This window comes from Paenibacillus borealis, from assembly GCF_000758665.1.
Taxonomy (GTDB): Bacteria; Bacillota; Bacilli; order Paenibacillales; family Paenibacillaceae; genus Paenibacillus_AQ; species Paenibacillus_AQ borealis.
This window is the reverse complement of sequence record NZ_CP009285.1, coordinates 6,798,810-6,914,152: the sequence shown is the minus strand read 5'-3', so window position 1 is coordinate 6,914,152 and position 115,343 is coordinate 6,798,810. Positions and strand designations below refer to the sequence as shown.

Sequence of the window (115,343 nt, the reverse complement as noted above, 5' to 3'; positions counted from 1 at the left end):
GATTCGCAGGAATAGCAGGAATAGCAGGGGCTCCTGAGATTCCGGGGCTTGCAGGGAGCATCTCTCCGGCGTTTGAAGGTGCAGTGCAGCTTCCGGTGATTGAAGGGACACTGCATTTGCTGTATGGCCGGCGGCATGACGCTATCCGCAGCTTCCTGCGTTCGGCGGGAGCGGACCAGGGGGCGAGACAGCTGTTTGCAGAAATGGCCGATATGGAAGAAGCCGTACAAGGCTTGAGAGGGAGGGCAATGGATGGCGAAGAGCATGCATGAACCGCTGCGCAAGGCCTCCGGCAACCGCCTGACGGCGATGATGCAGGTGCGCAATGAGACCGGCCGTTACCTGGAGCAGGTGCTGGAAGAGCTGAGCGGATTTGTCGACGATATCGTCATAGTGGATGACGGCAGCACGGATGGTACGGTGCGGCTGTGTAATTCTTTTGCCAAGGTCAGCAAGCTGGTAACGCTGGAGCACTCCATCTTCGGCCGTGAATGGGAGCTGCGCAAGACCCTCTGGGATCTGGCGGTATCTACCGGCCCGGATTGGCTGCTGTCCGTAGATGCGGATGAGTTCTATGAAGACCGGGCCAAGCAGGAAATGCGGCGGTTGATCGACCAGGATGCTTACGACTGGGTGGCATTCCGGCTGTATGACTTCTGGGGCGGCACGACCCATTACCGGGAAGATGAACACTGGAATATCCACACGAAGCATACGCGCACGCTGGTCCGCTATCTGCCCAGTTTCTATTATTTCACCCCGCGGATGGATCACCATGTTCCCCGGCTGCCGCTGTCGTATGCGGTTCTGCCGGGCTTCCTCGCCGAGCTGCGGGTGAAGCACTACGGCTGGGCACTGGAACCCGAAGAGCTGCGCCGCAAATACGACCGCTACATGGAGCTTGACCCCGAAGGGAAATGGGGAAGCCTTGAACAGTACCGCTCCATTCTGGATGTGGATCCGCGGCTGGTGGAGTGGAGGGAGTAGGGGGCGGAGCCTGGGAGTATGGGTGCCTAACTGAACAACGGACTGAACAACGGACTGAACAACGGACTGAACAACGGACTGAACAACGGACTGAACAACTGACTGAACGACTAACTGAACAACTAACTGAACAACGGACTGAACAACTGACTGAACAACTAACTGAACAACTAACTGAACAACTAACTGAACATCTGACTGAACAACTGACTGAACGACTAACTGAACAACTAACTGAACAACGGACTGAACAACTGACTGAACAACTAACTGAACAACTAACTGAACATCTGACTGAACATCTGACTGAACAACTGACTGAATACTTAACTGTACATCTATATTGGCTGGACTTAAGGTTGCAACATATAAAACTAATTCTACACCCTGCGATTATCTGGACCTCCAGACGGTTGCAGTTGCCGCAGGAATTCTTCGGTTCATCCGCCCGTTTTCTGCGGCGGAAAGCGTAATTTTTATAAAATTCTGCACAAAATACAACATTTTCCTCGGGATATCGGCCCGAATCCGAAAATGTTGTATAAAATGCAGGATTTTACCTTTTTAGAGCGCCTTATCAGGATTATTGTTGTATTTCGTACAACAATTCTCCCAAACACCCAGTTATCTATGCTTCGAAGTTGTACAACGTACAACATTTTGGTCTGCGGTGCTCACTGAGAAGTCTCTATTATGCCAGCGAGAAATTAGTCTGGGAGTAATTTACATATTCGACCCGTCCCGCAGCCATTGACCGGTAAATTGCTGGGATGTTGTCTAAATTGGGTCTATCTAACTGTATATCTAATGTATATCTAACTTCTAATCTAACTTTACAGCTAATCGAATCGGGGGAGTTAGTTCCACGCTTTTACACAAACTTCTTGATGTTACCCTGGGAGCAGCGGGCGGAGGGTGGGAGATAAAAATACCTTTGGTTGTGCTGTAAATGGGTGATGTGGGGAATAGGTGATAGAAATACCTTTGATTGCGCTAGGAGTGGGCGAGAGGGGGAAATGAGTAATATTACTGGGCTTGTCCTCAAATGATGAAATGAATCCATTCTGCTGTATAAATTGCAAGCAGAATGAATTGAAGCGGCTCACTATCTGCATTTCTATCTATCGTACGTCTTGCAATCAGCTGAGGACAGCCAGTGTAGAGTATTGCTGAGTATTGCTGAGTATTGCTGAGTATTGCTGAGTATTGCTGAGTATTGTTGAGTGTTGGTGAGTGTTGGTGAGTGTTGGTGAGTGTTACTGAGTGTTACTGAGTGTTACTGAGTGTTACTGAGGCTCATGAAGTGTTACGAGACCTTTTATTAGAGTGTTGTGGAAATTGTGAGTTCTATGAGTGTTGTGAGTGATGTGAGTACAGAAGGGATTCCTGGTAACTGCGGGCTGTGAAATTATTCAGCCTGGAGGGCGGATCTTGCAAGCAGCAGCCAGGGGATGCTGCCGGAAACGACAGGCATTCCTTGCGGATGAACCCCGGCTGCGAGCAGCAGCTGGCAGTAGCTGAGGCCCACGGCTGCTGCAGTTCCGCCGGATTGCCGCAGCGCCTGTTCGTCAGCGGGGTCAAGCCGGGGGATCAGCCCGCAGGAATCTGCTATTGCTGCGTATAGCAGCCACTCGGCAGCATCGCCGGGCGAGCTGTAGAAATGAGCTTGCCCGGTATACATTGCGCACCACTGCTCCTTAACTGGAACAGGCGCTTGCAGCAGCCCGTGCAGCAGAGGCTGGGGCAAGCGGCTCCACTGGAAACGGGAAGCTGCCATTGGACTGAATAACAGCAGCAGAGTATCCCAAGCGCCTGCCTGGACCAGCAGCTGTGCGGTGTAAGAAATATCCGGAAACCTCAACGGTGTATCTGCGCTGAGCTCAGGATGTGATGAGCTGCCGGGAGGCGGAACGGAACTGTCTGTGTAATCTTCAGCGGTGCGCTGCGGGAGGGCGGAATTACTACTATCAGGATGCCGAACGGTCCCTTTGAACCTTCTGTCAGTTCCGGCACCGTCAGCGGGCTGGTCAGCCGGACGTTCCGCATCCGGCTCCCGCTCTGCCAGATGCGCTGGAGCACCGCCGTTCTGCTGCGCGAGCCAGCGGTGCATAGCAGCAATGCCTGGCCTGTTCCGGGCCAGGCGCTCCAGCCACTGTCCTGCTGCAGCGGGCCCTCCGCTGCGGCAGGACAAGGCCCACAGATAGCCGGATATCCAAGGCTGATCCGGCTCATCCCGCAGCATCCGTTCCAGCCGGACGGATGCGGTAGAGGGCTGTTCCGGGTCCCGGAACAGCGTACCCAGCAGCACCTGCAGAACCTGCCGGATGGCTTCCGGCAGATGCGGTGCTGCGCTGAGCGCCGCCAGCCATTCGGCGGCGCGGGCATTGAGTGCGGCAGGCACCAGCCTGCCCAGCACTCTCTGGGGCAAGGCAGGGAGCAGCTGACGGGTGATGGCTGTCAGCTGCTCCTCTTGTCCGGACAGCAGGCACAGTGGTGCCAGCTGTTCCCAGGCGGCGGAATAGTCAGGGGTGTAGCCGAGAGCCTGCCTGTAATGGTCCAGTGCCTCCTCATATAGAAACAGCCGCTCGCAGACCTGTCCGGTGAACAGGCGGGTCCGGCTTGTGCCGCTGCCGGAGGAGGACGGATATTTATACGCAGTATCGCCGCTGTCCAGTGCCCGCTGAAGCAGATCGTAAGCTAGCCATAACTCCCCTTGCTCAAGCAGTAGCCCGGCATAGCTCTCCAGCAGATCCGTGAAATCTGGATACAGAATGCTCCCAGCCTCATAGACAGACTGCGCCTCTTCCGGGCGTCCTCCGGCTTCTAGAGCGAAGGCTGTTTTGAGGTAAAGGTCAGCGGTATACCCGGAGTCAGCCGGAACTTCTTCCAGCAGCGGCAGGAAAACCTCCGCCGCAGCATTGTAGTTTCCCTGCTGGTAATGCTCCGTACCCAGTGCGTACCGCAGATGAATGCTGTGGGGTTCAAGCTTCAGAGCGGAGTGGATCAGCTCCAGATTGCGGCTGGTTTTATGCTTGCGCTGCAGCTCTCCATCCAGATATCCATAGTGATGCACCGGCAGAGCTGTGTATGCGATATTTCCTCCCGGAAGGCTCCAGATACTGGAGGCTACCTCTTCATGAATGCTGCCGCGAAACAGGATGCGTTCATCATTGCGGAACAGCCGGCACACATTGTCCGTAACATAATCTCCTTCGGAGAACTCACCTACATAGTGGATAAAAGGCAGGAAGTAACCGTCAGCACTCTGCGTTTCCAGCAGCCGCTCCACCTCTTCCGGCCTCCAGTCTGTGAGGGCTTCATCCGCATCCAGCACCAGAATCCATGTACAGGAGGCCAGCCGCAATGTGAGGTTACGGGCCTTGGAGAAATCATGCTCCCAGGGAAGCTCAATGATCCGGGCACCGAACCTGCGGGCGATGTCGATGCTCTCGTCACTGGAGCCTGTATCGGCAATGATGATCTCGGAGACCAATCCCTGCACGGACAGCAGACATTTCTCCAGATGCTGCGCCTCGTTCTTAACAATCATGCAGAGCGATAGCCCTGGAATAAGCATAGTCAGAAGCTCCTTCCTAATCGGCGGGTCTGGGAAGCGGAAGTGCGAGGCGTGCTCTTGCGGCTGCCGGCGAAAAGACGGATGAAGCCTCCAGCGTAGCCAGTAACTTGTCAGCCAGGGATATCCAGGGCTGTACAGCTGAGGCCGCAGATTCGGTGGCGGGCGTTGTCCGGGCAATTGCAGGATGCTGAAGCAGCGCTGCGATATCGCCGTGCTTCAGCTCTGCTGCGGGAATGGCCTCCGCCCGCTGAAGCAGCAGAAACAGCGAATCGGAAGATGCTGCCTCCGGTTCTCCAGCGTAATCATGCCCATTCTCAGCATGTGCCCCCGAACTACGCTTATTTGCAGCCCGCTCCCGCGCAACTGTTTCCCCCGCAGCAAGCTCTCCCTCACCACGCTCCCGCGCAACTGTTTCCCCCGCAGCAAGCTCTCCCTCACCACGCTCCCGCGCAACTGTTTCCCCCGCAGCAAGCTCTCCCTCACCACGCTCCCGCGCAACTGTTTCCCCCGCAGCAAGCTCTCCCTCACCACGCTCCCGCGCAACTGTTTCCCCCGCAGCAAGCTTCCGCTCACCAAACTCCCGCACGACCTGTTCCTCCGCAGCAAGCTCTCCCGCACGAAACTCCCGCACGACCTGTTCCTCTTCACCAAGCTCTCCCACACCAAACTCCCGCATGACTCGTTCCCCCGCACTCCGCTCCCCTGCAACACCCTCACCCACTCCGCCGCCCAACACATCAGCCGCTGCCGCATAACAACCGTCCGTTACCAGCAGCCGCACAAGCTCCTGGCGCTGCTCCGCCAGGATGGCGGGCAAATGCTCGGCCAGCCAGCCCTTGAGCTCAAGCTCACGGCCGGCGCATTTGAAGAGCCGCACCAGCCGGGTGACCAGCGGCAAGGGCTCCGGATGGAGCTGGGCCGCCCTGGTGAAGCAGGCTATCGCTTCATTATCCTCACCGATCTGCTGGCATACCTGCCCCAGAAGAGTCCGGGTAAGGTAAGTGCCTAGACCGGATTCGGTATGGTAGGCGGGAGGTGAAACTCCGATGTCCAGCGCCCGGCCCAGTGCAGCTTTGGCCTCGGCAAAAGCCGACACCTGCAGCAGCAAAGCCCCTTTAATATGGTGAAGATCGGGATAGTCCGGGAAGAGTGCAAGCCCCCGTTCACAAGCCTCCAGCGCACCCGGGAGATCGCCTGTTACAGCCCGGCAGCGGATTTCGTATTTATACAGCAGATGAATATAGCTCGTATCCGGCTCCACAAGGTCCAGCGAGGTCTGGATATGCTCCAGGGCATGCCCGTAATCTCCCAGACGCATATATTCAACTGCCATATTGAAATGATGAAAAGCATCCCCGGGATTCAGCTTCAGCTGTTCCTTAAGCAGCCCGATATTGCGGCTGATTTTATCTTTTTTCTCCACAACCCCGTCGGCGTAGCCGTAATGATGAACAACGACGGTGCTCATATGCATCGCGGCGGCCGGGGTTTCCTGCACAATCACAGCGGCAATCTGCTCATGAATAATTCCGCTGAAACGATAGTTCACGCGGCGCTTAAACATGCGGAGGATCGGATTGACCGTAATGGTCTGCGAAGCGCGGTCCGTCCCCTTGTGGTTATGAATCCGCACAAAAAACGCTTCATACTCCGTATGCTCCGCGCACACCAGCAATTCTTTTTTACTCCCGGGCTCCAGTTCTTCATCCGCATCCAGCACCAGAATCCAGGTTCCCTGCGCCACGGCCAGACCGGCATTGCGTGCGGACGCGAAATCCCCGTTCCAGGTGAACGGGATGATCCGGGCACCAAAGCTGCGGGCGATAGAGACCGTGGAGTCGGTTGAGCCTGTATCCACAACTATGATTTCATCCGCAACGCCGCGGACACTCTGCAGACAGCGGGCCAGGGTGTCGGCTTCATTTTTGACGATCATGCACAAGGAGATCAGCGGTTTGCGCGGTGTTTTTTTCATAAGCTCAGGTCTGCCCCTCTCTGCCGCTGTTTGTAGTTCCACACCGTATGCCAGGGCGTACGGTTTAGCACTGTGATGGAATGGGCAATCGCTGCCCGATCCTCCTGAAGAGGCCCGTGGGCATGTTCCCCCTTGAAGCTGTTCGCAACTTCCCCGAGACCCTGCTCCGCCAAATGCAGATAACAGAGCGACAATCCCGCCAAAACAGCCTCATTCCCGGGAGAGTCTTCGAGCGAAAGCCGGTACCAGCCCGCTGCTTCGGCATAATGCCCTTTATCCGCCAGCATCTCTCCGAGATACCGCAGCGTCGATCCCCGCGCTTCTTTGCTGCTGACCAGACGGATGAACAGCTCCCCCGCCTCCGCCCGCCAGCCTTCTTCATAGAGCACCTCCGCCAGATCGCCTGTATGAGCGGGAAACCGATCAACAAGCTGCTTACCCAGCGTGACAAGCTCCAGCTTCACGGCGAGCCGGATTACTTCGTGAATAAGCGGAGAGTGGACGGAATCAGCAACGGCTGCTTGCGGGAGGACTGCTTCAGACGATAATTGGGTATCGATAAAAAGCAATCCGGAGCGCAGCTCCGCAGGCGATTGCAGCCATTTCTCCTGCTGCAGCGCTTCGCCAAGCTCCCACGTACACACAGCCTCAAGGAGCCATAGCTGCCGCATAGTCTCTGTATTCAATCCCCCGGGAGACAGCTGTAAGGATTGTGCCCGCAGCTTGGCGGCAGTCTTACTGAACGCGTGGTATTTCCCGGTGCTGATCCAGGAAGACAAGATGAGCAGCACAGTATCTGCTTCCAGCGGAAAAAGCTCAGGCGGCTGCTCAGCAATGGCCTTATAAGCGCCAAGCTCATATAAAGTGCTGATAATCGCAGCTCTTGCTGCGCTCTGTCCGGTACCGGCAAGCTGTATTAGCAGCCCGGCGATGTCTTCATCCGGCACCTTCAGCTGCTGGAAGGCAGAAGCAATACCCTGCAGAGCCGGCAGATACAGGGAATGATGCTGCAGTGAACGGTGGAACAAACGGGCGGCCTCCTCCTGCTTGCCAAGCTGCTGTGAGATAACCCCCATACGGTGCAGCGGGCGGAAGCTGTCCATGCCTTGTTCGCTGACATAAGCTCTGCGCGGAGCAGGGGCGGAGGAAGTGTCCACTGCATGCTGGTAAGATTGATAAGCACGATCAGGAAGCCCCTGGCTCTCCCAGGACTGTCCCTGAATGTAATGTAAGTCGGGATAATCGCCATAGCGCATAAGTTCACGTGTCAGGAGGCTGTCGAGCGCTTTTACTTTACCGGTGGCCAGGTAGATTTTGCACAGATCTCGGATCATGGACGGACGGTAGGAGACCTGAAGCGGAGCATGGCCAAGCGTATGGAGCAGCAGTTCTTCGGCTTCCATCAGCCGCCCGTCCTGACAGCAGGTGACCGCCAGATTGTAGCTGTAAAAGGCATCGTCGGGCTCTTCTTCCAGCGCAAGACGCAGCAGTTGTTCGTTGCGGCTGGTTTTATTTTTGGCGCTCATAATGGAGGGCAGGTAGCCGAGGTGAATGATCTCTATGCTGCTGGTTCCGATTGCGGCTGCTCCATGCGATTTTAGAATAGAGGAATCTACACTTTCATGAATTCTTCCGCTGAAAAGGTAGCCCTGTCCATTGCGGAATAACCGCACATTGCTATGATACAGACGGTCCTCCGGATTACTCCCCAGCCAGTTCTCTATGCGTACTGTATAAGCTTCGGCTGTGCTGTCTTGCAGGATATCTTTAATTGACTCTATGGAAGTCTGCAGTATTTCATCCGCATCCAGCACCAGTATCCAGTCGGTATTCGCGTTAGACAATCCTGTATTGCGTGCTGCTGAGAAATTATTGCTCCACTGGACTTCATACACCGCAGCCCCATAAGCCCGGGCGATCTCCACTGATTGATCTGACGAGCCGGTATCGGTAACTATAATTTCATCAGCACCATCCAGACTGGCTAGACAGCGGGGCAGGAGCTCGGCTTCATTTTTGACAATCAGCTGCACTCCAAGAGTAGGTTTGGCAGGTTTATTCACGATTGTTCCTCCTTGGCGGACCATATATCATTCGGGGGCTGTTTACTGCCGATTGAGGCACAGGATCACACATTACCGTCTTATGTAAATGCAGAATGCTGCACAGGAAAGAGTACATGGATAACCATGCACTCTTTGCTTCTGCATCATATGACGGGTATTACGTTTACGTTCCTTGTGCATCAAAAATGACATTTAGCGTAGAAGCTGCACCCGGCGTGGAGGATTGATAGGAGAGGCGGGTGTATTTCAGGAACCGTGCAGGCACGATGACGTCAACCGAACCGGCCGGCAACGGATTGTCGCCTGTAGTATCCACGAAATAGTTGGTTCCGTCCGCGCTGATCTCAACACGTGTATTTATTGGATTGGCTCCCGTATTCACAATGAAGTAAGAATAGGTGCCCAGTACACTGGTAGTATTGGCCGGCAAAGGCGTGTAGGTATCTGAAGTTGCGATTCCGGTTGTAGCCAGCTCAATAAAGCTGCGTTGTGAAATCGAGGTTACGCTGCTCAGCGTACCGGCAGTAATCGTAGCCCCGAGCACGCTGGTGATTGTACCGGCGAGGATGTTAGTAACCGTACCAGCCGAAGATAATGTACCGGCAGTAATCGTAGCGCCAAGCACGCTGGTGATCGTACCGGCGAGGATGTTGGTAACCGTACCGGCGGATGATAATGTACCGGCAGTAATCGTAGCGCCGAGCACGCTGGTGATCGTACCATCGAGCAGGTTGGTAACTGTACCAGCTGATGATAATGTACCAGCAGTAATAGTAGCGCCAAGCACGCTGGTGATCGTACCGGCGAGGATATTAGTAACCGTACCAGCCGAAGATAATGTACCAGCAGTAATCGTAGCGCCGAGCACGCTAGTAATTGTACCCGCGAGGATGTTGGTAACCGTACCGGCGGATGATAATGTACCGGCAGTAATCGTAGCCCCGAGCACGCTAGTAATCGTACCTTCCAGGATGTTGGTGATCGTACCAGCTGAAGACAATGTACCGGCAGTAATCGTAGCGCCGAGCACGCTAGTAATCGTACCTGCGAGGATGTTGGTGACCGTACCGGCGGATGACAGTGTACCGGCAGTAATCGTAGCGCCAAGCACGCTGGTGATCGTACCATCTAGCAGATTAGTTAACGTACCAGCAGTAATCGTAGCGCCGAGCACGCTGGTGATTGTACCATCGAGCAGGTTAGTAACCGTACCAGCGGATGATAATGTACCGGCAGTAATCGTCGCACCAAGCACGCTAGTAATCGTACCGTCCAGGATGTTAGTGATCGTACCAGCGGATGTTAACGTACCAGCAGTAATCGTAGCGCCAAGCACGCTAGTGATCGTACCGGCGAGGATATTAGTAACCGTACCAGCCGAAGATAATGTACCGGCAGTAATCGTAGCCCCAAGCACGCTAGTAATCGTACCATCAAGCAGGTTGGTAACCGTACCAGCCGACGACAATGTACCGGCAGTAATCGTAGCCCCAAGCACGCTAGTGATCGTACCATCGAGCAGGTTAGTAACTGTACCAGCCGAAGTCAATGTACCGGCAGTAATCGTAGCGCCAAGCACGCTAGTGATCGTACCATCGAGCAGGTTAGTAACTGTACCAGCCGACGACAATGTACCGGCAGTAATCGTAGCCCCAAGCACGCTAGTAATCGTACCATCAAGCAGGTTGGTAACCGTACCAGCCGACGACAATGTACCGGCAGTAATCGTAGCCCCAAGCACGCTAGTAATCGTACCGTTCAGAATGTTGGTAACCGTACCGGCGGATGACAATGTACCAGCAGTAATTGTAGCCCCGAGCACGCTGGTGATTGTACCATCGAGCAGGTTGGTAACTGTACCAGCAGATGACAATGTACCAGCAGTAATTGTAGCGCCAAGCACGCTAGTGATCGTACCGTTCAGAATGTTGGTAACCGTACCGGCTGATGTTAATGTACCGGCAGTAATCGTAGCGCCGAGTACGCTGGTAATCGTACCCGCGAGGATGTTGGTGACTGTACCGGCTGATGTTAATGTACCGGCAGTAATCGTTGCGCCGAGCACGCTGGTAATTGTACCCGCGAGGATGTTAGTAACCGTACCGGCAGATGTTAATGTACCGGCGGTAATCGTAGCGCCGAGCACGCTGGAGATGGTCCCGTTCAAGATAACGGTGGTCAGGTTTCCGCTGGCATCCGTCGTCAGTGGGCGGTCGATCAGGGTCGAGGGGTCCCGGCCGAAAATAAGCGTGCGCAGATTGTCCGGGTTGGCTTGAAATGAACTGAAATTCGGCAAAGTTATTCATCCTTTCTTCATAGAATTGATATCGTCAGCCTGCTCATGAAAAGACCCAAACCGTCGTCTGGGCCTCAAGCATGTATAAGCTGCCGGGTGGAACAGGGTGAAGCCTGTACGTCAAAATAGGACCATTCGAATGGTGTGATATTACTATATGGAGAATTTAAGAGGATGACTGGGTTGCGGGGGTGAAAATACGCATATTGCCGAACAACCTGCCAGACTTCCTTGCATACTATGAGAATATGCTAGAACGAGGGAGGGTAAAGCTATGCCCAATGATGCTGTATTCAACCAGAACAGTCAGCCGCTGTATACAGAGCAGGTCAACACCTATATTGCTCCCGGTATTGATACCCTGCCTGAGGCGGGAGCCGCCATGTCTGGTTTATTGTTTGGATATTCCTTTGCTTCCACAGTTACTACTGCAGCTCCGCTTGTGATGCAGGTATCCAATCCGGGCGGCAGCGGACGTACGGTGTATATTTCGCGCGTAATCGCCAGCACCGGAACAGCAGCGGTAACCTTAACACTGCTGCGCAATGCAACTGTCGGAGGGTCTATCGTAACCCCGGTTAACTATAACTTCGGCAGCGCGGTCACCAGTGTGACGACTGCACGGACAGCAACCGCAGCACCCACCGGAAGTCCGGCAACGATAATGTCGCTGCTGCTGGCCACAGGTCCGGTGATTCTTGATTTAGACGGAAGAATTATTCTGCCCCCCGGCAACTCGCTTACGATAAACATTACGATTGCTTCGGGCAGTACGGCGGCTACCGGCAACATCAGCTGGTGGGAGAATTAGAATCATGAGGGGAGGGAGCGGATCATGCCTAATAATTATGTAATTAATGACAATGACCAGCCGGTCTATGTAGAGATGACGAATACTTTCCGGGCACCGGACATTAGCGCACCGCCCGAGATAAGCGCTTCCCAGTCTGCCGTTTTATTCTCGGCGAATGCATCGAACTCAGCAACCATCGTACTGGGACTGGCTTCTGCCATCATTACAGTGCGCATTAATAATCCGGCTGGCAGCGGCAGAACCTTGTATTTATCCCGCGTAAGCGGCAGTATCGGCGGGACATCGCTGCTGACCTCCATCTCGGGAACATTTACCATTGTTAGAGGAGGCACGATCACTTCGCCTGCCACGGTAACTCCGGTGAATAATAATCTGGCCAGCTCGGCGGCCAGTGCCATGACGGTTCAGTCCTCAACCGCGGCAATCACCGGGGGAAGCGTGTTAGCCACTTATCAATTAGCACCGGGAGTATTTACTCCGGCTTTTACCGGAAGTATCATCGTTCCTCCTAATAATGCACTCAGCATCAATGTAACCTCATCAAGTGCTGCCGTCGGGACCATTATCTCCGCGCTGAGTCTGACCTGGTGGGAGAGATAGCCGTTGTTTGTTGTCTGTCCATAGCAGGAACCGGGGAGTAGACCTTGACTTCAGTTCAGTTAAGGTTTATTTTTCTATAAATGGATATTAACAAGGTGCGAAATGAGGATGAATGATGGATAGCTGCCTGTTTATACACGGCTTCACCGGAGGCGAATATGAGATTGCTCCATTGTCCCAGATTCTCGGAGCGCATGATTGCCTGTCCAGAACGTTTACATTACAAGGTCACGGAGGCAGCCGGAGCGATCTGCTCCAGTCGGACCGCCAGGGTTGGCGGCAGAGCGCCGAGGATGAGCTGAATACATTGCTGACCCGGTCAGAGGGAGTGCATCTGATCGGTTTTTCTACGGGTGCGCTGATTGCTTCGCATCTTTCGGTTCAATACAGGGCCAGGATCAAATCACTGACCTTGCTGTCCACCCCTGTATTTCCGCTGAATCCGGTCCAGATCCTGCGGACACTGGGGCAGCCGGCGATGATCAGGAATTACATCCGTAAATGGGGCTCCACTCCCGCAAAGGCCACAAGAGAATTCCAGCGGCTGGTCCGGGAGAGCTTTGAAATCTATCCGCAGATGGATCTGCCAACCTTGATTGTTCAGGGGAAGCGGGATCATCTGGTGAAATTCAAATCTGCAGGCTATCTGGAGCAGACCATTCCCTCCGGCCGCAAGCAGGTGCTGATTATGGAAAAGAGCGGGCATATGGTCTGCCACAGCGAGGAGAGCCCGGCGATGATGAATGAAGTGCTGCAGTTTATCCGCAGCTCGGGAAATTAATTCAGGGTAAGCACATAGACAAGCCGAAGAGCCTCTTTCACAAATTTTGGTGGAAGGGGCTCTTCGGTATGCGGGCCTGTTGTATGATTTCACATTGACATTGCCTATAGCGCGTGTTAATTTCAATTTAAGGAAACCGGTTTCCCTCGAATGGGGCTGATATAGCCCAGCCAAGTTCAGTCCGGGTTATTCATTCGGACGAATTGCTTCATTTAATCTATTCAGTCCGCAGACTACTTACGGCTGCGCAAGGAAGACAACCTTGGAATCAGCACTGGCTCCAGCAGCTGTCCGCTCACGGGAGTGGCCGTGGTGCCAAGTTTGTCCATTAATAACCGTCCCGCGGAGGCCCCCAGCTGGAAGGTATCCATATTGAGTGAAGTGAGCGGAGGTGTGGTATAGGGGGACAGCGGGTATTCATCGAATGTGGCGATACCCAGCTGCTCTGGAATCTGAATCTTCAGTTCCCGGGCAGCCTGGAGCACTCCAAACGCAGAGAAGTTACTCATGCAGACGATTGCGTCAGGCGGTTCCGGGTTTTGCAGCAGCTGCATTGCCGCAGCGTAGCCATCCTCCTCGGCAGCTCTGCCGTTGATAATCCGGTCGCTGCGCACCGGAAGTCCCGCCTGCCGCAGCGTGGCCGTATATCCGGCGATACGGCGCAGGAACAGAGGCTCGTTCTGCTCACCGCCAATAAAAGCAACAGAGGAATACCCCTGCTCCAGCAGATGCTTAGTCAGCACAGTTCCTCCCAGCTCATTGTCACAATCGACCCAGGTTCCTGGAGGATTAATTTCTCCGATCGAGATGTAGGGGAACTCCAGCCTGTTAAGCTCTGCGCATAGCTCAGGAGTCAGCACCGAGGTGTTGGCAATGATACCGTCCACCCGCTTATTCAGCACCAGTCTATGCAGGAAATGTCCCTCAGCATGATCATGCTGAATGTTGGCAATGGTCAGCTCATATTTCAGGGGTCCGATGATGCTCTCCACCCCGCCGATAATGTTATAAAAGAACTGATTCAGAAATTCGCTTTCCTTGGACATATCGATCAGGATTGCGACCGTATTACTGCTTTGTCTGGCCAGTCCGGTAGCGATGCTGCTGGGGGTATAGTTCATCTGTTTAATGATATCTCTGACGCGGGTTTTCGTTTCCTCGGATATTTTGGGAGAGTCATTCATTACCTTGGATACGGTGGATTTGGCAACCCCTGCCGCCTGGGCAATATCCTTAATCGTAACTTTCATAGCGATCCCTCTCGGTCATAACGGTATTTGTACTTCCATGACAACAAAACTCGTTCTACCTGCCATAATAACACAGATTGTGCAAGCTACTCTATGCAGCACCAAAGGAGACTGACCCTAATGCCCAAACGTTTGTTTTTGTACCATACGGCCGAGGACCCCTTCGCTTACCCTGTAGGTTCCGGCACCCTGAAATTGCGGTTATTTGTGCAGAGCGGACAGTCACTCAGCTGTACCGTTGTCCACTCCGACCGTTATGATTCACCGGGCAGCGAGCTCCCGCAAGAGATGGAGCGGATCGGATCTGCCGGGGCATATGACATTCATGAGGCGGTACTCCGGACCGGAACCGGTAAATGCCGGTATCAGTTCCATATCAAGAATCCCGCAGGGGAGTATGTATGGTATGGAGAGAGGGGGATGTCGGAGAACCGGGAGCAGGCAGGGGCTTTTCAATATGCTTATATTCACCGTCCGCAGGCAACCCTGCTGCCTTCCTGGAGTACAGAGGCGGTTGTTTACCAGATCTATCCCAGCAGCTACAACAAGGGGACGTTACAAGGCATCGCAGACAAAATCTCCTATTTGCACAACTTGGGTGTGACCGCCATCTATATGACTCCGATCTTCGAGTCGCCTTCTGAGCATAAATACAATACATCGGATTATTACAGGGTGGACCCGGGCTTTGGTACATTGGAGGATCTGAAGATGCTGGTCGATACAGCACACCGCCATGGGATGAAGGTTCTGCTGGATGCGGTGTTTAACCATGCCGGGGATACTTTCTTTGCCTTCAAAGATGTATTGGAACGGGGGGAGGCATCGCCGTATAAAGACTGGTTCTACATTCATTCCTACCCTGTGAGCAAGGCGCCGGTTCCGGGTTATGAGACCTTTGCCAAAGCGGAAGCCAGCATGCCGAAGCTGAATATGGATCATCCGGAAGTAGCCGATTATATGATGGAGGTAGCCAAGTATTGGGTACGGGAGGCTGGAATCGACGGCTGGAGGCTGGATGTGGCCAATGAAGTGACCCCGGCCTTTTGGCCGAGGTTCCGGAGGGAGCTGAAGGCCGAGTTCCCCGAGCTCCTGCTGATTGGTGAGATTATGCATGCTTCCGGACCATGGCTCCGGGGAGACCAGTTCGACGGCGGGATGAACTACGTGCTGCGGGATGCGGTGCTGGAGTTTTTTGCCGCGCAATCTGCAGGACCGGTCCGCTTCATGGAGCAGCTGTTGCACCAGGAAGCCCTCTACAACGATCAGGCCAATTCAGCTATGTTCCAGCTGCTGGGCAGTCATGATACGCTGCGTTTTCTGACCGCCTGCAAGCTGGGAGGCCGGGGCTGGGACCGTGAGGCCACAAGCTTAAGCCGGATGAAGCTGGCTGTATTCTTCCAGATGACCTATATAGGCCTGCCTATGATTTATTACGGCGATGAAGTCGGAATGGAAGGAGCTACAGACCCTCACTGCCGGCAGCCGATGGTCTGGGAAGCCCAGGAGCAGAATATTTCATTACAGGAATGGTACAAACAGCTGATCTCCCTGAGAAAAGAACATGAGGTGCTGCGCACAGGCGGATTCCGCCCGTGGTTTACAGATGAACCGCGCAATGTCCTGGGCTATGTACGGCGCAGTGAACAGGACCGGATGGGGCTCATCATTAACAATTCTCCCAATGCTTATCAGCTTGAGCTGTGCAATTACCGTTCGGACAAAAATGTGCTGACTGATCTGTTAAGCGGCCTTACCATCCGCGCGGACAAGCGGGTTCTTGTGGAGATTGAACCATTTGGCTGCCTGATGCTGCATTAACCTGAAGTTTTAGATGAAACAGAGGCTTACTTTTTGTTTTTGTTTTTTTTCAGCTGCCGGTATTCCTGGTTCTCCCATTGCTTGAGCAGCGGGTAAGGATCGAAAGCCCATTCGGTAATTCCGCGGTCACGGTAGATCCCGTAATGCAGATGGGGCGGAAATTTGCCCTGGGTGCCCGGGCTGCCGTAGCCGGAGCTGCCAACCCAGCCGATCGTCTGGCCCGGTATGACAATATCTCCGCGCGATAGGGACTTCTCATAACCCATCAGATGAGCATAATAATGGTAGCGGTTCTCGATATCCCGAATGCCGATCCTCCAGCCGCCGTAGCGGTTCCAGCCCTTGGTCTCCACCACTCCGAAGCAGGTGCTGCGGACGGTCAAGCCATGCGGCGCGAACAAATCTGTCCCTTCGTGGATGCGTGCTCCTCCCCAGCTCCGGCCCGTTCCCCAGGTGCTGCGGTAGGCATAGTTTGTGCCGATCGGCAGGGGGAATGCACTGCCTGACAAATCAAGCCGCCCGAAATGCTCATACAGCTTGGCGAACTGGGCCACCCGCTGAGCCGCACGGCCGTTATGGTAATATTCCCAGACGCCGATGCTGAAGTCGCTGGCCGATCTGCCGTACTTAAGCAAATGCTCTGCCATGCTATAGAGCACATCCACATCATTCCCGGGATCGGCAATGCCATCTCCTGTGCCGTCACGGCCGAAGCCGCCGAAGAGGGTGATCGACTCCGGGAACTTATCCTCCTGGTCGGGATTCAGTGGTCCGGACCATACGGGTGCAGGGATGGAGATACCGGTGAGCCGGGCCGGAGCTTCTGCGGAGTCCGCTTCTGACGGCGCAGGGCTTTTTTTCTTTTTGGCGACGGAACGTTCATATTGGTCAATCGCAGCGAAACGGAACCAGGGAATTCCGGTTGCTGCACTCATCTGTTCGTAGAGCCCTTTGCGGGCAGCGGCTGCGGTTTCTTTGCTGTCTTTAGCTGTAGGGCTGTTTGTTGTCGTTGTCAGCTCCGGCAGTTTATAATAACGGGCAGCCTGGACACTCACGGCAGGACTGCTGCCCCAGAGCAAGGCGGCTGCAGACATGCATAATAGGGTTCTCCGGGTGTTACAGCTTCTAAATAGGGCCGGCATAATCTCAACCTCCTGTGGTCCGGACGCTTAGTAACCTATACATCCTCATGAAATGGCACCTTGCAGGTGCTTTTCTTTAGATTGAAGCAAAAGCGTTATTTTTATCCGTTACCTCCCAAAGGTTCACAAAAACAGGCAAATGGCTATTGCACATGCTATAATATGAGGCAGCAACTTTTAACTATGAAACTGACATTCAGATCGAAAGCGGGGTCTCATCATTTTGACTAATAGAACAGCCAAACAACCCAAGCCAGACTGGATCAAAATCAAGTTAACTACCGGTGAAGATTATCAGGAAATCAAGGGCATGATGCGTTCCAAGACGTTACATACCGTATGTGAAGAAGCGCGTTGTCCGAATATTTATGAATGCTGGGCTAACCGTACCGCAACCTTTATGATTCTGGGTGATATTTGCACACGGGCTTGCCGTTTCTGCGCTGTAAATACAGGTTTGCCTACTGAACTCGATCTGCTCGAGCCCGAACGTGTTGCCGAAGCGGCAGAAGGGATGATGCTTAAGCATTGCGTGGTTACCAGCGTGGCCCGCGATGACCTTAAGGATGGGGGGGCGCAGATTTTTGCCGAGACTGTGGCCGCTATCCGTAAGCGTCTTCCTCTATGCAGCGTAGAGGTGCTGATTCCCGATTTCCTGGGAGACCGCGGGAGTCTGGAGATTGTGATGAACAGCAATCCGGATATTCTGAATCACAACATCGAGACCGTAGAGCGCATGTCGGACCGTGTCCGGGCCAGAGCCAAATACCGCCGTTCTCTGGAGCTGCTGCGCCGTGCGAAGGAGATTAAGCCGGATATTCCAACGAAATCGAGCATTATGCTTGGGGTCGGCGAGGAGTGGGACGAAATTCTGCAGGCGATGGATGACCTGAGAGCTGTAGATTGTGATATATTGACATTAGGGCAATACCTCCAGCCGTCGCCGAAGCATCTGAACGTGGAGAAATATTATCCACCGGAAGAATTCGCTATGCTGAAGGAAGAGGGAATGAAGCGCGGCTTCAGCCATGTGGAGGCAGGCCCGCTGGTGCGCAGCTCCTATCATGCGCATGATCAGGTGAAGTCTGCTGCGGTTGCGCGTGAGGCGCGTTCCGTTTCCCAGGCTTAAGTGGGTCTTTGGTCTATCTTGTGCTTAATCTTGTGTGCATTCCATAATGTAATCTTTACAAAAATTTGCTGTGCAAATTTGCCTCGTGACGGAGTCACAGGGGATAGGTTTTAGTTTTTTGCTTTTAAAGATTTTTAGCTTTAAATTGAATTTAAGCTTTAGCCTTAAGGTTTCAGTTGTTAAAGAAGGGGAAAGGACCGATGGCGCGTTAGCGGCGAGGTCCTGGGGTGTGCGGTTACACCACCCCTCCGCGTTGATGGAGTCATGGAATGACGGCTTATCAACGCCCCCAACCCTCATAGAAAGGCAGGCGACACACGCTTGATCGTTATAGGTGGAAAAGGCTACGAGCTCATGCTCGATCATAAGGACGGCTGGAACCCGGAAGCATTTCGCGGAAGATACAGCGAGGTGCTGGACCGCTACGATTATATTATCGGCGACTGGGGTTACAGCCAATTGCGCCTCAAAGGCTTTTACCGGGATAATCACCCCAAGGTGAACCGGGACACGGCTATTTCAGGCATGGTGGATTATATTAATGAATACTGCAATTTCGGTTGCGCGTACTTTGTGCTGCACAAGCTGAAGGAAGCTCCGCAGGAGGGAACCTTCAAGGATATTCTGATTAAGGAAGTTCCTGAACCGGGTACGGAGGAAGAACTGGAGCAGGAGGCTGCCGAGCCGGCAGTGAATGTGAAAGATCACCGCGAATCCCCTTCCAAGGGAGGGAACCAGGCAGCTTCTAACCGCGACAAGGATCACGCAGGAGGTTCCAGCCGGGAACATGCGGCCAAAGACAGACCTGTGCGTGAGCACCAGAGCCGGAATCACCGGAACAAGGATGGTCAGGGCAAGAAGAACCATAAAGAGTTCCAGGGCAGAGGCCAGCAGGGCAACCAGGGGAACCAGGGCAGCAATCAAGGCAACCCGAATAACCATAAGCAGAACAAAGAGAACAGAGAGCATAGAGAGAACAATCCCAACAGACAGAATAACCAGAACAAACAGGATAACCCAAACAGCCAGAATCAGAATAACAGCCAAGCGTAGGCAACGCCTGTGCCGGGGCGGGTATTCTCCGGTGTTTCGGTGCATTCCCCCCGCAGAGCCGCTTAGGCGCTGCTAATAAAGCAAAGAGTCCCTTCAGCCAGCTGGCTGAAGGGACTCTTTCGTTGTCAGTGCTTTGCGCAGATATGAAGAAACTGATAAGTGGAAAAAGTGCATCTAATGATGGCGGAATCCAAATGTCCAGCGAAATAGTTGGAAAAACGTTACTTATTTGCGGCCGACCTGCCGGATAACGGGGATGTGGACAGAATTAAGTGACATAAATTCCACTTAGATTCCACAGAGAATGCAGGACGTAATAAATAAGTGTCAAAAATCCAATTATTTAACCGATAACTTCAGCTGATTCTGGGCGGCATTGTAGCTCCATGTAAGCAGAGGGAACTTTTTCTTGAAGGCACCCAGCTCGATGAAGGTTTCGCCATCCTGGTACAGCGCTTCTTTGGAAGCCAGAGTGAATCCGTAGCTTGTGCCGGCTCCGGTTGTAATCAGCACCTTCTTGTTCTTTGCATCCCAGGATACTTCACTCTCTACAAGAGCGGACAGTGCGCGGGAAGAGGCGTAGACTTTATCGCCCTGCTTGACCAGACCGACATTTCCGGCAAAAGCGGCACCGTTGATATCCAGAATATGATTGTCACCGGAGGCTGTGATTCCGGTCAGGCCGGCAATTTGCAGAGCGGTGATCAGCTGGGCGGTTTTGCCCTTGACCTCAAGATCAGGAGCGAGTCCGATATGGTTGAAATCCTCTTTACTTGGAGTCAGATACTTCATTGTTGTCAGCTTCAGCTCGCCGCCGTCTGACACCGGAATCAGACTCTGAATCCGCGCCTTGCCGTAAGAACGGGTGCCGACGATCGTAGCCAGTTTGTTGTCGCGGAGTGCACCGGTCAAAGCTTCGGAAGCACTGGCGGTGTATTCATTGGTCAATACAACAACGGGAACGCCGATTTTGCTGCCATTGGTAATTGTTACGGGTGTCAGGACTCCGCTCTGGTCGGAGGTATACATCATAATACCGGCATCCATAAACTTGGCGGCGATGTTCTGGGCACTATCCATGTAGCCGCCTGTATTGTCACGCAGATCGAGCACCAGTGACTTCATTCCGGCCGCCCGCATCTTATCCAGCGCTGTGGAGAACTCTTCGTCAGCGGTCTGTGTGAAGCCGTTGATGGCAATATAGGCAATCTTGGAACCGATAATTGTGCTGGTAACGGAGGATGTGGTAATTTCACTGCGGGTAACGCTGTAGGATTTGCTAACCCCGTTCCGCTGAATCAGCAGAGTTACCTTCGTGCCGGATGCTCCGGCAAGTTCATCGCCAGCCGTATCATCTACCCGTACACCGTTGATTTTGAGAATGGTGTCTCCGCGTTTCAGACCGGCTTTCTCTGCCGGGGAACCGCTCATCACTTCTTCAATGTAGAGTTCTTTGGGCGTGTATACGAGCCTTACGCCGATACCGACATATTCCAGATCAACCGCGTGGCCGAAGTCAGCAGCTTCCGCCTGATCGAAATATTGGCTGTACGGATCCTCTAGCGTACTTACCATGCCGTCAATTGCACCGCGGATGAGGGTATCCTGATCGATACCCTCCACATTGTAGTACTCAAGATACTCCATAATTTCATTGATGATGTCCGTTTTGGAGGATTGCGCCGCTTCGGTAGAAGCAGCAGCATCTGCGGCCGAAGCGGCAGGAGCCCAAGCAATCGATAAAGCCAAGCAGCCGCTGAGGGCTGCAGTAAGGATTTTGGCTGGTTTCATGAGTTCATACTTCCTTTTGATATATTTTATAATTCTGGGATTACAAGCTATCAAAGCTAATGTGGTAAGTATCGTCAATTGTCCATGCGCCGCTTTCTGATTTGGTCAGAATAAAGATGAGGGACTGGGTGTAGCTCTCTCCCGATTCGCCGTCTTTAATGGATACTTCCGTATAGACCGCAGCTTCATCGGCCGCATAATAGTAGATATTCGCATTAGTCAGCGAGTAGCTAAGATCATAGGAGTCGAAAAGATCCTGCAGATCGGCTGCGCTGGCAGCGTCATAATCTTCACCGTAAGAGGTCATTAGTGCCATGGTTCCATCAACATTCTGGGTAGTCATATTCTGATAATATTTGCTGAGATTGTCCTTAATCACGGTGGCGTCGCTCTGCGGGACCACAGCCTGCTTCATGCCTTGTTCACGTGTCAGGAGCACAGTGGATTCCTGTACCTCCATTCCGGAGATTTTCCAGGAGCCGTCCTTACGGACCAGCGTGTACAAATATTCGAACTGCTCATCCGGAATATAATAACCGCCGGTTCTAACGGATTTTTCGACGGTGTATACAGTAGCTTCGTTTCCGGCAATACTCAGGATCTTAAGGCTTTGAATGGTGTTCTTAAGGTCATACAGCTCGAACAGGGAATTCATATCCGTTACAGACTCCATATTGTCGGACTCGGAATCCACTAAGGAGTAGAAGCTGATCGCTTTTTCTTCATTATAATATTTATTGGATAATTGAATGAGTGCTGTAATATCCTTCTCATCGCTGGAGGACGATTGCGGTACGGTAATTTTCACGCTCCGGCTGGCGGCATCCCAGGCGGCTGTTCCGCCGGTGGCTTCAGCTATGAAACGGAGCGGTATGTAGGTTGTACCTGCTGTAGAAACCGGAGCAACCGTAAGCTGCTTGACGGTACCGTTGACGGTAGCGCGTTTGCTGCCGACTTTAAGGCTGATATTCAGGCCCGTACCTGTTCCGGTAACGGTTCCTGTCTTGGCATCCCACAGCACCTGCAGCCCGAGCTTCTCAAAGATTACCCGGAAAGGCACCAGTACAGTATTATCTTTCAGATAAGGGGTTCCGGCGGTGAAGGTAAGATTGCTGTTGTTTATGTAGACTTTGATAGGTTTTTCTGCTGCGAAAGCGGGAACGGCCAATACGAGGGCCAGAAGGCTGACGCCAATCATAGATAGTAGTTTTTTCAATTGATTCTCTCCTTTTAATTAGCAATCTTTGTAAAATAGGTTCATTATACCATTTGAAAATTCCCTCTGTCCATTTCTTATGAACACTGCTCAGGAGGTAGTATGACTCCGGGCAGGCGGCATGATAAAGCCGGAGAGGCGGGGCATCTCCGGCTTAAAGAGCAGTGAAGGCAGACGTGTTATTCGGTTCAGATATCCTTCTATTCCCCAGAAACACTACACCAGAAACGCCTCGCGTACACGATTCCAGAAAGGGAAAGGGCGGTACCTGGCAAAGCTGATTTTTTTGTCGGACACCTGGCAACGTACAGAGATCAGATCATCCACTGGAATATTGTTATGATCCACGGTCAGCAGCAGGCGCTGATCCTTGCGCGAGTAAATATCGCAGTGATGATGCTTAGGAAGCAGCAGCGGTGACCCCATCGTGCGGAATACCCGGTTATTAATCGAAGCAATCTCGGAAATCTGCAGCGCCTCGATCGTGGGATGCACCATGGCGCCGCCCAGGCTTTTGTTGTAAGCAGTGCTGCCGGAGGGGGTAGAGATGCAAATACCGTCACCACGGAACATTTCAAAGCTTACATCATTAATATCAATCTGGATGACAACCGTACCGTCTACGCCTTTAAGGGTGAATTCGTTCAGGGCAATATGCGAGCTGGAACCGGATTTCTTGTGGATTTCCAGTTCAAGGAGCGGATACTGTACCATACGCGGATTATGCGGGCCTATATCTCCGCACATATAATCAATCAGGGTTGGCAGCTCTTCGGCTTGCCAGTCCGCGTAGAAGCCCAGATGCCCGGTATGCACACCGACAAAAGCCAGATTAGGTATCTGGTCGATAAACGTATGAAAAGCGTGCAGCATAGTGCCGTCGCCGCCAATCGATATCACGATTTCCGGAGACTTGGCATCCAGCTCCAGATTCCGCTCCGCCGCCAGCTTGTGAAATTGCTCCGCTAGTTGGATGGACAATTCATCTCCGCGGTCCAGAACATAATATCTCAAGATGTACAGGCTCCTTTGTATAATTCAGTCATACACCGATCATAATCAATCTTGACCCGGAACACAATATTTGAATCATTAAAAACGCCGCAGCTTGCCCGCCAGCAGCATCAGCAGCGACAGCACAAGCATGAAGGCCAGCAGCAGGCCGAGCAGACTGATGCTGCTGATCAGGCCGGAATCCGGCGAGGCCAGACCGGAGGCGGCAGGCAGCGCACTCCACTGCACAGCGAGTCCTGAGCTGACCACCGGCTTCCAGAGCAGAAGGACAAGCCCGGCAGAGAGCAGGGCATGTACCAAACGGGCAGCCATGAAGGGCAGGTAACGCAGTCCGGAGCCATTCAGAATACTGGCTACCTGGGCATGCACGGATAATCCTCCCCAGGAGAGGATGAACGCTGCAGCAGCCACCTTGAACTGCAGCGGAATTCCTGCGGCGGCTTCTCCCGCCGAGCGGGCGCCGAGTGTCACCTCGAATAACCCGCTGACCAGAGCGGCCGAGAGTCCCTGCGGGAATCCGGCAAGTGACAGCAGATGGCCGGCGGTACTGAACAGCATGGACATAATTCCGGCTCGGGCGAGCAGCTCCATCAGCACATTGAAGAATACAACCAGCCCTCCAACGACAATAATAAGCTGCAGCGAGGACTGGATTGCATTCCTCAGCAGTTCGCCGAGACTTCTGCCGTCTTTGCGGCGGGCTTCAGCCATGGCATTCATCGCGGTGCGCAGTCTGCCGTAACCTCTCCCGGGCGGGGCTGCAGCCGAGGGATCTGCGGGCGCAGAGGGCACTGTCCCGGAGTTCTCAGGTCTGCTGCGGCCATGAAAGGACATTAGCAGGCCGACGATGAATCCGCCCCCGTAATGGGCAAGGGCAAGGATAAGCCCGAGGGAGGCATCATGAAAGAAACCGACGGACACGGCGCCAAGCAGAAAAATAGGGTCTGAGGAAGTAGTGAAGGCCACCAGCCGTTCCCCTTCCACCTTGCTGATCATTCCCTGTTCCCGCAGCTTGGCGGTTAATTTGGCCCCGACGGGATATCCTGACACATATCCCATGGCAGCTACGAATCCGCCGCTGCCGGGTATATTGAAGAGCGGGCGCATAAGCGGATCAAGCAACGCCCCGAAGAGGTGGACGATGCCAAAGCCCAGCATAATTTCGGAGATGACGAAGAAGGGGAACAGCGAAGGAAACAGCACGTCCCACCAGACGGCCAGCCCGCGCAGTGCCGCATCCAGAGAGCTGGACGGATGGAGCAGCATCAGCAGCATGCAGCCCGCCAGTACGATGCCGAGCAGCGGGCTGGCAATTTTGTTCAGTGTCATAAATGGCACCTCCAATTCTATGCTTAGTTGTATGCCGGAAGAGGGACAAACAGCACAAAAAAACGCAGAAAGCGGTTACATTTACCGGTGCTTTTTCACCGGAATTATGATATTATAAAATTAATTAATGCACATCTTATCAAGATTGATTTAAGGGATGGAGTGATGGTGATGAGTGTAGTTGCCGGAGTTCTCGTTTGTGCTTTTGTATATGTAATCCGGGTCTCTCTTGTCCCGCCTGGTGATGAAGAATTTAGAACGTACTGACTTGCGATGTTAACGAGCGCTGAACTTAGGTTTGGCGCCTTTTTTTGTCCTGATTTTTATTTCAAAACTAAGATATTATAGGTTTTTCGCTATAGGTAATCCAGCTGTTTCCGCTTGCTTTCCCGGGCAGGATGCATGTCTTAAGGCAGGGATAACTGTGGAGCTTGTTTTTTGGTATAATATAATAACTGCTTGTCAGATTAACAGGGAAGAAGGCTGAAGCCTCCAATGAATCCGAATGAGAGTCTGTTTAACAACCTGGGAGGTGCCGAGGGAGTTCATCGTCTGGTGGAAGTGTTCTACTCCAAGGTACAGCTCCACCCGCAGCTGAGTCCGTTATTTCCTGAAGATATTACTCCTGTACTGGAGAAGCAATATCAGTTTCTAAGCCAGTTCTTCGGCGGTCCTGCACTTTATTCGGAGCAGCACGGCCATCCCATGATGAGAGCCAGGCATATGTATATTCCCATCACTCCGGAACGGGCGGATGATTGGCTGAACTGTATGAAGGCCGCCCTGGAAGAGACCGGTGTGGAAGAGCCTCTGCGTTCGTTCGTGCTCAGCCGGCTGGCGGGCCCTGCGCATCATTTTGTCAATATGCCCCATGAATAAGAGTTGTTGTGAAAGGATGAGGGCATTTTGCCGGAATTAATCCCCCTATACTCAATTAAGGTTGTATGCTGCAACTGTGAACATGAATTCTCAACATCAAGAGTCCGTCCCAGCCTCAAAAAAGCCATCCGCCGTGATGCTGACTTCTGCTCATATTACAAGGATGAGAACCCTGACTATTATGTTGTACGAGTCTGTCCGAAGTGCGGATTCGCATCCACGGAGAACTCAGCAGACAAGCTGGTGGAATGGCAGCGCAAATCTTTTGAAGCGCAGGTGGGCAGACGCTGGAAAGCCCGTGACTTCGGGGAGAAGCGCAGCTGGGAGGTAGCTCTTGAAACTTACAAGCTGGCCCTGATCTGCGCACAAAGCATCAAGGACAAGGAACGGATTATTGCGAGTCTGCTCCACCATATTGCCTGGCTATACCGCTATCAAGGGGATACGGTACAGGAACAGCGTTTCTTGCGTTACTCGCTTGATGAGTATGTGAAGGTGTTCGAGAATGATTCATCGGGAGGAAATGATGCCCGTCTGATGTATCTGATCGGGGAGCTTAACCGCCGTGTCGGCGATTTCACTGTGGCTGTAAGGTGGTTCTCCCGTGTGATTAATGACCAGAGAATTGTAGATGCGGCTATGATCCGCGCTTCACGTGAACAGTGGGCTATTCTGCGCGAGCAGATGCGCGGAGAGGATATTGATCCGGACGGGCTTCCGTCAGCTACATAGAGAACCGTGCAGAGGGGTCTGGATGTCGGACCGCTGAGTCCCGGGCCCAAAAAAGGCGTAGAAGAGAAGACTCTTCGTACGCCTGTATTTGGTGACTTGAACCTGTAAGCTGTCTTTTGCTGCTCAGCGGACAGCCCGGTCAAACAGCAGATAGTCCCCGTCATTGTCGATGACCGTGGGGCTGGCACTGCAGCAGGGGAAGACCAGCAGCTTTTTTTTGCCGTCACGCACGATTTGCAGCTCTTTGGGCTTCATAGGCAGAAGCACATTCTCCTGGTCGCAGAACGGGCAGTATTGTACGTACATGTCTCCCAGAATAATATCATAAGGCCAGGTATGGCTGAAGGGAATCATTGCTTGTCCTGCTCTGGAGACGGTTCAGATGCGCTGCCTCCGGCAGGCTCCGTGCTTGCCTTCTTGGATAATTCAGCGATTTTTTGCAGCAGTATATGTTGAGGCATATGCATCAGGTGTTCCAGCGGAACGCCGAGTTGTTTGGACAGCGTAATGGCCGTTTCCGGCGAAATTTGCAGTGGCTTCACAAGGGTGGCCTCCTTAACATTGGTGGACTATCGTAATTCACTTTACCATGGCTGTAGCACAAATACAAAGAAAACCAATATGAACAAAGGAATGGTGAGAATACATGAAACAGCCTTTATCACTGACATGGGAACTGGAATCCATTTTCCCGGGAGGCTCCGCCTCTCCCCAGTTTGAGAGCTTTCTGAACCAATTGGAAGCCGACATTGAAAGTTTACGCCAGCAGGTCGCCGCGGCAGTTGCGCCTGCCGATGCAGCCTCCACCAAATCGCTGGACAGTGTGATTGAACTGCTGCAGAGCTGTGCCGGACGCCTCACGCAGGCTGCGGAATTTACCGGCTGTCTGGGAGCCCAGAACCAGCAGGACAAAGGTGCTGTAAGGCTGTCGTCTAAGGTGACAGGCATGCGCGCCGGATTCGAGGGCGTCAGCTCTGCATTCGACAACGTGCTGCGCCAGACCGCCGACGGGGTGTGGGCCGAGTGGATGGCCCGGCCGGAGATTGCCCCGCTTAATTTCGTACTTAGTGAGAGCCGCGATCTGGCCCGTGAGAAGATGAGTCCGGAGCTTGAGAGCCTCGCGCTTGAACTGGCTGTTGACGGATACCATGGCTGGAGTGAACACTACGAAACCATCGTAGGTTCGATCCAGATTCCTTTTGAAGACGGGGATGGCCAGAAGCTGTTGTCTGCCGGGCAAGCCTTCAATAAGCTGGATGACGAGGACCCTGAAGTCCGCAGCACCATGTTCCGCAAGTGGGAAGAGGCCTGGGGCGGCGCTGCTGATTATTGTGCGGATACCCTTAATCATCTGGCCGGATTCCGCCTGAAGCTGTACAAAGGCCGCGGCTGGGAGGATGTGCTGAAGGAGCCGCTTGGCATTAACCGGATGACGCGTGAATCGCTGGATGTGATGTGGGAGGTTATTACGAAGAACAAGCCCGTGATTGTGTCCTACCTGCAGCGCAAAGCGAAGCTTCTTGGCCTTGAATCTCTGGCCTGGGTTGATGTGGAAGCGCCTGTCGGCAAGTCCTCCGGCAAAATTCCTTATGAGCAGGCGGCAGCTGACATCGTTACCCAGTTCCGCAAATTCAGTCCGAAGATGGCGGATTTCGCCGAGCGTGCTTTCGACAATGACTGGATCGAGGTCGAGGACCGTGCGGCCAAACGCCCCGGGGGGTTCTGCGTATCGTTCCCGGAGAGTAAAGAGTCGCGCATCTTTATGACCTACAGCGGCACACCGTCCAATGTATCGACGCTCGCACATGAGCTGGGTCATGCCTACCATTCGTTCCTGCTGGATGACCAGCCGCTGTTCAATCAGAACTATGCCATGAATGTGGCCGAGACAGCCTCCACCTTTGCCGAAGTCATTGTGGCTGATGCACAGGTGAAATCCGCTGGCAACGCTGAGGAGAAGCTGGCGCTGCTGGAAGCGAAGATTCAGAACAGCGTAGCGTTCTTCATGAATATTCATGCCCGCTTCCTCTTCGAGACCCGCTTCTATGAGAAGCGTAAACAGGGTCTGGTAAGTGCAGAAGAATTGTCTGCCTTGATGGAAGAAGCGCAGAAGGAAGCCTTCTGCGGTGTGCTCTCTGAGTATCACCCGCATTTCTGGGCCTCCAAGCTTCATTTCTATATCACGGACGTGCCGTTCTACAACTTCCCGTATACCGTTGGATATATGTTCAGTACAGGACTGTACCGGCTTGCTTTGCAGGAAGGTGCATCCTTTGCCGATAAATATGACAGCCTGCTCAAGGATACCGGAGTCATGACACTGGAGAATCTGGTGTCGAAACACCTGGGCGTAGACTTGTCCAAACCGGACTTCTGGCAGGGCGCTGCAGATTTGATTGCTGCCGATATTAGTGAATTCCTGGAAATGACAGAGCATCTGGCCTAAGAATTTGTCGGAAATAAGGCGAATTGGATTTTTTGCAGTAAAACTTTAGCTGCAGAATGCGGTATGAATACGCAAAGACCCCGGAAACGGGGTCTTTTTATATTGGGTTTTTGTCGAAATAGGGCGACAAAAGGATGGATTTAGCGGATGAAATTAAGAAAATTGCGCATTTGTAGGGATAATAACCCAATTATGTTGGATAATGTTGTATGCATTTAATTAGTGACCTATAATGTGCCTAAAGCCTTATATAAGGGCTGTTAGATTGATACTTTTGCTGCTCTGTAATATCACCCACAAAACTTAAGTGATGGCTTACGAAGCGGGTTTTGTGAAGCTGAATCATGGAAGTTGTATCACCCACAAAACTTTTAGGAGGAAATATATGCTTAGGACGGAACAACTATCGCTGGCAAGACAAATCGATCTGGTATTTAAGGAACTGCAGGAGGAATTGTCAGGATTGACGTCCGGCACCGTATTTGTGCAAATCAGGAATAATGTCATCGGTAAGTTCGGCATACGCCATAACCCGCTTGCCGGGCGCAGCGGGAGCTTTGCGGCGGAGCAGGAAGGGCTGACTGCCGGTCAGCAATCCTCTTTCCGGGTGATGGCTCTGGAGAGCCTGAAGTACAAGAAGCGCTGGACCCATGGCGAGATCAGTTACGAATTTGCCGTCCGCCAGGGCATGGTGGTGGTTGATGCGACGCTGGAGTCTAATTACAATATGGCCAACCTGATGATCCGCTACCCCCGCAGCAACCATGGCGATGTCTCCGACCAGTCCTTTGGTTGATTGCCTGAGTGTACATATCCCTGCATATCAATATAAAAGCCCCCCTGCGCTTCGACGAGAAGCGCGGGAGGGCTGGGAAGCTGCTCGGCCTAAGCCATGAGGCCTGGCCGGATACTTATGATAAGGCTGCTACTACGAACGACCGGACAGTTGTTGCTCTGCCAGTTGCACCAGACGTTTGGTGATGTATCCTCCCAAAGAACCGGTTTCGCGGGAAGTGTAGTTCCCATAATAACCGTCAGCCGGGATAGTTACTCCAAGCTCTTGTGCTGCTTCATATTTCAACTGCTGCAGCGCTGCATTCGCTTGAGGAACGACCAGGTTGTTAGAACGGCTACCACGACCTTGTTGACCTGCTTGACCCATGTGTGTTCACCTCCTTCGCCCGTTGTGAAGATAGTATGAGCGCTAGGGGGAGAATTCATGCACGAATTTCGAAGGTTTAGAGGATGGTAATTATATGAAATTTATTGGCCGGGATAAATCATCTGCAGGCTGCTGCCGAGGACCAGCGTCTGGCCCGGTTCAAGCGTAACAATACCGGTGAAGGAAGCGTCCTGCTGAAGATTCGGCGCATCCGGAAGCCAGGTGAGCGGTTCAATGCAGAGGAACTGGTCAGCTTCTCCTTTGGTATAGAGGACCCAGTGACGGAATACATCCTTGTCCACCGAATAACGCAGTCCGTAGCCGTCATCGCGCATCAGGAAGGCCTCAGCAGGCTGCTGATCGCCGATCCGCAGGGCAGTATCCAGATTCGTTCCTTGAAGGTTCATATGGCTGTTAAGAGCATCAAGTTCACCGAGCGGCAATAATTGCCCGCTGGGCAGAAGCTCATTATTCAGCTCATAGACGCCTTGAACAGGGAGAGTTACACTCCAGCGCTCAGGTGCGCCGTCAAGCATAAACCATGTATGATAGCCGATACCAAATGGAATGCGCCTTCTGCCGAGGTGAGTAACCTTGAGTGTCTGCACCAGCTCTGGCCCCTGCAGGCGGAATGTCATCTCAAGCTTCAGCGGCTCGGGAAATTGCCTGATCCACTCTGCATCATCCGTAGTTGTGAATTCGGTCGTTACCGTGCAGCCTTCCTCATCCTCTTCAATATCGCTGACACACCAGGCTTGTGTGCGGTGAAGACCGTGAATATGATGGTCGCCTGAATTCCGGTCAAACTGGTAGCTGATGCCGTCGAAGGCGAATTGCCCGTTTCGTATACGCCCGGGCGGTACTAGAAGCGGAATGCCGAAGTGATAAGGTTTCTGAATATAAAAAGCCAAGTCGCTTTCATCAGGCTGGCGCAGGATTTGCCGCTCCTCCTTGCGGTCCCATAAGGAAATTACGTTGTTTCCCAGCCGGGGCAAAAGCGTGACTTCCAGCTCGCGGCTATGCAAAATGTACGTATCATAACCGTTCCACTGCCCTTTGGTCACCTGTTTCATAAGAGATATGCTCCTTTGATAAACTGTAATCAGATCATACACGAATATCCTTATCATACCAGATTTATTCGGCGGTAGTTAGGGATTTGACAACTTCTCCGGCACGCTCTATGATGAAGGCAACAATGAATGACAACAACGTGATGACAGGGACAAGTAAGCATAGACTGTACCTTCAGAAAGCCGGTGGCTGATGTGAACCGGTGGTGCACCTCTGACCGAATGGACCCTTGAGCGCCGCGATCGAACAGGCTGCATAAGCCTTCAGTAGACCGGCCGGCTCTTCCCCGTTAACGGAAGCCAAGGCTGCTTGCCTGCCCCCAGGGGTAACGGTTAGCGGCGAATAAGGGTGGTACCACGGTCTCACGTCCCTTGCGGATGTGGGGCCTTTTTGCGTTCACGCGCAAACGGAATATACACAGATGATGGAGGATAAGATCATGGCAAAAAAAGTATTATCGGGGATTCAGCCCAGCGGTTCGCTCACACTCGGAAATTATATCGGAGCGATCAAGAATTTCGTCAAGCTGCAAAAGGAATATGAGTGCTTCTTCATGGTGGTGGACCTGCATGCCATTACGGTTGCCCAGGATCCCGCTGCACTCCGTGAGAATTCGGAATCGGTAGCTGCATTGTATCTGGCTGCAGGCATTGACCCTGCTATCTCCCATGTCTACATGCAGTCCCACGTGCCTCAGCATGCTGAGCTGGGATGGATTCTGACGACGCTGACTGCTATGGGTGAGCTTGAACGGATGACCCAGTTTAAGGATAAATCGGCAGGTAAAGAATCTGTAGGAGCCGGATTGTTCGTGTATCCATCGCTGATGGCTGCGGATATCCTGGTTTACAACGCCGATCTGGTGCCGGTGGGTGAAGACCAGAAGCAGCATCTGGAGCTGACCCGCGACTTGGCGGGACGCTTCAATCACCGTTTCGGTGATTTCTTCACCATTCCGGAACCGTATATTCCTGAAGTTGGAGCACGGATTATGTCTCTGGATGACGGGACCAAAAAAATGAGCAAAAGCGACCCTAATGCCGGCAGCAGAATCGGCCTGCTGGATCCGCCGGATGTCATCCGCAAAAAGATCAGCCGCGCAACCACAGATTCAGGACGCGAAGTGGTATTTGATCCGGCGAACAAGCCTGAGATCAGCAACCTGATGAGCATTTATGCCGAGTGCTCGGGAATGAGCCTGCAGCAGATTGCAGACAAGTATGAAGGACAAATGTACGGAGGGTTCAAAAAAGAGCTCGGCGAAGTCGTTGTCGCCCTGCTTGAACCGCTCCAGCAGAGATACCATGAGATCCGCAGCTCCGGTATGCTTGGCGATATTCTGGCTCAAGGAGCCGAAAGTGCGCGCAATAATGCTGCCCGGACGCTGGAAGGCGTGAAGGAACGGATGGGCTTCCTGCCTTACCGTTAAGAGGAGGGCAGCTTGCTCTCGGCCTTGCGTCTCAGCCTGGCTTTGATGATGAAGCCCCAGCCGATGTTGAGCACACACAGTGCACCGAGCAGCAGCGCCAGCCAGATATTATAGCTGATTGAAATGGATGCCGCAGTAAGTATGAGAATTGAAGAGCAGGCGAACCACAGTGACAGACCTTTACCCATATGTTCCAGCTTCCTTTCTGCTCAAATAGCGTTGGAGTCAGTTTTCCCGGAGTGCTTCTGCATTTCGGGATTTTTAATTCATACAGTTAACTGTTATAAGCTGTAACCGCTTTATTGTGATTGTGCCCTATGCGGTCCCGGGCGTCAAGGGTCGGCAAGGTTTGGAATAAAATTGAAGGCAGGAATCCAGTAAAGTTCCGTTGACGAAATCCTGCACAGAATACAACATTTCCTTTTATTAAATCGCCCCAATCGAAAATTGTTGCACAAAAGGCAGCATTTCTCCTCCTCCATAGCCCCTAAGCGGGCGAATTCCTGCATTTCATACAACAATTCTTAAAGTCACCCCGGTTTCTAAGGCTCAGAGTTGTAATATATACAACATTCATAGCATCCCGGCTGACCATACAGGTGAACTTAAACTCATTGCCCGTATAAATTAAAAAGATGGCATCCGCATGGGCGGATGCCATCCATCTTCAGGTTATGCCTTGTTTGCGCTGCTAGGTTTTAACTGTTCCCGGATCAATGGCGAAGCGCTCATCCAACTTCTCACTGCTGAGCCAGCCTACATAAGTATTGAGCGGATGATACTGGTTGTCCATTACCAGTACTGCAACAAACGGGAATTGCTTACGGTGTAAATAACGAACATCCCCCCAGCGTACAATATAACCAGAGGGCAGCTCTTCAACCTCGGCGACGGCATAAGAGGTGAAGTACAGAAAAGCCTGAATATCCGGATGGGATTTCGAATGTTCCACAGCGGGGTGAGTGGAGCACACCGCATGCTTGAACCATTCCAGCTTGCCATTGTTCAGCAGCCCGACATTGTAGCTGCCGTCCGGCTTGGCTTTGACTACATTCCAGCGGGTAGGCGAAATCGTAGGAATGACGAAGTACCGGTCACCGGCATTATGGTGCGCATCTTTGTTCTTAATATTTCGTGTGATGCGTGCATGCACGAGCGTCCGCCAGATGTAATATAAGACGATGCTTGCATACAGGGTAATGAACAAGGGCGCCGGGGGCACAATCCCGCTGATCCAGAGAATGATCGCAGCTGCATGGCTGCCGAAGATGAACGGATCGAAGATATGGATAATATTCCAGGCAATCCATTTTTCTGTGAACGGGCGTGCCGCCTGAGTCCCATAGGTGTTGAACAGATCCGAGAACACATGGATGGCAACGCCGATGAAGCTCCAAAGCGCGATATGGCTTAAGGCATGAAGATCCGTTAATCCGAAGATCGGACCTATGACCACGGTGATCAGAGCCGGCCATAGCAGTAAAAAGGGCAGGGAATGGGTGATTCCCCTGTGATTGCGGATATACACCGCATTGTCCTTCAGCCGCAGCGCAGTATCGGCATCCGGTGCCTGAGAAGCCAGTACGGTAGCGACCATCACGGCACCGGCGAGTGTCCCGTTCGAGGCGACTGAAGGATCGACGAACGACAGACCGGCGAGTCCCAGTCCCATAACAAAATGTGTAGCGGTATCCATTGGCCAGATCTCCTTTGTACGGAAGTTCTCTATTAATAACTACCCAATTTAGCGTCCAGTTATTTAGGGGGGAGGAAATAAATATTGTCACGTAATTGTCGAATTGATGAACATCATGGTCAATGATTGTCAAAGTCTTTCCCAGTTTGCTATGATAAAGTTAATAGCGGAGCCAGTATTATTATCCAGATACAGCCGAACTGTTACTCAGGCTCCGGCGGAACGTTAAGAAGTCCCTTAGAAGGAGGAACACCATACGTGGACAATCAATTGAGATATCAAGCTTCTTCCGATTCCGCATCAATGTCTGCCAAGTCTCCACCGGAAGGTGCAAGCTGGCGCGACTTCATTACGGTGACGAAACCCGGTATTATCCGTTCCAATCTGATCGCTGCTTTTGCAGGTTACTGGGTGGCTTCAGGCTGGGATGTACAATATGGGCGCTTAATCCTTACCCTGCTCGGCACTATGCTGGTGATGGCTTCGGCCTGTGTTTTCAATAATTATTTCGACCGGGATCTGGATATGAAGATGGAAAGAACCCGTGAGCGGGGCTTGCCTACAGGAAGGCTGAAGCCTCAGACAGTACTGCTGTACGGCATCGGGCTGGGTATTGCCGGTCTGGCTGTGCTGTTCGCTTTCTGCGGTGTACTGGCCGGACTGTTTGGTATCGTCGGCATGTTCGTATATGTTGTAGTGTATACCCTTTGGCTCAAAAGAACATCTACCTGGAGCACTTCCGTGGGAGCCATCTCCGGTGCCATGCCGCCTGTGATCGGTTATGTGGCTGTTACCGGAACTGTGGATCTTGGTGCCTGGCTGCTGTTCGCCATGCTCTTCCTGTGGCAGCCGCCCCACTTCTGGGCACTCGGCATCCGCCGCAAAGAGGAGTACAGAGCCGCAGGGTTCCCCCTGCTTCCCGTGGTCAAGGGGACGCGCCGTACCAAGTTCCAGATGATCCCTTATGTGGCACTGCTGCTGCCCATCCCTGTACTGATGTACATGTATGACTATGCAGGGATATTTTATCTGATTGTATCGTCAGCTTTGTCGCTGGCCTGGCTCTATTTAACCTTAATCGGATTTAAGGCGAAGGATGATGATGCCTGGGCCAAGAAAAATTTCTTCTTCTCCATTAACTACCTGACCATAAGTCTGATTGTGCTGGTACTGAATACGATCCACGGTTAAATACTAATTAACCCTGTTGATGTGTGCGGATTCATATGATAGATGGGGAGGGCGTCCTGTGCAGACCTTGAAACGCTATAAATGGACCTGGCTGATGCTGCTGGTGGCGGTAATTATGGCGGTCTATCTGGCTGTTAATTCACTTAGCTTCGGAGATAAGAAGCTGCCGGTCATCGGGGAGGTACAAGACTTCTCTCTGGAGAATGTGGATGGACAGCAGGTGAGCCTGGCGGATACGGCAGGCACAGCAAGGCTGGTCTATTTCTTCTTCACGGAATGCCCGGATGTGTGCCCTATTACTACCTACATGTTGTCGCAGACGCAGGATCTGCTGGTGAAGGATGGCAGCTTCGGTAAGGATATTGAGTTTGTCTCCATTTCCTTCGATCCGGAGAATGACACACGGGAAGCCATTAAGGCATTTGGCGACAAGTTTCATGCTGATTATAACGGCTGGTATTTCCTTCGCGGCGATCAGGAAGAGGTCCGCAAGCTGGCTGCTGAATCATTCAAGGTTCTGATCTATGGCAACAGTAAGGATGATTTCGCCCATGCCAACCTCATCGGCCTGGTGGACCGGACCAACCGCCTCAGGGGATTATATGATGCCGGGGATACGGAGAATGTGACTCCGGAGTTTCTGGCCGAAACGGTCAAGAAATTGGCCCGTGAATAGAGTGGCCGGAATAAACTAAACGCCTTGCCCAGCCTCCTTCATTAGAAGGAGAGGCTGGCAAGGCGTTTTTGGGTATTGAACTATAGATTGGGGCAAGTATTTCTTACTGGAACGGCTGCGGATATAGAATATATTCCTCAAGACCGGCTTTTTCGAGCTGGGTGATGCTGTACTCGTCAGGAGTGCCTTCCACACCGGCATAACCCCGCCGGGTGTACATATGCACTGCATCGGGGAAGGCATCGCGCAGCACGCCGCGGATTTTTTTGCCGGAGCTGTCATTGTCCATGTACAGGTATACTTCTCCATCACCGATGGTGCGGCGCAGTGATTCCAGCTTCAGTGTGTTCAATGTGCCGAAAGTACACAGAATGTCGACCTCCGGCGTGAGCAGCCGTCTCAGCCGGCTGCGGTCATTCTTGCCTTCGACAATAATGGTAATGGACATATGTGCTCAGCTCCCGGATCATAGTTGGTTATGACGATATTGTACCTAAGCTTCGCCAATTTTAACAGTTCAGAGAGCAATATGTATTCATTCCCCGGGAAATGTCGTAAAAACAAACGTGATCAAACAAACAATCACCCGGCAGAAAAAATGCGGGTGATTGCTGGCGAATGCGGATGGAATCAGGTTGGAATCAGGCTGCATGGCTGTTCCAGTCTGGAGAATAAGAGGCAAGCTTGCCGGATCTCCCCGGAGGCAGCAGCAGGATAGCTATCATCAGCAGCACGAAGGCAATAAAGTACGGAGAGACATAGTCCCGGAGCTGTCCGGCGGCTACCGGTCCGGCAAATGCCCCCAGTGACATGGCGATGGATTGCAGCGAGAAGGTGCGGCCCATCCGCCCGGCCCCGCCCAGACTGATGAACAGGGAGGCCATGGCCGGGAATAACACGCCTTTGGCTGCGCCCAGCATGAATAGAACGATTCCGGCCGGGATGCTGCGGAAGGCGGCCAGACTGAAGAAGCAGATCGCCATTCCCAGCAGCGCGGCGGCAATGCGGATGCCCGGTGCCAGCCGGTTGAGGAAGAACAGGCTGAGGGTCAGAAGTGCCCCCAGGCTGAGCAGCGACAGCAGAATTCCGGTTGAGATCATCCCTTCACTCCCCTGGGACAGCGGAAGCTCGAAGAAGAGAACCCCTTGGGAACAGGATACGAAAAAAGGCAGCAGATAGTAGCGCTTAGAGACCGGAGCCTCCGCTGACACGGGATTCATTGCTTTCTCGTGATGCAGCGGCAGAGCGGGTGCGTGGACAGCCAGTGCCGGAGAATGCTTCGGGACGCTGAAGAAAGCCATCACGCCAGTCACGATCAGCAGCCAGCCCAGGGTGCTGAAGGTGCCGGAATAACCGGCCTTGGCAACGATGAATGCGCCGGCCGCCGGTGAGACCACAGAGGCCAGCGTGTGGATGATCCCATGGCCAGACATGTACTTCCCCTGGGTAGCCGGGTCGGACGAGAGGGAGGCCAGCAGGGTCATGCAGGCAGGCGAGAGGAAGGCCAGTGCGAAGCCGCTCGCTGCGCGCAGCAGCAGCAGATGCCAGGGCAGCTGCGCATGAGCCTGGAGCAGCAGGATTAGTCCGGCTGCTGTAAGGGCGAAGACGATGTAACGGCGGCTGCCGTTGCGGTCAACCAGGACACCGGCCAGCAGGTTGCCGGGGAGGTGGGTCAGCGAATACATCCCCATCATCCAGCCGATGAAGGCCGGTCCTGCTCCCAAAGACATGGCAAACGGCGTCAGAATAGGATACTGGGCATGCAGGTCAAAGAAGGCCAGGAACAGAAACAGATACAGCCACAGCGCGGTTTTCACGGGTAACACCTCCAAATTGGTGGCCAGCCGATGAGTAATGGAACGGAATTCACTTGGAAGAAACGGCCTACTTGTACTTTACGTGCGCTAGAGGGGGCTTATACCATTTTATTGGCCAGACTCTGTATGCGCTTCTGCAGCCCGGGAACCATGAATTATAAGAGGCATTCATGTATAATAATGATTATTAATAATATGTCTGACGGGACAGGAGTTCCGGAGTGGCGAAATTTGCGATAGGGGTGTTGTGAAATTGATGGATCCGGCAGTGTGGTCACAATTTATAAGAGAGAATTGGCTTGTTATCGTTATTGCGCTTGTCCTGCTGTTTGCAGTAATTAATCTCGTTAAGACTGTACTGAAGTGGGCAATTGTCATCATTATCGTCGCAGGCCTGTTCATCTACAGCGGGGTGACCATGGATCAGATAGGTAATGCTGTTAACAAAGTGGCGGACGGGACGGTCAGCACACTGAAGAACGAAGCGCAGGAGGTCATGCTTAAGGAAGCGCAGGATGCGGTCTATACTTCCGGAGGTGATGGTACCTTTACAATCACTAGTCCGAACCTGGAAGTGAAGGGCTCCGCCGCAGAGGATAAGGTTGAAGTGATTTTCCGCGGGGTCAGTCTTGGAAAGTGGAGTGTAACGGATACCACCAAAACATTTATCGATGAAGCCCGGAAACATCAGACCGGTAAATAAGAGCACAGCTGAACCATGGGCAGGCTGGCCGCAGAAGGGGGAGCGAGAGATATGCTAAACAGCTGGATAGTTAGTCTTAGTGAGGCCAATATCATCTCGATCGTTCTGCTGGTGGTGGTGCTGTTCTCCATGCTGCAGGGTTGGGGCCGGGGCTTCAAAAGAGCGGCCGGAGGGCTGTTCGGACTGCTCGGCTCAGGACTAATGGCTATCGCGGCCCTGATCATGGCGGTTCCGGCAGCTGTATATCTCTCGCCTCTTGCCGGGGAGTGGGCTTCAGGCGTTGTCCTGCCTGATAAGCAGCTGAGCCAGTGGCAGCAGGTTTATTACACGGCCGTGTCTGTGCTGGCGAACTCACCGCTTGTGCGGTTCCTGCTCTTGCTGCTGTTGTCCTACATTCTAATCCGCTTAATGCTGGGTCTGCTATTCCTGTTGATGCCATTCCGCCTGCCGCAGTTTTCGTCAAGGCCGGGCGGGAAGATCACGGGGGCCAGCCGCTTAAGCGGAGCCGTTCTGGGCTTCGCCGCCGGGCTTGCCCGGGCACTCGTTCTGGTCTTTGCGCTCTACATCGGCGTAGGCCTGAATCCGGACAGCGGCTTCAGCCGCTACGTGGAATCCTCGCCGATCTACAGCCAGAGCGCGGCAGCGGTCTTCGAGCCGCTGGCCGGTGAAGGGGTCCGGGGCAAGCTTCCGGTCCTGACCAAGGCGGTAGCGGCCGAGATGAATGATATTTTGCGGCGCAAATATGAAGTGATCGACCATGATATTTCCGCCGACATAGCCGGTGCAGCCGCAGATATTGCCGGACAGGCTGACGGGGATGAAGAGAAGGCCAAGCTGCTCTACGATTGGATCGGCTCACGCATTACCTATGACTATACCAAGGCAGAGAACTATGAGCAGAAACGGATCTGGCATGAGCAGACCCCGCAGGATACGTTTGATACCCGGCTGGGGGTATGTATAGATTATGCCCGGCTCTATGCCGTAATGGCCCGTTCACAGGGCCTGCAGGTGCGGGTTGTAACCGGCAGGGGCTATGACGGGCAGGGCGGTTATGGTCCGCATGCCTGGAATGAGGTCTATATCAGCAGCAGGGAAGCCTGGATTCCGCTGGATTCTACCTGGGCCAGCAGCGGCAACTGGTTCAATACCAAGGATTTCGATTCAACGCATATCAAGGAAAACATCCTCTGACAAGAAGCGGGAGCTCCTCCATCTATGGTACAATAACAGCGTGTAAGAAGAGCTCTGCCTGTGGACTGCGGATATACGGTTTTGCAAAACAAACAAGGAGAGGACATGCTGTGAGATGGTTCGGTAAGCCGGGTTCCCGCCCGGATGGAGGTTCTGCCCGAAACTACCTGAGTTTACGCATAAATCTGTTTTTCTTCGGCACTTTTTTTATTTTTTGCATCATTATTATCCGCCTTGCAGGGCTGCAGTTTGTGGAGAGTCCTGAGCTTACTGAGGTAGAGGCCAGCCGGGAGACCAAGGATGTGCCGCTAGCGGCGATCCGGGGAATTATTCATGCTGCCGGCGGCGAGAATATTGCCTATTCCACATCCATTCAGTCGTTATATCTCACTTTAACCAAGGAATATACAGCCAAAGCCAAGAACAAGGACACCGGAGTATATGACTTCACTGCTGAAGCCAAGGCAAGTACGAATTCACTGGTGGCGCGGCTCACGTCAGTTTTTAATGAATATGGTGATCCTTCCGCCAAAAAGCTCTCGCAGGAAGATATCCTTGCTCTGCTGGATCTTGATTATAAGAAATCGCTCGGCTATGTTCCGCGCAAAATCAAGACGGGCCTGACGGTGAAGGAAGTCGCTCATCTCATGGAGAACAAGGAACGCTATCCTGGATTAGCTGTTGTGGAAGAAAGCGTCCGCCATTATGACAAGGATACAGTGGCGGTTCAGACGGTAGGCTATATGAAGCTGTTCCGTTCTACAGAGGACTATGATATATACAAGAACATTCGTAATGCCATGAAACAAACGGGTGCCGATCCCGGTCTGGCTTACAGGGAAGATGAATTTGTCGGCATATATGGCCTCGAACAGCAATATCAGCGGGAACTTAGGGGCAAGAACGGTTATCAGACCCTCTCCGTCAATCCGCAGAACATGGCTGAGGAAGTCATTGCATCGGTTCCGCCTGTCAAGGGCAACGATATCTGGATGACGATCAATAAAAGCGTGCAAATGAAGACAGAGCAGGCGATTATGGATCAGATCAGCTGGCTGCATACTAATCCGGTACAGGGTAAGTATCATCCGGATGCTCTTACCGGGTATGCGGTTGCGATGGAAGTGGATACAGGTAATGTAGTAGCCATGGCCAGCATGCCGGACTATGATACGAATGTCTGGAACGCCGAGAAGCTGCTGCCGGAAGTGTATGAGAAAATTAAGAATAATAACCAGAACGGCACGATTAACCAGAATACCTCCGGTGTCTCAGGGAACGGTCTGAAGTCACTGATTTTCCTGGGTTCCACGATCAAACCGTTAAGTGTGTTAATTGGTCTCAATGAAGGTTTATTCACCACGACCGACACTTATATAGACAAGGGAATCGCGTATTTCGGCAAGGATGACAGTTCCTCCGTAAGCAATTCCTCCGGCCACGTCCTTGGGCCGCTTGATCCGGCTAAGGCCATTCAGGAGTCATCCAATGCTTTTATGGTAGACTGGGTCGGCAATGCGCTGTATAAGAAATATCAGGGTGAAGGAATCGCGGTATGGGACAAGTATATGAAGGCCTTCGGACTTGGGGTGTCCACACAAAGCGGACTGCCGGGTGAGAGTGCCGGAGTTGCCGATTATATCAACACGAAGCAAGCGGGTTCTGTCCAGGCGGCGTTAGTCTTTGCCTCCTTTGGTCAGAAAGGCAAGTATACCGCACTGCAGCTTGCCCAGTATACAGCGACGCTTGCCAATGAAGGGGAACGGATCAAGCCGCAGCTGGTCAGCAGGATTACAGATGCCGAAGGCCATACGGTCAAGGAATTCGGACGGGAAGTTCTGGACAAAATTACGTTTGACCCTTCGTACTGGAAGGAGATCAAGCAGGGGATGAACACGTCAGTTAAGGTGTTTGACGGATTCCCGTATGACTTTGCCCGCAAGACAGGGACCTCTGAAATGGATGCATACGGTGCGGTCCGTGACAACGGAGTCTTCATTGCTTATGCTCCGCGCGAGCATCCCAAGCTTGCTGTAGCGGTGATCATTCCGGAGGGCGGCTTTGGATCGAACAGTGCTGCACCGGTGGCCCGCAAAATATTTGAAGCCTATGACCTGGAATACGGGCTTGATGGAGTCCCCAAGAAGAATCTTCCGCCAGTAACGCAGGTGCAAGAGTCAACTGTGAACTAACAGGTTTAATTTTAAAAGATAAGAATTTATATGCTTCATGCCATAAATTATCCTTATCTTTCCCGCTGAAACGGTGCTGTCCTTATTAGAGGACGGCAAACCGTTTCCACTTGAGATGTAGAGGAGTGAAAAACTGTGAGTGTTTTCCGAAAGCAGGCCTCTCCCCCGGATGAGAAGGACAGCAAGAGTTCGCTTGGCCTGCGGCTCAACGTGTTTTTCTTCAGCACGTTTGCAATCTTTTGCGTAATCATTATCCGTTTAGCTGTTGTGCAGTTTGTGGAAGGACCTAATCTGACCGAGGTGGAGACCAGCCGGGATACCAAAAGTGTGCCGCTCGCGTCCATCCGTGGTGCGATCCGCGCAGCCGAAGGAGAAGAAATTGCCTATTCGACTTCCGTTCAATCGCTGTATATCACCCTGACGAAGGAATATACGGCCAAAGCTGTGGATAAGGAGACCGGTATCAGTGCTCTGAAGCCGGAATCCAGGGCTAATGCCTATGCGCTGGCGACCCGTCTTGTTGAGGAATTCGATAAACTTGGTGATCCGAACGGCGAGAAGCTGACGGTGAATGATGTGATCAATTCCCTCGATTTATATTTCAAGAAATATTCAGGGTATATGGCCCGCAAGATCAAATCCGGTCTTACTTCCCAGGAAGTTGCCTATTTCATGGAGCATAAAAGTGAGTTCCCGGGTCTTGAGATCGTTGAAGAAGGCGTGCGGCATTATGACAAGGACACAGTTGCTGTGCAGACAGTCGGGTATATCAAGCCCTTCAAGTCGTCCAGTACGCTTAACATTTATAAGAACATTCAGAACGCGATGAAGAAGATCGATGCAGATCCCGGGCTGAACTACAAAGATGATGAGTTTGTCGGCTTCGACGGTCTGGAGCTGCAATATCAGCGGGAACTGCGCGGTAAGAACGGCTATCAGGTCATTTCTGTGAATCCGCAGAATATGGCTGAGAAGGTTGAAGAGGTTGTGCCGCCGGTCAAGGGTAATGATGTCTGGATGACGATTAATAAGAACATTCAGCTCAAGACTGAAGAGGCGATCACGGAACAGATTAGCTGGCTGCACAGTCATGCCGTACAAGGTAAAACCCACCCGGATGCACTTACGGGTTATGCCGTAGCGATGGAAGTGGATACAGGCAATATTGTTGCCATGGCCAGTATGCCGGATTATGATACGAATGTCTGGACGGCGGAGAAGCTGGATTCCGATACCTGGAATAAAATCATGGGCAACTACCAGAACGGGACTATTACCCCGTATTCCTCGGGAATGTCCGGCCATGGATTCGGTTCTACCGTATTGCTGGGTTCAACCATTAAGCCGCTGAGTGTGCTTGTGGGTCTTAATGAAGGATTCTTTAGCACCTCCTATACTTACAATGATAAAGGGATCGCCTATTTCGGTAAGGATGACAAATCCTCCGTACGCAATTCCTCCGGTCACGTCTACGGTTCAATGGACCCGGCCAAAGCGATTGAGGACTCCTCGAACGTGTTCATGGTCGACATGGTCGGCAAAAAGCTCTATGAGAAATATCAGGGTGAAGGAATTGATGTCTGGGATAAGTATATGAAGGAATTCGGCCTCGGCGTCTCCACGCAGAGCGGACTTCCGAATGAGTATCTGGGGCAGATTAACTACACCGATATCAAGGCCGCGGGCAGTGCGCAGGCTGCACTGGTCTATGCCTCCTTCGGGCAGCAGGGCCGGTATACGGTGCTGCAGCTGGCACAATATGCTTCCACGCTCGCCAATGAAGGTGTGCGCATCAAGCCGCAGCTGGTCAGCAAGATAACCGATTCTGAAGGCAATGTTATCAAAAAGTTTGAGCGCGAGGTGCTGGATGAAGTAACGACCTTTGACCAGTCCTTCTGGAAAGAAATCAAACAGGGCATGAACAGTAAGGTTACGGCATTCACTGATTTCCCTTATGATTTTGCCCGTAAGACAGGTACCTCTCAGCAGCTCGGTAAAGGCGAATTACGTGATAACGGGGTATTTATTGCTTTTGCCCCGCGTAATAATCCTAAGTTAGCAGTTGCCGTGGTTATTCCTGAAGGAGGGTTTGGCTCCAACAGTGCCGCGCCGGTCGCGCGTAAAATATTCGACGCTTATGACTGGGAGTACGGGCTGGATGGCAACCCGAAGAAAAATGTGAAAACAGCAGATCCGGCTAGTGGAGATGCCGAAACTAATTCGGAAGGAGCAGATACTGCGGCAGGAACTGCCGGAACGACAGGAACAAACTGACGAACCGCCGGAGGCCTGATTGACAAATACACAGCTGCTCCCGACCGGGAGACATACAAGAATGGAGGGGTGGCAAATGACTGCCAAATACCGCCTGCTTGCATTGGATATGGATGGAACCCTACTGAATGATGAACAGAAAATTACCCCCAAAACGGTGGAATGGATCAAAAAAGCGATGAATGCCGGTGTACATGTCTGCCTGTCTACCGGACGTTCCTCGCGGAGCGCGATGCCTTATGCCGTACAGCTCGGCCTGGAGACCCCGATGATTATGGTGAACGGAAGTGAAGTCTGGCGCGCCCCGGGCGAGCTGTACCGCCGGTCCCTGATGGACGTGGAACTGGTCAGACAGATGTATAAGATTGCGGAAGAGTTCGATATCTGGTTCTGGGCGTATTCCGTGGATGAAGTGTACAACCGGGACACCTGGGACGGCGAAATTGACAGCCGGGAATGGCTGAAATTCGGTTACTCCACCGAGGATAATGATATCCGCCATAAGCTGCTCATGCGTCTGCAGGAGCTGGGCGGGCTGGAGATCACCAATTCCTCGCCGTTCAACCTGGAGATTAATCCGCAAGGCGTCAACAAGGCATCCGGCATTCTGGAAGTCTGCAAGCTGCTTGGCATTAACATGTCCCAGGTTGTGGCCGTCGGCGACAGTCTGAATGATCTGGCGGCGATCCAGCAGGCCGGATTCGGTGTAGCGATGGGCAATGCCCAGGAGACCGTTAAGCAGGAAGCCGATGCTGTTGTGGCTACGAACAATAATGACGGGATTGCGGAAGTGATCCAGAAGTATATTTTGACGGAGGCCGGAACCTCGGCCGGTAGAATATCTAAACAGGCTTAGTAGATGTAGTAATGAGTTTGGAATTATCAAATTTTTTATAGCTTGATCTGAAAGACAACAATTGGTGGGAGTAACGGAGGGGAAGTTTGAAACTGTAGGAGCGGTAGCGACCGCCTGAAAGCTTTCCGAAGGAAAGCTCGCTTCGAAAGCATCAGCAGTTACCGGATTTCCACCGCGCAGAGCGGTATTAATCAAGAAATCTGGGGACAACAGCGGCCGGAAGTTCAAACTTTCACCGCAGTTACGACCAACACCATTAGAGAATTCCAGATCATATGAAGTTATCTATCCAAAACAAAACTTGAGGAGTTGAAGGAATTGACGATCCTGGGTTGGATTCTGATCATTGCTTTGTTTGCAGTAGGGCTGGCAGGAGCGGTATATCCAATCCTGCCGGGCGCGCTGGCGATTTATCTGGCCTTCTTCGTATACGGCTGGTTCTTTTCCTTCCACTCCTTCGGCGCCTGGTTCTGGATTATCCAGACACTGATTGTAGTGGTCCTGTTCGTTGCTGATTATGTGGTCGGGGCCTGGGGAGTCAAAAAGTTCGGCGGCTCACGGGCGTCTGTCATCGGCAGCACGATCGGCCTGATTATTGGCCCCTTTCTTATTCCGGCCTTTGGTCTGCTGATCGGCCCGTTCCTAGGGGCCTTTGTCGGTGAGCTGATTGCCGGCTCTAAGCCCGGCAAGGCGGTCAAGGTCAGCTTCGGCTCCTTGCTGGGGCTGTTCAGCAGCACCGTAGTTAAGATCATTCTGCAGATTGTTATGGTCGTCCTCTTCTTTATCTGGATCGGACGGTATTAAATTTATTGTGAAGAAGGCGAAACAGCTTGTCCACCAAGAAAGAATCTTTTGTTAAAGGCACGCTTATTCTGGCTGCGGCTGCACTTGTGGCCCGCATCCTTGGACTTGCCCAGCGGGTTCCGCTGGAACATTTATTCAATGATATAGGGAATGCCTCTTTTACACAGGCTAACAATGTGTATCTGCTGCTCCTTCCGCTGGCAACCGCCGGAATACCCAGCACGCTAAGCAAAATGGTATCAGAGCGTTATGCGCTGAACCGTCCGCATGAAGCACAGCAGGTATACCGTGCCGCCCTTATCTTTGCAGCTGTTGTAGGTGTTGTAATGAGTACAATACTGTACATAGCCGCTCCGTATTATGCGGAGTATACCAAGGTTCCTGAGAGTACGCTGGCAATCCGGGCGATTGCCCCGGCACTGCTGCTGTTCCCCGCGATCGCAATGATGCGCGGTTATTTCCAGGGGCGCAATAATATGATGGCCGGAGGCATCTCACAGATTATTGAGCAGATTGCCCGGGTATCGACGGCAATTCTGCTGGCTTTTATTCTGCTGCGCCAAGGCTACAGCAACACATGGATGGCTGCAGGAGCTTCTTTCGGCAGTGTGCTCGGAAGCGTCGGCGCTTTCGGTGTCATGCTGTATTATGCGATGAAAATGCGCCGCAGCGAGGAGCAAATTGCTCTTTATGAATCGAACGAGGCTCGCCTTCCGTTACTTGGCATCTATAAAGATATCTTCAAGCTGTCCATTCCGATTGTATTATCTTCGATCACAGTACCTGTTGTGAACTTTATCGATACTTCCTTTATTGTACCGCTGCTCAGCGGCCGGATCGGAATGGAGGAAGCTACCCGGGCGCTCGGAATCTTCGGCAGCCGGGCACAGAGTATAGCGGGTATTCCGCCGGTGCTCTCCATCGCGCTTAGTACATCGCTGATTCCGATTATTTCAGCCGCGTACGCGCGCAAAGATGAGCAGCATCTGAAGCGCCAGGTTACCCTGGCCATGCGTATTTCCATTCTTACCGGCACACCGATTGTACTCTCTCTCGTTGTGGCGGCATATTCTGTCAATGGACTGATCTTCAGCAGTCTGGATGGCAGCGGTATTGTAGCGATGCTGACGCTGGGCACTATTTTTCAAATAACTATGATGACCACGAATTCTATTCTGCTCGGGATGGGCAAATCGCGGATCTCTATGTATTACGTGCTTGCCGGGATTATCGTGAAATTCGCTTCAAACTTCCTGTTCAGCCAGTTGTTCGGCATCTATGGCATTATTGGCTCTACTGCACTGTGCTTCGTGGTCATAACACTGCTTAATCTGCGGATGCTCAAAAAGATTGTCCCCTTCGAAATTCTCGGCAAACGCTGGGGTGGCTTCTCAATCGCTGTGCTCGCTTCAGCCGGAATCGGTTATGGCCTGAACGAAGCGGGGATTATGCTGACTCATCTGATGCCGGCACGTGTGGCTTTCCTGATTACTTGTCTCGTTGTTGGAGCCGCCGTGGTTATTGTTTATCTGGTGCTGTTGATTGTTCTGGGAGTGCTGAGCAGCCAGGAAATCTCGGGTTATCCGCGTCCGCTGCGTAAATTGCTTAATCCTTTAATGAAGCTGCAGCCAGCTCATGTGCGTGCAAACGAATAATGATGTGATCATTGTCTTAAATTGTCTTTTTTATTTGACTTATTCCGTACATTTTGCTTCACTTAAAGAGAAGATATGCAAGGTAACGGTTAATGAGAAAGGATGGTCAATAGATGGACAAAATTAGTTCTCCTGCTGAGTTTCAGGTGTCAATACAATCCCCGCGTTTAACGGTTGCGGTGTTCAAGGCGGATTGGTGCTCGGATTGCAAATTCATTGATCCGTTCATGCCGGATGTGGAACAGGAATATAGTGACCGCCTTACACTCGTGGAAGTGGATGTCGATGCAGTAGGCGACGTCAGCCAGGAACAGAATATTCTGGGCATTCCGAGCTTTGTCGCATATACCGATGGACGGGAACTGGTCAGATTCGTGAATAAGCTTCGCAAATCCCGTGAGGAAATTGAGAATTTCCTGAATACGGCTTTGGATGTGTATCTCAGTATCCACAAGTAATGAAGCAGCACCGCTTTCGCCCTACCCGAGCAGAAGCGGTGCTTTTTTCTAGAAATAATAGGCTCTGCGGGCGCACTCATTTACACTAATTCATTCCTATACTATGCGGGTGATAACATTGACAACCCTTCAATTGAAATGGCTCAGCTATATAACCTGCCTCGTTATGTTTCTGGCGCTGCTGGGTGGAGCGGTGGTAACCAAAACGGGTTCGGGACTGGAATGCGGGAATGAATGGCCGCTGTGCAACGGAAAGCTGATTCCGGCTTATACAGTAGGCTCCCTGATTGAATACACCCATCGCCTGTTCAGCGGGCTTGCGGGTCTGCTGTCAGTGGCATCCATGTTTGCGTTCTGGCGTTATGCCCGTAAGCGTAAGGATTTGCTCACCTATGCCTTGTTAACCCTAATTTTCGTAGTGGTGCAGGGAGGAATGGGAGCGCTTGCGGTAATTAAGTCGCAGTCTGCTGCAGTGATGGCTTTGCATATGGGATTCTCGCTGATCGCCTTTGCCAGCTCACTGATGCTTGCGCTTGGAGCCAGACGGATTTGCCTGTCCGGGGAAGAAAATAGCGGTGCAGGACGCAGAGTTAGCAGGGGCTTCCGTAACTTAACCTGGTTTACTGCGTTATATTCTTATATGGTCGTCTATATTGGAGCTTATGTAAGCCACACCGACTCACAAGGGGGCTGTTCAGGCTGGCCGCTGTGCAATGGCGAATGGATACCGGAGCTTTCTGGCGGAGTGGGCATTGTATTCATGCACCGGATTGCGGCGGCGCTATTGTTTCTGCTGACTGCTCTTCTGGGACATCTGGCCTTCTGGAGATATAAAGAGCTGCCGGAGCTGAGGGCTCTGGGTGTTGCCGCAGTGCTGCTCTGCCTGATGCAGGTATTCAGCGGAGCTGCTGTTGTTCATACGCTGTATAACGAACGGCTGTACATATTTACCGCGTTGTCGCATATTTTGCTGATTGCCGGTTTGTTTGGGGTTCTGTGTTATATGAGTGTCCGTGTCTGGCAGTTAAGCGGGACGGACAAGAATCGATGAATCGATAAGATTAGGACCCGGTTCGAGGAGGAACGCTTAGTGGGATACGGTAATTTGCGACAATGGATCGAACAGCTCCGCAGAGACAAGGATCTGGCCGTGATTGATGCTCCGGTTGATCCGGATCTGGAGCTGGCCGAGATTCACCGCCGGGTGGTTAGTGAGGAAGGGCCGGCACTGCTGTTTACAAATGTGCAAGGAACGCCGTTCCCGGTTGCGACCAATCTGTTCGGTACCGTCCGCCGGGTGAACAAGGCCTTTGGGACCCGCCCGGAGCAGTTAGTGAAATCATTGACGGCAGCCATGGAAACGATGCTTCCGCCTTCGGCTGCCGGACTTTGGAGAGAAAAGGGCCTGCTGCTTGACCTGATCAGAGCAGGAGCCAGGAATATACCGCAGGGTGAAGCGCCGGTACTAGGCATCTGCCGCAGCAGTAACCCGCTACAGGAATTACCCCGAATTACCAGCTGGCCTAAGGACGGAGGGCCGTTCATTACCCTTCCCCTGGTCTATACAGAGAGCATAACCAACCCCAAAGACCATAATCTCGGATTGTACCGGGTTCAGATTCATGATGACAGCACTACCGGCATCCATTGGCAGATCCATAAAGGAGGCGGCTTCCATCACCGCCAGGCGGAGCTTCTGGGGGAGACCCTTCCGGTCTCAATTTTTATCGGCGGGCCTCCTGCCCTTATTGCTGCTGCTGTTGCCCCTGTTTCAGAGCGGATTCCTGAACTGATGCTGGCATCGCTTATGCTGGGCGGGAAGCTTCCAATGGTGCAGGACCCGTTAGGCGGCCACCGCATTCCGTCAGAAGCAGAATTCTCCATCCGCGGACGGGTATCGCCGTTTGAGCGGAGACCGGAAGGCCCTTATGGCAGTCAATCCGGCTATTATTCGCTGCAGCATGATTTTCCCGTGATGCATGTGCAGCGGATGTGGCACCGGAAGGATGCGATTTTTCCGGCCACGATTACCGGCAAACCCCGCCAGGAGGATTATTATCTCAAGAATTATCTGCAGCGGCTGCTGGCTCCGGCCTATCCGCTAATGATGCCTTCAGTAAAAGCACTGTGGGCGTACTCCGAATCTGGCTCGAATGCCTTGGCTTCGGCAGTTATCAGGGAGAGCTATCCGCGTGAGGGGCTGGCTTCTGCTTTCCGTATTCTGGGGGAAGGCCAGCTCTCCTTAACGAAATTCCTGCTCCTGACGACTGAGCCGGTTGAGCTTACGGATTTCCCCAAACTACTGGAAACCGTGCTTGAACGCTTTAACCCGGCATCCGATCTGGTGATCTTCGCCAACACCTCTATGGATACCCTTGACTATACCGGCCGTAAACTGAATCATGGCAGCAAGGGTGTAATGATGGGCACCGGCAACCCGGTGCGTGAGCTGCCCAGAACCTATACAGAGGGTCTGATTCCAGCAATCACCGGCGCCGTGCCCTTTTGCGGCGGATGTTTAGCTGTTTCCGGAGCATCCTATGTAGAGGACCCAGAGCTTCCTGTCAGGCTAGCCGCTTCCTTCAAGGAGAAAGGCACAGCCTGGCCGCTGATTGTTCTGGTGGACGATGCTGCAGAAGCGGTGCGCACACAAACCTCCTTCCTGTGGACAGTGTTCACCCGGTTTAATCCGGCGGATGATATTTATGCGGAGACCCATATACTGCGTAACGCAATCAGCTATTCCCTGCCGATTGTAATAGATGCCCGGATGAAGCCGGGGTACCCGGAGGAGCTGGTTCCGAATGAGGAGACGGTTGAACTGGTGAACCGGAACTGGAACCGTTATTTCCCTCTTGTTTAGATCTTAAGTATTCTGAGGAGGACAAATATGCTGCGGACATTACTGGGAGAGCCGCCCCGCGAGAACAGCGGGGTACTGGCCGAAGCCATGGACAACATGGCGAAGGTCGCCTCCATGCTGCGCAAGGAGATGAACGCACATGAAGACCGTGACCATGAATACCGCAAGCTGGAGATATGGACACGCGGTCTGATCTCATCGCTGGACGAGCTGGAGCAGAGCTGGTTCGCCGCCGCCTTTTTCCGCAAGTCGGTGGTTGCCGGTTATATGGATGATATGTCGCCCATGGAGCAGGGAGAGTACGCCAGGTATGTGTTCTTTTATAAGGACGGCTTTATCCGGGTGTTCTCCCTGCTGGACAAGCTGGGTACGGTCCTGAACAATCTGTATGATCTGAATACAGGTAAAGTCAAAGCACATTTCTCTTACTTCACAGTGCTCCGCCAATTTCAGCTGCTGCAGGCTCACAATCCGTTGGCTAATGAGCTGGAGAAGATCAGGAACTCTTACCGCCAACCGGTAGAGAATCTGCGCAAACGGCGCAATGCCGAGATTCACTACATGAACGCTGAGATGACGGATGATCTCTGGCAGCGCCATCAGGGGCTGCATGACAAAATCCAGCTGGAGGATCTCGACAGCCATCTGGAGGATTTGAAGCAGAGCCTGGAGATGGTGTGCAAATCTTTGTCGGCGGCCTTCAGGTACAGCAATGAGCAGTGGCACAAGAATAAAGCTGCTTCCAGCCAGCGGTCAGGGCATGTGCAGTCGTAAAAACTTACCTTTGACAAAGAACAGGAAACTTAATATACTTATGCAAGTATTTACTTCTAACATGAAAAGGCATATATAACTTCATATTTCAATCTTATCGAGAGCGGCGGAGGGATAGGCCCGATGAAGCCCGGCAACCGATTTGTACACAGCATAGCCGCTGCCTGCAAATGCCATGGTGCTAATTCCTACAATGCCGCTTGGTTTGCGGTCTTTGGCAGATGAGACGGCATTGTTTACTTCACACACACGGCCTCTTCCGATCTGCACGGATCGTAGGGGGTCTTTTCTGTTTATAAATTGCATGGAAGAAGGAGGACGGGACGATTGATAGAACTGAAGGATTTAACGAAAGTATACGGTAAAGGAAGCAAGGCTGCGACGGCGCTCTCCGGACTAAGCCTGTCGATTAAGAAGGGAGAAATATTCGGTGTAATCGGCCACTCCGGTGCCGGTAAAAGCACGCTGATCCGCTGCATTAATCTGCTGGAGCGTCCGACGCAGGGTGAAGTATGGGTAGATGGTGTTGAATTGACCTCACTCAGCCAAGGGCAGCTGCAAGAGCAGCGGCGCAAGATCGGGATGATCTTTCAACACTTTAATCTGCTCTCTTCGGCAACTGTCTATGACAATATCGCCTTTCCGCTGCGGCTGACCGGAACCTCCAAAACGGAGATCGAGCGAAAGGTTAAGGATCTGCTGGCTTTAGTCGGTCTTGAGGAACACCGGAACAAATATCCGGCTCAGCTGTCCGGCGGCCAGAAGCAGCGTGTCGGCATAGCCCGCTCGCTGGCGAGCGATCCTGATGTCCTGCTGTGTGATGAAGCAACTTCAGCGCTGGACCCGCAGACGACAGATTCGATTCTGCGCCTGCTGCTGGATATCAACAAGAAATTCCATTTGACCATTGTGCTGATCACACATGAGATGCATGTCATTCAGAGCATCTGCGACCGGGTAGCCGTCATTCATGGCGGCGGGATTGTGGAGCAGGGCGATGTTGCTCAGGTTTTTCTGAAACCGAAGCATGAGGTTACGAAAGAATTCATCCGCAGTGAAACTCAGGCTGAGGGACCGCTGCGGCAGGCGATTGATGCTGTGCATCCTGGATATACTAAAGCGGTCAAAATTACTTTTCTCGGGCAAAAGACGTATGAATCCACCCTTTCCCATGTGGCGCAGGCAACCGGAGTAAATTTCGCTATACTGCAGGGAACCATTTCGACGATCAAGGATGTTCCTTATGGTCAGCTGATCGTCCGCTTTGAAGGACCTTCCGCTGCTGTTGAAGCAACTCTTACTGAACTTGCGGCACAAGGTCTTGACGTGGAGGTGATTTCTTAATGGGCGGACTGGATTTTAGCGCTTTAAACTGGGATGAAATGCTTGATGCTACTGTGGCTACACTAAAAATGTTAGCTTTTTCAGGAATATTCACAATTATCCTTGGTTTACCGCTCGGAATTGTGTTATATTTATGGGGCAAGTCCAATAACGGTATTATCAGGGCTGTTTACTCGGTATTATCATTCATCGTAAATATCCTGCGTTCTGTTCCATTCATCATTCTGATGGTTGCACTGATTCCGTTCAGCAAATCAATTATGGGAACCTCGATAGGTGTCCTTGGAACGATTCCGGCGCTGGTGATCGGCGCGGCTCCGTTTTTTGCCAGACTTGTTGAGACAGCACTGCGGGAGGTTGACCGGGGAATCATTGAAGCGGCGCAGGGGATGGGAGCATCCACAGGACAGATTGTCATGCGTGTGCTGCTGCCGGAGGCTCGCCCGGGTCTGGTGGCGGGTGTTACGATCACGATTGTTACCCTCGTCTCGTATACCGCAATGTCCGGGATGATTGGCGGCGGAGGGCTCGGTGACCTGGCGATCCGCTACGGGTATTACCGTTATGAGAAGGAAGTCATGCTTATCTCGGTGGCCCTAATGGTAATTCTGGTGCAGCTGCTGCAAATGGCCGGCGACCGGCTGGTAAGACATTTTACACGGAAATAAGGTACGTTCATATAGAGCCTTATTCATACAAATCATACTGATTAGAGGGGGATTTACAAATGAAAAAAGTACTGCTCACATTCTTCAGCTTGACCTTGATATTGGTGCTTGCCGCTTGCGGTAACAATAACACCAATAACGCGGCTAACTCCGCGGCTACAACTGCACCCACGGAAGCTGCTGCTGCAGAACCGACAACTGAACCTGCTGCTGAGCCGGTAACACTGGTAATTGGAGCTTCTCCTGTACCGCATGCGGAAATCCTGAAAGCTATTGCCCCGCTGCTTGAAGCACAAGGCATTACGCTTGAGATCAAAGAATTCACGGATTATATCCTTCCGAATACACAGCTTGCCGAGAAACAACTGGATGCGAACTTCTTCCAGCACAAGCCTTACCTGGATGACCAGAACACCAAGAACGGTACTGATCTTGTATCCGTAACAGCTGTTCACGTTGAACCTTTCGGCGCGTATTCCAAGAAGATCAAAGCGATCAGCGAACTGGCTGACGGTGCCAAGGTTGCCATCCCGAATGATGCTACCAACGGCGGACGTGCATTGATCCTGCTGGCTAAGAATGGCCTGATCAAATTGAAGGATGACACCAACATCACTTCCACCAAAGCTGATATCACTGAGAACACCAAGAAGCTTGAAATCATTGAGCTGGATGCCGCTATGCTGCCGCGTCAGCTGGATGAAGTAGATCTGGCGCTGATCAACACCAACTATGCGCTGGAAGCGGGTCTGGTACCGACTAAGGATGCTTTGTTCATTGAAGGAGCAGATTCCCCTTACGCCAACCTGCTGGTAGCCCGTCCGGACAACAAAGATTCCGATGCGATCCAGAAGCTGGCTGCAGCCCTGAACTCCGCAGAAGCCAAAGCTTTCATTGAAGAGAAATACCAGGGCTCGATTATCCCTGCATTCTAAGCTTGAAGCTAAGCTGAACACCTAAAGTGAAGACCAGAAATGCCCTGGCATCCGGGAACGGTTGCCGGGGCATTTCTGGTCTTTTAGGAGGATGGGTAAGTTTACCGGAAACGCGGCGGGTTGATCCTGCCTGTGAAATCCACTATAATAAAAAAAATCCCGGCCTTCTCATCGGAGGCCGGGATGGTTTATGATACAGGATTAGAATACCTGAATAACTTCTTCCACGCCTTCTACTTCTTCAAGCAGGGCGCGTTCGATCCCGGCTTTAAGCGTGATCGTGGAGCTCGGGCAACTGCCGCAGGCACCCATAAGTTTCAACTTAACGATGCCGTCTTCTACATCGATCAGCTCGACGTCACCGCCGTCACGCTGCAGGAACGGACGAAGTTTATCAAGTACTTCCAGTACTTCATCGTACATGGTCGCGCTTTGTACATTCTCACTCATTTCTCAATCACTCCTTTCGTATGTTTATTATAGTACAAAAAGTTAAAAAATAAAATGGTTAGCGCAGAATAGGGAGATCATCATGAGACCAATTATAGAATTTTGTGCCAGTAATACCGGACATGGTACCGAGCAGCTCAAAAACAAGCTGGAGCAAAACCCCGAATATGATGTAGTCGAGTATGGTTGTCTGAATAACTGCGGCCAATGTTATCTGCAGCCGTTCGCCATGGTCGACGGGGAGATTATAGAAGCAGAAACCCCCGCCGGACTTGAAGAGGCGATTGAAGCCGCTATTAAAGAAGCAGAGGCATGGGACAGCCTTGAGATCGACTAAACCGCAGCCATGGTTGTCCTAACCGAAATGGCGTTTGGACATCCAGAGTACGCCGCTTTTGAGCAGGCGCGGAACACGGCCCATGACAGAGCGGCGGCCCATCAGGCCGAAGCCGGCATTTTTGCCCAGTGAACCGAGGGTTCCCTTAAGCTTGATCTTATGCAGCTTCGGCGTTTCACCCCGCCATAGTGCCTGAATAACCTGCCCCACCTGTTCTCCCTGGGCACCTGCCGCCTGTGCGCTCGGTGCGAAGGGGAGACTGGCGCAGTCACCAATAACGTACACTTCCGGATAGTCGGCTACATTGTAATACTGGCCGACAATGACCCGTCCTCCGCGGTCTTTCGGGACTTCAAGCTGCTGGACCACCTGCACCGGCTGAATCCCGGCGGTCCAGACCGTAACATCCGCAGGAATTGCCTGGGTGCCATTGAAGATGGCATCCTTTTCTACATGGGAGACGGATACCCGTCCTACGGTCTCCACATGATGCTCATTGAACCATTCTTCTACATACTGTGACAGCTTGGCCGGGAAAGACGACAATACCCGTTCCCCGCGGTCCAGAATGGAGATGTTCAGGTCAGGCCGGCTCTCCCGCAGCTCTGAAGCAATCTCAACTCCGCTCAGCCCTCCGCCTACAATGTTGACCGTTCCGTAAGGCTTCACATCGTTCAGCCGGCGGTAAGTTTCACGCGTACCGGCGAAGCTCTGAATACTGCAGGCATATTGCTCTGCCCCGGGAATGTTATGGAAATTATCCGTGCAGCCGAGTGCGATAGCCAGAATATCATAAGATATCGGCTCCCCGGTATCGAGGAATATCACCCGGCTCTCCAGATCGATGGAGCCCACCTGACCATAACGTATAGTTAGGCGGGGATGAACCGGGAATTGAATACGCAGATGATAATCCGTTACAGTCCCTGCGGCAAGTGCATAATATTCTGTTTTGATTCCCTGATAGGGCATCCGGTCAACCAGGACGATTTCCACATCATGGGGGAGATGGTTGTTAAGTAGCTGCTGAATGAGGGCAAGACCGCCGTAGCCGCCGCCCAGGACAAGTAGAGTTCTCATGCGAACCGATCTTCCTTTCAGGTATGGTGCAGGATGGGCAAACCGTCAACTATTCGTATACTTTGATTTCGTTGTAGAAAGTATCCCGTTCCACCGGAATCCGTCCGGCCCCTTTGACGAGCCAGATCAGCTCTTCGCGCGTCAGACCTTCCGGGGTCAAAGCACCTGCGGCATGGCTGATCCGTTCCTTCAGAATTGTGCCGTGTACATCTGAGGCCCCGAAGCTGAGGGCTACCTGGGTCAGCTGTGCTCCAATATTAATGAAGTAAGCCTTAATATGGTCGAAGTTATCCAGCATCAGGCGGCTTACCGCAATCGTCTTAAGATCCTCGTAAGCAGAGTTCCGGCGCATGATGCCTGCATTCTTGTTCTTAGGCTGCATCGAAAGCGGGATGAACACCATGAAGCCGCCCGTTTCGTCCTGCAGCTCGCGGATCTGCAGCATGTGGCGGATGCGGTCCTCGCGGGACTCAATGGAGCCGTATAACATAGTCGTATGTGTTCTCATGCCGATATTATGAGCGGTGCGGTGAACCTCCAGGTATTCCTCGACATTGGCTTTGTCGACACGCATTTTTTTGCGGTACTGGTCGGACAGAATCTCTGCCCCTCCCCCGGTAAGTGTCTTCAGTCCGGCGGCGCGCAGCTGCTCCAGCACTTCGCGGATGCTAAGTCCGCTGATACGGGTGAAGAAGTCGATCTCTGCCGCTGTGTAGGCCTTGAGAGTGACCTCAGGGAAGCGCTCGTTCAAGGCTTTTAGCGAATCAACATAGTACTGGAAGGGCACGTTATCATTATGGCCTCCAACAATGTGGAACTCACGTACGCCGGGGTGAATATGCTGTTCGACATATTGCACCATTTCCTGACCGGAAAGGGTATAAGCGCCTTCTTCTCCCTCATCCTTGCGGAAATTGCAGAATGCGCACCGGGATTCGCAGACATTGGTGAAATATAGGCTCATGTTTTCGATAAAATATACTTTATTCCCGTTTTTTCGCAGATTAACCTCATTGGCCAATTGCCCGATCGTTAATAAATCGTTGCTCTCATATAAATAAACGCCATCTTCCAAATTTAATCTTTCTCCGCCGCGAACCTTATCAATAATGTTCGCCATCCGGGCATCCATGTGGGGTGTTATAAGGGTAGACATATGATTTCCTCCTGAAGGTTGGCGAGGCAGCTGCATCGCAGAATCGTGTGCTAAGAAATGAGCCGGAGTGTGTCTGTTATATAAATAGAGGTTTGCTGTTGCCTCCGTGACAAATTTCCGAATTTTTACGTATATCGCTTTTCCTATTATAAACCTCTCCCGGAGGGTGAGCAACCGCCAGAAAACATAAGGGAACCCGGCATGAAATGCATAGCTGCGGTGCGTTTGTGACTTGAGGCTAAGAGAATAGTGGAGTATACTTAGTTTAAATTATAGATGTGCAAATTATCTAAACATTACCTGAGGCCTAAGGGCTGGTTGATAAAAGTGATGCTTACAATATTTTTGGGAGGTTAAAGTTATGATTAACATTAGTGAATTGGCAGCAGGTCAATTGAAGACCATGCTTGCTGAACAGGAAGTGCCTAATATGTTTCTCCGTCTGGGCGTAACTCCCGGCGGCTGCAGCGGATTCTCTTACGCCATGGGCTTCGATGATAACGAAAGTGAGCAGGACGTGTATATGGACATTGAGGGCTTGAAGGTAGTCGTAAGCAAAGACGATATCCGTTACCTCGACGGCCTGGAGATCGATTTCGAGGAATCCGGCATGACCGGCGGCTTCACCATCAATAATCCGAACGCAACCGCTACCTGCGGCTGTGGTTCGTCATTCCGTACGAAGGACGATGCCGGCAAGCCTGCGGCTGAGCCTTGCTAAGACGGAATTTTAGCACTGTAATTTGAGATAGACAGCTGAATATCAGCCGTTGATCACGGCTTCCCAACCTCTTGAATTGTGTAAGAAGTACTTTACACTTTTCAGGAGGTTTTTTATTTGGGAATAACAACTAATCAAGGTTAAAGAGATACCGGGATAATGGATAAGTATAAAATTTATGGAAAATTAATCCGATAATAAAAAAGAAACTTATATTATTAATTATAAATTACATAGGAAATATTGCTGTGCGGACAAAGGCGGGAGGGTGACATGGCGTCAACGAAGCTTATATTTAACGAAGATGAAGTCCAGCGCCTGCAGACCAAAATAGGCCAGGTAAGCCAGGACACCAACCGGCTGTATTTGCAGCTGAAGGGGCAGGCCAGCGGCTGGGGCGGAATTCCCATGGGAGACCACCTCGTGAAGGCCCAGGTCATGATCAATGAATTAACCGTAGAAGCGGAGAAAATGGAGGATATTATCCGGACCGCCCTGAAAGGAGTCGCAGGCCTCCAGGAGGAGAATAAACGGCAGGCCAACAAGCTTAACCAGCAGTTTAATCTTCTCGCTGGTGCATTCGGAAGCTTTGGGACGTCAAATTTCGCTGTCCGGGTTTCCATTCCAGCCTTTGTGCAGAAGAGTGTATCGCATCTGATCACTTCGGTTACCGTCCTGCAGGGAAAGGATGAGCTGAATAACGATCCGGCAGTGCAGAAGCTGCGGAATATCATCCAAACGTCCGGGCTTTTGACCGTAGAGAGTATTGCGGCCCTGAGCAAGCTGAAGGATATCTTCGCGGCACGGGATGGGATCGCGAAGGCGCAGATGGCCTTCAAGGTCTATGAAGCGTTCGGCAACAAGACGCAGATGGAGGCCGTTCACGCGCAGGCCGAGGAAGCACGCCAGAAGCTGGCTTCGCTGGGTGTAGCCAAAGTCCAATATGAAGCAGGGAAGGATCTAAGCGGCTATTTCAAGCAGCCGGCTGTTAAGGCCTGCGATTATGATCCGTCGATCACGGCGGAGAGTGTACCGCTCATACATAACGAAGAATATCTCCTGCTGCTGCGGCTGGCGATGGAGAAGAGTACCGCTGGAGAATATGCAAGAAGCCAGCTGGAGGCGAAGAGGGAGGAGATCAGGATCGCTGAGGCTGTGAAGCAGGTCCAGGAGCAGATCGAAGCGGCAAGACGGCTGAACGGTCCGCCGCTGGAACTGCCGGATGGCACTCCGATAACGGCAGGCAACAAAGAAAATGAGACGACGCTGGCTTTTTATGTGGACAAAGTCTATGTGCCTAATGATTTCACACCGATGTATACCAGCTACCTGGGGTGGCTGGATGATACATACGGGTTAACGAAATGGGAGAATAGAGTCCAACAGGCAGATGCGGTGGTGCTGGCCTTTACCGAAGGATTGGTGAAAGAGGTAGTGATGGGTGTGGCTGATACGGCTACGTTTGCCTTCAACCTTGTGGTCCACCCGGTCAAAACAACGACAGAAATGAAGAATCAAGCGGTATATATCACGGAGCATCCGGAAGTACTGGTGGAAGCGGCCAAGATGGCTTATCATAATTTTGACGAAGGAACCCCGGAAGAGAAGGCAGCGATGCTGGGCTCGGTAGCTTCCCTCCTGGTCCCTGGAATGCAGGTCACCAAAATCGGCAAAGCCGGGAAAGTGTTCAGCGGGATGGAAGACGTCCTTAGTCAAGCAGCGAAGGATGCCCTGAAGGGGATCAAATCAAAGCTCCCGGATCTGGGTCCGGTTCTGCAGACACCGGAAGGGCTGCCCTTCAAGGCAGGCGAGATACCCGATGGACCTTCACTGCCGAAGACGCCGGTGCAGCAGCAGTATATGGATGCGATGGATGAGATGGGTGGCGGTGCGGGTAAGATTGAGGGGCCAGTTAATAGTGGGGCTAACCTGACAGAACCTTCTTCACCTAATGGAGGAAGACCAAAAGGTAATTATACTAAAGGTGATTCACATGGTGTTAAGAAAGAGAATGAAACAGCAGATGTTTTTGCAGATAGGGGATATGACATTGAAATGCTAGATGAAGTAAATGGTGGAAATGGACGAGGTATAAAAGAAACATCAAATCCAGATTTTCTAATTGAAGGTAAAGTATTTGATTGTTATGCACCTACAATAGATGCAAATGTGGATAATATTTTAAGGAATATTAGAACAAAGACAAAATCACAGGCAGAGAGAATTGTACTAAATTTAGATGGTTTTACTTCAGCAAAAATAACTGAGATCACTGAAGGGGTTCTAAGGAAAGCTAATCCAAACGGAGATTTAAAAAACTTGCAAGAAATATTAATTGTAGTTGACGGAAAAATCACACGGATATTTGGAGGATAGATATGCATGGATTTTGAATTGTTTTTGGAATCTAATTTGAGTTGTAGTGCATTGGCAGAAGTTATTGAAAAAATTATAATTAAAATTTCGAACGAAAAGGTATCGGTTTACAGTGATGAAGAAGAAATAGTTATCGGAACTGAATACTTTTCATTAGCTCTTGAGCTTGAGGATATTTCTGACATAAGTTTTGTTAGAAGCCATTATGACTTAGATGTTAATATTTCCATTAGGGTGCAGTTATTTGGTGACACCTTTTATCAAGGACTAGAAGCTTTGATTAAAATTATAGGGAAATTAATAAAACAATATGGTGGGAATCTGTTGTTTTTAGAAAATGGTTCAGATCAGCTGCTTAGAAAAGAGAATGGTCAGCTAAGTGTCAATAGTGATTTGGATCAATACCAGATAAAGTACTTAACCCCAAGTTTACTTAGTTTACTTGATTGTGCTTATATCGAAGAAAAATTGCAAAAATAGGCAAACAATAGCACAGAAGACCCCCAAAACCACATCAACATGGTTTTGGGGGTCTCTTTTATTTGCGCAATAGAATCCGGTACACCAGCATCGCCGCTTCGGCACGCGTTGAGTGTGCAGTTAGATTGAGTTGCTGCCGGCCGTCTCCCTTAATAAGACCAGCTGCTGTGAGTGCTGCAATATCATCGGCCGCTTCAAGGGGAATTAGGTGGCGATCCGTAAAGCCGTCTAAAGCGGAGGCAGGTATCGTACCCGGTTTCCAGCCTTCGGCAGCCTTTAGGGCTCTAGCCGCCATAACAAACATCTCTTGTCTGGATAGCGGTTCATTCGGAGGATTGGATGACGCTTCTGCTAAGCCGCCCCCTTCTGCTGCATTCAGTCCCAAAGCCCGAACCAGTAAAAGTGCGAAATCCGCATGTGTAACGGACTGATCCGGTTTGAATTCGGTTGCTGAGATACCGTTAATTATGCCCTTGGAAGCGAGTACTTCCACTGCGGACTTTGCCCAATGTGAATGTGAGATATCCTGGAATGTCTTGTGATTATAGACCGCTGCATATTGGCCGGAGGGAAAAGTGGTTGAGAACATAGCTTGCTGCCTCTCTGCATTATAATCCCCGCTGACTACAGGTTGGATGATTCCCTTGTCATTGACATGCCACACAACAATAAAGGCATTGCCCGCTGCCGGAACGGCTGGTGAATGCGGAAGTCCGATTTGTACGGGTGACTGTAGATTGTCTAGTTGAAGCTTTGTTCCATCCAGGCGAAGCTCATACCCGATTAGCGGGCTGTCTCCTAACTTCCCTTTGAACTGCCCTTCAGCATCGACTGTTCTTAGGAATAAAGTAACCGCCTTCGCACCGTCGAGCATTGCCGCAGGGAAGAGACTGTCTGGTAACATAATCGTGGCCAATGACGAGCTGACCTCTATCTGCAAGGCAGAAGCTCCTGCGCGAAATGCTGAAGCAGGGAGGCTTACCTCATATTCTTTAATGTCCTTGGCTTCATCTGCTGTAAGCTGAATCCGGATAGTTTTAATACCGGTTGAATCTGCTTTGGCCAAAGCGATTAACTTTTGCAGGGAGGAATCCTTCAGTAAGGCGCTGGCTTTCCCTGCATCAACCGTTATGGGCAGTTCAATTCTGACGCTGCCATCCAGCAGGAGTACGGTCGTAGAAGAATCTCCAATGGCTGATCCGGAACCGCCGGTGTTTGGTACAGCAGCGGGACCTGGTGTAGCCGTGGGGTCAGGTGCAGCCGTTGGACCCGGTGTGGCAGAGGGAGCCGGTGTAGCCGAAGGACTTGGTGTCGGACTTATCTCTGGCTCCGGTTCTGGCTCTGGTTGAGTTCCCGGTTCCGGCTCCGCAAAAGGAATGAACTTCAGGAAGTCACCCCAGATGATATTTCCCTCCGCATCCCTCGTATAAGAGTTCACCGGATTCAAACTTGCAAAGTTAGCGTCTGTCAGTTGCTTACCTGACTTATTAACTGATGCTGTACCATCATACATAAAATTATTGTCGGCAGCCAAAGCAGGCGGATACTGGTCTTTCCCGATGCTGCCCGTCTGGTAGGATATAAAGCCGTCGATTTTAAAGTCTGCAGTGATTTGGTCATAAGTGGTGAAGCTCATATTTCCGCGTGTATTATTAAATCCGATATTGTTAATAGCAATTACACCCGGATTACTGTTACTGGTAAAGCCATATGCACCATTTCCGAAGGCGATGGAATTACGGATCGTATGCGTGACGTGAATGCCTTCTCCGCCCAGCTTGAAGCCGTTCTTGTCCCCGGCGCCAATTGTTCCGTCTGTTAAATATCCGTTATTGAAGGCTGCGCTATTCTCAATCAGTACTGGACCGATCGCGCCTGAGCCTGCCTTGGTGTACAAGTCCCAGCCATCGTCAATGTTGTTATGTGCCAAGCATCCTCTGAAAATATTTCCAATACCTGAAGTTAATTTCGCGGCAAAGCCGTCTGCATTATTGTCGGCCGGATCACGGTTATCGAAGGAGGTGCTGTTCAGAATTAAGTTGTAGGATGGCCATTCGGCTATTTCTTGAGCCGTTCCGTCCGTACGGCTGATTTGAAGGCCTGTGTCCCCGTTTGCATAGAAGCGGCTATTCTCAACGATGTTATAATTACCCCCAACCGTAAAGCCTTTCGTATTGGGCGCCGAGCGGGTGAAATCAAGTCCCTTCACATGCCAATAGTTCCCGCTGAGCAGCACGCCTTCGGTTTTTTTGTCAAAATCGATAACGGGTCTTGCCCCTGGTGCCGCCTCCAGGTATTTCTTAGCGGCTGCGGTTCCATCATTGTACCTCTGAATGACAAGCGGTGAGTTCCGCACATAATGGCCGTCAAGCACGATGATATGCTGACCGGGCTTGACATATTCAATGGCGGTGTCAATATCGAGCGGGAGATCAGCTGTTCCATCCCCGGCACTTGTCCCCGCTGGAGATACATAAATATTGGCTCCATCCCCATAGCTGCTCAGGGTTACTGTGAAGTTATGGACGATTTTATCGTAAGAGGTCAAATACTGGGTATCATCCGGCAAAAATATAACACTAAAGTTCGTATCACCCTGATCACCGAGTACCGCCGGAATCGCAAGACGCTTATCAGCCTTAGCCTCGATATCCTGGGCGATGACCTTAGTACCTTGCTTCACCGTCACTGTTCCGTTGACATTCGGACGAACAATCATTTGATATTCTGGTGTAGAGGTCTTGCTTAGAGATAGAATACTCAAGCTTGGGGCAACCGGAGCTGCCGGTGGTTCAACTTTAGGAGAATCTGTAGCTGCTGACGTCACCGTCAACTGGATATTGCGGATATTAATCGTAGCGAGACGTGCCGCATAGAATCCGACATACATTTTGGCGTCTTGTACGTTAAGAATATCCGGCTCAAAAATAATTGCTCCCTGATCGTTGTTGAGCTGGCCGGTAAAGCCGCTATTCGTCTTGGAGAGCGTTAGATGATATGAAGCTGCGGGAGCCGTGTTGCCGGGTGCAGGCCGCTCATTCCTCAGCATGATCGTCTGAATGCCTTTGCTTCCGGTACCGTCAGACTTCAAGACGCCGGACCGGACAAACAGCTGGGTGCCGATTGCGCTTTTGGTACCGCCGCTGTAGCCGCCGATGGCAGCTATATTCGAGGCAAATACGCTGGAATTTCCTGGCGTCCCAATAGCATCCCGCGCCATGATGCCGAACGATTCTTGTCCGTCATATGGAGTTTTGGCAAAAGCCGTCACACCAATATCCGCGGAAAACACGAAATTATCTTCAGACGCATCTAGCTCTGTGTAGTAGAAGGTAATGCCATCGTGGTCCTCAGTGACCTTACCGCCGCCTTCCAGCGCGATCAGCTCTACCGTTCCGTCCTCTTGTAGAAGCATCTTGTTATTAGCAGCTGATGTGGATTGCCCGAAATTAATGCTGTGCCAGACGGGTTCAATCTTTTCTTTTACAGTGACTGAATACGTAATCGGCAGTATGGACGTATCAGCAGGTAGGATCCCGATTTCATATACTCCGGCCCTTTGGTTATCAAACCTAGCGCTATCGAGGATGAAATCGCTCAGGACTTCCCGGTCCGAGTTGTCATACACTTTCGATACGATCAGATGCTCGCTGTCAAAATTATCGCCTATAAAAAAGGTCGTTGCCGGATAGCCTGTTACTTCGATACCGGTTAGCTCTTTAATTTTGACCTTAACGTGGAAGGTTGCTGTTGATCCTTTATGAGTTACTGTGATTTCTTTATCTCCTGGTACCGAGGTGTTGAGGGGAGAAACGGTATATTCATCTTTGGTCAGGCGGATCTGAGTGCCATCAGAATAATGGGCATAAACTGCTAATCCTTCTAATTGGATGGAATCACCGATGTAATAGACGGTTTGTTTGGGTTCATGTCTGATCTCCAGCTTGGACAGGGCAGCATCAATGACTTCTACGTTAAAGGCAGCCGCCATGGATGGAGTCTCTGTGGAGGTGATATTAATTTCATATTTGCCTGACTCCGTAAAAACATGCGGCGAAGCTTCTGTAATCGGCTGTCCGTCAATGGAGAGGGAATAGAGGCTGCTGTCCAGTTCAGTGATCAGGTAATGATCATTATAGTCAGCGACGACCACAAGTCCCTCTGGATCAAACGTATCTCCCGGATAATAGACCGTTTTGGCCGGTTCATATTTAACCGATAAGGAGGTCACTGTCAGCGGAATGATCTGCAGCGGGATGCTTGCGGAAGCGCCGTTATAATTAATCTTGATCGTATTCTCTCCAGCCTTACTGCTATCAAAGCCGGTAACAATATAATCTGCAGAAGACAAAACGGCTTCACTGCTATCGGAAAAGACAGCCTTAACGGCCAGTCCGGTCAGATCAAGAGGTTCACCCACCAGATAGGAGGTTTTGGTCATCCCGCTTGTATCAGCAATCAGGCTGGATACACTTTTGGTCTCGACCTTGATGTCTACCTCACTGAAGGTTACATCCGCATCTCTGGCCACATAAATTCCGGCAAAGATGGTATCCGTGAATGTATCATCGAGTGTTACAATTTGAGTTTGCTCACCGATGCTAAGCAGATAAGTATTGCCTGATTTTTTGATGCTGAGATTATAGGTTTCTCCCGCAGCAGGGGCATTGATTCCGCTAAACGGGGTCAGCTTCACTTGGGTAGCTTTATTCTTATAAAAGCCCTTCATCACTACATCCAATGCACCGACCGCAGCATAATTGGAGGTGGTTGTGCGGGAATCCCCATTCGCTCCAATGGTATCCCTAAGCATAAGACCGAAGGATTTCTGATTAGGTGTGCTGACGCCGGATCTGCTGTTAAATAAAGTCACTGTAGCTTTGGCTTGGAGCTCAAAGTTCGTGTTAACGGGAAGTTCTTTGTAATAAAAGGATAATCCCTCATCGCTGGCTGAGATCTTACCGCCGTAAGTAGTCATCGTTACTGTGGCTGGATTCTCTACAACAGGTTCGGGGTTCTTATCCGGACTTGTATTTGACCCGAAGGCGCTAAACGCCCAGGATCCCGGATCGGCATGTTCTTCTTGGCTTACTTGCTCTGAACCATTATCTCCACCGGAAGAATCAGTCACTTCCTCTGCAGACAGGGATAATGGAATAGACGAAAACAGGAGCAGGAAGATTACAAACATGGCTGACAAGCGTTTTGATTTTCTCACAATGATTAAAACCTCTCCTTATTGGAACGATTTGATCAATGTAAAAGTCTGATCTACGAGATTATACGTTACCTGTGAAAAGTACAGCTATAATCAATACTTCACAAACCGCCGGATATAGCGGAGGAGAGAGAGGATATGAGTTAATGACACTTGGTTTACGAGGGAGGATAACAGAGGAATACCGCGAATCATGAATAGTAGGGGTAATGAAATTTACGAGTATTGGAGGCAACGGCATGTTGAAGCTATTCGAGTATAACTGGCAAGTGCGCAAAGACTGGTTCGACTGGTGTGAGACGGTGGACGGGGAAGAGCTGATGAAATTACGCACTGGAGGCATAGGATACATTCTTCCTACGCTGTATCACATTGTGACCGTCGAGTATGGCTGGATCTGTGGCGGGATACAAGAGAAAGAGATTGAGATTCCTCCATTCGAGGAAGTGGCCAGCTTGCAGTTAGTACAGGAGTTCTCTGCCCGCTGCCATGAGGAGCTCGCTCCGTTTGTCTATGACTGGAATGATAGTCTGGAAGACTGCATTATGATTGATATCACGGATGAAGGGGAACACGAACCCCACAAATACGGCGAAGTCATGCGGCATCTGATTGCCCATGAGATCCACCATATCGGCCAGCTGTCTGTATGGTCACGGGAGATCGGGAAGCAGCCGGTTACGGCTAACCTGATTGGACGAGGGTTGTTTGACTAGATGCTGAAATTTGTTAAGGATGTGACCAAGCATGCAGTTTGAAACAAACCGGCTGCTGATCCGGGAGTTCATATCAGAGGATGTTGAGCAGGTGCATGAATATGCCTCTGATCCGGCAGTGGCCAAGTATATGATTTGGGGACCCAACTCACTGAAGGATACCCGGAGCTATATCCGGCTGACCCTGGATATGCAACAGCAGGAGCCGCGCCAGGGGTTCGAGTACGCAGTCGTTCTGAAGCAGGAGAATGTACTGGTAGGCGGCTGCGGGATACATATCAGCGGAGAAGGGCAGGGAGAAATCGGTTATTGCTATAACCGGTTGTATTGGGGACAAGGAATTGCAAGTGAAGCAGCCGCTGCGCTGCTGGAATGGGGCTTCAATGACCTTAATCTTCACCGGATCTACGCGACCTGCCGTCCGGAGAATACCGGCTCTGCCAGAGTCATGCATAGAATAGGAATGTTATACGAAGGGCATCTAAGAGAACATATGCGGCATAAAGGAAAATGGCTGGACTCTTACCAGTATTCCATCCTGAAGGACGAGTATATGGCGGCACGCGGCTGAGCCCGCTTACTCCACCCGGACACAGCAAAAAGCGCTCTGCCGGCAGGCAGGCGCTATTTGCTGTTCTCTAATTTGGCAACAGTACAGTTAGAGCGGCATAACGGCAACCTCGTTAATCTTGACTGCTTCTTCCGGATCCGCTGCAATCAGCTTGTCATACACCGCCTGATCCTGAGCACTCTGCGTTCTCTGCAATACAGCGAGATACCAGCGGGCCGTTTCCCGGTTGACGGCATCGTTATAATCCTCGTTCAGCCCTTGCTGCAGTGTTGCTGCGGCGGCCTGGAATTGTTTCGACAAATATTGGATCTTACCGGCGTTCAGCAGCATAGCCGAAGTAATCATTGCTCCCCGTCCCTGCTGCTCTTCAGCCGGAAGGGCGCTGAACCATTCTTCATCCGCAGCTGCATGGGCATAAGCATCCAGCCCGGTTTTGAAATACCGCTCCTTATTAACCGTCTCCTGATCCCCCAGATCCGTCTGGCCCAGTGCATAAGCATCCAGTGCCCGTTTCAGTGCTGCGGCGCCTAACTCCTGGGAACGGCTGATCACTCCGCTGTACCAATCTGTTGTCCAGAGTGTACCGGCATCCGTCAAGTCTTCGTAACCATTGATGAAGCCTTGCTTCACCGTTGCCCCAGCAGCTTCCCCATCTCCGGACAGGGATTGGATTCGCCCTGCATTCAGAGCAATCGTTGAGGTAACGAAGAATTCACGGCCCTGAAGCTGCTCGGGCGGAAGAGTCTTCAAATGCTCAATGCCGTCCGTTATATGTTTGTAAGAAGCCAGGGCACTATCGAAATACTTCTGTTTCCCTGCCTCATCTTGCTTGGCATATGCCTGCAGCCCAAGGAGGGAGGCCCGGCTGATCAGATGATCATACCAGTTAATATCCCACATGAACTTGTCCGCATTATCTTGGTAGACCTGTAGAGACTCTTCACTCTGGCCCTTCAGATCATAGTATTTCGCCAGCTGGGACAGCAGATCTTTGTTATAGGGCTCACCTTCAAGTGCGCGGGTTAACACAGCATAGGATTCGTCCAGAAACTGTTCATTCTGCGTTTGCGTAAATACCTGCTGATCCAGCATGGACAGATATGCCGCCGATTCGGGATGATTCGGGCGGGTTTTGAGTGCTTGCACCAGAGGGGCTTTGATCTCATCATAAGATTGGCTGACGTTGACCAGCTTCTTGGCTGCATAGGCTTCAGAGCTGGAACTGATATACCCCAAGGACAGGAACAGCAGATACCCGGTACCGATTCCCAGCAGCCCGAAATACCCGGCTCTGATCCACAGCTTGTTCCACCGGAGGCGGAGCGGTCTGCTCTCCATGACAACAGTCATCCCTCCCAGCCCGAGGAAAACCATAATCCCCATAAACGCATAACTCATATTGAAATCAAGCAGGCTGTGAACCAGAATCGACAACGCGATAATGAGATAAAAGAAACCGTTGTTGTAATCGTCATTGTCGCGCTTCAGGTATCCCCTGATATATTTATAGAAAATGAACAGGATGAAGCCCATGAACACGATGAAGCCGAGAATGCCCACTTCAATCAGGTATTGCAGGAAAAAGTTGTGGACCTGGCGGCTCAGGTAAGGGTTGTTCTGGTAATGCTCATAGAGTGATGCCCAGCCCCCGCCTCCGGTGCCAAGTACCGGATAATCTTTGACCACCTTCATGGCATCTTTATAAAATGTGAAACGTTCGAGTACACTGTGCTGCTTGAAGTTGATATTCTCCAGCCGGGTACCGATATTCGCCGGCAGAATATTGCGCGCGCTGGTCCCGATGAACAGGAAGGCGATAATCAAGACACCTGCGACAGACACCACAGGAATCCATGCTCCGCTCCAGCGGCGTGATTCTATGCTGCCGAGCTTGCGGCTCAGCCAAGGGGCTAAGTAATGCTGGACAACCCAGCAAAGCGCGGCAGTACAGGCGGACGCACCCAGCAGGTAACCCCAGCCATGCAGGGCTGCCGTGGAAGTGAAGGCGGTATTCAGCTCCAGGCCCAGTCTGGTCACCGGATTCGTGATCAGCAGAGATAATACGCCGGCAATGGCGAGATTGATAATCCAGAGAAGCTGCTGCACAGGCTTCAGGAAGAGCAGCAGGATAATGAATACCACGGGCATTAGGACCAGACCGCCGCGGGATAAGGTAAGCAGCAGCGAGACTATAAATGGAACCAGCATAAACCCGTGCATCAGCTGTCCGTACCATTTCCGGGAACGGATCAGTGCGAATAAGGCAACGAACAGAAAAGCCATCAGGAACGCTGCATATGTATTGGCATACTGGAAAATGGAAGTCAGGCGAAGCCCGTTCGAATCGGTCATCACCGCTTCAGTATACTTGCCGTTGACCACAGTATCCGAGAACCAGCCTACGAGACTGCCGGCGAGCTTCCAGCTTCCCAGCCAGTTCAATAGACCGAAACCGACGATCAGATAAGCGATTGCGAGTATTCCCAGCTGGATAACATTATTCAGCTGCTTTTGCCTGAGCAGATACACGCTGGTAATGAAAACTGCGGCATAAGTGAATTGGGTGAACAGCATGTTCATCGCCATATAATGCGAAGCGGCGCCCCACAGGGATAAGGCGTAAGTTAACGGGAGCAGAATTGCGGCTAAGGTGAGCAGATCGCGCTGCTCGTCCAGCTTGAAGGTCTTAAAGTACAGGACAACACAGACCAGCAGGAGCAGACCGCTCAGCAAGGCAGCCACATAAATAGGCTTCTCGAATTCAACTCTCATTCCGTTGAACAATCCAACCTGAAATGGGGCCCAGCCCAGGAACAGGATGAAGGCAATGCAGAGCGCCCACGCGGGCCCGGAATTCTTTTCGCTCATTTTGGACGGAGCCGCTTGTTTGCCGTATACAGGTTTCGACACATTAAAATCTCCTTTTTCGAGTATTCACGCTACTAATCTTAACATAGAACCATTTAAGGTATATTGTGTAAAATGATGATAATGTGAAATTATGGATGCCTAATAAAGCAAATCCAGAGGGAGATAAGCATGTTGAAGCCAGGAGGTATATTCATACAGGCGGTGAAGGCTGGCTGAGGATTTAGAGAATGCTCATGTTGAGGTGTTTCTGGAGGGGAAATCAGCGCGGTATTCGAGTGCTTTTTCAGCTAATCAAGCTGTCCATCTGCACAGGCCAACCCTTCAAAGTTTCATAGAATATAGTATCTCAGGCAAATCTATGAGCTATGTGAACGTGATTACGCTCAAAGGCAGCAATGATAGAAGGCAATCTGCTCAACGATTGTCTTTTGCCATAGCTGCCGGGAGCTTTGCTTCAGGCCGGAATGATAAATTTGAAATTAATCATGAACACGATCAGGGCAGCGGCCCCCAGGGAAAAGGCGATACAGCCGGCGCCAAGAGCTCTGCGGCGGTCTTTGATGAATTTGAAGCCCAGCGCGCAGACGAGAATCGTGGTTCCAGCCAGTACAACAGACATGCCGATCATCGCAAACCAATACAGGATTTCGAAAAACTGTGCCATTAGGAAACCCTCCCCTCCAGGCTATAATACAACGAATTTTAAGAATATTCCAGCTTTGGAATAAGCGGAATACCGGGACATAAGGCCCCTGCGGCTATATGCCCTTTTTTGCTGTGGCCTCCTTTACCACGGACAATCATACAGGAGGGTGCGGTCTTTCGTGAGTAATCTATAGGGTAGGCTGGGAATTCGAAAGGAGAGGGCGAAATAATGGCGGGGAGAGAACTGGCAAGCAAGTTGCTGAAGACCGCGGCGTTGCTTAGCGATTCACGGGTTGCCGGTTACATTCCGAGAACACGGGAATATAGTGCTGCCGGATTGTTAGCGATGCTGGGAAGATACGGGAATGTTGTGATTAAGCCGGTTGTTGGCGGCGGCGGCTACGGGGTGATCAAGGTATTCCGGGATCACCGGGGTTATGGCTTCACGTATATGCATAATACACGTATATATCGTGACTTCGCTTCGATGAGGTACGCGCTGGACCGCTTCAAAGTAAAACGGAGATATTTGATCCAGCAAGGCATTTCCCTGGCCCGGATTTCCGGTCGTCCGATTGATTACCGGGTCAAAGTGGTGAAGAACGGCGATCACTGGGAATTCCGCTCCATGGTAGGCAGAGTAGCAAGGCCCGGATTGTTCGTTACTAACCTCTGTAAAGGGGGAACGATGCTCAGCTGCCGTCAGGGCCTGAGCCGGTCGCTGCCGAGAGTCCGGACCTCTGCGAAGAAAGCGGAGATGCGCCGGCTGACTTTAGTCTGCATTGAGCTGCTGGAGCGGCATTTCCCCGGCATCGGTGAGCTGGGCTTCGATTATGCTGTGGATCAGCGGGGGAAAATATGGATTCTGGAAGTAAATACAAGACCAAAATAACCGAATATTGATTAAAAAAATTTTAATAATTGACGATAAATACATTAATAAGCTAATATTGCGTTTAGTCGTGTCAATTCCGAGGTAATATGAACATAAATATCCCAGCCAATTATGAACATTCTAAAAATTATTTTTAAGGATAAGCGGGATATCTGCCCTGTGCATAACTATTATCCCCATAGTCCACCGTGCAGTATCTGACATTACAACCCTTACTAACATATTATGCACAGGATCTCCACAGTAGCTTGTGGATAATGAGAACGCTTGTTCGAATAATGATAGTTTGCTATGATAGATTCAGATCCAAATAAAGGAAAGGTAGGTGAACGTTATGGTTGAATTGTCGGATGAGATGCTGCTGGACTCTTATCATAGAGCGATAGAGCTGCAATTGGAGCATGATTTCATCGCTCTGCTACTCGCTGAAATTCGCAAACGGAACTTACACTCTCCAGTCCATGCGGTTCTTCACTAAAGATCAGAGTATACCTTTACAGCACCCAGAATTAATCAAACCGCAAGTAACACAGAATAGGGTATCTTTTCAAGTTGAGGTGGAATCAACCTGAAAGGATACCCTTTTATTGTAGGTTTTAGGTTATACGAAATTCTAGAGTTTGAGATTACTGCTGTGTCCCGGGGACAGCTTCGCATCCGGATCAATATACACCTTAGCGTTATTCACAGCAGTCGGCGCTTCTCCGAAGCCTACAGCAATCAGCTTCAGCTTGCCCGGATACGTGGTGATATCGCCTGCGGCGAAGATACCCGGAATACTGGTCTCCATGCGGGAGTCTACCACAATGGAGTTGCCGTCAATCTCAATTCCCCATTCAGCAATCGGTCCCAGTGAGGACACAAAGCCGAAATTGACAATTACACTGTCCACTTCGATTTCCTGGGTTTCTTTGGTCTTGATATGGGACAAGGTTACTTTGGTAATAAACTCATCACCATGCAGCTCAGTGATCTCAGATGGCGTAATGACGTTAACCTTAGAGGCCATCAGATTCTCGACGCTGTGCTCATGTGCGCGGAATTTATCCCGGCGGTGAATCAGGGTTACCTGCTCCGCGATCGGTTCAAGCATAAGCGCCCAGTCCACGGCAGAATCGCCGCCGCCGCTGATCAGCACCTTCTTGCCTTTATAAGCATTCAAATCGCTTACAAAATAATGCAGATTGGCTTTCTCGAAACGCTGCGCATCAGGCACTTCCAAACGCCGCGGCTCAAATGCGCCTACACCTGCTGTGACGATAATAGCTTTGCTGTGATATTCCGCTTTATCGGTGGTGACGACGAAGTGGCGTTCGTCCTGCTTCACAACAGATACAACCTTTTCTTCCAGACGGATGTCAGACTGGAACAGCTCCATCTGCCGTGAAAGGTTATCCACCAGCTCCTGTCCGGTGATCTTAGGAAAACCGGCTACGTCGTAAATATATTTTTCGGGATAAAGAGCAGCAAGCTGCCCCCCCAATTGGGGCATACTTTCAATAAGTGTTACCGAAGCCTGGCGCATACCGCCGTAAAAAGCGGCAAACATACCGGCTGGTCCCCCGCCTATGATGATGAGATCGCTCATAGGAACGGATTGCTCTAGTGTCACGTAATATTACACCTCCGAGTTGATAGTTTCAAATTGCCATACTAGCGTACTTACTCATTATAAACATTGTGGCACCCCGCTGCAAAGGCTTTGATTTCACTGAAAAATGTGACATTTTGTTGTATGATTGTATTTGATTAAAACGATACTAAGGTTTACAATGGATATGGTTATTTTAGAAATCCTTTAAGTTTTATTGGAAATTCTTCTGAATTTAAGTGTATAAATTCACAAAAGAAACCTGATTTTTTTTACAAAAAATAACACATAGACAGATTCACCTGTTGGAAGGAGCCGGAACATGAGCAGTATTCCCAAAATCGTTATCCTAGGCGCGGGATATGGAGGTATCTTGACCGCCCAGCGGCTGCAGAAAGCTTTGAATTATAATGAAGCGGATGTAACCCTGGTGAACCGCCATGAGTATCATTATTTCACGACCCATCTGCATATGCCAGCAGCAGGAACGGACAGCATCGAGCATACCCGCGTATCCATCTCCAAGCTTATCGATGAATTTAAGATCGATCTTGTTAAATCTTCCGTACAGGAGATCCGCACCCAGCAGAAGAAGGTTATTCTGGAAGACGGGACGCTCTCGTATGATTATCTCGTAATCGCACTTGGCGGCGAGCCTGAAACCTTCGGAATTCCGGGACTCGACAAATATGCGCTGACCATCCGCAGCATTAACTCCGTGCGGCTGATCCGTGAACATATTGAGTATCAGTTTGCCAAATACAAGAATGAGAATAATGCACAAGAGCATATTAACTTTGTTGTGGGCGGCGCGGGCTTCAGCGGCATTGAGTTTGTGGCTGAGCTGGCAGACCGGATTCCGGCGCTGTGCAAAGAATATGATGTCGATCCAAGCATGGTCAACATTTATAATGTAGAAGCTGCACCTACAGCGCTGCCGGGCTTTGCCCCGGAGCTTGTCGAGCATGCCATGACCGTGCTTACGAAGAAGGGGGTAACCTTCAAGTTCGGCGTAGCGATCAAGGAATGCCTGCCTGGCGGTGTCATCCTCGCAACCGGTGAAGAAATTAAAGCTTCCACGATCGTATGGACCGGCGGAATCCGCGGCAACCGTCTGATTGAAGCTGCCGGCTTTGAAGCTATGCGCGGACGTGTGAAGGTAGATGAATATCTGCGTGCACCGGGACATGAGAATATTTTCATCATCGGTGACGGTTCCCTCATGATTAATCCGGAAGGACGTCCATACCCGCCAACGGCACAGATTGCGATGCAGCAGGGAGAATGCTGTGCGCATAATCTTGTGGCGGCTATCCGCAGCCAGCAGCCGAAGAAATTTGCTTTCAGCAACAAAGGCACCGTAGCCTCGCTGGGCAAAGGCCAGGGCATTGCAGTAGTGGGCGATAAGACATATAAGGGCTGGACAGCAGCGCAGCTGAAGAAGGTTGTGGACATGCGCTACCTGTTAATTATCGGCGGTATTCCGCTGGTACTCAAGAAAGGAAGATTCCTCTAAGATGCGCCATTGCAGCGTACAAGTTCGCGGACTATTGACGCGTGAGGAGCTGGACCGCTACAATGCTCTGATCGAGGTGGGGTCCTATCTTGAGGATCAGACCCGTTATGATCTGGCTTACAATATCCAGAAGGAAATCGACATTCTTATTCTCCCGGCCATAGAGCGTCTGAAGGATAAGGGCCGCGCCCGTGACCGGGCGACGGCTGAATATCTGGAGAGTCTGCGGGACGGGGACGAGGAAGATGAGGACGACAAGGAACCTTCAGCATAAGTGATTTTAAGGTAGAAAAGACGTTCAATGCAAAGAGAGCCGTGCGCTAACACGGCTCTCCGTTGCAATAGCCGCTTCTAAGGGCGGTTGGCCTCGGGCAAACACGACAAATAGACCGCTTACCTTCGCGGGGGGCGGTCTATTTGCGTTTATTAGACAGCATCGTCATAAGCTAGTTTCTTGTTACTATAGCGAAAATCCAAATAAAGGGAAGCTTTCCTGTGAGGAAGACTTCCCTTTATTTACTGTTGGTTATTCTCTGTTTTAGAGCTTCAGCATCTCTTCGAACGATTCCTCAGTCAGCAGATTGCCGACATAGAAGGGGCCGAACTCACCGTAGCGGGCACTCACTTCATCAAAGCGCATCTCATAGACCAGCTTCTTGAACTGCAGGGCATCTTCAGCGAACAGGGTCACGCCCCATTCCCAGTCATCGAATCCGACGGAGCCGGAGATGATCTGCTTCACCTTGCCGGCATATCCGCGGCCGATCAGACCATGCGAATGCATGAGCTCACGGCGTTTGTCCATATCGAGCATGTACCAGTTGTCCGCAAGCTCGCGTTTCTTGTTCATCGGATAGAAGCAGATATGCTTCGCTTGCGGCAGAATAGGCTTCAGCCGGGCGGCGACATGCGGATTCAGCATCGGATCGCTGCCGTCTCCCGCAGTTCCTCCTGCGGCGTAGTTGCTGAGTTCAACAATACTTACATATGAATAGGCTTTGGTAGTATATTGGGCAAAGGCGATTTTGTTAAAAGCAGTCTCAAGCGCATTCAATGCTTCCAGGCTTTCGCGCAGAAACATCATCACGAAATCAGCCTTCTGGCCAACGATGGAATACACGGTGGAGCTGCCTTCCTTGGCTTCTTCCACGGGCCCCCATTCCTGCATGAAAGCATGCAGCTCCTCCAGGGCAACGGCGCGTTCTTCATCATCGGCTGCCGTCCAGGCAGTCCAATCGAGAGAGCGGAAGTCATGCAGGGCATACCAGCCTTCCAGTGTCAAAGCGGCTTCGTTCATGTTCTCACTCCTTTAAGGTTTGCATACGTTTAATATGTATAAACATATTTCCAAACGAAACGTGCAACGTTCTTATGAAGACGCTGCAGCCGTTTCCATTTACTATTTGCATTGTATCGCATGCGAACGGCCAAGAGCAAACTCTGCTGCCGCTATTTACGCTCTTCTCAACCGACTGGACGATAATGTTCATTGCTTCGCTACATTTTTTCTAGTAAACTTACTATTAAATAAGGTTTGGTGTGCGGTTCTTTATAGAGAGAGGGGATGGCGGTACGATGGGATTCATTCCAGTGTTTGTTCTGGCCGTTTTGTTCTTTGTCATGATGTTTGGCATTGGCTTTATCCTTAACATGTTAATGAAGACTACCTGGTTTCCCGCGTACCTGTTCGTAATCGTCATTCTTCCCGTGGTGGTCTACTCCATCTGGGACCGGAGCTCCATGTCGCTATGGGAGCATCTCTCTACGTTTCATGTAGTCGACTATCTGACCGGTATAGCCGGCCTTGCCGGTGCTGTACTGAGCGGCTGGACCATTCAGAAGCTGCGGCTCGGCGGATACAAAATGTTCTGAGGAATGTGCAGAGCAGGCAAGACAACAAACGGCTGATCTCCTTCAAAACTAAGGGGAAGCCGTTTTTTCTTATCTTTTCCGCTAGAATCAGCAAGTGTTACAAAGCTGTCGATAATAGGGGGAAAAGCAGCTTTTTTGGGCCTTTTTTTACATTTCCGGCCGGGTGTTTTGTGATAGAATAGAAATCTATATGAATTCGTATAGAAGAGGGGGAGGTTTTCCGCAGATGCGTATGAGCAACCTGCATCATTTCACCGAACATCATCGGTACTGCGTTTCCCGCGAATTCGGTCTAAGCCATGTGGATGGACGAATGCTCGGTTCGGTCTATCAGCCGATGGTCGGCGCTTTTGCCATCAGCCTGTACAGACTGCTGTTCGAGCATATTCCGGCTGAATCTATCGGTTACTCCGGTGTGGAGCAGCAGCGCAGGCTCTTTATGACCCTGGGCGTGGAACCTAATGAGAAGGGCCGCAAATATTTAGTTGACCAGGCTTCCCGGCTGGAAGCGGTGGGGCTGCTGCAGACCTGCCGGATTTATGCCGCGGAGAACGATGATTATATGTATGAGTACGAGTTAATGCCGCCGCTGTCGCCGTCGGAATTTTTTGCGACCCAGCATTTAACGCTGCTGCTCAGGGATAAGATCGGCAAATTTGCCGTATTGTCGCTGCGCGAGCAGTTCTGGAACCGCGAACCGGAGGAATGGAGCCGGCGGTCGATTGGCAAAGAGAATATTTCACTGCCCTTTTATGATATTTTTGAGCTGAATACACATGTCATTGATTACGAGCTGGAGCAGGCGCTGGCCGAGGTAGCTACTGTACGCCAGCCGGGAACTGTTGAAGGCGAGCCTAATATCGGCTACAGCGACATCATTCTGCGGTTCCCGCGTGAATCGGTTAACCGTGCGCATGTAGAGAAGCTGCGTTTTGATCATAACCAGATGGGTGTTATTAATTATGTGGCCCGCAAGTACGAGCTCGGCCCGCAGGATGTATGCCGCCTGCTGGACGAGGATGATGTCTTCACGCCGGATGGCGAGGTGATTCTGGATACGCTGCAGTACAAGGCCAGCCAGCATTTCCGCCAGGATATGAAGCGCCAGGAGAAACGTGAGATTGCCGCTGCCAAGGTGGTGTCGCTGCGCTCTGCTGCGGCTGATGAGAGTGATCCTTCCGGCGCGCCGGTGGAGCAGTCTGTCGAAATGGAATTCTATGTAGAAGTGCCTCCGCAATTTATGTCCAAATGCGACATTCACCAATATAATATGATGCTGCGCAACGAACCTTATACACGTCTGCTGCAGACGTTCTTCCCCGGGGCAGTTCCGGGGCAGCTGATGGATATCTTCGAGAAGATTGATCTGAATTACAAGCTGAACGGAGAAGTAATCAATGTGCTGATCCACTACCTGATGACGATGGTGGCCTCCGGAGGTGATCAGCGGATGAACCGCAATTTCGTGGAGGCCATTGCCTCCAACATGCTGGTCAAGCAGGTGAATACTTACGAGAAGGCTGTGCGTTATATCCGCGACCAGTCCAAGGTGAAGGGCAAAGGTGCAGCTTCCGGCTCTACCGGCACTGGCGCGGCAGGGACACGCCAGCGTTCATATACGAAGAACACCGGACGTTCCGGCAAGCCGGAGATCCCGATTGTGCTGGATGACGGCAGTGCCGGAACCGTATCGGATGAGGAATTCGCGGCGATGATGAAGAAAGCGGCCGAGATTAAGGCCAGTAAGAAAAAGGGCGTCTTAAGAACGCCCTAAAGAAAGCGAGGTGCGGCGATGGAGTCTATGGGCGAAGTGCTGCGTTCGATGAACAATTCCGCTCTGCGCCAGCGCTCCCGTGATCTGGAGCAGGGACTGTTTAATAATCCCCTGGTCAAGCAGCTTCAGGCTGATCATCCCGAGCTGGATGAGTCACGGCTGCGGCTGCACTTAAGCCGCCTGTACCAGTATGTCGAGGAGGACCGCCACTGCAAGAACTGTCCGGGCCTTGCGAATTGTCCGAATGATTTCCAGGGGCACTACAGCAAGCTTACAGTGGAGACGGTGAACGGCATACCGGATTTATATGAGCGGAAGACACCCTGCAAGCTGAAGATCGCGCAGGATAATCAGGATAACATCCGCAAGCGGATCCGCAGCTTCTATGTGGATGAACGGGTGCTGAACGGCGGATATGATGAGATGGACATTATGGGCAAGGACCCCCGGCGGGCCAGTGCCGTGAACCGGATATTTGATTACATTGCGACTGTGCGGGCCGAGGGCCTGACTTCGCGCGGGATCTATCTGCAGGGTAGCTTCGGGACAGGCAAGACCTTCCTGATGTGCTATCTGCTCCATGAGCTTGCAATTGCCGGTTACAGCGGCGTGATTGTGTACATGCCGGACTTCATTGAGGAATTGAAGTTAATTATGATGGACAATCAGAAGCTTAAGGAAATGGTAGATACGATGAAAAACTGCGATCTGCTCATTTTTGACGATATCGGCGCCGAGAATCTGAATCCCTGGGCCCGTGACCATGTGCTGGGTGCGATCCTGAATTACCGGATGAACCGCAAGCCGACCTTCTATACCTCGAACTATCCGCTGGACGGGCTGGAGAAGCATCTGAGCATGACCAGCAAGGACGGCGAAGAGGTCTACAAAGGCCAGAGGCTGATGGACCGGATTGCCCCTTTTGTGGATGTAATTCCGCTCCATGGGGACAATCAACGGGGAACGGTAAGATAAATTACCCTGTATCATATGTATAACTGGACGGAGCCTTTATACTCCTGCTGCTTAGCTGGCTGCGGGGTTATGAGTGCTCCGTCTTTTGTTGCTTAAGAGGCCTAAATGTTGTAAGGAATGCAACTTGGACGCACAAGAACTGGGTGTCCGTGAGGATTGTTGTATGAAATACAGCAATTGTCGCGCTCAACTGCTTAGAGGGAGTGGAATGTTGCCTTTCATACAACAATTTTCGATTTGGGCCGCTTTAGCGAAGAAAATGTTGTATTTGGTGCAGGATTGGAGCCGATTGCTGCGTTACTTGACCATGAAATGCCGCTTGCCAGTTATGCTTACGGACTGTATGGTCTTTATTGTACCGAAAGGTTACATTAAGCCGGGCTAACGGACCGTACCGCCCCTATTCTTCTTGCTGCAGGTCAATCGGAGGGGGATAACCGTATATAGGGGGCTCTGGTGTCCGTTAGCTTGCTTAAAATTGACTCTCAGCAGAAACAAAAGGTGCTCTGCCCGCACACAAACAGCGGCGGAACCCGGACATTGAAGTCCCTGGCCCCGCCGCTGTTTGGTATGAGTTCTCCGTATGCGTCTAGCTTTTGCGTAAACTTCGCTGTTGCTCTGCTGCCCGCAGCTTTATTCGGACATAATAAACTTGATGATAACCATCCCGAAGAAAACCACGGTCATAAATCCTGTCATTCCAAAGAAGCCGGCCATTAAGTCGCCTAAGTCATTACGGGGCTCTTCGTTGATATGCTCCCGCGGGTCACGGACTTGCGCGTTGACATCCATCGTTTCTTCCTCCTTGCTGTTGCATGACTGTGCAAAGTAAGTTACAGTTATACATGTGAGAGAAGTCATTGACAATTAATGCGCTTTCTTCAAGTATACGAACTTGCCGGGAAGATGTAAAGATAAGATCGGCGCCTGGCCTTGTATGAGATGCAAAGAGGTGATTCGATGATAAGTATAAGACCTATGGAACTGCAGGAATACGATTTTCTAATGGATATGCATTATGAGTCAATCAGTATTGTACAAGGGAAGCCCTCCAGAAGTGAGCTGCTGTGTTCACCGGATATCGTGAAGTACAACGAGAATTGGGGAAAAGAAGGTGATAGGGCGCTAATCGCTCTGATTGACAATCAGCCCGCAGGTGCTGCCTGGTACAGACTGTTTGATGAGACAAACCAAGGCTATGGATTCGTGGATGCTGAAACCCCGGAATTAGGTGTCGCTATACGGCCCGGCTATAGAAAGCGGGGCTTGGGAATCAGACTTATGGAGGCCATCATACAGCAAGCCGTATCCGATGGATACCCATCGGTTTCTCTTAGTGTAGATCCGGAGAATCAGGCGGCCGTCCGCTTATATGACAAGCTTGGATTCGAATATTTCGGGATATCCGGAACCTCCCGGACGATGAAGTTAAACATTAGGTTAAATGGATTTTATACAATATAATTTTATAAAACATATAACAAATGCATTGTATTTATGTTATACTGTTGATGTGTCGGTAAATGGTAATTTGGTTATCATATTACATGAAGCATTTTATCCCGCTATATTCTCGGAGTAATTTTCGCCGGCTTGGCTCACGCTATAGAAGCGGATCTTATTTCGTACAATTAAGCTTATGCTTCCGGAGTGGCTTTGTACGATACTGTTTCAGGAAGCAGATGCTCACAAAACTTTTGAGGAGGAACAATATCATGGCTATCGTGAACGTGTCTGACCAATCCTTCGTTAATGAAGTGGAAGGTCAAGGTACTGTAGTAGTAGACTTCTGGGCACCTTGGTGCGGCCCTTGCAAAATGCTTGCCCCTATTCTGGAGGAATTGTCCACCGAGCTGGGAGACGGCGTAAAAATTGCTAAATTGAACGTAGATGAGAATCCTGAGACGGCTTCCCGTTTTGGAGTCATGAGTATTCCTACTCTGATTTTCTTCAAAGACGGCCAGCCTGTGGACAAAGTCGTAGGACTGAACTCCAAGGATTCCCTTAAGAATATCGTAGCTAAACATCAATAAAGATTAAATCTGCTGTATCCGGGGCCTCGCGGCCCCTTCACACAAAGCGCCTTCGGTCATCCGAAGGCGCTTTGTGTGTCAAATAGAAACGGGTGTTCTATAGTTAGGCTTGAATCTGTAGTACATTCTATTCTAAACTTACCTTATAACAGTGTAGTAACAGGTGGGGGAGAACTCATGAATTATATGGATAATATCCGCAACAAACTGGCGCTGCTGCCTGATCTGCCCGGCTGCTATCTGATGAAGAATGATGAGGGTACGATTATTTATGTGGGCAAGGCCAAAGTGCTGAAGAACCGCGTGCGCTCTTATTTCACCGGCAGCCACAACGGCAAGACACAGCGGCTTGTCGCCAATATTGTTGATTTCGAATATATCGTCACCTCGAGCAATATGGAAGCACTCATTCTGGAGTGTAATCTGATCAAGAAGCATATGCCGCGTTACAACGTGCTGCTGAAGGATGACAAGACTTTTCCATATTTGAAAATAACGAATGAAGCGCATCCGCGCCTTGAGGTCACGCGGCGGGTGCTGAAAGATAAAGCTAAATATTTCGGCCCGTATCCGAATGGATATGCAGCCCAGCAGACGAAGAAGCTGCTTGACCGGATGTATCCGCTGCGCAAATGCGGGGTAATGCCGAAGGAGGTCTGCCTGTATTATCACATGGGGCAGTGTCTGGCTCCCTGCGAGAAGGAAGTGCCTAAGTCTGCTTACGAGGAGATTACCCAGAGCATCACGTCCTTCCTCAACGGGGGCCACGAGGCGGTGAAGAAGGATCTGCAGAAGAAGATGCAGGAGGCCGCCGAAGAGCTGTATTTCGAACGGGCTAAGGAACTGCGGGACCAGATTATTCACATTGATGCGCTGATGGAGAAGCAGAAGATCAACACGGTTGATACCAAGGACCGGGATGTGTTCGGTTATGCGGTCGATAAGGGCTGGATGTGTGTCCAGATCCTGTATATGCGTCAGGGTAAAATGATTCAGCGCCACTCGTCGGCTTTTCCGTTCTACGGGGAAGCGTACAGTGATTTCATGTCCTATGTGACGCAGTATTACAGTGATAACCCGGCATTGCCGCAGGAGATTCTGCTGCCGGATATGCTGAGTGACGGAGCAGTTAAAGCGCTCATGCCTGAGGCCGGAACAGGTGCTGTGGTAACGGGCTTACAGACTGCTGCAGGCATGCTGGGCAGTAAGGAAATGCTGGCAGCGCTGGATGCGGAGGATAGCGCGGAAGCTGCAGCGCCACCGCAGCAGGAGGCGGAGCAGGAAGCGGCTGCAGAAGGAACTGTGGATGCGGCCGGAGGGGCGGCAGCGCTGCAGGAATGGCTGGGCGTCAAGGTACTTGTGCCGCAGCGCGGGCTCAAGAAGCAGATGGTCGGCATGGCCTGCCAGAACAGCCGGGTAGCACTGGATGAGAAGTTCCGCCTGATTGAGCGGGATGAGGAGCGCACCTCCGGCGCCGCGAGCAGTCTGGGGCAGAGCTTGGGGCTTGAATCGCTTAACCGGATTGAAGCTTTCGATAACTCGAATATTCAGGGTACGAATCCGGTCTCGGCGATGGTTGTGTTCATTGACGGCAAGCCTGCCCGCAAAGAGTACCGTAAATATAAGGTCCGCACTGTGCAGGGGCCGGATGATTATGAGACGATGCGTGAGGTCATCCGCCGCCGGTATGAACGGGTGCTTAAGGAGAATCTGCCTCAGCCTGACCTGATCGTGGTCGACGGAGGCAAAGGCCAGATCTCCTCGGCGATCGATATCCTGCAGAATGAGCTGGGTCTGTTCATTCCGGTCTGCGGTATCGTCAAGGACGATAAGCACAGAACGGCGCATCTGCTGGTCGGGGATTCCGCCGAACCGGTGTCGCTGGCACGGGACAGCCAGGAGTTCTATCTCCTGCAGCGGATTCAGGATGAGGTTCACCGGTTCGCGATTACGTTCCACCGCGAACAGCGCGGCAAATCGATGGTCACCTCGAAGCTGGATTCGGTTCCGGGAATCGGGGAGAAACGCCGGAAGTCGCTGCTGAAGCATTTCGGCTCGCTGAAGAAGATCAAGGAAGCTTCTGTGGAAGATTTCCGTGTTCTGTCTATTGGTGAGAAGCTGGCCGGACAGATTCTGGATGCGCTCAAGGATGAGGAACCGTCATTATAAATAGGCTGAAGCGGCAATGAACAGAGACCGGCCCCATGGGGCCGGTTTTTTGATTGATTCGAAAATGATGATAATCTCAGTTGTGGACCAATAAATTTCTTCAGGAATCCCAATGAACCCCCGGAAGACGGGCCAAAGGAGGACCAAATGTATGCGAAAAATCGAATACAATGTGCTTCCGTGAGGGTTATCAGGCCAAATGTATGCGAAAAATCGAATACAATGTGCTACTGTGGGTGATTTTGTACTTGCTTTAGGAGAATCTATTTTTATCCGTTAGATGATGAAGGACCGGGCTTTTGCTGCGAAAATAAGTTAATCCTTATTTTCTGCATAAAATCGTTGATTTGTATAATTGCAACCGGTTTCGGTAAAAGGTACGCTTATCTTGAATCTATGAAAGCGCTTATATAAGTGGAGTTCTAAACTGCTTAAACCAAGGTAAAGGAGGCTGGTGATTACTCCGGGAAAGATTTTGTTTATGAGCTGGATGGCTGCATTCCAAATAGACATGAGGAGGATTAAGGGTAATGACATATTCGAAAAAGTTAAAACGCAAGAAGGGTATAAACGGCACCGCTTTTTTTCTGAGCATAATCATGCTGTTAAGTGTCGTATTGGTCATTCCGCCCGGCCGGGCGCATGCCGCCGGCTCTTATCTGCTCTCTCAAGACCGGCCTGCTTATGCGTCGGGCACGGAGGGCAACAATACCCCGGATCTGGCGGTGGACGGCAATACGGGTTCCCGCTGGAGCAGCGCGTGGGGAAACGACCCGAACTGGATCTATGTGGATCTCGGGGCATCTGCCGCAGTAGACCGCGTTGTACTACGCTGGGAAGGGGCGTACGCCAAGTCCTACAAAATTCAGGTATCCTCCGACGAATTGAACTGGAGTGATATCTATTCAACAACTACGGGAGACGGCGGGACGGATGATCTCACGCTCAGCGGCAACGGCCGTTATGTCCGGGTATACGCAACCGTGCGGAGCCTGACGCAATACGGCATTTCCCTCTTTGAGTTCGAGGTATACGGCACGGGTGGTGTTAATCCTCCTCCGGTAGTGCTTGGGCCGAATGTAGCCTTGAACAAGCCGGCGACGGCTTCGTCCTATCAGGTGGCTGACTATCTCCCTGTGGGCTCCACATTGCCGGCGCTGGCATTTGACAGCAGCTTGACCACGCGCTGGTCCTCCAACGCTACCGATAATGAATGGCTTAGCGTTGACCTTGGCAGCGTACGGACGCTTGGCCGGGTCATCATCAATTGGGAGGCTGCCGCCGGCCGGACCTATGATATTCAGGTTTCGAATAACGGCAGTTCATGGACTACAATCTACCGCGAGCTTCACGGCGACGGAGGCACGCTTAATCTTCCGGTCTATGCCAGCGGCCGCTATCTGCGGATGAACGGCATCAGCAGAGCGACCTCCTTCGGCTACTCGATCTTTGAATTCCAGGCGTATGATTATGTGACAGGTGATCCCAAGCCGGTCTATAACATTCCGGCACTGCCGGCGCTGACAACAGTGGCCGTAGGTCAAGGCAGCTATGCCGCGAATGACCTCTCGGTTCCCCAGCCCAAATATCCGCTGTATAAATCGGATGCACTGACTGCACCGCTGCCTTCCAACGACTGGTGGCAGTCGATCATGGTCAATCAGCTCGGCAACGGCATTATTACACTTCCGCTCAAATCGAAATATACCAAGCAGGGGCTTAGCGTTCTGAACCCTGGCGCAGGCTACTTAAGCGCCGACGGCAAGGCGCAGGAAGCCGCAGGCAGCCCGGATCTGTTCCTGATGGCCAGCAACATTAATACTTCAGGGATGTCAAACCGGATTACTGCTTACGGCGACTGGTCGGCGACTGCCGTATTAAGCGATGGCACTGCTGAGAAGATGAAGACGACCTTCGTCAAAGGCTCGCCTTATCTCTATTCGCAATTCAGCGATCCGGCCAGTCCTGAAGTCTATCTGCCGGCAACGGCCCGCTTCTTCGATGACAGCAATAATACGATTCTGGCTGCTGACGGCGCCACAGTTACTGCAGACCATATCGGTATTGCGGTCACGAATTCCAACGGGGCGCCTACGCCTGTAATGGTGACCAGAAACTATGGGCTGTATGCTCCGGCTGGTACAACCTTCAAGAAAGTCGGCGCCAAGCTCAAAATCCAGCTGGGCGGAGGCCAGAACTACCTGAGTTTGTCGGCTCTTCCGGCACCGTCCAATCTGAATTATTTCTACCAGCACGGATATGCATTTGTGACCGATACAAAGGTGGCATATACCTTCAACGAGACCACTTCCGATGTCACGACCACCTTCAATGCGACAACAGAACTCAAGCGTTCGGGCTTCCCTAATACAACGCTGATGGCGCAGCTCCCCCACCAGTGGAAGGTTACCACAACTCCGCTGACCGCTGTCTCCTTCCCGTCTATCCGCGGAACGATGAAGGTTACAGAGGGCAATTCTTTTGCCACTGTTGATAAATTCTACGGCATTGTGCCGCAGTTCACCGAGCCGGGCGATTCCACCTATTCCCGCCAGGATCTGCTCAATTATCTGGCGCTGCTGGATACGGACACTGCCACCAACCTGATGCAGGCCGATGCCTACTGGCAGGGCAAGAAGCTGCATCCGCTGGCAATGGGTGTGCTGATTGCCGATCAAATCGGTAATGAGAGCTACAAGAATCTGTTCCTCTCCAGAATGAAGACGGTGCTGACAGACTGGTACACGTACACTTCAGGAGAAGCCAATTACTATTTCGACTACAACTCCGACTGGGGAACACTGATCTATAAGAACAGCGAGTTCGGCGCGAACTCCGGCATCACGGACCATCACTTCACGTATGGCTATTATGTATTTGCCTCCGCTGTGCTGGCCACCTATGATACCGACTTCAGGAATAAATACAGCGGTATGGTGGATGAGCTGATCCGGGATTACGCCAATCCGTCGAAGACGGATCCGAAGTATCCTTACTTCCGCAACTTCGACCCGTATGAAGGCCATTCCTGGGCCGGCGGTTATGCCGACAATGACAGCGGTAATAACCAGGAAGCGGCAGGAGAATCGCTGTTCGGCTGGGTTGGCCAGTATATGTGGAGCACACTGACCGGCAACACAGCGTTCCGGGATGCGTCCATTATGGGCTTCACGACCGAGCTTAGAGCGGTGCAGCAGTACTGGTTCAACTACGACCAGGATAACTGGCTGCCGGGCTATACGCATAAATCTGTCGGGCAGATTTACGGAAGCTCGAACTTCTTCGGAACCTTTTTCAACGGCAATCCGGTGTATGTCTATGGTATCCACTGGCTGCCAACAGCTGAATATTTAACCAGCTACGGGTTCGACACGGCCAAGGCTGCCGGATTATACAGCGGCTTTGTAGCCGATAACGGCGGGCCGGAAACCGACTGGTACCATATTGTCTGGCCGATTCAGGCGCTGAGCAATCCGCAGGCTGTACTGAATAAATGGAATCCGGCACTGCCGCAGCAGAATGAGTTGTTCAACACGTATTGGTTTGTGCACAATATGGCCACCCTCGGATCACGCACCAAAGACATTTGGGCGGCGAACGGATACAGTGCAACAGTGTATAAGAAAGGCTCGGCCTACAGTGCACTGGTCTGGAATCCGACGAATGCAGCCATTACGGTTACGTTCCGCAACGCAGGAGGCATTACGGGTTCGGCTGTAGTCGAAGCCAGGAAGCTGGTGAAGGTTGACCCGACGAAGGTGAATTCGGGAACACTGCTTGCTCCGCCTGCCCTGACAGCTGATACAACGCAGAATGCAGTCGGCCAGCCTATTGAATTAACGTTCACGGACAATGCGGCCTGGAGAGGTGCAATCAATGCGGTGAAGGTGGATGGAACTACAGCGGCGGCAGCGAATTATACAGTAGCAGCCGGTAAAATCACGCTGAACACCGCGCTGTTCCCTACTGCGAAGACTTACACGGTTACGGTGTCAGCAACAGGATATAGCGATGCTTCCGTGCAGCAAGTAGTCACAGGCGGAGCAACCTCCGCGAATTTGGCCCTGAACAAGGCGGTTACCGCCTCGGAGAATCCAAGACAGCCGGCTGCGGGTGCAGTGGACGGAGATCCGGGTACCCGCTGGGAATCGGCCTTCAGTGATCCGCAGTGGATTCAGGTGGACCTCGGTTCGAATCAGACGGTCAGCCGCGTCCTGCTGAACTGGGAGGGGGCGTATGCCAAATCCTATACCATCCAGACTTCGGCAGACGGCACGAACTGGGCAACGGCGTATTCAACCACAACTGGAGACGGGGCCATCGACGATGTCAGCTTCACCCCGGTCAGCGCACGATATGTGAAGGTAAACGGTACGGAGCGCGGCACGCAGTACGGGTATTCTTTATGGGAACTGGAAGTGTACGGCAGCGGCGGCACCGTGACACCGATTGCTCCGCCTGCCCTGACAGCCGATACAACGCAGAATGCAGCCGGCCAGCCGATTGAGCTGACTTTCACGGACAATGCAGCCTGGAGAGGCGCAATCAGTGCGGTGAAGGTGGATGGAACTACAGCGGCGGCAGCGAATTATACAGTGGCAGCCGGTAAAATCACGCTGAACACTGCGCTGTTCCCAACTGCGAAAACTTACACGATTGCGGTAACTGCGGCAGGATATAATGATGCTTCCGTGCAACAGGTGATTACCGGCGGAACACCGCCGTCGGTGAATCTTGCCCTGAACAAGGCAGTTACCGCTTCCGAGAATCCGAAACAGCCCGCTGCCGGTGCAGTGGACGGAGATCCGGGCACCCGCTGGGAATCGGCCTTCAGTGATCCGCAGTGGATTCAGGTCGACCTCGGCTCGTCACAGACGGTCAGCCGCGTCCTGCTGAACTGGGAGGGGGCGTATGCCAAATCCTATACCATTGAGACTTCGGTTGATGGCACGAACTGGACAACAGCTTATATGACGACAACCGGAGACGGGGAACTGGATGATATCAGCTTCACCCCGGTCAGTGCACGGTATGTGAAAGTGAACGGTACGGAGCGGGGCACACAGTACGGCTATTCTTTATGGGAAATGTCGGTCTATTAATCGGGGCGGCAATAGCGATAGAATAGAGGCATCAAAGTAAAGAAATGGTGAGCCTATGCACAGGTCAATGATATTGCGGCATTTGCTGTTAATCATGCTGGTTCTGGGTGGCCTTGCTGCCTGCTCAAACGGCGGTCAACTAACGGAGCTCCAAACGCAGGAGGCTACTGCGGAGGACGGCGCTAACGCTCTGAGCTCAAGCCAAGCTGCCAATACCAGTAGCGCCAATACCGGCAATACCAGCAATACCGCCAATCGCAGCAATTCCGGCACCACCGCTGATCCCGGCAATATGTGGCCTGCGGACCATCCGGCCACCGCCACCGCCCTTTCAGCCTTGGCCGCCAAGGTGAAGCCGGTCCAGTTCACCGTATTTGTGAACTATGACTGGTATACGGCACCGACCTGGGAGGGCAGGCCGCATAGCCGTTGGATCAGCGATAATCTGAAGGTTACGCTCACTCCGGTACAATCCAGCGGGGCTGCGGCCCAGAAGCTGAACGCGATGATTGTCTCGGATCAGCTTCCCGATGTGCTGGTCATGGACCGGGGCAAGGATGTGGAACGGCTGCAAAAAGCAGGCAAGCTGGTGGCACTCGATCCTTATCTGGCGGAATATCCTGAATTTGTCCAGACCATAGGCGAGGATACACTGAACATGCTGCGCAGTGAAGACGGCAAACTGTACCAGATTCCGAACTGGTATATCAATGGCAGCAGCGGCAGCGGCAACGCCGGTTTCCTCGTCGAGAAGAATATCTACCGGGCGCTCGGCTCTCCTAAGCTGGAGACCTGGGATGATCTCGAGGCTTATCTGAAGCGGGTGCAACAAAAGTATCCTGAACTTGTCCCGATTGACTTTGGGGAGACCCGGGACGGAGCAGATGTACAGATGATCGGCATGCTGTACAGCGGTGCGGCGGATAACCGGACACCAAGCTTCATCTCTCCCGGTTCAGGCCAAATCTTCGGTGTGCCCACCGGCTCCAGATTGACTTCTGTGTACCGGGATCCGGCATTCCTGGAGACGCTTCTGCTGGCTAACCGGCTGGTCCGTCAAGGGCTGACGTCCCCGGATCTGTTAACCGAAACACGGGATCAGGTACTGGAGAAGCTGAAAACAGGCCGTATCGCCGTATTCGGCGCTTATGACGCCATCGTGGAAGGGATCGGCCGCGAAGCGAATAATCAGCTCTCGGCCAAGGATCCGCAAGACGGGTATGATATCATCTGGCCGGTGCACCGGGAAGGCGTCGATCCGGGTAAGGTATACCCTTCCGGATACAATACGCTGGGCTGGAACGTCAATGTGATTACAACCCGGGCCAGAGATCCGGAAGCCATTTTCTCCTATATGAACTGGGCGACGAGTCCGGAAGGACAGCGCATTATTTTCTTCGGGCCGGAGGGAATGTTTTATGATAAAGTGGAGGATGGAATTCCAATTCCAAATGATTCCTATATTGGCCGTGATTTGAAGCAGTATGATGATCTGAAGATCGGAGAATTCAACTGGTACGGCAATACCTCTTATATTGATTCAGCCAAAGCCGGACGCGAGAAGCTGCTGCCTGTGGAGGCCCGGGACTGGACAACACTTGGTCAAGCAAATGTAACGTTCAGGACGTCCATGAACATCACGGAATTCTCCAACCTCGATCCGGCTCCCGCCTCCGAAGAGGGAATCATTCTGCAAAGGCTGAAAGACCAGTATGCGCAGGTGATTCCCCGGATGATATTTGCGGCAAGCGGGGAAGAGGTCAGGCAGCTGATGGAGGAAGCAGACAGGGAAGCAGCGCTTTTGGGATATGACAGGCTGCTCGCCTGGAAAACCGGAGTATGGCGGAACAATCTTAAGAAGATTAAGGCCTATTCACCACAATAATAAACGTTTGGAAAGAAGAGGGATACGATACGTACCCTCTTTTCCGCATGAAGGAGTGCTGATTGCGATGTACAGAGCCGTCCTGGTGGACGATGAAAATTATGATTTGGAGGGTCTGCGCTGCCTGATTCCCTGGAGTGAGCTTGCCATTGAAGTGGTCTGCAGCGAGAGCAATCCGCTTGCAGCTCTCCAATATATCGAGAATCATGAGATTGATCTGCTGATCACGGACATCAGGATGCCTGTGGTTTCCGGCATGGAGCTGTCCCGCCTGGCGCTGGAGCTGAATCCGGGACTGAAGATCGTGTTCATCAGCGGATACCAGGAATTTCACTATGCGAAGCAGGCGCTTGATTTGAAGGCTCATGCCTATATTCTGAAACCGGTTGATGATGAGGAGCTCATCGGTGTGCTGCGCACCGCAACCGCTGAACTGAATCTTGAGCGGAGCAGAGGTCCGGAAGACGGCGGCGTGATGGCTTCCTTTGATTTCATCAAAAATGATGTGCTTCAGCACCTGCTGGAAGGCAGTATTGACGGTGCAACACTGGGTGCTTTCCTGGCCCGGTATCCGCTGGATCTGGCCTTCTCCAGCGCCTCCGCGGTGTTAATTGAGGCAGATGATGTCCTCCGGCGGGTGCAGGAGCATCCGGAGGATGTCTATGCCGGCCTGGACAAGCTGTTCCACTATATCGGAACAGAGATCGAATCCGCAGCTGCCGGGAAATGGTGCCGGCTGAACCGTTCACAGCTTGGCTTCGTGTATACCGGGCAGCGCCTGGAGCTGGAAGAGTGGCTTCAGCAGCTGGTGCTTAAGGTCCGTGAGCACACTGCTTACACAATAACCGTGAGTTATGGAGCTGAGGTGGTTTCTCTGGAAGCGCTGACAGCATCCTTTTCCCAGGCCAAGGCATATATGAATGGCAAAATGTTCATCGGGAAGAACCGGGTAATTCCTCCTGTAATGAACAAGCCGGGAATGACCCAGGATATTAAGGAGCTGAGCGTTGTGCTGGAGGGGATGTTCGGGGCCATGGCAGGCTACAGGCTGGGTGATATTTGCGACTGCATCGATGCGTTGTTCGAAATGGCGGCCCTGTTTGAGCATCCGGTGAAGGTCTATCATTTCTCCATTCATATCGTCACCCGGCTTGAGGCATATCTGGGGACGCTGAACGAAACCTATGAGAGTCTGCAGCAGATGGATGCCATTCATCATCTGGAGACGGTGGATGATATTAAGCGCTGGCTGCGGAATACTCTGTTCCAGATTTCCGAGCTCCTGTTCATGAAGAAGCAGCATAAGAACCGCCGGCTGATGGAGCAAATCGAGGCCTATATTCAGGAGCGGCTGACGGAGAATCTTACCTTACGGCTGGTGGCCAGCCATTTCGCCTACTCGCCGAACCATCTCGGGGTTCTGTTCAAGGAGCACACAGGTGAGAGCTTCAATGAATATCTTGTGCGGATCCGGATGGAGAAAGCGATTCTCCTGCTCGATCAGCATCAATACAAAATCTATGAAGTAGCTGATAAGGTGGGCTACAAGAATATCGCTTATTTCAGCAGGCAATTCCGGGAATATTTCAATATCACCGCAGCCGATTACAGAAAGCAGAGCTGATCAGGCATGCAGATGAAGCGTGCGAAACCCGTATACCTGCCCTTGGGCTACAAGCTGCTTATTTCCTATCTGCTGCTGGTACTGACACCGGTTATCGGCATCGGAAGCTACGCCTATGTCTCCTCCGTGCGTTCCACGGAGGAGCATACAAGAAGCAATCTGGAGGTGGCTGTCAGGCAAATTGCCAGTAACGTGGATTACCGGCTGAAGGATGTTGTCCGCAGCACCGACGAGCTGTACGCAGATCAGACCCTCTCGCGTTATTTGACAGGTTATCATTCCGGCTGGGAGAAATACAGCATCATGTCGCAGTATATTCTTCCGAGGCTGGAGAATGCTGCGAATCTGCCGGACCCGGAAGTCAAGCTTTCCGTGTATGTCAGCAACCCTAATGTCGGAGAATTCTATTACAATGAGAGTGCAGCGGGCGATGTCCGTAAGTATTCCTTATTCCACATGGACCGTATAGAGAACGAAGACTGGTATAGAAGGCTGAAACTGCATTACGGCTCCTATGAATGGCGGCAGGTGGGCAATGACAGGGCGAACGCGAGCATCTCTTACCTGCGCCCCTTGATCAACTACGATACACTGCAGCTGAACGGTCTGATCAAGATGACGGCGAATATGAAGTACATCTTCTCTGATGCCGGTTCGGGGCAGCTGGGCGAGGACAGTATCCTGTTCATCGTGGGTAACGACAACCGCCTGCTCTTCATAAGCTCCCGCAACAAGGTTAAACCGGATTTGCTGCCCTCCGCTGCTTCAGGCTATATTCAGCAGCCGGATTCCTATATGCAAATTAAACAGCCGGTGACGAATATGCCCGCCAGCGTAGTGGCCTGGATTCCGTATTCTTCACTGCAAAAGAATTCACAGCAGGTCCGTAATGTGACCATCGGCATCTGCCTAATCACTCTGATCCTGCTCTTTCTGATCAGTCTGGTGATGTCCCAGTATTTCGCACGGAGCTTCCAGAAGCTGATTGCCTCCCTGAAGTCTTTTAAGGAAGGAGATTTCCACAAGCGGATGCCGGTGCAGGGCAATGATGAGTTTGCGGAGATCGGCAGTGCTTTTAACGACATGGCTTCAACGATTCAGCGGTTAATCGACGAGGTCTATGTTGTCAACCTGGAGAAGAAAGAGACTGAGCTGCAGGTGCTGCATTCCCAGATGAACCCGCATTTCCTGTATAACACCTTCTCTTCGATCAGCCGGATGGCCAAGCTGGGGGAGATCGATAAGCTGCATGAGGTCATCCGTTCGCTGGCCAGGTTCTACCGGCTGACGCTGCACCGCGGGGAGATGATTATTCCGGTGGAGCAGGAACTGCAGATTGCCGAGTCGTATCTGGATATTCAGCGGATTAAGAATGTGGACCGTATCCATGTGGCCTACGATATTGCACCGGAGGTGCTGGAGAATGAGAGCGTGAAATTTATTCTGCAGCCGTTTGTGGAGAATGCGCTGGAGCATGCCTGGTACGATGATGAGATCTCGCTGATCATCCGTGCTTATCCGGAAGGAGCGGACATGGTCTTTGAAGTGGAGGATAACGGGCTTGGGATGAAGGAAGAGCTGATCGGGCAGATACTGGAGCCCACAGGCCAGGGAATCGGCTATGGCATCCGCAATGTTGACCAGCGGATCCAGCTGCAGTACGGCAGGCAGTATGGCGTAGCTATTCACAGCTCGCTTGGTGAAGGGACGCTGATCCGGCTCCGGTTTCCCTGCCGCCGGTATCAATCTGTGCAGGAAGAGTTATAGAAACGGGGATTTCTACCGGATTATAAGCAGAAGGGGCTGTCCCATAAGTAGAATTTCTTCTGCTTGAGACACCTGTTTCGGGCTCCCAGCGGTTTATCTTTGGGCTTCTGCAGCAATTGATGTATTCCGTTCCAAGTGGGCATTCACTGATAGTTGTATACTGTGCAATTAAAAACTGCGAAAAGGCAGGCTTGCCTCTTATAACTGTAGTCTGTACAACTAAATCTGCCTGAATGGTGAAAATGAAGGTTCAAATGGCCATTTAATTGTACGAAATACAACTAAACGGAGAATCGGTTATAAATCAGACGATTTAGTTGTACGAAGTGCAATTAAGCAAACCGCATACCGCATACCGCATACAAAGAAATCGCTCCTTTTGAAAAGGGAGGGGGTACCTCCACTTTACCAAAAGAAACGATTTCTTTTTTTTGGCATGGCCGATCGATATGGTTCCGTCTAAGTCAGAGGCTGGACCGGCTCCGCCAGATCCGGCTTGCGCGGAGGGTTGAAGCGGTACACGATATAGCCGACGATGAACGGCAGAATGATCGTGACAATACCCGCGCCTATATTTACCTTATCCTGCATGAAGATCAGCGTGGCACCCATCAGGATGCTGTCAAATACCACGTGGCTGAACATCACAGCGATGAAGCCGTAACGCAGGAAAATATAACTGAACAGCAAACCGATTACGGTCAGCTCAATCGGCCGTGAGCTGACCGGGTAGATCGGGTAGAGCGTATGCCCGAGCGCCCAGATCAGCGTAGTGATCAGTGAGGCGATAAAGGTATTCCTGACGAGCTTCTTCAGCATCCGGATGCCGAAAAGGCGGTAGACAGCCTCTTCGGAGAGGCCGGCCAGCCAGGCGACAACCGGCAGCAGCCAGGCATACTTCATATTGTAAGGAGACTGGCTGGCATCCGTGGTGGACCAGTTATCCAAGGCGAAGGACAGAATAATGAACATGAGGGTCTGCACGCCGAGCAGGACGAATGCCCATACATATCCGGCGCGGATACTGTCCAGTACATACTGGCCGTAACCGGGCTCTTTGGCACGGGGCCAAGGGTTAAGCTTCTCTTCTGCGCGCCACAGGCCGTCGCCTCCAACCAGGGAGAAATAGAGCAGCGAGGACATTAGCAGACTGTACAGAACATAGATGATGAACATCACTACAGCGGTAACCCGCGCTTCGGCACTGTCTCCGCCGGTTTCGGGAAGCACATTGTAGCTGCTGACCATCATAATCAGGAAGTGGGCGGAGCTAAGGAAGATCCCGCGCTTGAAAGATGTATGACCCCGGCGCAGAATGCTGTAGATCAGCGCCAGAATGCCCAGCAGCAAGGTAGGCAGACCATAGCCGAACAAGGTGAGCTTCTTGGCAAGAGCAGTCTGGTCTTCGACATAGCTGTCATGCCAGGCCGGTGCAGTGAATCCGGCACGGAAATAGGAGACCTGGTCACCGGAGAAGTTAAAGTTATAATGCAGCAGCGATTCTCCGACCTTAACCGAGCTTTCCGTATAGACAAGCCCGTATTCACCGCTGCCCGTCTCGATCTGGAGCTTCGACGGGTTTGCCCCCCATAACTGCAGCCACGGGCGGGCCAGATTTTCTTTCTTCTCAAGGGTGAGACCCGCTTCACTGCTTGCCGTTTGTGCAGTGCCGGCAGGGCCCGCTACAGCCTTGGCCGGCCTTTCCCCGTAATCGAGTCCTGCGGCATCGGCATCGGCTCCGTGGGCAAAAGCGACTACTTCACCGGTATACATATTGACATCCACGGAGAGCAGGGCATCCGCTTCACCGGAAGTATAGAGCACTGCATGGTAGACATCAAACGGATAACGCTGGTCCAGCTTGTTCTTGGTATAATCCTCAAGCAGCTTCTCCCGGGACATATAGCCGTAGAAAGAGGAGTCTGTCTTATAGAGGATAGTCCATTCATCCTTCACTCCCGCTTCGTGGCCGAGCTGCTGTGCTGCGAATGCGGCGGCTTTGCCTTGTACTTCGCTTTTGCTGATAATTGCTGTGTCCTCACCGGAGCCCGAGAAGAGCTGGGGGGCGACCTGGAACATGACAAACACAATAAGTCCAAGAATTCCAGCAAGGATAAGTTTGGTGGTGAGGGGCCGCTGCTGTAGGGGCTGGCCGACGGAATTCATGAAACGCCTCCTTGAAATGAAATACTCTTGTAAATTCCATTATAGTATTACTTGCCCGGCAGTTACAAAAAATTGCCGTACTATCCTTTTACGTGAAGAGGTCCAGGCTTATGCTTGTTTATTTGCAGGTTGTTCTTTATTTGTACCCAGAGCAAGGTGAAAATACTTAGCACCTGCAGCAATCGGTTTCCATCATTTCAATCCTCCTTATCGATTTGCAGCATTTGTTCTGCAGTCAGTCCAAGGGAAGCGGCCGTGTCTTTGAACTGCCGGACAGCCTGGATAATGATAGTCTTGCGAGCTTCACTGATAACACTCTCTTCCCGGGTCACGAAGGTTCCCTGGCCCCGGTAGGTCACGATCAGCCCCATCCGCTCCAGCTCCTGGTACGTCCGGGCGGCAGTGGTGGGGTTGACGCCTCTGCCTGCTGCCAGATCCCGTACAGAGGGCAGGCGTGAGCCTGGGGGAATGAGGCCGCTGACAATCCGTTCCCGGATGGCCCAGGCAAACTGTTCATAGATCGGCAGTGAGGGGTTAATCAGGAATTGCTCCGGTAACAGATCAAAGGTAGAATCCACCTGTATCCTCCCTTCCTGTCATTCGCTTTATGGTGTGTATGGATACTGACCATACACTTTACATTGAAAGTGTACTACCTGGGACCATACAATTTCAAGAGTGTTATTTCTAATTTGAAAATGATTCTTTGTGAAGTTAGGCAATAACGTATATAATTTTGTATGTTTATCTGAATTCATCATTTAGCACCAACCAATATGAATATGTGAAAGGATGAGGAGATTGGTTTCATCGTTTCCCAAGAAAACAGGCTTCAAATTCCTGAAGCTTGCTCCTCCGCAAATCCTGGTGCTTGGTTTCGCCGCAGTCATCATTATAGGAACTTTGCTGCTCATGCTTCCGGTATCCAGTGTATCCGGTGAGCATCTTAACTTTATGGACGCGCTGTTTACGGCTACCTCTGCCGCTTGTGTGACCGGACTGGCCGTGGTGGACACCGGTACCTATTTCACCGGGTTCGGACAATCAGTCGTGCTGGTGCTGATTCAGATCGGCGGACTCGGCTTCATGACGATGGCCACGCTGTTTGCGCTTGTGCTTAAACGCAGAATCTCGCTTCGGGACCGGCTGATTCTCCAGGAAGCAATGAATCAGAGCTCGATGGAGGGGATTGTGCGGCTGATCCGCAAGGTGCTGATCTACTCGCTGGTTATTGAGGCGGCCGGAGCCATCCTGCTGTCCGTCCGCTTTGCCTTTGATATGCCGCTCCCGCGTGCCCTATATTATGGCCTGTTTCATGCAGTGTCGATGTTTAACAATGCCGGGTTTGATCTGTTTGGCGGCCATGATAACAGCCTGACAGCATATGTCGGTGATCCTGTGATCAACTTGGTCGTGATGTTCCTGATCATCTCCGGCGGTATCGGCTTCATCGTAATGTCCGATCTGGCGGAGTTCCGCCGCAAGCGCCGGCTGACACTGCACAGCAAGGTTGTGCTGTCGATGACATTCGGGCTGATCCTTACGGGAATGGCCGTGATCTTCATCTTCGAGTTCACCAACCCGCGGACCCTTGGACCGCTGAATCTCGGAAGCAAAATATGGGCGTCCTTATTCCAGTCCGTGGCCCCGCGTACAGCGGGAGCCAATACGCTGGATATAACGGGACTGCGTCAGGCGACCCAATTTTTCATCGTCATTCTGATGTTTATTGGCGCTTCCCCGGGTTCAACCGGCGGCGGAGTCAAGACTACGACCTTCACGCTGATGGTTGGAGCTGTAATCTCCATGCTGCGCGGCCGCGGAGACATTGTACTCTTCCGGTACCGGCTGGCCCAGGAGCGCGTGTTCAAGGCGCTGACCATTACTCTGCTGGCTCTGCTGCTGATCGTTACGGTATCCATGATGCTCTCAACCACCGAGGGTCTGCCTTTTCTGATGATCCTGTTCGAGACTACCTCGGCCTTCGCGAATGTAGGACTAAGTCTGGGGCTGACGCCGGAGCTGACGCAGCTCGGCAAAATCCTGATCTGCCTGACGATGTTCGCCGGACGGCTTGGACTCCTGACGCTGGCCTATGCACTGGGTCCGAAACAGGGTAAACCTTTGTATAAGTATCCGGAAGGCAAAATGATAATTGGATAAGGGGAAATAAAGACATGAAAGCACAGCAGTTTGTTGTAATCGGCCTGGGCCGCTTCGGTTCAAGTCTGGCGCTTGAGCTGATGTCCATGGGTTATGAGGTGCTGGGGATTGACCATCAGGAAGAACGGGTGGAGGAAATGACCGGCCGGCTGACCCATGCGGTGATGGCGGATGCTACGGATGAGGGGATTATGCGCTCCCTTGGGGTGCGTAATTTCGACTGCGGGATTGTGGCGATCGGTGATAATATGGAGCGGAGTATTCTGGCTGCAATTCTGCTCAAGGAGCTTGGCGTTAAGCAGGTGGTCGGCAAAGCCATCTCCATTCTTCATGGACGCGCGTTGTCGAAGCTGGGCGTGGACCGGGTTATTTTTCCGGAGCGTGATATGGGAATCCGTGTGGCCCATCAGCTGGTGACCCCGAATCTGCTGGATTATATCGAGATCTCGAAGGATTACAAGGTTGTTGAGCTGACGGTACCTGCCTGCATGGACGGTAAAAGTCTCTCGGAGCTGAACACACGCGCTAAGTACGGCTGCAGCATTATTGCCCTGAACCGCGAGGATGGCATCATCGTTGCCCCGACTGCGCATGACCATGTGCATCAAGGGGATATTATGGTGGTAATCGGCTCCAATGACAGCATCGGGGAGTTCGAGGATGAAGCGGTGAATGCGGAGTAGGGGCTGTATCTCTATAAAAGAATGCAAAAAAACGTCCGGCTGATGCGTAACCGGGCGTTTTTTTGCTCTGCAGAAGGACGGCTACATCCGTACATCCGTACGGCGGTACACCAGCCAGCCCGCTATTGCACAGAGGGTAATGATCCCCCACATGAGAAGCGTAGTTCCAGGCTCAAGCATTCCGGGTTCAGCCGAGTAGGATGCGAAATTTTCCACGTACTCCATGGAAGGGAACACTGGGGAGATGAGGGCGACAGCACCGAAATACAGGATGGCCAGGAGGGTTCCAATCAGAACCTTGAACCGGTAAAAGCAGGCGCCGATCAGGAACGTTGCTATCGAAACATCGAGCAGGGTCAGCATGAACACATACGCAGAGAGCAGAAGCGGCCGGTCCGCATCAACCGGGAGCCCGATAGAAGGAAGAACTGCCCGGCCGATCAGATACACTAGGGTCTCCGCCAGTGCAGCTGATACACAGAAGGCCAGCAGGGCCAGCAGCGAGCTGACGTAGAAATTGCGGCGGGTCACACTGAAGCTGCTCATCAGCGGGAAGGTGATGGCCACCGTAACGATCATACTGACGATCATAAAGATAGACATAATATTCCGGTTTACGCTGAAGATGCTGTCCGCTGTTCCCATATCCCAGGCGGGCAGATACTTCATCAGCAGTACCAGGGCGATGTCCACACAAACGAATATACTCATCAGAATCAAGGCGCCTCTGCGGTAATCCTTCAGGTGGAACTTCATTAAACTCCGGTAGCTCATCGTTTCCCCCCTCCTTGCGAATTCTCTGCATCGCGCAGCGTCAGATATACGAACAGCTTCTGCAGAGGAACCGGAGACAGCTCTATACCCTGATCCTGTAGCATTCTGCGTTCGGCAGGGTCTGAGAGATCCTCAAGCGCGAGCAGGAGTTTGCCCCCCAGGCGTTCACTGTGCAGGTTCCGGGCATCCCCCAGCAGCTTCTCCAGCACCGTGGCCGGTCCGGAGGCATAGACTGCATTTGCGGCAAAATCCTCTACAGGGCCCTGGAATGCGATGCGTCCTCTTTTGATATAGACCATCCGTTCAAACAGATTCTCCGCTTCCTCAATCAGGTGGGTAGTTACTACGAAGGTGCGGGGGAAGTTGCCGTAATCCTCAAGCAGGGTCCGGTAAAAGATTTCGCGCATCGAAGCATCGAGGCCGGTCACCGGCTCATCCAATAGCGTGAGCGGAGCCCGGCTCGCCAGCCCCATGATAATTCCTGCCATCGATTGTCCGCCGCGCGACAGCTGCTGGTAGTTCTTTCTGCCCTCCAGCTGAAACCTGCCCATCAGCTCCTTGGCCAGCTTATCGTCCCAATGAGGATAGAAGATGGAAGCAAATTTGAAGATTTCCTTCAATGAGTAGTTATCCCAGGCCCGTTCGTAGGTCTTGACCAGACAGATCTGATTCAGTGCCGCTGCATGCTCATTCACCGGCTGGCCGCCGTATGAGATCCGTCCGCTGTCCGGGAATCTTTGGCCGGCAATGAGGGAGAGAAGGGTACTTTTCCCGCTGCCGTTGGCTCCGATCAGTCCATGAATCATCTGCGGCTCTAATGTAAGAGAGAGATCATGTACACCCTGGCCTCCGCGGAATACCTTGCTGACATGGCTTAACTCGAGCCTGGCCTCTGGCGGAGCTGCAGCAGCTGTATTCTTTTCCCCGGTGCTCATCATCGGTTCTCATCCCCCTTGGTGATCATTTCGGACAATTGCTCCGTTGTAATGCCCAGCTTCGCGGCCTCGCGGATCATCGCCACCACATACTGCTCATAGAACTGCTGCCTGCGCTTATTCGTTAACTCTGAGCGTGCTCCCGCTGCAACAAACATTCCGATCCCCCGCTTCTTGTACAAGATTCCCTGCTCTACGAGCAGATTCACGCCTTTGGCCGCCGTTGCCGGATTGATGCTGTAGAACGCTGCAAACTGGTTCGTGGAAGGCACCTGTGTCTCCTCAGGCACGGTTCCATCGATAATATCGTTCTCGATCAGCTCCGCAATCTGCACGAAAATCGGCCGGCTGTCATCCATCTGGATACCCACCGCTTCACCACCTAACTGGTTAATTACTTATGTAACTAACATTATTTGAAAATTGATCCGGTGTCAAGTGGCAGCAGCTGCAAACGATACAATTAGGCTTGAGCGATGGAATATTAAGGCGGGCCGCCTATGCATTTTCGGATTTGTTTTAAAAAAAATTTCCTATACATATATGTAAAATGTAACCTGAAATGATAAAATAAAAATATTGAAGTGATACGGGCAGACACAAATGCCGCATGGAACCGAATAATTGGAGCAGGGGGCTTGGAAAAACTAAATGTAAGCGGTAACATGATGATACAGCCAGCTGATGTATGGACATAAGGTAATTCAAGGCACATATATAGAGAAATCCTTAGGGGGATATAAAATGAAAAAAACACCGATGATCCTGCAGCTGGCATTGATTCTATTCTGCATCATGGCCATTCCCACAGCCATCCTGACGTGGTACAGCGGGTCACAGATAATACAGAACTCCGAAGCAGCCATCGGAGAATCCACGCTTGCCGGGCTGAATGCCAACCGCAAGTTAAATGAGAATGCGCTTGCCAATCTGGCACAGGACACGTCGCGGCTCGCGGCGACGAATATTTTTGACCGCATCCGCAGCTTTGAGACGTACGATGAAATTAACGCCAATTACAATAACGTGAGCCTGGCGCTGTCCGTGACGAAAGAGCTGCTGAACTTGAACCGCCGGGTAGAGGGTGTGCACTCTTCGTATTTTTATTTGAATGGTTCGGATTATGTATTCTCTACAGACAATAGCATCACGACACTGGAGCGTTATGAATCGATCGAATGGATGGATGATGCGCTTGAGGGACGCAGAGGCATCAGCGGGGTGTGGGTTCCCCGTAAACTGGAGTCGGGCGAGAATGTTGTGTCATATGTATATCCCCTCAACCGCCTGTCCTCCACCACCAGCGGGATTATCGTAGTCAACATGAAAGAGAGCCAGATCGGCAAATATCTGCATGCTACGGAGATCGGTGACAGCAACTACCTGCTGCTCGACTCGGACGGTACAGTCATCTCCTTCAATGATCAGTCACTGCTGCTCTCCGACGGTCAGAAGCTGCCTTTCCTTCAGGAAATACTGAACCAGGAATCCAGTGAAGGCTATACCTTCCACGATCTGGACGGCAAGCGGATGATCTACGCATGGAGCCGCTCGTCATTGTCCGGATGGTGGAATGTAAGCTGGAGCTCCATGGATGAGCTGATGATCAAATCACGGGATATGCAGGGGAATATCATTCTGCTTACCGGTGCTATCATTTTACTCGGGACACTGCTTGCCATCTTTCTTGCAACATGGTTGTCCAGGCCCCTCCGGCAGCTGGTGCGGACGATACGCTCAAAGAGCGATCTGGGTGTGGTGAATAAGAATGAGCTTGCCTTCCTGAACATGGCGTTCAAACGCATGCAGGAGGAAGAGGAAAGTCTGTTCCAGCTGCTGCAGGAGCGTGAGCAGGATACCCGCAGTCTCGCTGTTCACCGGCTTCTGCGCGGTGAGATTCCGCCCCGGATCACGGAGGCGTTTCCGGAGGTATGCTACAGGGTAGTCGTTGTCTCTATCGACCAGTACCGGCGGTATGTGGGCAATACCAATTTAGAGACACGCAGCTATCACCGGTATCTGCTCAATGCGAAGTATGAGAGCTTCTTCCCGGAGGGGATACTCGCCCGCAGCGTCTATCATAATGATGGCTGCATAGTGATTGTACTGAACTTTGCTCCGGATGACTCCGGGGAGAAGGAAGCTCTGATCCGTCAGGCGCTGGAGCAGATCCGGGATCAATCGCTCGAATTGCTGGAGCATTCAGTCACAATCGGAGTAAGTGATTGGGCTGATGCACCCGAAATGATTGCCCTGCGGCTGTTTGAAGCGATGGAAGTCATCAAAAGCCGGATGATTAACGGGGCTGGAAGCATTATGTTCTGGCATGATGAAGAGGAAGGCAGCCGTAAATATCTCGATTCCGAGAGCGGGGAGCGGAGGATTCTCAACTTCCTGGATGCCGGTGATCTGGCCGGGATATTCAAAGAGCTTCAGTGCATCCGCAGCCAGATCTCTTCGGAAGACAATATTTCCTATGATAATATTATGTTCATCTACTATCAGCTGATGGGGGCGACGATCAAGCACCTCCGTGAGAATCATATCAGCACAGGCCGGATGATTATGGGCAGAGGGAATGTATACTCCATTCTCGCCGCCATGGATACACTGGACGAGCTGGAGGAATATCTGCATGGCTTCTTCACTGAAATCGTACAGAGTCTGGACCGCAGCACGAGTGAAACCAATCACGCTGAGCGGATCATTCAATATTTGAAGAAAAATTTCCGCGAAGAGATAGTGTTCGAGGATATGGCTAAGGAAATTGGCATCAGCTACTCTTATATGCGCAAGATTGTCTATGAGCAGACCGGCAATAGCATGATTGATTTTGTGAACCAGCTGCGGATAGAGAAGGCTAAAGAGCTGCTGCTGGATACTGAACTGTCGATTAAGCAGATTGCAGCAGAGGTTGGCTATTATAATGTTCAGAGCTTCAACCGTTTTTTCCGCAAATACGAAGGCATGCCCCCAAGCAGCTTTAAATCGGCCAAGAGTAAGAGCTCCTAGGAGCCTTCTCCTGGCCGGATTTTTTTTGTTCACATATGAAAGCGCTTTATTACTTTTGGGAATGCCTATCACATTTGATCATAATTGTGCTGCAAAGGCCTTTAGAACGGCACTTCAATCAAATTTGATGGTGATCATCAATACTCATGATTTTCAAGAACGGGGAAAGGGGATAGCATTGGACTCAGAGCCGGAGAACATGAGCCGGCATGGAAAACGCTGAAGGCAGGAGGTGGAAATTTGAAAATTGCAAGCGCTTCAAAAACAAATCAAAGTCCTTTATTAAGAAGAAAACAGGGATTCGCCTATTATCTACAGCGTGACTGGCAGCTTTATCTGCTCGTAATGCTTCCGCTGGCATTTGTAATCGTATTCAAATATTTGCCGATGACCGGACTTGTAATCGCTTTTAAGGATTATAAGATTGCCAGAGGCTTCTGGGGCAGTGAGTGGGTCGGGATGGAGGTCTTCCAGGAGCTTTTCGCCAAGGCTGATTTCATTAAGGCCGTCCGGAATACGCTGCTGCTCAACGTGCTTGACCTCTGCTTCAGCTTCACGATGCCGATTGTGCTGGCGCTGCTGCTGAATGAGGTCAAAAGCATACGCTTCAAGCGTATTAATCAGACGATATTGTACTTGCCTCACTTCCTGTCCTGGGTCATTATCGGGGCCATCGCTTATCAGCTTCTTAGTGAAGGCGGCGGTGTTGTTAACAATCTGATTGAACTCATGGGCGGTACCCGTATTCCGTTCCTGCAGGAAGATAATAACTGGCTGATCAGCTATCTGGCCATCGGTGTGTGGCAGAGTATGGGCTGGGGCACCATTATCTACCTGGCGGCGATGAGCGGGATTAATCCGGAGATGTATGAAGCGGCTACGGTCGATGGAGCAGGACGCTGGAGAAAAGTGTGGAATATCACGCTGCCTTCCATCCGTGCGACTATTGTGACCTTGCTGATCATGGCTCTGGGGAAAGTGATGGATGGCTCATTCGAGCGTATTTATGCTCTGCAGAATAAGGCCACCACAGAGTTCACCACGACCATTCCGGTGCTGGTGTACCGCTGGGGGATCGAGAGCGGCAACTTCAGCCGGGCGACAGCCATCGGATTATTCCAGTCCGTCATCGGTATTATTCTGGTAATTTCAGCGGACCGTGTAGCCAAGAAACTTGGCGAGGATGGAATATTGTAGAAAGGAGAGGAACCATGAAAGCAACAGCCGGGGGCTCTGCCGTACCCCATAAAGCACGTATAGATATCTGGGAATTTCTGATCCGCTTGGCAATCATCTTAGTCTCGCTAATATGCCTGCTGCCGTTTATTCATGTCGTATCGAAATCCCTGAGCTCTGACTCCTTTGTCATTGCCAATAAGGTCTTTCTGTGGCCGCAGGGCTTCACCATCGAAGCGTACAAAAAAATCTTCGCGGATGCCAGTATCCTCCGTTCATTGTATATCACGGTTATCGTGACTGTACTATTCACGATTCTGGGAATGATTCTGACCATCTGTGCCGCTTACCCGCTGTCGAGAGCCCAGTTCAAGGGCCGCCGGGTCATCACCTTCATCTTCCTGTTCACGATGTACTTCAGTGGAGGCATCATTCCGGACTATATGAATATTAACAATCTGGGACTGATGGATACGATCTGGTCACTGGTTCTGCCGCTCTCGTTCAGTGCCTTCAATCTGCTGATTATGAAGACTTCGCTAACGCACGGTATACCGGTAAGTCTGGAAGAATCGGCGCGGATCGACGGTGCCGGGCATTTCCGTATCCTGTTCAGCATTGTCCTGCCGCTGTCCAAGCCGATTATGGCGACACTTGCCCTCTTCTACGCAGTCGGCCGCTGGAATGCTTACCAGGATGCCCTGTTCTATATTAAGCATGAGATCTCCCTGCGGCCGCTGCAGCTCAAGCTCTATTATCTGGTTATCCAGGCGAGTGAAAGCTTCCAGCTGGAAGCCACCCAGGTACAGCTCAGTAATCCTGAGGTCCTTAAGGCATCCGTTGTAGTATTTGCTACTCTGCCTATTCTCTGTGTGTATCCGTTCGTCCAGAAATACTTCGTTCAAGGTGTTATGCTCGGGGCAGTCAAGGAGTAGTCCAGCGCCCTAGTATATAAGTAAATCTTTTGAATCCGAAAATGACAAATGGGGGAATTGCGATGAACAAAAAAGGTTTCGTATCATTAATGATGGCGTCTGTGATGACGGCCGGTATGCTGGCCGGATGCTCCGGCGGAAATAACAACGCTAAGAATGGCAACACTGAGCCTACCACTGCCCCGGCAGAATCAGCCGCAGCCACGAACCAGACCGAAGGAAGTTTCCCGGATTACTCCAAAGGCTTCGAGAAGAAGGTCTCGCTGGATATTCCGGTCTACGAACGGGCGTATGAGGGCTGGAATGTGTCCGACAACTATTATACCCGCTGGGTACAAGCTGAATTCGGCGACAAGTATAATATCGAAGTCAATTATGTGCCGATTACCCGCGCCAAAGAGGTAACGGATTACGAACAGCTGCTGGCTTCGCATAAAGCTCCTGATATTATCTTCCACTACGATATGCCGCAAGCGCTTACCTATTATGGTGAGGATGTTATGCAGCCGCTGGACTATGCTGAAATCGAAAATTACGCACCAACTTACTGGAAGAACATGGGCTCCACCATCGAGCAGTACGGTACAGTGGATGATCAGAAAACCTTCTTCTTCGCCGCCCGTCCTGAAGCCGACAACTTCGTCAACATTATCCGCAAGGACTGGGTTGAAAAGGTCGGCATGAAGGTTGAGGACTTGACCTCGCTTGAGAAATACAACGAAATGCTGGTCAAATGGAAGGAAGCAGGACTAGGTGTGACCAGCGGAAATCTGCTGCAGAACTTCTTCAACTTTAACTATGCCTTCCGTGAATGGCCGGTCGACGCGAAATACCGTGCGCTGTACTCCGACCTTAGCGTGGCAGATCTGACCACCGCTGATACAGAGGCTTACCTGCGTAACCTGAACTATCAGTACAATAACGGCCTCGTTGATAAAGAATTCTACCTGCGCAACGACGAGCCCAAGGTCAAAGCTGAATTTGTAGCCGGCAAAACAGGTAACTTCGGCTTCTATCTGGCAAACAATACGGATGTCTTTGCGGCTACCCTGCAGAATAACCCGGAGGCTGAATTTGCCGTAGTTCCTCCTTATGCAGGTGTTCCGGAAGGCAAAAAGCCACAAGGGCGCGCTTACTGGCCATTCGGCTTCATTATGGGGATTAACTATGAATCCACCCCTGAAGAACGCGCCGCAGTCTGGATGTATCTGGAATGGCTCAGCCAGCCGGAGAACCTGTTCAAATTCCAGAACGGTATTGAAGGCGAGAACTATACGCTTGATGCAGACGGTATCGCGCTGAAGAATCCTGATTACAAAGGCGAATCTGTCCTGTCACAGAACAATAACAAAGACTACTGGGGCCTTGTGACCGAAATTGCCCAATATCCGGATGCAGCCAAAACCCGTACCGCTAATCTCCGCAACTGGGCACCGGCCGGCTATGAGACGCTTGCTGATGATCTAGTGAAGTACTATGATGAAGTTGCCGAATTCCGTACACCGGATGCCCTGTTCAACGTTGTACTTGAGAAGGTGAACGAATATAAAGCGGACCTGAATACGCTGTTCCAGGAACTGTACGTGAAGGTCGTGCTGGCTCCGGAAGCTGAATTCGACGCTACGTATGAAGCAGCCAAGAAGACTTACCTGGATGCAGGCTACCAGGAAGTTCTGGATGAGAAGCAAGCAGCCATTGATGCAGGCAAGTTCCGCTAATTCAATTAAATAAAACCCTGTTACACGATCACCCGGCAGGCTAATCCATAGCGATATGGAGGCCTGCCGGGTGATTTAGGTTATTCGCGTCCGGACAGAAAGACCTCCTCGGTCACCTGGACGAGACAGCGCGCCGCTGTGCTGAGTCCTCCGCTGCCCTGGTAGATCAGGCAGGTGGTCCGCTGTGTCTGCTCCAGCTCCTTGATGTGCAGGGAGACAAGTCCGCCGCCGTTCAGCAGCTCCGGGCGGAGATAGGACTTCGGCAGCAGGGCGGCGGCCTTGATGGTCGGCAGCAGCCGGACGATCGCTTCGAAGGAGTCGATCTCCATCCGCACATCAGGATCAACGCCGCAGCGCTGGAACAGATCATCTGTTGTCCGGCGGTACCAGGTGCCCTTGGAGAAGAGAATCATCGGCAGCCGTGAGAGATGCTCCATCGTGAGCCGCGGAGACTGGGCCAGCGGATGATGTTCGGCGACGACCAGCCGGAGCTGGTCCTCGAACAGCGGGATGCAGCGCAGGCCCGGCTCCTGAACCTGGGAGGCGATGATGCCGACATCGCATTTGCCCTCGCTGACTGCGGTAACCATCTCATGCGTCTTCCCGGTGATCAGCTTCAGCTCGGCCGCCGGGTATTTCTCCATGTAGGCGTTCACCAGCGGAGGCAATGTGGTCTGCAGCGTGGTCAGGCTGGCCCCCAGTGTAACCAGCTGCGGTTCGCCTTCCTTGAACTTAGATAACGCTTCCAGGAATTTGGACCGCTGCTGCCGCTGCTCCAGCGCATAGGTATAAGTAAGCCGTCCTACCTCGGTAAGCTCCAGCCGTTTGCCGAAACGGTGAAACAGGGCGACGCCGAGCCGTTCCTCCAGCTTGGAGATTTTGCGGGACAGGGCGGGTTGGGACAGGTTAAGCTGGCGGGAGGCCCGGTTCAGGCTGGAATGCTCCACAACCGCAGCAAAAGCATCTAAATCATCGTACATTACAAGCACTCCTTTGTCCCAATCTGTAAACAGCGGATTAAATTAGATAATGGATAGTTAAAGATTTCGATGAATTAGTGATAAAAAGCATAGCCGGGAGACGGAAGAAACCTTGATATATATGAGTATTCATCTGAAAATGAAGTGAATTCCCAATCTAAATGAGAATTATTATCATATTAAAAATATTCTTATGCGTTTATTGTATAACGATTAATAATTAGATTGCAATTCCCTTATAAGCGAAAAAAGAGTAACATGAAAAGTGACACAGGATATTCACATATTGTGAATAATAAAGCAAAGTCCGGGAAAACAATGAAAAGTGGTGCAAATAGACATTTTGCTGCTTGCTGCAGCCTGCCGCTGCCCTGTTTCAACTGTACTCCCGGCGGTGTATGCTCTTTAAAAAGATAATTTGAAAACGCTGTTTTAATTGGAAAGGGGACACTTTGCATGAGAGGATTTTATTCCAGAAAGATTCATTCCTTGCTCGGCATTATCCCGCTTGGGGCCTTTTTCCTTGAGCACATGCTGACGAACTTCGCAGCAGTAGAGGGTGGTGCTTCCGGTTTCACAGACAGTGTGCTGTGGCTGAACAGCCTGCCGCTCGTCTTCTTCCTGGAATTGTTCGGCATCTGGCTGCCGCTGCTGTACCACGGAGTGTACGGCCTGTACATTGCGTATCAGTCGAAGCCGAACCTGAACCGCTACAATCTGGAAAGAAACTGGCGTTATACGCTGCAGCGCATCAGTGGAATTGTCACCTTCATCTTCATTGTCTGGCATCTGTACGATACCCGTGTCCAGGTGGCGCTTGGAAATGTAGAGCATGAAGAACTGGGCGGTGTCATGCACAATATTGTGACTAATCCGCTGCTGATGACCTTCTATATCATCGGTATTGTAGCAGCCTGCTTCCATTTCTCCAATGGCCTGTGGTCCTTCCTGATCAGCTGGGGTATTACTGTGGGGCCGCGTTCGCAGCGGGTGTCCTCTATCCTCTGTCTCGGTGTGTTCGTACTTGTTACCTTCATGTTCGTACTGTCACTGGTGACTTTCCGTGATGATGAATTCCAAACCGCGGCCACGGCGATGCAGTCGCTGCGCAGCTTTATTTAGGAATATACAGATTTTAATATAGGAGGGGAACAATCATGGCATCAGCCGATATTATCATCGTGGGCGGCGGTCTGGCCGGCCTGATGGCTACCATTAAGGCCGCCGAATCCGGCGCGCATGTACATCTATTCTCACTGGTCCCTGTCAAAAGATCACATTCGGTCTGCGCGCAAGGCGGCATCAACGGCGCAGTAAATACAAAGGGCGAGGGAGACTCGCCCTGGGAGCATTTCGATGATACCGTCTACGGCGGCGACTTCCTGGCCAACCAGCCTCCGGTCAAAGCGATGTGCGAAGCCGCACCGGGCATTATCCACCTGATGGACCGGATGGGCGTTATGTTCAACCGTACGCCGGAGGGGCTGCTCGATTTCCGCCGGTTCGGCGGAACGAAGCGCCACCGTACAGCGTTCGCGGGGGCGACAACCGGCCAGCAGCTGCTGTATGCGCTGGATGAGCAGGTGCGCCGCTGGGAAGCTGAAGGCCTGGTAACCAAAAGCGAGAACTGGGAGTTCCTCTCCGTCATTCTCGATGACGAGCGTGTATGCCGCGGCATCAGCGCCCAGAATCTGAAGACGATGGAGATTCAGACCTTCCCGGCGGATGCGGTCATTCTGGCAAGCGGCGGTCCGGGGATTATTTTCGGCAAAACGACGAACTCGGTCATCAATACAGGAACCGCTGCAAGCGCTGTATATCAGCAGGGTGTGCATTATGCGAACGGGGAATTCATTCAGATCCACCCGACAGCGATCCCGGGTGATGACAAGCTGCGGCTGATGTCAGAATCGGCGCGCGGCGAAGGCGGGCGCATCTGGACCTACAAGGACGGCAAGCCGTGGTATTTCCTCGAAGAGAAATATCCTTCCTACGGTAATCTGGTGCCGCGCGATATCGCTACACGTGAGATTTTCAATGTATGTGTGGATCAGGGACTGGGCATTAACGGCGAGAACATGGTGTACCTGGATCTTTCGCATAAGGACCCGAAGGAGCTCGACGTCAAGCTGGGCGGTATTATCGAGATCTACGAGAAGTTCATGGGGGATGATCCCCGCAAAATACCGATGAAAATCTTCCCCGCTGTGCATTATTCGATGGGCGGCATGTGGGTTGACTATAACCAGATGACGAATATTCCCGGCCTGTTCGCCGCAGGGGAATGTGAATATCAGTACCACGGGGCAAACCGCCTTGGCGCGAACTCGCTGGTATCGGCCATTTATGGCGGTATGGTCTCCGGGCCGAAGGCTGTGGAATATATCAAGGGCCTCAAGAAATCGGTGCAGGATATCTCCTCCACGGTATTCGACAGCTTCCATAAGACACAGACGGATAAATATGAGTCTCTGCTGGGGATGACAGGTACGGAGAATGCTTACGTGATCCACAAGGAGCTTGGCGAATGGATGACGGCGAACATGACCGTGGTACGCGAGAATAAGAAGCTTGAGGCAACCATCGGCAAAATCAAAGAGCTGAAGGAACGCTACCGCAACATCAACATGAGCGACACTTCACGCTGGAGCAACCAGGGCGTAGCCTTCACCCGCCAGCTGTGGAATATGCTGGAGCTGTCCGAAGCAATGACTCTTGGAGCACTCCTGCGCAATGAAAGCCGCGGCGCCCATTACAAGCCGGACTTCCCGAAGCGCAATGATGAGGAATTCCTCAAGACGACCAAAGCTACCTGGAGTGCCGACGGCCCGCAAATCTCGTACGAGGAAGTGGATGTATCGCTGATTCCTCCGCGGGTGCGGGATTACTCGAAGGACTGATAGGACGAAGCGGCAGTACAGTAGGGACGCTGAATGGCTCGCATGTCCTGGCCGCGGGGAATCTGCAGTTTAACTGTATTTCATGCAGCTATTCCTGCACCGCTGCCGCACGGGAGACGAATAACTGTACTCAGTGCAGTTAAAATCTTCCGGACTGGCTGGAATGAGCCTTTTTATGAAATATAAATGTATAAAGTGCAGTTAAATCGTAAATTAGGCTGGAACCCCTGGTTTTAATTGTACAAAGTGCAGTTAGCGCCGGAATCGAAAGATCATCAATACGTTAAAAGCTTAAAGCGTGTGCTTCCGGAGCGAGTTTGGCGAACTGGTTTCGGAGAAGGCTATGCTATCCAAACCTTTAGGAGGTAACCGATATGGCGGAAACTGCAGCAGCTCCCAAAAACGTGAAATTTATCATTACCCGCCAGGATGAACCGGAAACGAGCCCGTATACAGAAGAGTTCGAGCTTGCCTACCGTCCGGGAATGAATGTGATCAGCGCGCTTATGGAAATCCAGCGCAATCCGGTGAACGCGAAGGGTGACAATACGGTTCCGGTCTGCTGGGAATCCAACTGTCTGGAGGAAGTATGCGGCGCCTGCTCCATGGTGATTAACGGCAAGCCGCGGCAGGCCTGCGCAGCACTGATCGATAATCTCGAGCAGCCGGTACGCATTGAACCGATGAAGACCTTCCCGGTCGTGCGCGACCTGGTGATAGACCGCAGCCGGATGTTCAATGCCCTGAAGCGGGTTAAGGCCTGGATTCCGATTGACGGCACCTATGATCTGGGTCCGGGACCCCGGATGCCGGAGAAGAAGCGCCAATGGGCTTATGAGCTGTCCAAGTGCATGACCTGCGGTGTCTGCCTGGAGGCTTGCCCGAATGTCAACGAGAAGACCAATTTCATCGGTCCTGCCGCCATTTCGCAGGTGCGCCTGTTCAACGCCCACCCTACAGGCGAGATGAACTCTGACGAGCGCCTGGAGGCGCTGATGGAAGACGGCGGCATCGACGGCTGCGGTAACTCGCAGAACTGTGTACGCGCCTGTCCTAAGGGCATTCCGCTGACCACCTCGATTGCCGAGATCAACAAGCAGACGACGAAGCATATGTTCAAGCGCTGGCTGGGCGTGTAAACCGGCAGAACTTCATAGAATTCCCGGAGAACCATCCCGCGGACTGGGCTTTCAGCCAGGCCGGGGATGGTTTTTTTATTTGTGTGCGCCGGATTTGCTTTTGCAATGCCCTGTTTTGTTTAACATCGCCTCATGGTGACCCATCGCCCCCGGGAGGTATGCTAAAGGAAGTCCATATCGCCAAAGCGGCGGGAAGAGAGGTGGAGCCGGGGCCGCAAGCGGGCGGATAACATCATGATGCCAGTCTCACATTGTACAATGTCCAGTCTCCTTCCGGCCGGTCTGCAGCAGTGGCGAAATACGAATTGGAGGGTATCATGATCAGATCCGCAAGTAATATAAGACAGCGTTTTATCATGTGGATGGGTGTGGCTGTATTGACTCTGGCGGTCAGCCTACCGTTGTCTCCCGCCGTTGTGTCGGCTGCCCCGGCATTTAATCAGACGGCCGCTTCCGGCTACAGCAGCCAATCCGGAATCCAGCTTGAGGCGTCCAGCGAAGGCGGGCAGAACGTCGCATTCATTGACAACGGGGATTATATTGCCTTTAACAACGTGGAATTTGGCAGCGGCGCAGCCACGATTGACGTGAGGGTGGCGAGCAATAACAGCGGAGGCAATATTGAAGTGCGTCTGGACAGCGCTGCCGGAACACTTCTGGGAACGGTGGCCGTTCCGGGAACCGGGGGCTGGCAGTCGTGGCAGACCAAGTCCGCTCCGGTCGGCACGGTAAGCGGAGCGCATACGCTTTATCTTAAATTCACCGGAGGGGCGGGAAATTTGTTCAATGTGCTCTGGTTCAAATTCAATGCCCCGTCCTCCGGTACCGGCGGGGATGTAGCCGGTAAGCTGTTCGCAGGCTATCAGGGCTGGTTCAATGCTGCCGGAGACGGCTCGCCGAACGGGGGCTGGGTGCACTGGTCCAAGAACAGCAGCGCGCCTGCGGCGAACAGCAGCGTGAATTTCGAGCTGTACCCCGATCTGCGGGAATATTCCAAGCTATACCAGACCAGCCTGGCCAATCTCGGTAACGGTTCTCCGGCCAAGCTGTTTTCCTCGTATGATCAGGAGACGGTGAACAAGCACTTTGAATGGATGCAGACCTACAATATTGACGGGGCTGCACTGCAGCGGTTCGGTGCTGATGAAAGTGATGCGCCGAGCGGCTGGAAGACGAACCGCGACAGTGTGGCCGTCAAGGTAAAGAGCGCCGCCGAAGCCTACAACCGCAAATTTTATGTCATGTACGACATTACCGGCATGAATGCAGGCAACTGGGTGAACGCGGTCAAGCATGACTGGACGACGAACGTTGTGAATGCCATGCATCTGCCTTCTTCTTCAGCCTATGCGAAGCAGAACGGCAAGACGGTGGTCTGCATCTGGGGCATCGGCTTCACTGACCGTCCAGGCACCGCAGCAGAATCTGCGGAACTGATCAGCTGGTTCAAGAATCAGGGCATTTACGTAATCGGCGGCGTGCCCACCTATTGGAGAGAGGGCATCAACGATTCCAAATCCGGCTTCCTCAACGTCTACAAATCGCTGGATATGATTTCTCCGTGGTATGTAGGGCGCTTTGGAACTCTGGCGGAGGCTGACAGCTTCAAGACGAATCTGCTGCAGCCGGACTTTGCCATGACGGAGCAGAACGGCATCGCCTATCAGCCGGTGCTCTTTCCGGGATTCTCCTGGTCTAACATGACCGGCGGCCCGCAGAATCAAATTCCCCGCGCACATGGCGATTTCATGTGGCGGCAGGCCTATAATATCAAGAGCTCCGGCATAAGTACCGGTTATATCGCCATGTTCGATGAATACGACGAAGGAACAGCTATAGCCAAGGGAGCGGAGAACAGCTCGATGATTCCAGCCAATCAGTATTTCCTGACCTTGAATGCGGATGGCGTTACGGTATCCTCAGACTTTTATCTGCGTCTGGCTGGAGATATCAACCGGCTGTTTAAAGACCAGATTCCGCTGACGGTAAATCATCCCACGAGCCATCAGTAGGACTGTTGCCGGCTTCCATTCTTGATGGAGAATGGTATAGCCGGTTTTGCCTGGGAAACAGATCTAATCTTAAATGAATTCCAAATACCGCAGGAGGATCTTATAGACATGAGAAATCAAAGCATTCCGGCAGACTGCCGTAAAACCACATCAATGAACCCGGTGATTACAAGTATTTATACCGCCGACCCTTCGGCGCATGTATGGGAAGACGGCAGAGTGTACATTTATGCCTCCCATGATGTTGATCCGGCGAGAGGCTG

At 51.8% G+C, this 115,343-nt stretch carries 93 protein-coding genes and 1 riboswitch (2 of these 94 cut by a window edge); of the genes, 60 read left to right on the top strand and 33 right to left on the bottom strand.

Annotated elements, in window-relative coordinates; all coding sequences use genetic code 11:
• Together PBOR_RS29175 and PBOR_RS29170 are read left to right on the top strand one after the other, a co-directional pair.
• A protein-coding gene (locus tag PBOR_RS29175; protein WP_042217353.1) for a hypothetical protein crosses the window boundary here: on the top strand, nucleotides 1-272 show its final stretch. 1,078 nt of this gene lie to the left of the window's left edge; only the last 272 of its 1,350 coding nucleotides appear in the window; the start codon falls outside the window, past its left edge; its stop codon occupies nucleotides 270-272.
• Nucleotides 253-987 carry a glycosyltransferase gene (locus PBOR_RS29170; RefSeq protein ID WP_245647936.1) on the top strand — a complete coding sequence of 245 codons (735 nt, stop codon included), beginning with the start codon at nucleotides 253-255 and terminating at the stop codon, nucleotides 985-987. The genes PBOR_RS29175 and PBOR_RS29170 overlap by 20 nt, the downstream gene beginning before the upstream one ends.
• Nucleotides 988-2,395: 1,408 nt before the next feature.
• Here PBOR_RS29170 and PBOR_RS35805 read toward each other — a convergent pair.
• The 4 genes from PBOR_RS35805 to PBOR_RS38220 all read right to left on the bottom strand — a co-directional run bounded on the left by PBOR_RS35805 (nucleotide 2,396) and on the right by PBOR_RS38220 (nucleotide 10,901).
• On the bottom strand, nucleotides 2,396-4,564 hold the full coding sequence (locus PBOR_RS35805) for a glycosyltransferase (RefSeq protein ID WP_052429689.1): 2,169 nt from the start codon (nucleotides 4,562-4,564) through the stop codon (nucleotides 2,396-2,398).
• 16 nt (nucleotides 4,565-4,580) lie between these two features.
• The gene (locus PBOR_RS35800) at nucleotides 4,581-6,539 is read right to left on the bottom strand and encodes a tetratricopeptide repeat-containing glycosyltransferase family 2 protein (RefSeq protein ID WP_052429688.1); all 1,959 of its coding nucleotides are present in this window, start codon (nucleotides 6,537-6,539) and stop codon (nucleotides 4,581-4,583) included.
• Nucleotides 6,536-8,602: a glycosyltransferase family 2 protein gene (locus PBOR_RS35795; protein WP_052429687.1), complete on the bottom strand. Its 2,067-nt coding sequence runs from the start codon at nucleotides 8,600-8,602 to the stop codon at nucleotides 6,536-6,538. Before PBOR_RS35795 ends, PBOR_RS35800 begins: the two co-directional genes overlap by 4 nt.
• A gap of 166 nt (nucleotides 8,603-8,768) precedes the next feature.
• Nucleotides 8,769-10,901 (bottom strand): beta strand repeat-containing protein, encoded by a 2,133-nt coding sequence (locus tag PBOR_RS38220; protein WP_245647934.1) that lies wholly within the window; start codon nucleotides 10,899-10,901, stop codon nucleotides 8,769-8,771.
• A 274-nt stretch (nucleotides 10,902-11,175) separates the two neighbouring features.
• Between PBOR_RS38220 and PBOR_RS29135 the strand changes: the two genes are divergently transcribed.
• The 3 genes from PBOR_RS29135 to PBOR_RS29125 all read left to right on the top strand — a co-directional run bounded on the left by PBOR_RS29135 (nucleotide 11,176) and on the right by PBOR_RS29125 (nucleotide 13,096).
• Nucleotides 11,176-11,712, top strand: coding sequence for a hypothetical protein (locus PBOR_RS29135; RefSeq protein ID WP_042217351.1), 537 nt, complete (start codon nucleotides 11,176-11,178; stop codon nucleotides 11,710-11,712).
• Nucleotides 11,713-11,736: 24 nt separating this feature from the next.
• The gene (locus PBOR_RS29130; RefSeq protein WP_042217350.1) at nucleotides 11,737-12,315 is read left to right on the top strand and encodes a hypothetical protein; all 579 of its coding nucleotides are present in this window, start codon (nucleotides 11,737-11,739) and stop codon (nucleotides 12,313-12,315) included.
• 112 nt (nucleotides 12,316-12,427) lie between these two features.
• Complete coding sequence (locus PBOR_RS29125; protein WP_081972236.1) at nucleotides 12,428-13,096, top strand: alpha/beta hydrolase; 669 nt, start codon at nucleotides 12,428-12,430, stop codon at nucleotides 13,094-13,096.
• A gap of 233 nt (nucleotides 13,097-13,329) precedes the next feature.
• Here PBOR_RS29125 and PBOR_RS29120 read toward each other — a convergent pair whose 3' ends face one another.
• The gene (locus PBOR_RS29120; protein ID WP_042217348.1) at nucleotides 13,330-14,346 is read right to left on the bottom strand and encodes a LacI family DNA-binding transcriptional regulator; all 1,017 of its coding nucleotides are present in this window, start codon (nucleotides 14,344-14,346) and stop codon (nucleotides 13,330-13,332) included.
• Nucleotides 14,347-14,466: 120 nt separating this feature from the next.
• On the opposite strand from PBOR_RS29120, the gene PBOR_RS29115 reads away from it, so the two are divergent.
• Nucleotides 14,467-16,167 (top strand): alpha amylase N-terminal ig-like domain-containing protein, encoded by a 1,701-nt coding sequence (locus PBOR_RS29115; protein WP_042217347.1) that lies wholly within the window; start codon nucleotides 14,467-14,469, stop codon nucleotides 16,165-16,167.
• 26 nt (nucleotides 16,168-16,193) lie between these two features.
• Here the strand turns inward: PBOR_RS29115 and PBOR_RS29110 are convergent, their stop codons facing one another.
• Entirely contained in the window at nucleotides 16,194-17,309 is a 1,116-nt protein-coding gene (locus tag PBOR_RS29110; RefSeq protein ID WP_042217346.1) for a M23 family metallopeptidase, read from the bottom strand.
• Nucleotides 17,310-17,532: 223 nt separating this feature from the next.
• Here PBOR_RS29110 and lipA point away from each other — a divergent pair, with 223 nt between their 5' ends.
• Together lipA and PBOR_RS36485 are read left to right on the top strand one after the other, a co-directional pair.
• Nucleotides 17,533-18,438 carry a lipoyl synthase gene (gene lipA, locus PBOR_RS29105; RefSeq protein ID WP_042217345.1) on the top strand — a complete coding sequence of 302 codons (906 nt, stop codon included), beginning with the start codon at nucleotides 17,533-17,535 and terminating at the stop codon, nucleotides 18,436-18,438.
• Nucleotides 18,439-18,792: 354 nt separating this feature from the next.
• Nucleotides 18,793-19,491 carry a YutD family protein gene (locus PBOR_RS36485; RefSeq protein ID WP_042217344.1) on the top strand — a complete coding sequence of 233 codons (699 nt, stop codon included), beginning with the start codon at nucleotides 18,793-18,795 and terminating at the stop codon, nucleotides 19,489-19,491.
• A 339-nt stretch (nucleotides 19,492-19,830) separates the two neighbouring features.
• Here the strand turns inward: PBOR_RS36485 and PBOR_RS29095 are convergent, their stop codons facing one another.
• From PBOR_RS29095 to ylbJ, 4 genes are all read right to left on the bottom strand, one after another.
• Nucleotides 19,831-21,282: a S41 family peptidase gene (locus PBOR_RS29095; RefSeq protein WP_042217343.1), complete on the bottom strand. Its 1,452-nt coding sequence runs from the start codon at nucleotides 21,280-21,282 to the stop codon at nucleotides 19,831-19,833.
• A gap of 40 nt (nucleotides 21,283-21,322) precedes the next feature.
• Complete coding sequence (locus PBOR_RS35785; protein WP_157764162.1) at nucleotides 21,323-22,498, bottom strand: copper amine oxidase N-terminal domain-containing protein; 1,176 nt, start codon at nucleotides 22,496-22,498, stop codon at nucleotides 21,323-21,325.
• Between the two features lie 216 nt (nucleotides 22,499-22,714).
• Nucleotides 22,715-23,512, bottom strand: coding sequence for an NAD kinase (locus PBOR_RS29085; RefSeq protein ID WP_042217342.1), 798 nt, complete (start codon nucleotides 23,510-23,512; stop codon nucleotides 22,715-22,717).
• Nucleotides 23,513-23,590: 78 nt separating this feature from the next.
• Nucleotides 23,591-24,841, bottom strand: a complete 1,251-nt coding sequence (gene ylbJ, locus PBOR_RS29080) for a sporulation integral membrane protein YlbJ (protein WP_042217341.1) — start codon at nucleotides 24,839-24,841, stop codon at nucleotides 23,591-23,593.
• Nucleotides 24,842-25,336: 495 nt separating this feature from the next.
• Between ylbJ and PBOR_RS29075 the strand changes: the two genes are divergently transcribed.
• Nucleotides 25,337-25,720 (top strand): globin domain-containing protein, encoded by a 384-nt coding sequence (locus tag PBOR_RS29075; RefSeq protein ID WP_042217340.1) that lies wholly within the window; start codon nucleotides 25,337-25,339, stop codon nucleotides 25,718-25,720.
• A gap of 27 nt (nucleotides 25,721-25,747) precedes the next feature.
• Complete coding sequence (locus PBOR_RS29070) at nucleotides 25,748-26,452, top strand: DUF2225 domain-containing protein (protein ID WP_042217339.1); 705 nt, start codon at nucleotides 25,748-25,750, stop codon at nucleotides 26,450-26,452.
• A 123-nt stretch (nucleotides 26,453-26,575) separates the two neighbouring features.
• Here the strand turns inward: PBOR_RS29070 and PBOR_RS29065 are convergent, their stop codons facing one another.
• Both PBOR_RS29065 and PBOR_RS29060 read right to left on the bottom strand, forming a co-directional pair.
• On the bottom strand, nucleotides 26,576-26,806 hold the full coding sequence (locus PBOR_RS29065; RefSeq protein ID WP_039307194.1) for a hypothetical protein: 231 nt from the start codon (nucleotides 26,804-26,806) through the stop codon (nucleotides 26,576-26,578).
• Nucleotides 26,803-26,994 (bottom strand): YycC family protein, encoded by a 192-nt coding sequence (locus PBOR_RS29060; RefSeq protein WP_042217338.1) that lies wholly within the window; start codon nucleotides 26,992-26,994, stop codon nucleotides 26,803-26,805. The genes PBOR_RS29065 and PBOR_RS29060 overlap by 4 nt, the downstream gene beginning before the upstream one ends.
• Nucleotides 26,995-27,098: 104 nt before the next feature.
• Between PBOR_RS29060 and PBOR_RS29055 the strand changes: the two genes are divergently transcribed.
• Both PBOR_RS29055 and PBOR_RS29050 read left to right on the top strand, forming a co-directional pair.
• On the top strand, nucleotides 27,099-28,898 hold the full coding sequence (locus PBOR_RS29055; RefSeq protein ID WP_042217337.1) for a M3 family oligoendopeptidase: 1,800 nt from the start codon (nucleotides 27,099-27,101) through the stop codon (nucleotides 28,896-28,898).
• A 385-nt stretch (nucleotides 28,899-29,283) separates the two neighbouring features.
• Nucleotides 29,284-29,694 carry a hypothetical protein gene (locus tag PBOR_RS29050; protein WP_042217336.1) on the top strand — a complete coding sequence of 137 codons (411 nt, stop codon included), beginning with the start codon at nucleotides 29,284-29,286 and terminating at the stop codon, nucleotides 29,692-29,694.
• A 132-nt stretch (nucleotides 29,695-29,826) separates the two neighbouring features.
• On the opposite strand, the gene PBOR_RS29045 is transcribed toward PBOR_RS29050, so the two are convergent.
• Nucleotides 29,827-30,060 carry an alpha/beta-type small acid-soluble spore protein gene (locus PBOR_RS29045; RefSeq protein WP_039307200.1) on the bottom strand — a complete coding sequence of 78 codons (234 nt, stop codon included), beginning with the start codon at nucleotides 30,058-30,060 and terminating at the stop codon, nucleotides 29,827-29,829.
• 101 nt (nucleotides 30,061-30,161) lie between these two features.
• Entirely contained in the window at nucleotides 30,162-31,133 is a 972-nt protein-coding gene (locus tag PBOR_RS29040; protein WP_042217335.1) for an aldose 1-epimerase, read from the bottom strand.
• A 440-nt stretch (nucleotides 31,134-31,573) separates the two neighbouring features.
• Here PBOR_RS29040 and trpS point away from each other — a divergent pair, with 440 nt between their 5' ends.
• Complete coding sequence (trpS, locus tag PBOR_RS29035) at nucleotides 31,574-32,563, top strand: tryptophan--tRNA ligase (protein ID WP_042217334.1); 990 nt, start codon at nucleotides 31,574-31,576, stop codon at nucleotides 32,561-32,563.
• Here trpS and PBOR_RS29030 read toward each other — a convergent pair.
• Together PBOR_RS29030 and PBOR_RS29025 are read right to left on the bottom strand one after the other, a co-directional pair.
• A complete protein-coding gene (locus PBOR_RS29030; protein ID WP_042217332.1) occupies nucleotides 32,560-32,751 on the bottom strand; it encodes a hypothetical protein in 192 nt (63 codons plus the stop codon). The genes trpS and PBOR_RS29030 overlap by 4 nt on opposite strands.
• A gap of 503 nt (nucleotides 32,752-33,254) precedes the next feature.
• Nucleotides 33,255-34,259 (bottom strand): metal-dependent hydrolase, encoded by a 1,005-nt coding sequence (locus PBOR_RS29025; RefSeq protein WP_042217330.1) that lies wholly within the window; start codon nucleotides 34,257-34,259, stop codon nucleotides 33,255-33,257.
• Nucleotides 34,260-34,517: 258 nt separating this feature from the next.
• Here PBOR_RS29025 and cyoE point away from each other — a divergent pair, with 258 nt between their 5' ends.
• Together cyoE and PBOR_RS29015 are read left to right on the top strand one after the other, a co-directional pair.
• On the top strand, nucleotides 34,518-35,450 hold the full coding sequence (cyoE, locus tag PBOR_RS29020) for a heme o synthase (protein ID WP_042217328.1): 933 nt from the start codon (nucleotides 34,518-34,520) through the stop codon (nucleotides 35,448-35,450).
• 58 nt (nucleotides 35,451-35,508) lie between these two features.
• Nucleotides 35,509-36,126, top strand: coding sequence for an SCO family protein (locus PBOR_RS29015; RefSeq protein WP_099052501.1), 618 nt, complete (start codon nucleotides 35,509-35,511; stop codon nucleotides 36,124-36,126).
• 103 nt (nucleotides 36,127-36,229) lie between these two features.
• Here PBOR_RS29015 and PBOR_RS29010 read toward each other — a convergent pair whose 3' ends face one another.
• Nucleotides 36,230-36,574, bottom strand: a complete 345-nt coding sequence (locus PBOR_RS29010; protein ID WP_042217326.1) for a DNA primase — start codon at nucleotides 36,572-36,574, stop codon at nucleotides 36,230-36,232.
• A gap of 193 nt (nucleotides 36,575-36,767) precedes the next feature.
• Entirely contained in the window at nucleotides 36,768-37,943 is a 1,176-nt protein-coding gene (locus PBOR_RS29005; protein ID WP_042217324.1) for an MFS transporter, read from the bottom strand.
• Nucleotides 37,944-38,199: 256 nt separating this feature from the next.
• On the opposite strand from PBOR_RS29005, the gene PBOR_RS29000 reads away from it, so the two are divergent.
• From PBOR_RS29000 to PBOR_RS28935, 14 genes are all read left to right on the top strand, one after another.
• Nucleotides 38,200-38,646, top strand: a complete 447-nt coding sequence (locus PBOR_RS29000) for a hypothetical protein (RefSeq protein ID WP_042217322.1) — start codon at nucleotides 38,200-38,202, stop codon at nucleotides 38,644-38,646.
• Between the two features lie 51 nt (nucleotides 38,647-38,697).
• A complete protein-coding gene (locus PBOR_RS28995) occupies nucleotides 38,698-39,840 on the top strand; it encodes a transglutaminase-like domain-containing protein (RefSeq protein ID WP_042220040.1) in 1,143 nt (380 codons plus the stop codon).
• A gap of 110 nt (nucleotides 39,841-39,950) precedes the next feature.
• Entirely contained in the window at nucleotides 39,951-42,032 is a 2,082-nt protein-coding gene (locus tag PBOR_RS28990) for a peptidoglycan D,D-transpeptidase FtsI family protein (RefSeq protein ID WP_042217321.1), read from the top strand.
• A 135-nt stretch (nucleotides 42,033-42,167) separates the two neighbouring features.
• Entirely contained in the window at nucleotides 42,168-44,306 is a 2,139-nt protein-coding gene (locus tag PBOR_RS28985; RefSeq protein ID WP_042217319.1) for a peptidoglycan D,D-transpeptidase FtsI family protein, read from the top strand.
• 76 nt (nucleotides 44,307-44,382) lie between these two features.
• The gene (locus PBOR_RS28980) at nucleotides 44,383-45,162 is read left to right on the top strand and encodes a Cof-type HAD-IIB family hydrolase (protein ID WP_042217318.1); all 780 of its coding nucleotides are present in this window, start codon (nucleotides 44,383-44,385) and stop codon (nucleotides 45,160-45,162) included.
• A gap of 318 nt (nucleotides 45,163-45,480) precedes the next feature.
• A complete protein-coding gene (locus PBOR_RS28975; RefSeq protein WP_042139830.1) occupies nucleotides 45,481-45,966 on the top strand; it encodes a DUF456 domain-containing protein in 486 nt (161 codons plus the stop codon).
• A 26-nt stretch (nucleotides 45,967-45,992) separates the two neighbouring features.
• The gene (locus PBOR_RS28970; protein ID WP_042217315.1) at nucleotides 45,993-47,621 is read left to right on the top strand and encodes a putative polysaccharide biosynthesis protein; all 1,629 of its coding nucleotides are present in this window, start codon (nucleotides 45,993-45,995) and stop codon (nucleotides 47,619-47,621) included.
• A gap of 113 nt (nucleotides 47,622-47,734) precedes the next feature.
• The gene (locus PBOR_RS28965; protein ID WP_042217314.1) at nucleotides 47,735-48,079 is read left to right on the top strand and encodes a thioredoxin family protein; all 345 of its coding nucleotides are present in this window, start codon (nucleotides 47,735-47,737) and stop codon (nucleotides 48,077-48,079) included.
• 118 nt (nucleotides 48,080-48,197) lie between these two features.
• A complete protein-coding gene (locus PBOR_RS28960) occupies nucleotides 48,198-49,130 on the top strand; it encodes a COX15/CtaA family protein (RefSeq protein WP_099052500.1) in 933 nt (310 codons plus the stop codon).
• A 39-nt stretch (nucleotides 49,131-49,169) separates the two neighbouring features.
• Nucleotides 49,170-50,942, top strand: coding sequence for a UbiD family decarboxylase (locus PBOR_RS28955; protein WP_042217310.1), 1,773 nt, complete (start codon nucleotides 49,170-49,172; stop codon nucleotides 50,940-50,942).
• A gap of 27 nt (nucleotides 50,943-50,969) precedes the next feature.
• Nucleotides 50,970-51,716, top strand: coding sequence for a Cthe_2314 family HEPN domain-containing protein (locus PBOR_RS28950; RefSeq protein ID WP_042217309.1), 747 nt, complete (start codon nucleotides 50,970-50,972; stop codon nucleotides 51,714-51,716).
• 91 nt (nucleotides 51,717-51,807) lie between these two features.
• A riboswitch (SAM riboswitch) is annotated at nucleotides 51,808-51,944 on the top strand.
• A gap of 99 nt (nucleotides 51,945-52,043) precedes the next feature.
• Complete coding sequence (locus PBOR_RS28945) at nucleotides 52,044-53,060, top strand: methionine ABC transporter ATP-binding protein (protein WP_042217307.1); 1,017 nt, start codon at nucleotides 52,044-52,046, stop codon at nucleotides 53,058-53,060.
• On the top strand, nucleotides 53,060-53,728 hold the full coding sequence (locus tag PBOR_RS28940) for a methionine ABC transporter permease (protein WP_042217305.1): 669 nt from the start codon (nucleotides 53,060-53,062) through the stop codon (nucleotides 53,726-53,728). The genes PBOR_RS28945 and PBOR_RS28940 overlap by 1 nt, the downstream gene beginning before the upstream one ends.
• A 59-nt stretch (nucleotides 53,729-53,787) precedes the next feature.
• On the top strand, nucleotides 53,788-54,663 hold the full coding sequence (locus PBOR_RS28935; protein WP_042217303.1) for a MetQ/NlpA family ABC transporter substrate-binding protein: 876 nt from the start codon (nucleotides 53,788-53,790) through the stop codon (nucleotides 54,661-54,663).
• 201 nt (nucleotides 54,664-54,864) lie between these two features.
• Here the strand turns inward: PBOR_RS28935 and PBOR_RS28930 are convergent, their stop codons facing one another.
• Complete coding sequence (locus tag PBOR_RS28930; RefSeq protein WP_042217301.1) at nucleotides 54,865-55,113, bottom strand: NifU family protein; 249 nt, start codon at nucleotides 55,111-55,113, stop codon at nucleotides 54,865-54,867.
• An 82-nt stretch (nucleotides 55,114-55,195) separates the two neighbouring features.
• Between PBOR_RS28930 and PBOR_RS28925 the strand changes: the two genes are divergently transcribed.
• Nucleotides 55,196-55,450 (top strand): YuzB family protein, encoded by a 255-nt coding sequence (locus PBOR_RS28925; protein ID WP_042217299.1) that lies wholly within the window; start codon nucleotides 55,196-55,198, stop codon nucleotides 55,448-55,450.
• An 18-nt stretch (nucleotides 55,451-55,468) separates the two neighbouring features.
• Here PBOR_RS28925 and PBOR_RS28920 read toward each other — a convergent pair whose 3' ends face one another.
• Both PBOR_RS28920 and mqnE read right to left on the bottom strand, forming a co-directional pair.
• Nucleotides 55,469-56,530: an NAD(P)/FAD-dependent oxidoreductase gene (locus tag PBOR_RS28920; RefSeq protein WP_042217298.1), complete on the bottom strand. Its 1,062-nt coding sequence runs from the start codon at nucleotides 56,528-56,530 to the stop codon at nucleotides 55,469-55,471.
• Nucleotides 56,531-56,579: 49 nt separating this feature from the next.
• The gene (gene mqnE, locus PBOR_RS28915; RefSeq protein ID WP_042217296.1) at nucleotides 56,580-57,686 is read right to left on the bottom strand and encodes an aminofutalosine synthase MqnE; all 1,107 of its coding nucleotides are present in this window, start codon (nucleotides 57,684-57,686) and stop codon (nucleotides 56,580-56,582) included.
• A 361-nt stretch (nucleotides 57,687-58,047) separates the two neighbouring features.
• Between mqnE and PBOR_RS28910 the strand changes: the two genes are divergently transcribed.
• The 3 genes from PBOR_RS28910 (at nucleotide 58,048) to PBOR_RS28900 (ending at nucleotide 61,263) form a co-directional block, all read left to right on the top strand.
• Complete coding sequence (locus PBOR_RS28910) at nucleotides 58,048-58,407, top strand: HesB/IscA family protein (RefSeq protein ID WP_042217294.1); 360 nt, start codon at nucleotides 58,048-58,050, stop codon at nucleotides 58,405-58,407.
• Between the two features lie 273 nt (nucleotides 58,408-58,680).
• The gene (locus tag PBOR_RS38215; protein WP_052429684.1) at nucleotides 58,681-60,783 is read left to right on the top strand and encodes a CdiA C-terminal domain-containing protein; all 2,103 of its coding nucleotides are present in this window, start codon (nucleotides 58,681-58,683) and stop codon (nucleotides 60,781-60,783) included.
• Between the two features lie 6 nt (nucleotides 60,784-60,789).
• Nucleotides 60,790-61,263: a hypothetical protein gene (locus PBOR_RS28900; protein WP_042217293.1), complete on the top strand. Its 474-nt coding sequence runs from the start codon at nucleotides 60,790-60,792 to the stop codon at nucleotides 61,261-61,263.
• Between the two features lie 58 nt (nucleotides 61,264-61,321).
• On the opposite strand, the gene PBOR_RS28895 is transcribed toward PBOR_RS28900, so the two are convergent.
• Nucleotides 61,322-66,481: a right-handed parallel beta-helix repeat-containing protein gene (locus PBOR_RS28895; RefSeq protein ID WP_081972234.1), complete on the bottom strand. Its 5,160-nt coding sequence runs from the start codon at nucleotides 66,479-66,481 to the stop codon at nucleotides 61,322-61,324.
• A gap of 239 nt (nucleotides 66,482-66,720) precedes the next feature.
• Here PBOR_RS28895 and PBOR_RS28890 point away from each other — a divergent pair, with 239 nt between their 5' ends.
• Nucleotides 66,721-67,197 carry a DinB family protein gene (locus PBOR_RS28890; protein ID WP_042217291.1) on the top strand — a complete coding sequence of 159 codons (477 nt, stop codon included), beginning with the start codon at nucleotides 66,721-66,723 and terminating at the stop codon, nucleotides 67,195-67,197.
• A 31-nt stretch (nucleotides 67,198-67,228) separates the two neighbouring features.
• Nucleotides 67,229-67,768 (top strand): GNAT family N-acetyltransferase, encoded by a 540-nt coding sequence (locus PBOR_RS28885; protein WP_042217289.1) that lies wholly within the window; start codon nucleotides 67,229-67,231, stop codon nucleotides 67,766-67,768.
• A gap of 87 nt (nucleotides 67,769-67,855) precedes the next feature.
• Here the strand turns inward: PBOR_RS28885 and PBOR_RS28880 are convergent, their stop codons facing one another.
• Both PBOR_RS28880 and PBOR_RS28875 read right to left on the bottom strand, forming a co-directional pair.
• Nucleotides 67,856-70,678, bottom strand: coding sequence for an O-antigen ligase family protein (locus PBOR_RS28880; protein WP_042217287.1), 2,823 nt, complete (start codon nucleotides 70,676-70,678; stop codon nucleotides 67,856-67,858).
• Nucleotides 70,679-71,093: 415 nt separating this feature from the next.
• The gene (locus PBOR_RS28875; RefSeq protein ID WP_042217285.1) at nucleotides 71,094-71,303 is read right to left on the bottom strand and encodes a hypothetical protein; all 210 of its coding nucleotides are present in this window, start codon (nucleotides 71,301-71,303) and stop codon (nucleotides 71,094-71,096) included.
• 210 nt (nucleotides 71,304-71,513) lie between these two features.
• On the opposite strand from PBOR_RS28875, the gene PBOR_RS28870 reads away from it, so the two are divergent.
• Nucleotides 71,514-72,176 carry a YheC/YheD family protein gene (locus tag PBOR_RS28870; protein ID WP_042217283.1) on the top strand — a complete coding sequence of 221 codons (663 nt, stop codon included), beginning with the start codon at nucleotides 71,514-71,516 and terminating at the stop codon, nucleotides 72,174-72,176.
• A 337-nt stretch (nucleotides 72,177-72,513) separates the two neighbouring features.
• Nucleotides 72,514-72,657, top strand: a complete 144-nt coding sequence (sda, locus tag PBOR_RS28865) for a sporulation histidine kinase inhibitor Sda (RefSeq protein WP_042217282.1) — start codon at nucleotides 72,514-72,516, stop codon at nucleotides 72,655-72,657.
• Nucleotides 72,658-72,792: 135 nt separating this feature from the next.
• Here the strand turns inward: sda and PBOR_RS28860 are convergent, their stop codons facing one another.
• Nucleotides 72,793-73,767 (bottom strand): NAD(P)/FAD-dependent oxidoreductase, encoded by a 975-nt coding sequence (locus tag PBOR_RS28860; protein ID WP_042217280.1) that lies wholly within the window; start codon nucleotides 73,765-73,767, stop codon nucleotides 72,793-72,795.
• A 325-nt stretch (nucleotides 73,768-74,092) separates the two neighbouring features.
• Between PBOR_RS28860 and PBOR_RS28855 the strand changes: the two genes are divergently transcribed.
• Together PBOR_RS28855 and PBOR_RS28850 are read left to right on the top strand one after the other, a co-directional pair.
• Nucleotides 74,093-75,286, top strand: coding sequence for an NAD(P)/FAD-dependent oxidoreductase (locus tag PBOR_RS28855; protein WP_039306992.1), 1,194 nt, complete (start codon nucleotides 74,093-74,095; stop codon nucleotides 75,284-75,286).
• A 1-nt stretch (nucleotide 75,287) separates the two neighbouring features.
• Complete coding sequence (locus PBOR_RS28850) at nucleotides 75,288-75,560, top strand: hypothetical protein (protein ID WP_042217278.1); 273 nt, start codon at nucleotides 75,288-75,290, stop codon at nucleotides 75,558-75,560.
• 264 nt (nucleotides 75,561-75,824) lie between these two features.
• Here PBOR_RS28850 and hemQ read toward each other — a convergent pair whose 3' ends face one another.
• The gene (gene hemQ / locus PBOR_RS28845; RefSeq protein WP_042217276.1) at nucleotides 75,825-76,583 is read right to left on the bottom strand and encodes a hydrogen peroxide-dependent heme synthase; all 759 of its coding nucleotides are present in this window, start codon (nucleotides 76,581-76,583) and stop codon (nucleotides 75,825-75,827) included.
• Between the two features lie 278 nt (nucleotides 76,584-76,861).
• Here hemQ and PBOR_RS28840 point away from each other — a divergent pair, with 278 nt between their 5' ends.
• From PBOR_RS28840 to dnaI, 3 genes are all read left to right on the top strand, one after another.
• On the top strand, nucleotides 76,862-77,158 hold the full coding sequence (locus PBOR_RS28840; protein WP_039306983.1) for a YuiB family protein: 297 nt from the start codon (nucleotides 76,862-76,864) through the stop codon (nucleotides 77,156-77,158).
• 226 nt (nucleotides 77,159-77,384) lie between these two features.
• Entirely contained in the window at nucleotides 77,385-78,932 is a 1,548-nt protein-coding gene (locus PBOR_RS28835) for a replication initiation and membrane attachment family protein (RefSeq protein WP_042217274.1), read from the top strand.
• Nucleotides 78,933-78,950: 18 nt separating this feature from the next.
• A complete protein-coding gene (gene dnaI / locus PBOR_RS28830; RefSeq protein ID WP_042217273.1) occupies nucleotides 78,951-79,907 on the top strand; it encodes a primosomal protein DnaI in 957 nt (318 codons plus the stop codon).
• A gap of 633 nt (nucleotides 79,908-80,540) precedes the next feature.
• Here the strand turns inward: dnaI and PBOR_RS36690 are convergent.
• On the bottom strand, nucleotides 80,541-80,699 hold the full coding sequence (locus tag PBOR_RS36690; RefSeq protein WP_099052499.1) for a YqzM family protein: 159 nt from the start codon (nucleotides 80,697-80,699) through the stop codon (nucleotides 80,541-80,543).
• A gap of 168 nt (nucleotides 80,700-80,867) precedes the next feature.
• On the opposite strand from PBOR_RS36690, the gene PBOR_RS28825 reads away from it, so the two are divergent.
• The 7 genes from PBOR_RS28825 (at nucleotide 80,868) to PBOR_RS28795 (ending at nucleotide 94,487) form a co-directional block, all read left to right on the top strand.
• Nucleotides 80,868-81,371 (top strand): GNAT family N-acetyltransferase, encoded by a 504-nt coding sequence (locus PBOR_RS28825; protein WP_042217272.1) that lies wholly within the window; start codon nucleotides 80,868-80,870, stop codon nucleotides 81,369-81,371.
• Between the two features lie 251 nt (nucleotides 81,372-81,622).
• A complete protein-coding gene (gene trxA, locus PBOR_RS28820) occupies nucleotides 81,623-81,940 on the top strand; it encodes a thioredoxin (protein ID WP_039306971.1) in 318 nt (105 codons plus the stop codon).
• 177 nt (nucleotides 81,941-82,117) lie between these two features.
• Nucleotides 82,118-84,109, top strand: coding sequence for an excinuclease ABC subunit UvrC (uvrC, locus tag PBOR_RS28815; RefSeq protein ID WP_042217270.1), 1,992 nt, complete (start codon nucleotides 82,118-82,120; stop codon nucleotides 84,107-84,109).
• A gap of 530 nt (nucleotides 84,110-84,639) precedes the next feature.
• Complete coding sequence (locus PBOR_RS28810) at nucleotides 84,640-89,211, top strand: galactose-binding domain-containing protein (protein WP_042217268.1); 4,572 nt, start codon at nucleotides 84,640-84,642, stop codon at nucleotides 89,209-89,211.
• Between the two features lie 94 nt (nucleotides 89,212-89,305).
• Nucleotides 89,306-91,096 (top strand): extracellular solute-binding protein, encoded by a 1,791-nt coding sequence (locus PBOR_RS28805; RefSeq protein ID WP_245647933.1) that lies wholly within the window; start codon nucleotides 89,306-89,308, stop codon nucleotides 91,094-91,096.
• 67 nt (nucleotides 91,097-91,163) lie between these two features.
• The gene (locus tag PBOR_RS28800) at nucleotides 91,164-92,720 is read left to right on the top strand and encodes a response regulator (RefSeq protein ID WP_042217266.1); all 1,557 of its coding nucleotides are present in this window, start codon (nucleotides 91,164-91,166) and stop codon (nucleotides 92,718-92,720) included.
• Nucleotides 92,721-92,732: 12 nt separating this feature from the next.
• Nucleotides 92,733-94,487: a sensor histidine kinase gene (locus PBOR_RS28795; protein WP_042220036.1), complete on the top strand. Its 1,755-nt coding sequence runs from the start codon at nucleotides 92,733-92,735 to the stop codon at nucleotides 94,485-94,487.
• Nucleotides 94,488-94,946: 459 nt separating this feature from the next.
• On the opposite strand, the gene PBOR_RS28790 is transcribed toward PBOR_RS28795, so the two are convergent.
• Both PBOR_RS28790 and PBOR_RS28785 read right to left on the bottom strand, forming a co-directional pair.
• A complete protein-coding gene (locus tag PBOR_RS28790) occupies nucleotides 94,947-96,653 on the bottom strand; it encodes a CPBP family intramembrane glutamic endopeptidase (RefSeq protein ID WP_042217265.1) in 1,707 nt (568 codons plus the stop codon).
• A 197-nt stretch (nucleotides 96,654-96,850) separates the two neighbouring features.
• On the bottom strand, nucleotides 96,851-97,231 hold the full coding sequence (locus PBOR_RS28785) for a GntR family transcriptional regulator (RefSeq protein WP_081972233.1): 381 nt from the start codon (nucleotides 97,229-97,231) through the stop codon (nucleotides 96,851-96,853).
• A 223-nt stretch (nucleotides 97,232-97,454) separates the two neighbouring features.
• Between PBOR_RS28785 and PBOR_RS28780 the strand changes: the two genes are divergently transcribed.
• Both PBOR_RS28780 and PBOR_RS28775 read left to right on the top strand, forming a co-directional pair.
• Nucleotides 97,455-98,816 (top strand): TrkH family potassium uptake protein, encoded by a 1,362-nt coding sequence (locus PBOR_RS28780; RefSeq protein WP_245647932.1) that lies wholly within the window; start codon nucleotides 97,455-97,457, stop codon nucleotides 98,814-98,816.
• Nucleotides 98,817-98,830: 14 nt separating this feature from the next.
• On the top strand, nucleotides 98,831-99,499 hold the full coding sequence (locus PBOR_RS28775; protein ID WP_042217263.1) for a potassium channel family protein: 669 nt from the start codon (nucleotides 98,831-98,833) through the stop codon (nucleotides 99,497-99,499).
• 81 nt (nucleotides 99,500-99,580) lie between these two features.
• Here the strand turns inward: PBOR_RS28775 and PBOR_RS28770 are convergent, their stop codons facing one another.
• The 3 genes from PBOR_RS28770 to PBOR_RS28760 are packed head-to-tail and all read right to left on the bottom strand — an operon-like array spanning nucleotide 99,581 to nucleotide 101,567.
• The gene (locus PBOR_RS28770; RefSeq protein ID WP_042217262.1) at nucleotides 99,581-100,273 is read right to left on the bottom strand and encodes a hypothetical protein; all 693 of its coding nucleotides are present in this window, start codon (nucleotides 100,271-100,273) and stop codon (nucleotides 99,581-99,583) included.
• On the bottom strand, nucleotides 100,270-101,211 hold the full coding sequence (locus PBOR_RS28765) for an ATP-binding cassette domain-containing protein (RefSeq protein ID WP_052429683.1): 942 nt from the start codon (nucleotides 101,209-101,211) through the stop codon (nucleotides 100,270-100,272). Before PBOR_RS28765 ends, PBOR_RS28770 begins: the two co-directional genes overlap by 4 nt.
• Complete coding sequence (locus PBOR_RS28760) at nucleotides 101,208-101,567, bottom strand: GntR family transcriptional regulator (RefSeq protein ID WP_042220033.1); 360 nt, start codon at nucleotides 101,565-101,567, stop codon at nucleotides 101,208-101,210. The genes PBOR_RS28765 and PBOR_RS28760 overlap by 4 nt, the downstream gene beginning before the upstream one ends.
• Nucleotides 101,568-101,952: 385 nt before the next feature.
• Here PBOR_RS28760 and PBOR_RS28755 point away from each other — a divergent pair, with 385 nt between their 5' ends.
• From PBOR_RS28755 to PBOR_RS28740, 4 genes are all read left to right on the top strand, one after another.
• Nucleotides 101,953-104,220 (top strand): helix-turn-helix domain-containing protein, encoded by a 2,268-nt coding sequence (locus PBOR_RS28755; protein ID WP_042217261.1) that lies wholly within the window; start codon nucleotides 101,953-101,955, stop codon nucleotides 104,218-104,220.
• A gap of 240 nt (nucleotides 104,221-104,460) precedes the next feature.
• Nucleotides 104,461-105,417, top strand: coding sequence for an ABC transporter permease (locus tag PBOR_RS28750; protein ID WP_042217259.1), 957 nt, complete (start codon nucleotides 104,461-104,463; stop codon nucleotides 105,415-105,417).
• Between the two features lie 14 nt (nucleotides 105,418-105,431).
• On the top strand, nucleotides 105,432-106,331 hold the full coding sequence (locus PBOR_RS28745; protein ID WP_042217257.1) for a carbohydrate ABC transporter permease: 900 nt from the start codon (nucleotides 105,432-105,434) through the stop codon (nucleotides 106,329-106,331).
• A 62-nt stretch (nucleotides 106,332-106,393) separates the two neighbouring features.
• Nucleotides 106,394-108,049, top strand: a complete 1,656-nt coding sequence (locus PBOR_RS28740) for a type 2 periplasmic-binding domain-containing protein (protein WP_042217254.1) — start codon at nucleotides 106,394-106,396, stop codon at nucleotides 108,047-108,049.
• An 80-nt stretch (nucleotides 108,050-108,129) separates the two neighbouring features.
• Here the strand turns inward: PBOR_RS28740 and PBOR_RS28735 are convergent, their stop codons facing one another.
• Nucleotides 108,130-109,029 carry a LysR family transcriptional regulator gene (locus PBOR_RS28735; protein WP_039306940.1) on the bottom strand — a complete coding sequence of 300 codons (900 nt, stop codon included), beginning with the start codon at nucleotides 109,027-109,029 and terminating at the stop codon, nucleotides 108,130-108,132.
• Between the two features lie 456 nt (nucleotides 109,030-109,485).
• On the opposite strand from PBOR_RS28735, the gene PBOR_RS28730 reads away from it, so the two are divergent.
• The 5 genes from PBOR_RS28730 to PBOR_RS28710 all read left to right on the top strand — a co-directional run.
• Nucleotides 109,486-110,151, top strand: coding sequence for a succinate dehydrogenase cytochrome b558 subunit (locus tag PBOR_RS28730; protein ID WP_042139787.1), 666 nt, complete (start codon nucleotides 109,486-109,488; stop codon nucleotides 110,149-110,151).
• Nucleotides 110,152-110,186: 35 nt separating this feature from the next.
• Complete coding sequence (sdhA, locus tag PBOR_RS28725) at nucleotides 110,187-111,929, top strand: succinate dehydrogenase flavoprotein subunit (protein WP_042217252.1); 1,743 nt, start codon at nucleotides 110,187-110,189, stop codon at nucleotides 111,927-111,929.
• Nucleotides 111,930-112,303: 374 nt separating this feature from the next.
• Nucleotides 112,304-113,068, top strand: coding sequence for a succinate dehydrogenase iron-sulfur subunit (gene sdhB, locus PBOR_RS28720; RefSeq protein WP_042217251.1), 765 nt, complete (start codon nucleotides 112,304-112,306; stop codon nucleotides 113,066-113,068).
• A 317-nt stretch (nucleotides 113,069-113,385) separates the two neighbouring features.
• Nucleotides 113,386-115,080: a carbohydrate-binding protein gene (locus PBOR_RS28715; protein WP_081972232.1), complete on the top strand. Its 1,695-nt coding sequence runs from the start codon at nucleotides 113,386-113,388 to the stop codon at nucleotides 115,078-115,080.
• A gap of 108 nt (nucleotides 115,081-115,188) precedes the next feature.
• Nucleotides 115,189-115,343, top strand: the beginning of a protein-coding gene (locus tag PBOR_RS28710) for a family 43 glycosylhydrolase (protein ID WP_081972231.1). The gene runs 1,171 nt beyond the window's last position; the window shows 155 of its 1,326 coding nt (coding positions 1-155); it begins with the start codon at nucleotides 115,189-115,191; its stop codon lies beyond the right edge, outside the window.

Excerpts from the sequence above, each read along its gene's own strand:
- PBOR_RS29170 (WP_245647936.1), top strand. The coding sequence starts at position 253 with ATGGCGAAGAGCATGCATGAACCGCTGCGCAAGGCCTCCGGCAACCGC.
- PBOR_RS35805 (WP_052429689.1), bottom strand. The coding sequence starts at position 4,564 with ATGCTTATTCCAGGGCTATCGCTCTGCATGATTGTTAAGAACGAGGCG.
- PBOR_RS35800 (WP_052429688.1), bottom strand. The coding sequence starts at position 6,539 with ATGAAAAAAACACCGCGCAAACCGCTGATCTCCTTGTGCATGATCGTC.
- PBOR_RS29135 (WP_042217351.1), top strand. The coding sequence starts at position 11,176 with ATGCCCAATGATGCTGTATTCAACCAGAACAGTCAGCCGCTGTATACA.
- PBOR_RS29130 (WP_042217350.1), top strand. The coding sequence starts at position 11,737 with ATGCCTAATAATTATGTAATTAATGACAATGACCAGCCGGTCTATGTA.
- PBOR_RS29125 (WP_081972236.1), top strand. The coding sequence starts at position 12,428 with ATGATGGATAGCTGCCTGTTTATACACGGCTTCACCGGAGGCGAATAT.
- PBOR_RS29120 (WP_042217348.1), bottom strand. The coding sequence starts at position 14,346 with ATGAAAGTTACGATTAAGGATATTGCCCAGGCGGCAGGGGTTGCCAAA.
- PBOR_RS29115 (WP_042217347.1), top strand. The coding sequence starts at position 14,467 with ATGCCCAAACGTTTGTTTTTGTACCATACGGCCGAGGACCCCTTCGCT.
- PBOR_RS29110 (WP_042217346.1), bottom strand. The coding sequence starts at position 17,309 with ATGCCGGCCCTATTTAGAAGCTGTAACACCCGGAGAACCCTATTATGC.
- PBOR_RS36485 (WP_042217344.1), top strand. The coding sequence starts at position 18,793 with ATGCTCGATCATAAGGACGGCTGGAACCCGGAAGCATTTCGCGGAAGA.
- PBOR_RS29095 (WP_042217343.1), bottom strand. The coding sequence starts at position 21,282 with ATGAAACCAGCCAAAATCCTTACTGCAGCCCTCAGCGGCTGCTTGGCT.
- ylbJ (WP_042217341.1), bottom strand. The coding sequence starts at position 24,841 with ATGACACTGAACAAAATTGCCAGCCCGCTGCTCGGCATCGTACTGGCG.
- PBOR_RS29075 (WP_042217340.1), top strand. The coding sequence starts at position 25,337 with ATGAATCCGAATGAGAGTCTGTTTAACAACCTGGGAGGTGCCGAGGGA.
- PBOR_RS29065 (WP_039307194.1), bottom strand. The coding sequence starts at position 26,806 with ATGATTCCCTTCAGCCATACCTGGCCTTATGATATTATTCTGGGAGAC.
- PBOR_RS29055 (WP_042217337.1), top strand. The coding sequence starts at position 27,099 with ATGAAACAGCCTTTATCACTGACATGGGAACTGGAATCCATTTTCCCG.
- PBOR_RS29050 (WP_042217336.1), top strand. The coding sequence starts at position 29,284 with ATGCTTAGGACGGAACAACTATCGCTGGCAAGACAAATCGATCTGGTA.
- PBOR_RS29045 (WP_039307200.1), bottom strand. The coding sequence starts at position 30,060 with ATGGGTCAAGCAGGTCAACAAGGTCGTGGTAGCCGTTCTAACAACCTG.
- PBOR_RS29040 (WP_042217335.1), bottom strand. The coding sequence starts at position 31,133 with ATGAAACAGGTGACCAAAGGGCAGTGGAACGGTTATGATACGTACATT.
- trpS (WP_042217334.1), top strand. The coding sequence starts at position 31,574 with ATGGCAAAAAAAGTATTATCGGGGATTCAGCCCAGCGGTTCGCTCACA.
- PBOR_RS29030 (WP_042217332.1), bottom strand. The coding sequence starts at position 32,751 with ATGGGTAAAGGTCTGTCACTGTGGTTCGCCTGCTCTTCAATTCTCATA.
- PBOR_RS29025 (WP_042217330.1), bottom strand. The coding sequence starts at position 34,259 with ATGGATACCGCTACACATTTTGTTATGGGACTGGGACTCGCCGGTCTG.
- PBOR_RS29010 (WP_042217326.1), bottom strand. The coding sequence starts at position 36,574 with ATGTCCATTACCATTATTGTCGAAGGCAAGAATGACCGCAGCCGGCTG.
- PBOR_RS29000 (WP_042217322.1), top strand. The coding sequence starts at position 38,200 with ATGGATCCGGCAGTGTGGTCACAATTTATAAGAGAGAATTGGCTTGTT.
- PBOR_RS28995 (WP_042220040.1), top strand. The coding sequence starts at position 38,698 with ATGCTAAACAGCTGGATAGTTAGTCTTAGTGAGGCCAATATCATCTCG.
- PBOR_RS28980 (WP_042217318.1), top strand. The coding sequence starts at position 44,383 with ATGACTGCCAAATACCGCCTGCTTGCATTGGATATGGATGGAACCCTA.
- PBOR_RS28965 (WP_042217314.1), top strand. The coding sequence starts at position 47,735 with ATGGACAAAATTAGTTCTCCTGCTGAGTTTCAGGTGTCAATACAATCC.
- PBOR_RS28950 (WP_042217309.1), top strand. The coding sequence starts at position 50,970 with ATGCTGCGGACATTACTGGGAGAGCCGCCCCGCGAGAACAGCGGGGTA.
- PBOR_RS28940 (WP_042217305.1), top strand. The coding sequence starts at position 53,060 with ATGGGCGGACTGGATTTTAGCGCTTTAAACTGGGATGAAATGCTTGAT.
- PBOR_RS28935 (WP_042217303.1), top strand. The coding sequence starts at position 53,788 with ATGAAAAAAGTACTGCTCACATTCTTCAGCTTGACCTTGATATTGGTG.
- PBOR_RS28930 (WP_042217301.1), bottom strand. The coding sequence starts at position 55,113 with ATGAGTGAGAATGTACAAAGCGCGACCATGTACGATGAAGTACTGGAA.
- PBOR_RS28925 (WP_042217299.1), top strand. The coding sequence starts at position 55,196 with ATGAGACCAATTATAGAATTTTGTGCCAGTAATACCGGACATGGTACC.
- PBOR_RS28920 (WP_042217298.1), bottom strand. The coding sequence starts at position 56,530 with ATGAGAACTCTACTTGTCCTGGGCGGCGGCTACGGCGGTCTTGCCCTC.
- mqnE (WP_042217296.1), bottom strand. The coding sequence starts at position 57,686 with ATGTCTACCCTTATAACACCCCACATGGATGCCCGGATGGCGAACATT.
- PBOR_RS28910 (WP_042217294.1), top strand. The coding sequence starts at position 58,048 with ATGATTAACATTAGTGAATTGGCAGCAGGTCAATTGAAGACCATGCTT.
- PBOR_RS38215 (WP_052429684.1), top strand. The coding sequence starts at position 58,681 with ATGGCGTCAACGAAGCTTATATTTAACGAAGATGAAGTCCAGCGCCTG.
- PBOR_RS28900 (WP_042217293.1), top strand. The coding sequence starts at position 60,790 with ATGGATTTTGAATTGTTTTTGGAATCTAATTTGAGTTGTAGTGCATTG.
- PBOR_RS28890 (WP_042217291.1), top strand. The coding sequence starts at position 66,721 with ATGTTGAAGCTATTCGAGTATAACTGGCAAGTGCGCAAAGACTGGTTC.
- PBOR_RS28885 (WP_042217289.1), top strand. The coding sequence starts at position 67,229 with ATGCAGTTTGAAACAAACCGGCTGCTGATCCGGGAGTTCATATCAGAG.
- PBOR_RS28875 (WP_042217285.1), bottom strand. The coding sequence starts at position 71,303 with ATGGCACAGTTTTTCGAAATCCTGTATTGGTTTGCGATGATCGGCATG.
- PBOR_RS28870 (WP_042217283.1), top strand. The coding sequence starts at position 71,514 with ATGGCGGGGAGAGAACTGGCAAGCAAGTTGCTGAAGACCGCGGCGTTG.
- sda (WP_042217282.1), top strand. The coding sequence starts at position 72,514 with ATGGTTGAATTGTCGGATGAGATGCTGCTGGACTCTTATCATAGAGCG.
- PBOR_RS28860 (WP_042217280.1), bottom strand. The coding sequence starts at position 73,767 with ATGAGCGATCTCATCATCATAGGCGGGGGACCAGCCGGTATGTTTGCC.
- PBOR_RS28855 (WP_039306992.1), top strand. The coding sequence starts at position 74,093 with ATGAGCAGTATTCCCAAAATCGTTATCCTAGGCGCGGGATATGGAGGT.
- PBOR_RS28850 (WP_042217278.1), top strand. The coding sequence starts at position 75,288 with ATGCGCCATTGCAGCGTACAAGTTCGCGGACTATTGACGCGTGAGGAG.
- hemQ (WP_042217276.1), bottom strand. The coding sequence starts at position 76,583 with ATGAACGAAGCCGCTTTGACACTGGAAGGCTGGTATGCCCTGCATGAC.
- PBOR_RS28840 (WP_039306983.1), top strand. The coding sequence starts at position 76,862 with ATGGGATTCATTCCAGTGTTTGTTCTGGCCGTTTTGTTCTTTGTCATG.
- PBOR_RS28835 (WP_042217274.1), top strand. The coding sequence starts at position 77,385 with ATGCGTATGAGCAACCTGCATCATTTCACCGAACATCATCGGTACTGC.
- dnaI (WP_042217273.1), top strand. The coding sequence starts at position 78,951 with ATGGAGTCTATGGGCGAAGTGCTGCGTTCGATGAACAATTCCGCTCTG.
- PBOR_RS36690 (WP_099052499.1), bottom strand. The coding sequence starts at position 80,699 with ATGGATGTCAACGCGCAAGTCCGTGACCCGCGGGAGCATATCAACGAA.
- PBOR_RS28825 (WP_042217272.1), top strand. The coding sequence starts at position 80,868 with ATGATAAGTATAAGACCTATGGAACTGCAGGAATACGATTTTCTAATG.
- trxA (WP_039306971.1), top strand. The coding sequence starts at position 81,623 with ATGGCTATCGTGAACGTGTCTGACCAATCCTTCGTTAATGAAGTGGAA.
- uvrC (WP_042217270.1), top strand. The coding sequence starts at position 82,118 with ATGAATTATATGGATAATATCCGCAACAAACTGGCGCTGCTGCCTGAT.
- PBOR_RS28810 (WP_042217268.1), top strand. The coding sequence starts at position 84,640 with ATGACATATTCGAAAAAGTTAAAACGCAAGAAGGGTATAAACGGCACC.
- PBOR_RS28805 (WP_245647933.1), top strand. The coding sequence starts at position 89,306 with ATGCTGGTTCTGGGTGGCCTTGCTGCCTGCTCAAACGGCGGTCAACTA.
- PBOR_RS28800 (WP_042217266.1), top strand. The coding sequence starts at position 91,164 with ATGTACAGAGCCGTCCTGGTGGACGATGAAAATTATGATTTGGAGGGT.
- PBOR_RS28795 (WP_042220036.1), top strand. The coding sequence starts at position 92,733 with ATGAAGCGTGCGAAACCCGTATACCTGCCCTTGGGCTACAAGCTGCTT.
- PBOR_RS28790 (WP_042217265.1), bottom strand. The coding sequence starts at position 96,653 with ATGAATTCCGTCGGCCAGCCCCTACAGCAGCGGCCCCTCACCACCAAA.
- PBOR_RS28775 (WP_042217263.1), top strand. The coding sequence starts at position 98,831 with ATGAAAGCACAGCAGTTTGTTGTAATCGGCCTGGGCCGCTTCGGTTCA.
- PBOR_RS28770 (WP_042217262.1), bottom strand. The coding sequence starts at position 100,273 with ATGAGCTACCGGAGTTTAATGAAGTTCCACCTGAAGGATTACCGCAGA.
- PBOR_RS28765 (WP_052429683.1), bottom strand. The coding sequence starts at position 101,211 with ATGATGAGCACCGGGGAAAAGAATACAGCTGCTGCAGCTCCGCCAGAG.
- PBOR_RS28760 (WP_042220033.1), bottom strand. The coding sequence starts at position 101,567 with ATGGATGACAGCCGGCCGATTTTCGTGCAGATTGCGGAGCTGATCGAG.
- PBOR_RS28755 (WP_042217261.1), top strand. The coding sequence starts at position 101,953 with ATGAAAAAAACACCGATGATCCTGCAGCTGGCATTGATTCTATTCTGC.
- PBOR_RS28745 (WP_042217257.1), top strand. The coding sequence starts at position 105,432 with ATGAAAGCAACAGCCGGGGGCTCTGCCGTACCCCATAAAGCACGTATA.
- PBOR_RS28740 (WP_042217254.1), top strand. The coding sequence starts at position 106,394 with ATGAACAAAAAAGGTTTCGTATCATTAATGATGGCGTCTGTGATGACG.
- PBOR_RS28735 (WP_039306940.1), bottom strand. The coding sequence starts at position 109,029 with ATGTACGATGATTTAGATGCTTTTGCTGCGGTTGTGGAGCATTCCAGC.
- PBOR_RS28730 (WP_042139787.1), top strand. The coding sequence starts at position 109,486 with ATGAGAGGATTTTATTCCAGAAAGATTCATTCCTTGCTCGGCATTATC.
- sdhA (WP_042217252.1), top strand. The coding sequence starts at position 110,187 with ATGGCATCAGCCGATATTATCATCGTGGGCGGCGGTCTGGCCGGCCTG.
- sdhB (WP_042217251.1), top strand. The coding sequence starts at position 112,304 with ATGGCGGAAACTGCAGCAGCTCCCAAAAACGTGAAATTTATCATTACC.
- PBOR_RS28715 (WP_081972232.1), top strand. The coding sequence starts at position 113,386 with ATGATCAGATCCGCAAGTAATATAAGACAGCGTTTTATCATGTGGATG.